The following is a 114,435-nucleotide window of genomic DNA, read 5'->3' as shown; positions in this document are numbered from 1 at the left end:
ATTGCCCAATTGCACCGAGCGTCCAATCGAGCCCAGCCTGCCCAGCGCCGCCATCTCGATCAGTCGTCCCAGCTGCGCCATCGCCAACGCGCCGAGCAGCACTGCACTGATCACCATCGCTGCGGCCATTGGGCGGGACGAGCCCGTCAATTGCGCGCGTTCGATACCCGGGATGATCAGCGAAAAGAACGCCGCCGCGATCATCACCCCTGCGGCAAAGCCCATCAGCAGGTTGTGACGCCGTTCGGTCGGTTGTCCGCCGAACGCGACAAGCGCCCCGCCCAGTCCGGTCATGCATCCGGCTGCCAGGCTGGCGGCTATTCCGATAGCCGCCAGCTCAAGCATGGATCACCTCAGGATAAGCGGGGTTAATCTGCCTGTCCGTCAGATTACTGCACCAGCGAACCCAGATCGGCACCGGTCAACGGATCCTTGGAGGGATCGGAGGTCGTCCGGACGGCCATCGCTTTCACGGCCGTCATCTGGTCGTCGGTCAGCTTGACCTTGGCCGTACCATCGCCGCCATCGAGTGGGCCCTTCGCGACGACATCATCGATGCGATCCCATTCTTCGCCGCTGTTCCAGGGGCCATCGATATCGCCTGCGCCCGTCGAGGTGTTGACGTAGAGCGAATCGAAACCGGGAACACCCGGATGCTTGCCCGGCGGGAAGTTATCCTCGATGGTATAAAGCGCCTTCTCGAACGACTTCTGATGCGCGATTTCGCGGGTCATCAGGAAGCCGAGCGCGTCCTTGATGCCTGGATCATCGGTCACCGCGATCAACCGTTCGTAAACGATCTTGGCGCGCGATTCAGCCGCGATGTTCGACCGCAGATCGCAGGTCGGATCACCGCGCGAATCGACATACGCCCCGCTGAACGGGACTCCCGACGAGTTGGTCAGCGACGGGCCGCCGCCGAACAGGATCGCCTGGGTGTGGCTGTTGCCGCCTGCGGTGATCGAGCGGTACAGCTCGGCCTCTTCCAGCGCGGCTTCAGCCAGCTGGCCCTTGGCTCCCTTGTTGAGCATCGCAACGATCGATCCAATGATCTCAAGATGGCTCAGCTCTTCGGTGGCGATGTCGAGAAGCATGTCCTTGCGGCCGGCATCATCCTCGGCAAGACCTTGCGTAAAGTAACGCATGGCTGCGGCGAGCTCGCCATCGGGTCCACCGAACTGTTCGAGCAGAAGCGAGGCCAGAACCGGGTTCGGCTCTGAAACGCGCACAGTGTATTGCAGCGCTTTGTTGTGGGTAAACATATTGGGAATTCCTAACTGTTGGACGGGATCAGCTGCGGGGATAGCTGGTCGCTGGAGCCGTGCTGGCAGGGGTGTTGGCCAGGCCGGGAGTCACGGTGTTGACGTGGTTTGCTGAGACTGCCTGGTTTCCGTTCGTAGCCGGAGTACCATCAGCGTGGCGCAGGTAAGGCATTGTGTTGCCGCGGGGCGCCGACATTGCGAGGCTAATCAAGGCGCCGATCACGGGTATGCCCATGATCCAAAGGGGAAGCAGCGCCATACCGAAAATGCTTGTCATGTGTTTCACTCCAGGTGAGCCGGGATGAACGCATCCGGGCGGGGAGGAGCAAGGCTGGGCCTGTTTGCCACGCCCACCAATAACATGGGTGATCATAGGTTTTTTTAACCGCCGAGGCTGCAGCATTACCTATGTAAGCCCGGGCGCCGGGTTGCTGCGCTAGATGCCGGATCTTCCCTATCTGTTCTCCATACGCTCACCTGCAGCGGTGGAGGGCTTTCTATCCGGAGATCACCGATGCACCGCCCGTTTCAGCACAGCAACACCCCTGCCTCGTCCACGCGGCCCGTGATCGTCTGCTTTTCACACCTGCGCTGGGATCTGGTTTTCCAACGGCCACAGCACATCATGACCCGGCTCGCACAGAACTTCGACATCCTTTATTGGGAGGAGCCGCGTGCCGACGCCGGTTGCATCGCCCCCCGGCTGGATCGGTCGAAAGTGGCCACCGGCGTGGTCCGGATCGTGCCGATGATGCCCGAGGCATTCGATTCCGGTCAGACCGCCGAAGCCCTCGAATCGCTCCTGCGCAGCGAAATGCAGACGCAGCAGCAATCATCGCCACAGATCTTCTGGTACTACACCCCGATGATGCTGGAATTCAGCGAGCAGGTGCTGTCTGATCTGGTGGTCTATGACTGTATGGACGAACTGGCCAATTTCGCCTTTGCGCCCGCCGATATCGTCGAACGCGAGGCGCGGCTGCTCCAGCACGCGGACATTGCCCTGTGCGGCGGCCGCAGCCTTTACGAGGCGCGGCGCGCAAAGCGTCCCGATATCCTGTGCTACCCTTCGGGGGTTGATACCGACCATTTCGCCGCGAACAAGACCGTGGTTGTCGATCCGCAGGACCAGGCTTCACTGGAAGGCCCGCGTCTGGGCTTCTATGGCGTCATCGACGAGCGAATGGACCTCGACTTGCTCGCCGAGATGGCGCGGCTGCGGCCCTCCTGGTCGTTCGTGATGATCGGCCCGGTGGTCAAGATTTCGCCCGATGATCTCCCCCGCGCCGACAACATCCACTGGCTTGGCGGCCGGGATTATACCGATCTGCCGGCCTATGCGATCCATTGGGATGTTGCGCTGATGCCGTTTGCGATCAACGCGTCGACCCAGTTCATCAGCCCGACCAAGACGCCTGAATACATGGCATGCGGGTTGCCTGTGGTTTCGACTCCGATCAAGGACGTGGTCGATACTTATGGTGCGCTTGGCAGCATCAAGATCGCCGACACCGCAGAAACCTTCGTCATTGCGTGCGAGGCGCTGCTCAACGCGCCCGATAGCATACGGGCCGGATGGCGCGACGAAGCGGTGGCATGCCTGGCCGACAAGGGGTGGGACGGTATAACCAAGCGGATCGCCGGGCATATCCAGGACAGCCTCGTGTCGCGTCAGGTCACCCGGCTGAGCACCAAGCGCCCGCCAGTACGGCGCCATTACGATGTCCTTGTCGTCGGCGCAGGCTTTGCCGGCGCAGTGATGGCCGAACGCATGGCATCGGGCTCGGGCAAAACGGTGCTCGTCATCGACAAGCGCGATCACATCGGTGGCAACGCCTACGATCATCGCGACGAGGCGGGCATCATGGTCCACAAATACGGACCGCATATCTTCCACACCAACAGCGGCGATATCCTCGATTACCTCTCGCGCTTCACCGGATGGATACCCTATGAACATCGCGTGCTGGCCGAGGTCGATGGGCAGCAGGTGCCGATGCCGATCAACCGCACGACGCTGAACATGCTCTACGGTCTCGACCTGAAGACTGATGAGGAGGCGGCAGAGTATCTGGCTTCGGTTGCTCTCGATGTCGGCGAAATCAAGAATTCGCGCGACACCGTGGTCTCGCAAGTGGGTGAAGACCTGTATGCCAAGTTCTTCGAAGGCTATACCCGCAAGCAATGGGGGGTGGATCCGAGCCAGCTCGACAAGAGCGTCGCAGCGCGCGTCCCGGCACGCACCAACCTCGATGACCGCTATTTCACCGACAAGTACCAGTGCATGCCCGAAAAGGGCTACACAGCGATGTTCCGCAACCTGCTCGATCATCCATCGATCGATGTGATCACCGGCCAGGGGTATGAGGATCTGCCGATGGATATCAGCTGGGACCATGTCGTGTGGAGCGGGCCGATCGACGAGTATTTCCACCACCGGCTGGGCAAGCTGCCGTACCGTTCGCTGCGGTTCGAACACGAGACGCTCGATTGCGAGCAGGCGCAGGCGGTCGCGGTGGTGAATTACCCCGACTTCGAAACGCCCTATACCCGCATCACCGAGTACAAGCACCTGACCGGGCAGACGGCGGCGAAAACCAGTGTTACGCGTGAATATCCGGCTGATGAGGGTGATCCCTATTACCCTATCCCCAATCCCGCGGCGCAGGACATGTATCGTCAGTACGCGGCGCTGGCGGGCAAGTGCGAGAACGTGACCTTCGTCGGACGGCTGGCCACCTATCGCTATTACAACATGGACCAGATCGTCGGGCAGGCGCTCGCAACCTGGCGCAGGCTGGATGCGCGCTGGCGGCTTGAATCACTGGCCGGACTTGGCGTTGTGGCCGCCGAATGAAATTCGGGACCGCAGCTGGCCATGCCGCTATGAAGCGGCTGGCGGTGCCATCACCTGTCCAAGAATGGATACGGTGCGCGGACGGTGCGCCGTATTTCGAAACCGAAACCGGCCGGAGCTGGGCTCCGGTCGGGTATAACGATGCGATCACCTGGCCTACGCTTGCACCATTATACCGTCGCAAGGACCCTGCTGTCGTCGAACAGCATTTCGCGCGGCTGCGCGATCACGGGGTCACCTGTGTCCGGTTGATGCTCGACTACAACCAGGTTCGCTCTCGCCATCTCGAGACCCGGTGCGGGGAATTCTCGCGAGCCATGGTCCAGATGTGGGATGACCTGATCGCGCTGGGCGAGGTGTATGGCATCCGGTTCCTGCTTACACCGTTCGACACCTTCTGGATGGCACGGCGCTGGCGTACCCATCCGTATGCGCGCGCCAATGGCGGGCCCAGCGCGAAGATCGAGCAGATGTTCACCTGCCCGGACACCCGCGCCGCGATCAAGAACCGACTGGCGTTTGCCACCCGCCGCTGGGGGCATAGCGGCGCGATCTTCGCCTGGGATCTGTGGAACGAGATCGACCTCAATTACGCCAGCGGGGATGCCGCAGCAGCCCACGACTTTGTCAGCGATATCTCTGCTTCGTTGCGCAACGAGGAATTGCGCCTGCATGGCCGTAGCCATCTGCAAACCGTGTCGGTGTTTGGCCCGGCACTCAAGGCGCGGCCCGCGCTCGACGACATCGTCTTCCGGCACCCCTCGCTCGATTTTGCCAGCATCCATCTGTATGAACGCAGCACGATCGACAACCCGCGCAACACGCTCGCACCTGCGCTGGCGACCGCGCGACTGATCGCGGAATCGGCGCTGAAGTGTCCGCCGGGGCGTCCGCTGCACGATAGCGAGCACGGCCCGATCCACGCCTTCAAGGACAGGCACATCACGCTGCCTGACGAGTTCGACAGCGAATATTTCCGCCGGATGCAATGGGCGCATCTGGCAAGCGGGGGGGCAGGTGGCGGCATGCGGTGGCCCAACCGGCACCCGCATGTGCTGATCCAGGGAATGTACGATGCGCAGAAGGTGCTGGCCGAATTTCTACCGTTGATCGACTGGAGCAGCTTTCATCGCCAACCGCTCGATGCCAGGCTCTCAGTGCATGATTTCGACGGTCTTGTGACCGGATGTGGGGACACACGGCAGGCGGTGCTATGCCTGATGCCCAGCCGGGCGCAGTGCGGCAAAGCCTGTGCCATCGATATCTCGGGTCTCGAACCGGGGGTCTATTCGGTCACCCAGGCCAACACGCTCACCGGCGGTCACGAATCCAGCAGGCTGCAAACGACCCAGGATGGCCATCTGAACGTGCTGGTGCACACAGGCGGTCAGGACATAGCGCTGGCGATCGTCTGCGCCGACCCGGCAGCGTAAGCGACGCGAGCGGACGTTCCGCTCGCGTCGCTTGTCGGTTTACGCCAGCACCAGCCCGGCCAGGTTCATTTCGCGAGTCAGCCTCTTGTTTTCCTCATCGCTCAGCCTTGCGCGAAGCGCCGGAAACAGCGTGTCTTCTTCCTCCCGCATATGCACTTCGAGGTCGCTGCGCAGCGTCGCCAGCGTTTCTGTAAAGCGCGGGTCCGCGTTGTCGAAATGGGCGAGTTCATACAGATGCGATTTGACCTGGCCGTGGTCCAGGTTGAGTGCATCGGCCGAATCATCACCCTCTTCGCGGCGCAGCATCGGATAGATGACCTGCTCTTCCTGCATCGCATGCTTGGTGATCATGTGGGTGAGGTTGGTAAGGAGCACTGTGCGCTTTTCGGGGTGGTCGGGCGATACCTGCTCAAGCTGATCCAGAACCGCGAGGGTTGCCTTGTGTTCCTTGGTCAGGCCTTCGCACCAATCTTCCGCCAGCGCGGTTGGAGCCTGTACCGCAAGCTTGCGGCCCAGATTGGCAATGGTGACGGCGCCGGTGGCAATCAGCACGCCCTTGATCGTTTTTCCAAGGAACGAGCCCTTGCTATTGTTCTTGGTCGGGGCGGGTTTAGGCTGGGGCCTGGGCGATACGGGGCGGGGTTTGCGCGAAACGGTATGTGCCATGGGGACGGCTCCTGATGATTGGGCTGCCGAACCGACGGCAGCAGACACATTTGTTTCGCGCACTGCCAGGATCCCGGCACACGCTTATGTTAGGGAACCTGCGAATAACCGAGCTTACGGATCATCCTCAACCGCTCAGATTGCAGGAGATCCCGATGTCCGCCGATGCCCCAAAACCCGCCAGTGATCCCATCAATGACGAAGAACTGTCTGAGGCCATGAAGGAGCTTACCGGCAAGGGCGGAGGTGGCGAATCCAATGGCGGGGCCTACCCCAATCCCCATACCGGCAAGGAAAAGCGCGGCGGACCAGACAAGCCCTTCAGCGGTGGTCAAAGCGACAACCGCTATTTCGGCCCCGAAGATGCTGCCGGCAACTCAGCCAAGGGTGCTGATCGTGATCCGCTTGCGAGCGATGAGGACGAGGTCCGCCACTAGGGCTCGCCCTCCTCTCCTTTCGCACCCGTCACCGCACCCGACCGCTGCGCTGTGCCCCTGCTCGCCGATGACGAAAAAAATGGCGACCCGAAGGCCGCCAGTCGGAAGAAGCATCAAGGTTCGTCAGAACCCTATAGGCAGATCATTGTCCGTCAGGGATCATGCCCGTGTTGCCCTGGTTCATCGTGCCCGAATTGGTGGCGCTGGTCGCCCGCGCGCTGGTGCCAGTCATCGCACGAACCCCATCGTGATGCCTGCGGATCACAGGAACGACTTGCTGCGCAAACGCCTTGAGATCGGCGTTGTCGGTGTTGCTGTTGTCAGCATAGCCTTGATGCAGCGCCAGTGCTTTGTCATGCGCCGCCATCTGCTGAGTCTGATACTCGCTGTCGAACGCTGCGCCCTGAGCATTCTTGAGCCGATCGATCATAGCCTGATGCTCTGCGTCGAGCCGCGCAGGAATGGGCATGGCGGCCGAGGACCTGGTGACGGCTGCCTTCATATCCTGCGACGATTTGGTGTGATCATCGACCATCATCTTGCCGAACCTGCGGGTCTGCTCGGATTGACCGTTGTCCATTGCCAGCTTTCCGGCCTCGATTTCGTACATGTCCGAGATCGCCGCACGGGTTACATATGTTTCCGTTGTCAACGCACCATTATTCGCTGCCGCATCAGGCCCTGTCGCGGCAGACTGGGTATCGCCCGTCATCGCGGTATCTGTCTCGGCTTGCTCGGCCTGACGAGTATCGGGGGTATCACATGCAGTGGCCAGAAAGGCCGCCGCCAGAATTACAGTGTTGCGCATCGTTACATCCTCTTTCGGTATTCATGAGGCTGTAATGTTAGGCGAAGTCAGCGCGAGCCGAACTTACATAGGCAAGTGTTGTGGCGGCACCGCCGAACGACCATAACGTGGCGCACCCTGGCTGTGCTGCCTGATGACATTGATCATCGCTGCAAATCCTTGCAGCGAGATGGGCTTTTCAAAATGCGCAACGTCCGCAAAGGCATCGCGGACGGGTTCATCGCCATAGCCCGAGCAGAACAGGAACGGTATCTTGTCCTGCTGGAGGCGTAGCGCCAACGGGAACACTGCTGTGCCGCGCAGATTGATGTCCAGAATGACAAAATCCAGGTCACCTGCGCTCTCATACATTTCAAGCGCGGCATCCAGCGTTGCAGCAGGTCCGACAACCTCGGCGCCAGCGCCCGTAAGCCGCCGGGCGAAGTCGTCCGCGATCAGAAAATCGTCTTCGACCAGGAGAACCCGGCATCCCTGCAAACTTGCGTGTGTCATCGACCATCCAAAAGTTCGAGACCGGCCCATCGTTGCCGCCCGGGCAAACGCCATCACCCATGCCGCAACATACCCGCTATTTGTGCGTAGGTTCCCGATCGTGACGCACTGGAGACATCCGCGTTGGTACCGCACATCATTTTTAAACTGCGCGGCTATAGTGACCTTGAACAAGGCACCGAAGGATGGCTGACGGAGATGGCCGGCGCCAACATCCGCCACGTCACGCCCCGGACCGATCTGCTGCGCCAGGGCGACTGCACCAGCGCGCTGTTCATTCTGCTCAAGGGTTGGGCGATCCGCTACAAGACGCTCGAGGATGGCAGGCGACAGATTCTGTCGGTGCTTCTTCCCGGCGACATTTTCGACATCAACGGGTTCATGGCGCAGACGATGGATCACAGTATCGCTGCGCTGACGTTCGTCTCGCTGGCTGCGCTCGAGGATGATTTCTTCAACCTTGCACGGCGTGATTACCCCGATCTTGAAAAGGCGCTGTGGTGCGACCTGCATGTGTCCGCCGCAATCCAGCGCGAGCTTTCGACATCGCTGGGACAGCGCACCGCGCGCGAGCGGTTGGCGCATCTGATGTGCGAACTGTTCAGCCGGCAGCGCGCATCCCACCTCACCCAAGACAGGAGCTGCGCCTTCCATCTCACCCAGCTCGAGCTTTCCGAAATCCTGGGCATGACCCCGGTTTACGTCAACCGAACCCTGCAGGACCTTCGCCGCGAAGGTCTTGTGCAACTGGAGCACAAAATGCTGACGATATTCGATTGGCCGAGGTTGAAGAGTGTCGCGCTGTTCGACAGCGGGTATCTGAAGATTTGCGAGGAGGATGACAGCTTGTCGCCAGCACAGGAGATCGCTGATGCCATCTAGTTGGTCAGGCCCCGTCCAGACGCTCAATCAGTTCATCGAGACCCTGCCGTTGCTGGTGTGGCGTGCCGAGCGCGGCGGTGGGTGGCTGTGGGCGAGCCAGCAGTGGCAAACCTTCACCGGGCAAGGCGAGGTCGACTACATGGGCGATGGCTGGCTCGAGGTCGTCCACCCCGAAGACCGGGCGTCTGCGCAAAACGCTTGGCGCATTGCGGCGGACGCCAAGAGTTTCGAGGTCGAGTTTCGCGTCCTGAAGGCCGACGAGCAGCGCTATTACTGGCACCAGACCCGTGCGGGGCCGGTGTTCGACGACAATGGCGAGATTCTGGAGTGGCTCGGAACGTCGAGCGATATCGACGATATCAAGCGGTTGCGGGACCAGGAACGGTCGCTTCACGGCGAACTGCAGCACCGGGTGCGCAACATGCTGGGGGTCGTCCGCGCGCTCTCGCGCCGAACCGCCGATCATTGCGATACGATCGAAGATTTCCTGCTGACATTCGATGGCCGGATCAACGCATTCGCGCGCACCCAGTCGCTGTCAACGCGATCACCCACCGGGCAGGTCAATCTGCGCGATATCGTGTTCGACGAACTGCTGCTGCACCATCTGCAGGACGACAGCCGGGTCAAGGTCGAGGGCGCGGACATCATGCTGGGTGTCAAGGCATCCAACCTGCTGGGCCTCGCCGTGCACGAGCTCGCCAGCCATGCGGTCTCCAACCCGGCGAGCACGGAAGATGCGCTGACCATCTCGGTCGCATGGACGATCTCCGGCGATGCCGAGACATCATTGCTGCGTTTTTCATGGCAAGAAGGCGGACGCGAGCTGTCTCCACCGCTCGAGGTACCGGAAACGCTGGCCCGCGATTTCCTCGAACGGGCGATGCAATATGAACTCGACGCGAAGACCCATATCGACATGCTGCCGGGCGGGCTGTTGTTCACTGCGAGCATTCCGTACGCCCGTGCGCAGCAAAGTGACAGTTAAGAGAAAACTATCATCCCGAAGCCAACCCATGTGATTATCTGCATGGCGCTGCATCGCTAATCTTGGGTCCGACACGGCGCCAATCCAAACCCCCGACGCCCCCTGACGGGCGCCGTGTCACCCTCCCAAGCGACCCTGCCTCCCGTGACCCAACTGGCGATCAAGAGCTCTGCCAATCCCCCGCTTTTTGCTGCTCCATCGGTTGATGGCTTGCCCCGGCACGCGATAGCTTTCATGCATGCAGGCGGACGATCGGCATCGACAGGGGCATGCCGGCGCGATGGGAACAGCAAAGCCGGACTGATGACGACATACGATGTGTTGAAATTCCTTCACATTCTGGGGGTGATCTTATTGCTGGGCAACATCACCGTCACCGCAGTGTGGAAGGTGTTTGCCGACAGGACCCGCGATGCCAGGATCGTGGCCTATGGCCAGCGGATGGTGACCGGGACGGATTTCGGCATCACCGTGCCGGGAATCGCGCTCACAATGATCGGCGGATACGGCGCGATGTATGCCGCGCGGTATGATTTCCCGGGGCCGGCCTGGCTGGTGTGGAGCCAGCTGAGCTTTCTGGCGGCAGGGTTTTTCTGGCTGGGGATCCTGATCCCGATCCAGGTTCGTCAGGCCAGGATCGCACGGCAGTTTTCCGACGACTTTGCGATCACCGAGGAATACCGCCGATTGTCGCGGCGGTGGCTGTTCTGGGGCCTGGTCGCGACCGTGCCGCTGGTCGCTGCGCTGTATTTCATGATTGCCAAGCCTGGCTGACCGATGGACCGATCACGCATGATGATCTGGGTCGATGCGGACGCCTGCCCGGTGAAGGATGAGATCTACCGGGTCGCGCTGCGGCATGCGGTGCCGGTGACCATCGTCAGCAACAGCCCGATCCGGGTGCCCGATCATCCCCTGATCGGGCGGGTGGTCGTCGGCGACGCGTTCGATGCAGCCGATGACTGGATCGCCGATCGCGTCGAGAAGCGATCGGTGGTGATTACCGCCGATATCCTGCTCGCCGACCGGTGCATCAAGCAGGACGCGGCCGTGCTCGGCCCCACCGGCAAGCCCTTCACCGCCAACTCGATCGGCGGCGCTATCGCCACGCGGGCGATCATGGCCGACCTGCGCGCAGGCGGCGATGTCATCGGCGGCCCGGCGCCGTTCAGCAAGGCCGACCGGTCACGCTTTCTCCAAGCGCTCGACGAGACCTTGGTCCGCCTGCGCCGCGCAGGTTGAACAAGCCGGCGCTCAGTCCTCGCCGCTTCCGATCGGCATTCCGGGCGGGATCGGCACGGCGGTCTTGTCGTCGGCGATCGCCGCAGCCAGCGCATCGCGGTCCTTGAGCATCCGCGCGGCCGACAGCGCCCAGGCGCGATCGGCAGGATCGGCAAAGCGGCGCGAGGCTTGCGCCTGCGCCCAATCCTGCAGCGCCTGACCAATACGGCTCGAAGCCTCGATCCCCGATCCAGGGTCCGCCGCTGCCTTGGCCAGCGAAACGATCACCCGGCTGCCCAGCACGCGGCGCACCGCGCCCAGGCGTGCATCCGGTGCCGGTGCATCGACCAGCGCCAGCAAACGCTCGGCCACCGTATGTGGCCCCGGCACCGCTCCATCGGCGCGGTGCTGATCGGCCAGCCGCGCGAGCCGCTCGGGCGCGAGCAGCGCGTTCAGCGTCAATTGGGCGGCAACCTGCGATGCGGCGAGCGGATCGAACACCGCACTTCCCGCCATCGGCATCGTCTCGATCTCGGTCTGGCGGTCATAATCGCCCGAATACCCCGCAGACAGCAGCGGCACGAGCGTAGCGGGAACATCGAGCGCGGCCGGCTGCAGCGTGGCCATCAGCGCATCGAGCGCGCGGACCTGATCGCCCGCAGCGACCGCATTGCCCTCGGGCGAGGCCTGGCCTGCAACCGCATACACCGAATACGTCCCGCCCAGCAGCTTGGCCGCCGCCTCGACCTGATAGCGGTGCACCAGCCACACCGGCACGAACTTGCGGCGCAGAATGGCAACCGGTTCGCCCGGCGCCAGTGCAGGCAACCCGAACCGCTCCACCGCCGCCGCGCGCACATCCATCATCCGTGCAAGTTCGGCCACCGGATCTGCGCCATCATCCCACAGGCTGCCCCAGGGCTGGCTTGCCGAGACGCTGCGCGCATTCTCGTCGCCCACAAAGCGCAGCCCCAGCCGTTCGGCCTCCTGCGCCTTGGCGCGTGCGGCTGCATCGGGGTCGGTCCCCGGAGTGTCGCCGTACAGCCAGTCGATCGCATGCAGGTCCCATCGGCCCAGCCCGACGCCATAGGCATCCGACAGATCGGGCACGCCATCCTTGAGGCCGATCCGCGGCGCGGGATAATCCATCACCGAGGCCCGGTCCTGCGTGCTGCCTGCAAAATTGTGGAGCAGCCCCAAGGCATGGCCGATTTCGTGCGCGGACAATTGACGGATACGCGCCAGCGCCACCTGCTCGGGGTCATTCGGCCCGCCGGTGCCGGTCTGGCCTGCGCCGACCAGCCCTTCATAGATCAGCATATCCTGCCTCACCCGAAGCGACCCGAGCAGCACCGCGCCCTTCAAGATCTCCCCGGTGCGTGGATCGGTGACCGCATAGCCATAGGACCAGCCCCGCGTTGCCCGGTTGACCCAGTTGACGACGTTGTAGCGCATATCGAGCGGGTCGGCGCCTTCGGGCAGGATTTCGGCGCGATAGGCATCGATATAGCCCGCGGCCTCGAACGCCTGCTTCCACCACAGAGCGCCTTCGAGCAATGCGGTGCGGATTGGTTCGGGGGCGGCGTTATCGATGTAGAACACGATCGGCTTGCGCACCCGCGAGCGCGGCGCATTAGGATCGACGCGTTCGAGCCGGAACCGGTTGGCCAGGTTCTGGACGATCTCGCCATCGAGCGGCGCTGAAAAATCGAGCACCTGCGTCGCAAAGCTGCCCCCGCGCGGATCGAAGGCGCGCGGGACATAGCCGGCCTCGGGCAAGGCGATGAAACTGTGCCGGACCACCAATGTGACCTGGCGCGGGTCGGGCGCGATGTTGCGGACCTCTGGACCCGGGGTGTCGGTGGCATAGGTCTGCCGCGCCTCGAACTCGAGATTGAGCGGGAAGGCGCGCACCGCAGCAGGATCGGCAGCGCTCAGCGCATCGACCAGCCGCCAGCCCTTCTCACCACTGCTGTTGAGCTGCGCGGTGACGTTGCGGGTGTCGCGCGCGAGGAACGGCGCGATATCGACCAGCAGGCGGCCATCGGGTGCATCGATGACATCGCCCATCCACAGCATCGATGTCGCAAAGGCATTGGCCGCAGCGGCCTGTTCGGAAGGCGACCCGGCGCTGGCCCGGAAGCGCGGATTTTCGAGTTCGAACGCCACCTTCTTGCCCATGCGGCGGATCAGCAGGATCTGCCCCGGTCCCGGCTGCGCGCGATCGAGCCCGATCGGCGCAGAGCCAAGCCCGGTGCGCAATGCGGTGGTGTAAAGCATCCGCGTCACCACGCCATCCGCTGCGGCTGCGGGCAGCGAGAGCAGAATTCGTCCGGTCTTGCTGTCGACATGCACGGGATAAAGCCCGTCCATCTTCTGCGTCCCTGCATAAGGGCTAGAATCGGACGCAGCGGGCGCGGCATAAGCCTGTGGTGTGGCAAGGACGGCCGCAAGGCCCAGCGCAAGTGCAAGTGTTCGGTTCATTGGACCCCCAGTCGTTGAACCGAGACTAGGGATCAATGAGGCTAGCGGGCAAGCGGCTTTTGCCCCGTGCCGATATCCGGCTGCAGGTACGGCCGGGCATCGGGACGATGATCGCCCTGATGCCCGACCGAACAGACCTTAATTGGAAAACGGCTGGACTGTCGCGGGCTGGACGGTAGCGGGCTGGATGGTGGCAGGTTGGGTGGCGGCTGGCTGAACAGCGGCGGGCTGCTCGGTGACAGCAACCACTGCAGCGGTGTCCGCGCCGACAACCATCGGCGCGGGTTCAGCAGCCTTGGCAAACGACAGCGGCACGTCTTCCTGGACGAAGCCTGTGACCGAGCTGCCTGCGGGGATCACGGCACTGGTGCCGGTGAGGAAGAAGCCTGCCACAGGCAGCAATACCACGGCACCGACAACACCGGCCGTGCCAGTGACGCCCTTGTCGTCGATCGCGCCGGACAGCCTGATCTGACGGCCATTGACGGTCGCATAGAGCATGCGCACCTCGATTGCCCCCGATTTTCCCCACATGCCCTTGTTCCGTACGCTGGTGATTTCACCGATCGCCGGGCTGCCCACCGGAATCACCGTCACGCCGTTGACCATCACAGGTTCGGACACTTCCAGGTTGAAGCGGTCGCCCACCCGCAGCTTCTTGCCCTTGGTGGTGAGTTCGGTCAGCGTCTTGAGCGGAACCGAGGTACCGGCCCGCAATGTTGGCCGCTGCTCAGCGCCGATCGTCAGCGCTTCCTGGGCGGTGGCAGGTACCGATACAGTCCCCGCCAGCAGCGCTATTGACACAATATATGCTAAATTACTCATTAATTTTCCCCTGCGTTTTCAATTCGCTAGCTGGCGATGGGCGCTGCCGGAGAGAGTGTCAAACAAGTTTTACACCAAATCGGGGAGACCTGGTGAGGGGCGCTCTTGCAGCGGCTGTTTGCGCAACGGACAAGAAGGTCACAGAGACCGCCTCCGCCTGCGTCGCCGGTCGAGGACCAGCCCGATTCCGGCCATGAAGCCCAGCAGCAGCAGCACGAACGCACCCACTACGACGTTCAGCCCCACCCGCCCGACCGGGAACAGAAAGTTCCATTTGTGGATGAAGCTGAAGATGTACCTTTCGGGCTTCTGCCAGTTCTCGGTGCGATCAGCGAGGACGCCGGTGGTGGTGTCGACAAACAATGTGGCGTTTACCGGCGCGCCATAGTCGATCCGCCAGACCGGCAGCCGCTTGTTGCGGAAATCGTAGTCCGGGCCGAAGCGCGTGACGACTTCCATGTTGGTGATCGCGCTGTCGGGCGCACCGCTGAACCTTTGCCCCAGTGCCTTGGCCAGCGCCTTGTCGCCCTGCGGCCAGGGCCTGCCAGTGACGGCATCGACATAGAGCGCAGGCCCTGTGGGGCTGACCCCGTCGAACCGCGCGTTGCGGATCGCGGTGTCGCCCATCGGCATGGCGTGCCCTTGATGGGCGCTGTGGTCGTGCTCGCCTTTGGGCATTGCGCCTTTCGGCTGGGCAAGACCAAGCCGATAGAGCGGACGGCCATCGGGGGCCTCGACCAGCGACAGGCTGTTGACGTCGAGGCCCGCCGCGACCTCGGCCCAGTCGCGCTCGATCGGATAGCGCGCATTCGCCACGTTCACCGGTGGCGACATCCGCATCTGGCTGGTCGGCTGCTCGATCGCGGCCTGCACCAGATGGATGATCCCGCTACCTGAGAACATCAGCAGGGGCAGCGCGAGCACATAGCCCATCGCCCGGTGCCAGCCTTTCGATCCGGCCAAGCGCTTGCCCCGCCGGATCGCGACCAGCAGCATGATGCCGGTCACTGCCAGCGCGGCCAGGCTTCCGACCATCAGGCTGATGACCACCACTCGCAGCCAGTCGAGCCGTTGCGGTACCCATTCCCAACTGTGCAGCCAGCGGAACACCGTCTGCATCCGCGTCTTGGTGAGGTTGTTGACCGCCGCCAGGCTGCTCGACTCAGTGTGGACATAGGCGGTCAGCCGGTCATCGCCCTCAAACCGCACCCGCCACACCGGCAGCAGCCGGTTGACCCAGGGATAGTCGGCATCGAACTGCGTCTGGTGCACGATCTGCGCAACGCTGCGGGTTTCCTTGAGAAAATGCCGCGCGATGAACTCGGCCTGCCTGGCATCCTGCCCCGGCAGTTCTGCACCGGTTTCCAGCGCGAAATATCGCCGCGGGGCCTGGGGTGTTTGCGTCACCTGCAGCAGGTTGCTGTCCTTGCCGACGATGACCTTGACCGCTGTCGCCTCCGCGATGCCGGCTTTTGCCAGCACCGCTTCCACCGGCTGCGCGGCGGACATATCGACGCTGCGCATCGGCGGCATGAACGCGGCCTGTTGCGGCCCGAACAGCACCATGGCGATATGCGCCATGCCGGACAGTCCCCAGATCAACAGGCTGATGCCGCCGATCAGCGCCAGCCATTGGTGTTTGCTCATCGACCAGCGCGCGAGCTTGGGACGGTTTGCCATGATCTTGTTTTCCTTCCCTATCCGCTCAGAATTGCGCGGTGATGCCGCCATAGATCGCGCGCCCGACACCGGGCGTGTAGATCGCGGCGCGCTCGAGCGACTGGTTGGCGTTGGTGGCGACGTTGGAGATGAACACAGTGTCGAACAGGTTCTCGACCGACCCGAACAGCCGCACACCGGGGACCAGATCGACGCCCGCAGTCAGACCGATGAGCTCGTATCCCGGCGCGCGCTCGGTATTGGCAAAGTCCGCCCATGGGCCATCGAACACCCAGCGCAGATTGGCCGAAACGTACCAACTGTCCTTTTGCTCGAACCGCGCTTCGGACACGAACACGTGGCGCGGGACCCCGGCGAGCTGGTTGTCGCCATAGGTCACATCATCATCGAAGCGGAAGTCGTTGAAGGTGTACGCGCCGCGCAGCGTGAACGCCTGTCCGCGGCCTGCGAGCACATCGCGCGCGACATAGACGTCGAGCCCGAACTCCACGCCCTGGTGGATGGTGGTATCGGCATTGGCGGTGAACGAGACGAAGCCGTTCGCACCCGGCACGCCGAAATCGAGAAATTCGTTCTCGACCTTGCTGCTATAGAGCGAGATATCCCAGGCGAGGAAGTCGGCCTGCCCCCGGCTGCCGATCTCGTAGGTGGTTGCGCGCTGTTCCTTGAGCGGGGCGAACGGCAGCGCGCCGCCCGAGGTCAGATCGGCAAGCGTGGGCGGTTCGAAGCTGCGGTTGATGTTACCGTACAGCTGCGCGGTGTCGGAAAGTGCGTAGAGTACCCCGATGCGCGGGCTGAACTGTTCGTATTCGCCGCGCCCAGAGACCTCGGCGAGGATGGCGTCGACATCGCGGATGGCTTTGACGTACTGACCGCCGGCAATCGCGGTCAGGCGGCCGGTGAGCCTCAGATCGAGCTGGCCGAACGCAGTGAGATTGGCCGAATCCTGAGCGGATTCATTGGTCAGCCCGGCGCGCTCGCCATTGAGGTTGCGGTGGCGCCGCGCCAGGGTGTCGCCCTGTGCGTAGCTGCCGCCCAGCTTCCAGCGGCTCACGGTATCACCCAGCACCGTGAACTCGCCGAGCGCGCGCAGCGAGACGCCGAACTCGTCCTCCTTCTGGTCGATGATCCCGGCAAAGCGGGTGATGGCATGGTCGAGCGTGCGCCGCGCGTACCAGCCGCCGATCTCCAGCGTGCTGCTGCCCAGGGTTATCGCGGTGAGGTTGGAGAGGCGCAGTACATCGAGGTTGCGGTCCCAGTCGTCGGCGACCGGGCCGGGATCGAGCACCGTCACCGGACCCCCGGGGCGGAACGGGCCAACGGTAACCGGGCGTCCGGCCGCGCGCGGATTGGCGAGCGCGTCGGCGAGACGCAGCGAGCCGTTCAACTCGAAATTGTCGCTGAGCGCGGTGACATAGAACCGCGTCTCGACATTCTCGCTCAGCTTTAAGCCAATGTTGCCATGGCCATAGAGGCTGCGCACCTCGCTGTGCTCGCGAAAGCCGTCATCGCGAAGGCCGGTCAGGCCGATGTAATAATCGGTGCTGCCCGAGACCCCCGACGCGCTGACATTGCCGCGCAGCGTGTTGAAGCTGCCACCTTCAAGGCGACCTGCGAAGCTCGAGCGCGCGGTGCGTCCGGTGGGCGAGACGATGTTGACCGCACCGCCCAGCGACGCTGCGCCGAACTGCAGGCCATTGGCGCCCTTGAACACCTCGAGATAGCGGATGGTGAGCGGGTCGATCTCCTGGAATTCGGTCGATCCGCTGGCGCGGCTGATCGGCACGCCATCGCGCAACACGGTGAGCCCGCGCCGTTCGAACCCCGAGTTGAGCCCTGAACCGCGGATCGAAATGCGCGATTCACGTTGGGCACTGGTGTCGGCGAATACGCCGGGAGTGAAGACCAGCACGTCGCCGATGCTCTGCGCGAAATCCTCGGCGAAAACGCTGTCCTCGACCAGCCCGACCCCACCGGGAACCTGTTCCAGCCGTTGCCGCGCTTGCTCGACGCTGGGCGCGGTGGGTGAGCCATCGGCATATGCGGTGACGACGATAACGGGGTCGCTGCGCTGGCCTACACCCTGTGCCAGCGCGGGAGAAACGAGTGCGAAAGAGGCACCGCCCAGCAGGGCAGCGCGCACGAATGCGGTATTTTTCATGATTATCAAGATCCCTGAACGGGGAGAGACGGACCGCACGCGCATCGGCGCGCCGGTTTATCCGACGCGCAGGCTCAGCGCTGCGGCAGCTTCAAAGGGTTCAGGTGAGCGAAGGTGGTCCGGTGGCAGGCGGAGTGGCGGCGCGGTGGCGGGCGCGCAGCAGGCTGTGGTGCAGCGCGGGAGGAAGACCGCTTGCCGCCAGCACTGGCGGCAACGCGACGGGATCGGTCGGCATCGACAGGGTAGCCAGACCGGCAAAGGCGCACGGCGGCATCGGATTGTCGTCAATGGTGTCCGGATCCTGCCCGGTGGTTTCGCCGCTGGCCGCAGCCAGCTTGAGGTAATCCTGATAGCGTGGGTCGTCGCGGGCGATGGTCGCAGCCTTGTTGCCCAGACCCGAGCACAGCTCGATGGTCAGCCCGTGCGGACCGAATTTCGGCATGAATCCCTGCGGTGCCAGTGCACCGAACAGCATAGCCACCAGCAATGCTGGCAGAACGCGGTTCAAAAGGGTTCGCAAATATCCCATCGCCTGGCCCGGTAGAGCCGGACCGTGCACAGTTCAAGCGGTTAGAAGCCTGAGCGGATCAGGATGCCCAATGCCGCGGGGTTCGACGGATTGGTGGCTTAGACGGCGTCAATGCTGACTTGACCCTCGCCCAGAATGTAGGCCTTGCCTCTTCAGGCAGCGTCTGTCCGGTAACCTTCAACAGATACCGCGCCAGCAACAGCGCTTGGTTGCGGGTCATCACGATGTCCTGCTGCTCGATCATGTCATTGTCGAGCGCGATCCGTGATCGGGCACATTCGACCCGGAGGTCTATGCCGTTTGGCATATCCAGATGCGTCCAGCCAACCAGAGCGAGCGGCGGTTGCTGCTCATATTTTTGTTTCGCACCAACTGGTTGCAACTCGTCATTCATGGCCCCGCTCCTGCAATAGTTAGCTTCTATTTGGTGCCATCTGTCAAGGGTTCACGTGCTGCCTGTCCTCTCCGGAGATTCCCGGAAAGCAAGGGGAACTGTCGGTCCAATAGAGCGTAGGAAATTGGGAAAGGTTCTTGCTGCCGCGCAAGGATCACTTTGTTTCGCATTCAAAACAGGAGGACACGAGATGGCAACTACAGCCAAAGCCCCGACCAAGGCCAACACCCCGAAGGATAACGTCAACACCGGCATAGAGGCCAAGGATCGCAAAGAAGTCGCCAAGGCGCTTCAACACGGTCTGGCGGATACCTATTCGCTGTATCTCAAGACCCTCGGCGTTCACTGGAACATCGTTGGTCCAGCCTTTTACAGCGTCCACAAGCTGACCGAAGTGCAATATGAGGATCTGCACGCTGCAGCCGACGTGATCGCAGAGCGCATTCGCGCGCTGGGGCATATCGCACCTGCATCATTTGGTGATTACACCAAGCTTTCGGTTGTCGATTCGAGCGAAACCCCGTCGCAGGCAGATGCCATGCTCAAGGGCCTGATCACCGACAACGAAGCGATCGCCAAGCGCATGCGTGAATTTGTCGAGATCGCCGAGGATGCCGATGATGTGTTCACTGCCGACCTGCTGACCGCACGGATCGGCAAGCACGAAGAAAGCGCCTGGATGCTGCGTGCATTGATCAGCTAACGATCAACTCGCATCCCTTGAAAAGGGCCGCGATCCGCACCGGATCGCGGCCCTTTTTGCATAATGAACCGGTCGGTCAACGCCAGCTACGAAAAACCGCCCAGGCCCTGATGGGACCGGACGGTCTTGGCATTCGTCAATGATATATTGGTTGCGTTACCGAGACCCAACAGGCGCACTGATCTTGTCTAACTCGTTGAGCAGCGATTCGAACTGGTCGGGAAGTGGGCTCCCGGTCACGCAATCATAAGCTTCACGCAGGCTCCGACCGATGCGCGCCTGACGCATCACCAGTGGATCAAAACCAGACGTATGCATGGCGGACTCCTCCAGATGATCTAGGGAACTGGCACCGCGCACTGTCTTCACTTCCCATTCCGGCCAAATTGGCCATTTCGTAACAAGAGGACGTCCATCGACGTTTTTGGTTGCACATAATCACGAGCGGGCGATGCGACGTGTCCGGCTCCGGGCCGGATCGAGCCTATCAAGCGGCCAGCGCCGTGACGCCCTCGCTCAGACGGTCCAAAGTTCCCAGAATGTCGCTCATCGCCTCGTCAGCCGAATTGCGCTGACGACGGGTCCCGATGGGCGAATCACCATCAAGCATCGCCAACAGGGCAGCCCGTGCACGTGATACCCGGCTTTTCATCGTGCCGACCGCGCAATCGCAGATTTCAGCCGCCTCTTCATAGGAGAAACCACCGGCACCAACCAGAATGATCGCCTCGCGCTGGTCTTCGCCCAGTTGCATCAACGCCATCCGGACGTCTTCAAGATGCAACGGTGCCTGCTGATCGGAATTCGAGGTCAGCGTGCGCTCGGCAACGCCTTCGTCATAGGGCGCTGTAAACTTGTTGCGGCGCATCTGCGAGATGTAGCAGTTACGCAGAATAACGAAGGTCCATGCACGCATTGAGGTGTCTGGACGGAAGCGAGCCCTGGCCGCCCATGCCTTGAGCATGGTGTCCTGAACCAGATCATCGGCCAGATCCATCTTGCCGCACAGGCTGTAGCCGAAGGCTCGCAGATGCGGGATGGTTGCCGCAAGCCGCTGCTTGAAGGTGGCATCGTCGAGAGGCACGATAACCTCTGGAACGGTTGCCTCGACTTCGACAGCTTCATGTTGCGTCGTCTGGTCCTGGTTGGTCGTCATCGCGTGCGCCTCTCGATAGCTGCCCCCAAAAGCAGCGTGATTGGTTCTGGTGGGGCATGATGAACGGCACGACTTTGCAGCGCGCCAGCATGCAGCCCACTTTCCAACAACCCGCCGTACGCACGATGGTTCCGCTTTATTTGTCAGCAACCTTCGGCCTTGCGCTGCGTAGATGAGCGGGTCATGCCGCCCTAAAACGGCATCACGTTATTGAAAACGAAGGGTTATAAACATGAATCGCACCAAGTCTTTCCGCATCATCGTGGCCGCTGGTCTTATCGCAACCGTGCTTTCGGCGTGCAACACCGTCAAGGGTGCTGGCCGCGACGTTGAGTCGGTCGGCAAGGCTGCCGAGCGCGCGATCGACTGATCGTCTTCGGTGAATGCTGAAACGAAAAAGGCCCGGATCGCTCCGGGCCTTTTTTGTGGGATGCTTTGGCTTACTCAGCCTCGACCACGCACTAGGTGCATGACCAGACTGATCACCAGAAACAGCAGGAACAGGAAGAAAAGGATCTTGGCGATTCCAGCCGATGCTCCGGCGATGCCGCCAAAGCCCAGCACGCCAGCGACGACGGCGACGATCAGAAAGATAAGGGCATATTGCAACATGGTTCATCTCCGGTTGGGATGAACGGGTTACGCAGTCAGTCCGGCCGAGGTTCCGCCACGCCGCCTGATTTATACCATTTAGGTGCGCATGGCCCCGCTGAGCGGCTCGCTTGTCACCGGATAGCCAAGACCATCCGGGATGCACAGATGCTGCTGGCCTCCGCGATCCTCGATATACGGCATGATCATCCGCGATGGGTATTGCGCCAAGTGTTCGCGCGCCTGGCTGATGCTGCTGAACTGCGCCAGGCGCTCCAGATTGCGCCGCGTCGGGAAGATGAGCTTGACCTTGCCCTCTTCGGCCATGGCCAGTGCTTGTGCGGCAGTAGCCCAGAACAGGTGCCGGTTCTCGGTCGCATCGACCTCTACGATATGGTCGTGGCTTTCGCACTGCGCGATATAGAAACGGGTATCGAACACCCGGTGGTTGTTGAACGGGGGGCGCCAACGGGTGAACGGCGTCATCGCGGCCAGATCGAACCTCCAGCCGCATTCGCGCACCAGATCGGAAAACACCGCCCCTGCGTGCATCGCCGCGCGCGCGCGTGCCAGCGCATCACCCTGCGGCGAGTCTGCAAAACCGATACCGAGGCCGGTTTCCTCGATCGTCTCGCGAATGGCGGCAATCCGTGCGGCGGCCTCGTCAGGTTCCAGGGTATGGTCCAGCGACCGGGCCAGGGCATGATCGTCAGGGTCGACCCGGCCACCCGGAAAGACCACCGCGCCACCGGCAAAGACCATCTGTGCCGAGCGCTCGACCATCAGCAGTTCGGGAGCACCACCAAACCGCGGTTCGCGAAAAACGATGATCGTGGCAGCAGGCGTGGCTTCGGGAAGCAGCTCACCGGTCTTCGGGTCGATGGTCAGCGCATCAGGGTCTGATGAAACGGGAACAGGATCAGCCATGCACCATGTCATCGCCGATCAGGCACGCGCTGCCAAGCGCGAAAACGACAATGCTGCCTGCCGCCCGCCACCATCAGTGACGCAGCAATCGCTCGGCAATCCGCTCGGGCTCGATCCGGTAATGTCCCTGCGCGGCCGCGCGGGCGAGCGAGTAATAGCGATCGGGCAGCAAGGTGACGTCGTCAATCAGGTCCGCCTCGCGGTCACATTCGTCGACCAGCAGATCGAGCAGTCCGATCAGTCGCTCGCGATCGGGCGAAGGCTGCATGGCGTTGCGGTTGAATAGGCCAAGGCCCTTCTGCGCCAGAATTCCGATCATCGCTGCATCTCCTTTGCATGGCTGGTGTGGACCAGACACTAAACGGCTGCTCATGGCGCAACTTTAGGGTTTTGCTAACCACGCTCCCCCTGTCGGAGAATTTTACAGGAGCCGACACGAGCAAGGTTTCGTTAACGATCTAACCGTATGATCTGCCATGCAATGCCTGGACTGGCACGCGGCCTGCTCAGGTCATGGTACAGTTGTCTACACTGATAAGGCAGGGCGGTCGCTTCACAGGTCTCGCACCGCCCTGCCTCTCCCCTTCCACCTTCATCCACCGCCGCCCAGCGATCGCAGCACCGCCATGGTGTGCGCGTCGGCGGGAAAGAACGTCTCGAGCGCCAGCTCGGACAGCGTGATGTCACGCGGCGTGCCAAAGACCGTCACGGTGGTCATGAACGAAAGCCGCCCCGCCACGGTGTCGATCACCAGCGGCAGCGCGATCGGCGCGCGACCCTCGGCCGCATTGTCGTTGGCCGAACCCTGATACCCTGCCAGTTCGTCGCGCAGCGCGGCCAGCCCCGCATCGGAGGTCATTTCGATATCGCGGTCGAGCCGGTGCAGGATGTACCCACGCCATTGCTCGTAATTGACGATCTGCGGTGCCAGCCCTTCGGGATGCAGCGCCAGCCGCAGCACATTGATCGGGGGCACCAGCAGGTGCGGCGCAATCTGTTCGGTCAACAGCGCCAGCGCGCCATTGGCCGCGACCATGTTCCAGTGCCGATCGACCGCGAGTGCGGGGAACGGTTCGTGCGCCTTGAGCAGGTGCTCGACCGCCGCGAGCGCATCGGCCATCTCGGGCGCACTGAGCCCCGTCTCCTCGAACTCGGGCGCCAGGCCTGCGGCGAGCAGGATCTGGTTACGCGCGCGCAGCGGAATATCGAGATAGTCGGCCAGGCGAATGATCAGGTCACGGCTGGGCTGGGCACGCCCGGTTTCGACAAAACTCAGATGCCGGGTCGACATCTCGACCTCGAGCGCGAGTTGCAGCTGGCTCAGGCGGCGGCGCTCGCGCCACTGGCGCAATTGCTGTCCGGCGGGTTCGGGGGTGCGGGTGTCCTGCTGCATGCCCCCGATCCTATCCCCGATGCAGAAGCAGAACCATTACCTTGCGGGTAATCCCTAGCCCGCAAGCCCAACCGTAGCGAACGCCAGGAACGCCAGCAGCCCGGCGTTGCGGTTGCTGCGGAATTTGGCGAGCGGGTCCTGCGGGTCGGAGGGCCGCAGGCTCACCACCTGCCAGACAAGATGCGCAGCCACCGGCAGCAACGCGGCCAGCGCCAGCCAGTCGGGCCGCACGGTCCAGATCGCCGCAGCCCATAATCCCAAAGTCAGCGCATAACACAGCCCGACCCCGGGCTTGACCGCCGCGCCCAGCGCCCGGGCGCTCGACCGGATCCCGACCAATGCGTCATCCTCGACATCCTGCAGTGCATAGATCGTGTCGTACCCGATCACCCAAGCCACGCAGCCTGCGTACAGCAGCAGCCCAGCGAGCGGCACCGAACCTGCGACAGCCGCCCATGCGACCAGCGCGCCCCAACTGAACACCAGCCCCAGCCAGGCTTGCGGCCACCAGGTGATGCGCTTCATGAACGGATAAGCGGCAACCAGGGCCAGCGATCCGATCGCGATCAGGGCGGCGACCAGATTGAGCTGCACCAGCACTGCCAGCCCGATCAGGCAGAGCGCCAGCAGCCAGGCCCATGCCGCCTTGAGGCTGACCGCTCCGCTCGCCAGCGGACGACCACGGGTGCGCTCGACCTGCGCATCGAGATCGCGGTCGACGATATCGTTATACACGCACCCCGCTCCGCGCATCGCGATCGCCCCCAGCAGCATCCAGGCGAGCAACGGCCAATGGGTGACAAGTCCGCCTGCCAGCGCCAGCGCATAGGCACAGGGCCAATACAGCAACCACCAGCCAATCGGCCGATCGAACCGCGCCAGCATCGCATAAGGCTTCGCGCCGGCAGGCAGCATGGCCAGCAGGCCGCGGGTTTCGGTGTCGGGCAAGGGAGCGCTGGTCATGGGCTCGAACCTATAGCCGGGTGCGCAGCGACCACAATTCCGGAAATGCGCGCTTGCCCAGGGTCGTGTGCAGATACGCCGCGCCTGCAGTGCCACCGGTGCCCCGCTTCATGCCGATGATCCGTTCGACCGTCAGCACGTGCTTGTGCCGCCAGGCGGCCATCGCATCGTCGAGATCGACCAGTTTTTCGGCAAGCTGATATAGGTCCCAATAGCGCTCCGGGTCGCCATAGACGACGACGAACGCGTCCTCGACCGCGGGATGAGGGGTGTAAGGCTGGCTAAAGTCGCGCTCGAGCAATTCGAGCGGAATCTCAAATCCTGTCCGCGCGACTGCCGCGATCGCATTGTCCCACAGGCTGGGGCTGGCAAGTGCCTGCGCCATCGCCGCCTGCGCCTCAGGCCGGTCGTTCTGATATTTGATGAACCCCTTGTCCTTCAGCCCCAGCAGATATTCGACCGTGCGGAACTGGTCCGACTGGAAACCCGAGCTTGGGCCAAGCACATCACGGAAGCGGGTGTAGTCGCTCGGCGTCATCGTCGATAAAATATCCCAGCTCAATGTCATCACCGCCTGGATCCGGCTGACCCGCGCCAGCGCCTTGTAGGCCGGGATCAGCGCGCCACCGGCCACCTGCGCATTGGCCATCTGCAGCTCGCGGATGATCTGCTTGAGCCACAGCTCCTTGGTCTGATGGATGATGATGAACAGCATCTCGTCGTCCTCGGACGAGATGGGATGCTGGCAATCGAGCAGCGAATCGAGCGCGAGATAGCGCGCGTATGTCATTTTGGAGGGCGTGTCGGTCATGCGCCGAGTGTTAGCGCCATACAGGCGCTGGCGATACCGGACTATTGCGCCCGATCGGCTTTGGCCGGAGCCTGCTCAGTGGCGGTGCCACCTGGGTTGGCATTGCGCTCATCGAGCATCTCGGCGGCTTCGTCGAGCGCACGGGCCTCGCCCACGGTCACTCCGCCCGGGCCAGGATCATTGTCCGCAGCCCCACACGACATGGCCGCCAGCGCGCTAACGCTGACGGCCAGTATCTTCAACATGCTTCCGGGGAAGCGATGCATCGCTTACTGAGCAGCCTTCTGGGCAGCATCGCCTGCAGCGGCAGCAGCAGCCTTGGCGTCGCCAGCAGCGGCAGCGGCAGTGTCGGCAGCGCCTTCAGCAGCGTTCACAGCGCCTTCGGCAGCAGCTTCGGTGGCTTCGCCAGCAGCTTCGGTGGCTTCAGCAGCAGCGTCGCCAGCGTTTTCAGCAGCTTCCATGCCGGCTTCAGCAGCTTCTTCAGCAGTTGCTTCGGTGGTTGCAGCTTCTTCGGTGTTTTCTGCGCCGCAAGCAGCCAGGGCCAGCGAGAGAGCGGCAACCGATGCGATCGAAAAAATGGTCTTCATCTTGAACTTCCGTCCTGTTCTAATTGGCTGAATATCAGCCCAAAAGGAATTAATTACGTCACAATTGCGCCGACAAGCTTCAGCCAAGCCCCCACTGTCGGACCGGCGCATCTAGCGCCTGTTTTTTGCATTTGCAATCACTTTGGTTGGGATAGCGATCAGGGGGTGATCAAGCGTTCCCTCTACATCCGCGCTGCGCGCGGCATCAAGGGTTTTGCAGCCTAGGCGATATGCCGCATTGACCACATATAAAGATTTCTTTATATGTGCTTTGCATGGATATGACGCTGCTCTTCAAGGCCTTGGCCGACGACAGCCGTTTGCGCATCGTGCTGCTTTTGCAGGTGATGGAGCTTTCGGTGGGCGAACTGGCGGCGGTGCTCGACCAGAGCCAGCCGCGCGTCTCGCGCCATGTCCGCATTCTGGCTGAAGCCGGACTTGCCGAACGGCACAAGGAGGGCAGCTGGGTTTTCCTGCGCCCCGCCCTGCCCCGGATGGATACCGAAGCCGCCGGCCTGCTCGATGCGTTTTTGCGCCGCGACGATGCGGTCGGACCGATGCTGGCCACGCAGCATGCCGAAGACCGCGCGCAGCTCGACGCGATTCGCGCGCAGCGTGAACAGCGCGCTGCCGATTTCTTCGCCCAGCATGCCGGGCAATGGGATGCCATCCGCTCGCTCCATCTGCCCGAGAACGAGGTCGAATCGGCCCTCGCTGGTCTGATCGGCGAACGCCCGCTGGGCCGCCTGCTGGATATCGGCACCGGGACGGGACGGATGATCGAACTGTTCGCATCTTCCGCCGATCACAGCACCGCGCTCGACCGCAGTCCCGAAATGCTGCGGCTGGCACGTGCCAAGCTTCAACATTTCGCTGCGGGCCGGATCGATCTGGTCCAGGCGGATTTTTACGCATTGCCGCTCGCGGATTCGGGCTTCGACACTATCCTGCTGCACCAGGTGCTGCATTATGCGCAGAACCCGCAAGGCGTGATCGACGAAGCCGGCCGGGTCGCTGCCCCCGGCGCGCGAATCGCAATCGTCGATTTCGCATCGCACGCGATGGAGGAACTGCGCGAGCGTGATGCACATGCCCGGCTCGGTTTTGCCGATGACCAGATCGCCGCGATGATGGCCCGCACCGGGTTCGACCTGACCGAGACGCGCAGCCTTTCGGGCGGCGCGCTGACGATAAAGATCTGGATGGGGCGGCGCCAAGGCAAGGCTCCGCCAACTAAGATTACCCCCATAGACCAAGCAACGCCCAGAAAGGCTGCCGCATGACCCTGTCGCTCAAACAACTGTCCGAAGCGCGCGAGGCGCTTGGCACCCCGCTGTTCGCCGGACTTGCTGGCGATGTCGAGGTGAGCTTTGAATTCTTCCCGCCCAAGACCGAGAAGATGGAAGAGACCTTGTGGGAAACGCTGACCACGTTGGCGCCGCTGAGCCCCAAGTTCGTCTCGGTGACCTATGGCGCGGGCGGATCGACCCGCGAACGCACGCATGCCACCGTCGCACGGATCGCCGCTGAAACCCCAATTCCCGCCGCCGCGCACCTGACCTGCGTCGATGCGACCCGCGACGAGATCGACGAGATCGCGCAGAATTACTGGAATGCCGGCGTGCGCCACATCGTCGCGCTGCGCGGTGATCCGCCGCGCGCGGGCGAGAAGTTTGCGCCGCATCCCGGCGGCTATGCCAGCGCCGCAGAGCTCGTCACCGGCCTGAAGAAGGTCGCGCCGTTCGAGATTTCGGTCGCGGCCTATCCCGAGACCCACCCCGATGCGAACTGCCCGGACAGCGATATCGACAATCTGAAGCGCAAGATCGACGCCGGTGCCGACCAGGCGATCACCCAGTTCTTCTTCTCGCCCGAGGCGTTCTTCCGCTTCCGCGACACCTATGCCAAGGCGGGGATCACTGCGCCGATCCTGCCGGGCATCCTGCCGGTCAGCAATGTCGCCACCACGCGCAAGATTGCCGGAATGTGCGGCACTGAAATTCCGCAGTGGATGAACGATCTGTTCGAAGGCCTGGACGACCACCCGACCACGCGCCAGCTCGTCGCGGCCACCGTGGCGGCCGAGCTGTGCCGCAGGCTCTATTCGGGCGGCGTACGCCACTTCCATTTCTACACCCTCAACCGGGCCGAGCTCAGCTTTGCGATCTGTCATCTGCTGGGCATGCGTGCCCAGCCGGCCGCGATCGCTGCTCCGGTTCTTCAGGAGCCAGTTCTTAAGGAGAACGCCGCGTGACCCCTGCCGAGAAGCTCAAGTCGATCGCTGCGACCCGCATCATGATGCTCGATGGCGGCTATGGCACCGCGATCCAGGCGGCCAAGCTGACCGAGGAGGATTTCCGCGGCGCCCTCGACTTCACGCATGACCAGAAAGGCAACAACGACATCCTCGCGCTGACCTGCCCGGCGGTGATCGCTGGGATTCACCGCGCCTATCTGGACGCGGGATCGGACATCATCGAGACCAACACCTTCAGCGCCAACCGGATCAGCCAGGCCGATTACGGCGCCGAGCATCTGGTGCGCGAGATCAACTTGGAATCCGCCCGGGTCGCGCGCGAGGAAGCCAACGCCGCAGAAGCGCGCGACGGCAAGCCGCGCTTCGTCGCAGGCGCGATCGGCCCGACCAACAAGACGCTGTCGCTCTCGCCCGACGTCAACGATCCGGGCTATCGCGAGGTCGATTTCGACACGATGCGCGACGTCTATCGCGAACAGTGCGATGCGCTGGTCGAAGGCGGGGTGGACTTCATCCTGATCGAGACGATCTTCGACACCTTGAACGCCAAATCCGCCGCGATGGCTGCGCGCGACGCGGCGGAAGCGGCCGGGCGCGAGGTGCCGATCATGATCTCGATGACCATCACCGACATGGCCGGACGCAACCTGTCAGGCCATACGGTCGAGGCGTTCTGGCACGCGGTGCGGCATATCAAGCCGCTGACCATCGGGCTCAACTGCTCGTTCGGCGCCGACCTGCTGCGCCCGCATCTGGCGGCGCTTGCGCGGCAGGCCGATACCTTGGTGATGGCCTATCCCAATGCGGGCCTACCCAACGATCTTGGCCAATATGACGAGTTGCCCGAGCACACTGCCGAGCTGATCAAGGTCTGGCTCAAGGATGGGCTGATCAACATCGTCGGCGGCTGCTGCGGCACCACGCCTGCGCACATCGGCGCGATTGCACGCGCCGTCGCCGATGCGCAGCCCCGCGCGGTTCCCACTCCGCCGGTCCAAACGCGGCTGGCCGGGCTGGAGCCGTTCACGATGGCGGCTTGATCCAGAGAGCCCTCTCCCCTTGAGGGGAGAGGGTTGGGAGAGGGGGAGCCACTCGACCCTCTCCGCATATTCCCCTCTCCCCGGCCCTCTCCCCTGAAGGGGAGAGGGAGAAGGTATACAAAATGACCCAGTCCACTGCCCAGTTCGTCAACATCGGCGAGCGCACCAACGTTACCGGATCGGCCAAGTTCAAGAAGCTGATCATGGAAGACCGCTATGAAGAGGCGGTCGATGTGGCGCGCCAGCAGGTCGAGAACGGTGCGCAGATCATCGACATCAACATGGACGAAGGCCTGCTCGACGCGCACGCGGCAATGACTCGCTACCTCAAGCTGATCGCCGCCGAGCCCGATATTGCGCGCGTTCCGTTCATGATCGATTCGTCGAAATGGTCGGTGATCGAGGCAGGCCTCAAGTGCGTCTCGGGCAAGCCGATCGTCAATTCGATCAGCATGAAGGAGGGCGAGGAAGAGTTCCTCAAGCACGCCCGCATCTGCATGGATTATGGCGCCGCCGTGGTCGTCATGGCGTTCGATGAGGTCGGCCAGGCTGATACCAAGGAACGCAAGATCGAGATCTGCGAGCGCGCCTACAAGCTGCTCACCGCCAATGGCTTCCCGCCCGAAGACATCATCTTCGACCCCAATATCTTTGCGGTCGCCACCGGGATCGATGAGCACCGCCGCTATGCGATCGATTTCATCGAGGCGTGCACCGAGATCAAGAAGCGCTGCCCGCATGTCCATATTTCGGGCGGGGTCTCCAACCTGTCGTTCAGTTTCCGCGGCAACGAGCCGGTGCGCCGCGCGATGCACAGCGTGTTCCTCTACCACGCGATCAAGGCGGGGATGGACATGGGCATCGTCAACGCCGGCCAGCTCGACATTTATGACGACATCAACCCCGAGCTGCGCGAAGCGTGCGAGGACGTCATCTGGGACCGGCGTGAAGACTCCACCGAGCGGCTGATCACATTGGCGGAAAGCTTCCGCGGCAAGGACGAGCGCGCCGAGAAGCAGGCCGCCGAATGGCGCGGCTGGCCGGTGACCAAGCGGCTCGAATATGCGCTGGTCAAGGGCATCGATGCGCACATCGTCGAGGATACCGAGGAAGCCCGGCTCGAGGCGACCCGCCCGATCGAGGTCATCGAAGGCCCGTTGATGGATGGCATGAACGTGGTCGGCGACCTGTTCGGCGAGGGCAAGATGTTCCTGCCCCAGGTGGTGAAGTCTGCGCGCGTGATGAAAAAGGCGGTCGCCCACCTCTTCCCCTATATTGAGGCCGAGAAGGACCCCAATGCCAAGGGCAAGGGCCGGATCATCATGGCCACGGTGAAGGGCGACGTGCACGACATCGGCAAGAACATCGTCGGCGTGGTGCTGCAGTGCAACGGTTATGAGGTCGTGGACCTTGGCGTGATGGTCGCCTGGCACGATATCTTGAAAGCCGCCAACGACAACAATGCCGACATCATCGGCCTGTCGGGCCTGATCACCCCGTCGCTTGACGAGATGGTGACGGTGGCCGAGGAAATGCAGAAGGCGGGCATGACCATGCCGCTGATGATCGGCGGCGCGACCACGTCCAAAGTGCACACCGCATTGCGCATCGCGCCGGCATACGAAGGCCCGGTGATCCATGTGCTAGATGCCAGCCGCGCGGTCGGCGTCGCCTCGAACCTCGTCAGCCAGACCAACCGCGATCCGTTCGTGCTCAAGGTGGCCGAAGAGTACGAGGCGGTCCGTATCGCCCGCGCCAACAAGGGGCAGAACGAACTGGCCCCGCTGGAAGTCGCGCGTGCCAATGCGTTCGTCGCCGATATGGCCCAAAAGCCGCCCGCGCCGGCGCAGCCCGGGCTGCACGTGTTCGAGGACTGGGACCTTGCGGACTTGCGCGAAGTGATCGACTGGACGCCGTTTTTCCGCGCGTGGGAGCTGGCAGGCAACTTCCCCGCGATCCTCACCGACGAGGTCGTCGGCGAAAGCGCGACATCGCTGTTTGCCGATGCCAATGCGATGCTCGATCAGATCATCGCGGAGAAATGGCTCACCGCCAAGGGCGTGGTCGGGCTGTGGCCGTGCCAGCGCGATGGCGATGATGTGTTCATCCACGCCGGCGGCGAAGAAATCCGCATGCCGTTCCTGCGCCAGCAGATCGCCAAGCGTGAGGGGCGCGCCAATATGTGCCTGGCCGACTTCATCGATACGGCAGGCGACTGGATCGGCGGCTTCGCGGTCACTGCAGGGCATGGCATCGATGTGCATCTCGAACGCTTCAAGGCCAATCATGACGACTACAACGACATCCTGCTCAAGGCGCTCGCCGACCGTCTTGCCGAAGCCTTTGCCGAGCGGCTGCACCAGCACGTCCGCACCACCTTATGGGGCTATGCAGCGGGCGAGCAGCTGACCAACGAGGCGCTGATCAAGGAACAATATCGTGGCATCCGCCCGGCGCCGGGCTATCCCGCCTGCCCCGACCACAGCCAGAAGCCCGCGCTGTTCGAGATGCTCAAGGCCACCGACGCTACCGGCATCACGCTGACCGAAAGCTTTGCGATGCTGCCCACCGCAGCGGTCAGCGGTTTCTATTTCGGTCACCCTGACGCGTCGTACTTCGGTGTGGCACGGATCGGCGAGGACCAGCTGACCGATTATGCCCATCGGCGCGGGGTGGATATCGACATCGCCCGCCGCTGGTTGCGTCCCAATCTGGACTGACCGGCAATTATTGACTCTGGTCTTGTAAACCGCGACATCCTGCAGGGGCGAGGCATCGACCGGCCCCGGGAGGGGCCTCAAGTCACGTGACACCATCTGAACTCAGCGCCTATTTCTTCGTGCAGGTAGCGCTGATCATCGCCACCTGCAGGCTGATCGGTTATGCGGTGCGCCGCTGGCTGGGTCAGCCCCAGGTGGTGGGTGAAATGATGGCAGGGGTGGTGCTCGGCCCCTCGCTTTTCGGCTATTTCCTGCCCGATCTGCAATCCGCCTTGTTCCCGGCGGAAACGCGCAACGTGCTGTTCGTCTGCGCCCAACTGGGCGTGGGGCTGTACATGTTCATCGTGGGCCTGGGCTTCCGCTCGGATCATTTCCGCGCACAGATGGGCAGCGCGGCAGCCGTATCTTTCACCGGGATGGCGGTGCCGTTCCTGGTCGCGGTGGTGCTCGCGCCGATGCTGCAACGGGTGCCCGGATTGTTCGCCAGCGATGTCAACCAGTTCCAGGCGACATTGTTCCTGGGCGCGTGCATCGCGATCACCGCGTTCCCGATGCTTGCGCGGATCATCCACGAGCGCGGGCTGACCAATACCCGGCTGGGCAGCCTGACGCTGTCGGCAGGCGCGATCGATGATGCCGCGGCATGGACTGTGCTCGCGATCGTGCTCGCCAGCTTCGGCGACGGTCCGGGCGTGGCGATCAAGGCGATCGCGGGCGGCGCAGCCTTTGCCGCGTTCATGCTGATCTACGGACGTCGGCTGCTGGCTCCTCTTGGCCGGATCGCCGAGCGTGACGGCAAGGTCACGCACACCATGCTGGCGGTGGTTTTGGTGCTGTTTATGCTGGCCGCGTTCGCCATGGACTTCATCGGCATCCACGCGGTGCTGGGCGGCTTCGTGCTGGGTATCTGCATGCCGCGCGGCGTGCTGGCCACCGATGTGCAGCGTCAGCTCGAGCCGATCGTTATGGTGCTGCTGATCCCGATGTTCTTCGCCTATTCGGGCCTCAACACCCAGCTGACCGTCGTCAACAACGCCGAATTGCTGGCGATCGCGATGGGCATCCTCGCGGCCTCGATCCTCGCCAAGGGCGTCGCCTGCTATGTCGCGGCACGGCTGACCGGGCAGGATGTCTCGACTGCGATGGCGATCGGCGCGCTGATGAACGCGCGCGGGATGATGGAGCTGATCATCATCAATATCGGGCTGCAACGCGGCATCATCGGCCCTGCACTGTTCTCGATGCTGGTGATCATGGCGATCGTCACGACCTTCATGGCATCGCCGCTGTTCGATCTGGTCTATGGCCGCAAGCACAAGCACGAGCCGGTAACCGATGATGTGGTAACGAACGGGCCCAGCGCTGTCCCTTGAAGGGACGGGGGCCGTGTTAACCGTCTAAATCCGCGCAAAGTTCAGTGCAGATGCTATTGTCTGCCACATGACACTTCTCCGCATCGTCCTCTTCGCCACGCTGCTCGCCAGCATCGCTGTTCCGCTTTCCGCTCAGAACCGCCCCCTGCCCTATCGGATCGCCGAAACCGGGAAGGAATATCGCTCGCTCGCCGATGCGGTGTCGCGGATCGGCAATGGCAGCGGGACGATTGAGGTCCAGCCCGGCACCTGGCGCGACTGCGCAGTGCAGGAATCGGGCAACATCACCTTTCGCGCGGTCACGCCGGGAACCGCGATCTTCGATGGCGGCGTGTGCGAAGACAAGGCAACCTTGGTGCTGCGCGGAAAGACCGCCCGCGTCGAAGGGCTGATCTTCCAGAACATCGCGGTGCCCGACGAGAACGGCGCGGGCATCCGGCTTGAGCGCGGCGATTTGACCGTGGTCAACAGCCTGTTCCGCGACAGCCAGCAGGGCATCCTGACCGGCGCGAACACATCCGGGCGGATCGTAATCGACAGGAGCAGCTTTTCGGGGCTGGGGTTGTGCGCATCGGATTGCGCGCACTCGATCTATATCGGCGATTATGGCGCGCTCACCGTCACCCGCTCGCGCTTCGAACGGGGCCAGGGCGGACACTATGTCAAAAGCCGCGCGGCGCAGGTCAGCATCACCGATTCGAGCTTCGATGACAGCAACGGCAATGGCAGCAACTACATGATCGACCTGCCCGGCGGCGCCAGCGGCGAGATCACCCGCAACATCTTCGTGCAAGGCGAAAACAAGGAAAACTGGTCGGCGTTCATCGCGGTTGCCGCAGAAGGCCGCAGCTATTCGTCCGCGGGCCTGCAGATCTTCGACAACAGCGCCACCCTCGCCCCCGGCGTCTCGCGCAACACCTGGTTCGTCGCCAACTGGAGCCGCGATGCCATCCCGCTGGGGGAGAACCGGCTGGGCAAGGGTGTTGGTCGTTACGACCAGCGGTAACCGCGCCGCAGAGCCTGACGAAACAGGCGCTGATGGGCCATTGGTATTTGCCCTGAAAACTTCTACATGGCGGCGCATGATGATGGCGATTTTCCGGGCGCTGCTGGGCGCATGTCTGCTGGCGGGGCTTGCCCTTCCCGCCGCTGCGCAACCGCTGCAGCGCGGGCCCAACAACATCGCCGCCTCGCTGGTCGCCGAAAGCGCTGCGCCCGCACCCGGCAGCACGATCGACCTTGCCTTTGCGATGACGCCGAAATCGGGCTGGCACGGATACTGGCAGAACCCGGGCGATGCCGGGCTTGGCATGACGCTGACCTGGGACCTGCCCAACGGCGTCACCACCGCACAACTGCGCTACCCCGTGCCCGAAACGCTGATCATCGCCGGGCTGATGAACTATGTGTTCGAAGGCCCTTATGCGCCTCTGGTGGCGTTGACGATCGATCCCTCGGTTCGCCCCGGCACCCGCCTGCCGATCTCGGTCAAGGCCGACTGGCTGGCCTGCACCGACGAGATCTGCGTGCCCGAAAGCACGACGCTGACCACCAGCCTGACCGCAGGGGATGGCGCGATCAGCAAAGCGGACCGCAGCCGGTTCGACGGTTGGCGCCAGCGCCTGCCCGCACCTTTGGGCTCACAGGCGACGTATCAGGTCGATGGCCAGATCATCCGTATCGCCATTCCCTATCCCGCCGGTGGCGCGATCGATGCACCCTATTTCTTCCCGAGCACCGATCCGGGCGTCAGCTATCGGGCGCCCCAGGCGTTCTTCCGTGATGGCGACCGGCTGATCGTCCAGACCGAGGCAAGCGGCACGTTAACCGGGCCGCTGGCGGGCGTGCTGCGCATCGGCGAGCATCTGGGGCTGGAACTCGTCGCGCAGGCTGGCACGGTCGCCCCCGGCGGCGTGCGGATCGATGCGGCTGCAGCAGAGGAACCTTCAGGCGACGTACTCGCTTTGCTGGCAACCGCACTGGGCGGCGCGCTGCTCGGCGGGTTGCTGCTCAACATCATGCCCTGCGTCTTCCCGATCCTCAGCCTCAAGGCGATCAGCCTCGCCAAGGCAGGCGGCGACGAGCGCGCGGCGCGCCGCGATGCGCTTGCCTATACCGCAGGCATCGTTCTGGTCTGCGTTGCGCTCGGCGGGCTGCTGCTTGCGCTGCGTGCGGGCGGCGAGCAGATCGGCTGGGCGTTCCAGCTACAGGATCCGAGGATCATCCTGGCGCTGCTGCTGCTGGTCACCGCGATATCGTTCAACCTCGCCGGATTGTTCGAGTTCGGCAGCATCTCGGCAGGCTCCAGCCTCACGGCAAAGTCCGGCGCTACAGGATCATTCTGGACCGGCGCGCTTGCCGCCTTTGTCGCCACGCCGTGCACCGCGCCGTTTATGGCCGCCGCAATGGGCAGCGCGCTGATCCTGCCGGTGCCCGCTGCGCTGCTGGTGTTTGCCGGGCTCGGCCTTGGGCTGGCGCTGCCGTTCCTGGCGATCGGGTTCATCCCCGCCCTGCGGCGCCGCCTTCCCCGTCCCGGCGCATGGATGGCAACCTTCCGCCGGATCATGGCGGTGCCGATGTTCCTCACTGCGCTGGCATTGATCTGGCTTCTGGGTCAGCAGACGGGCAACACCGGCGTGCTGTGGGGCCTTGCCGCCGCGATGCTGCTGGCGATGCTGCTGTGGTGGCTGGGCGCGCGGCAAGCGGGCGGCCGTAGCGGCTGGGTGCCGCTGGTGCCGGCACTTGCCAGCGCAATCGCCGCGATCGTGCTGCTGCCGATGGCTGCAGGCGCTTCATCGCCCCGGACTTCGGCCAATGCGACCCTGCCGACGCAGGTGTTCAGCGAAGCAAAGCTGGCCGAACTGCGCAGCGCAAATACCCCGGTGTTCGCCTATTTCACCGCCGACTGGTGCATCACCTGCAAGGCGAACGAGGCCGCCGCGATCCAACGCGAGGCGACCGCCGCCGCCTTCAAGCAGGCAGGCGTGGTCGTGCTCGAAGGCGACTGGACCCGCCGCGACGCCGAGATCAGCCGCTATCTCGAGGCGCAGGGCCGCTCGGGCGTACCACTGTACGTGTGGTACAAACCCGGCAGCGCGCCTGTCATTCTGCCGCAGGTGCTGACCGTGGACACGCTGACCGCGTTGGTCGGCTGACCGTAGCGGTCGATCGTCCCGCTTACGCGGTGACCGCGCGCAGTCCCTCGATGAAATGCGGGATGTTGGCATCGGTAAAGCCTGCGATATTGATCCGGCCCGATCCCGCCATGTACACGCCATAATCAGCGCGCAACGCGGCGATCTGTTCGGGGCTGAGCTGCAGCACCGAGAACAGACCGTTCTGCTGGCCGACCGCGGACAGATTGACCGATCCGATCGCCTGATGCGCCGCCAGAGCATCACGAACCCCGCGCATCCGCGCCCGCATCGATTCCAGCTCGTCGAGCCAGATCTTGGTCAGGCCTTCGTCCTCCAGAATGATCCGCACCGATGCCGCGCCGTGATCGGGTGGCATCGACCAGTTGGCGCGCGCAAGGGCCGCGAGGTTGGACTGGATCGCGGGCTGCTGGCTTGCGCTTTCGGACATCACGTACAATGCACCGACGCGCTCGCGATACAGGCCGAAGTTCTTGTCGCAGCTATAGGCGATCAGCGCCTCGGGCACCTTGGCGAGCACGGCACGCAATCCATAGCCATCGGCCTCGAAGCCATGACCCAGCCCGTGATAGGCCAGATCGATCAGCGGAAACAGCCGCTTGGCGGCGACCGTCTCGGCAATCTGGTCCCACTGCGCATCCGAATAATCCGCACCGGTGGGGTTATGGCAGCAGCCGTGCAGCAGCACCGCATCGCCGGCCTCGGCCTTGTCGAGCGCGGCTTCTAGCGCGTTGAAGTCCAGCCGCTGGGTCGCGACATCGAGGTGGCGGAAGGTTTCGCAGGCCAGGCCCACCGCATTGAGAATCTGGACATGGTTGGGCCAGCTCGGGGTCCCCATCCAGATCCGCCGCGCCCCGGCCTTGAGCAGCAGATCCGCTGCCAGCCGCACCGCGCCTGTGCCGCCCGGGGTCTGCAGACCATCAATCCGCCCTGCCGGGTCAAAATCGCCCAGCATCCACGGCATAATCGCGCGGACGAAACCCATATCGCCTTCGGGGCCAAGGTAGCTCTTGCTGTTCTGTTCCGCCAGCAACCGCGCCTCTGCCGCCTTGATCGCGGCGAACACCGGGGTTGCACCATCGGCGGTGCGATAGACGCCCACGCCCAGGTCGATCTTTTCGGGCCTGCTGTCGGCGGCATAAAGCTTGATGAGCGCGAGCAGCGCATCGGCCGGTTGCGCCTTCAGTTGTTCAAGCACGGATAAATCCCCCAAGGTTCACAAGAATGTTGCCGAAAAACCAGCTGTCGGCGTCAGGAAAATGCGCGTGCCTCCATGCCGACAGCCGCGCGCGGGAGCAAGGCAAAAAGGCCGGTTGCTGCGATATCGCGACAACCGGCCTCTCGTTGCCCTTGGCAGTGCGACCCTGCGGGCTTGACCCTTTAAGCGGCGGACAGCGCCGACATCAAAACGGAACGAAATTGCGCTTGCGGGTGAACTTCATATACCCAGCGTTAACGCCAAGCCTCAGGCCCATGCCCATCCGCACCGGGATCAGCACGACATCGCCGCGCCGCAGATAGCTCGTGTGGAAGCCGCCAACCAGATAGGCTGCGCCCTCGCCTGCGCCAAAGCGCTTGTAGAGGTCCTCGCTGTCATAGAGGTTGTAGACCAGCACGAAGGTGTTGCCGGCATTAGCTCCGGCATCGAAGCCCACCGATGGGCCCGTCCAGTAGACCGGGCGCTCGCCTTCGACCTTGTGATGCAGCGTACCCGATCCATAGCGCAGCCCGACGACAAATGCGCCCGAAGCCTCGCGACCGACGATGTAACCATTGGGTTCGCCCTGCTTGCGCAGAACATCCTCGATCAATCCAGCCAGGCCCTCGGCCCCCTTGCCGAACACGCCCTCGGCCGCACCGATCAGGTCATCCTGCTGATAGCCGTTCGCGGGTTGTCCGGTCGCGCTTGCGAACCCTGGCTGCGGCATAGTTGCTGGAGGGGGAGCTGCCACCGTGGCGGTGGCGGCGGCAGAATCGGGTGTACCGTATTCGTATCCCTGATCGAGTGGCAGTTCGGACGAGGTAGCCACTTCCCTCTCCTCGCGCGGCGAGAGGTCGGCATCGATTGAATCGTTGGGATCGATGCTCCTGATCTGGGCAAAGGCCGCCCCGGCGGAAGGCCCACCCAACGACATGGCCGCCACCCCGGCAACCGCCAGAATATGCCTCAAAAGCCCCGACCGCATAACTTCCCTCCCGTTCATGCACGTGATCCAACGAATCCCGCATTTGTGGGCGGCACACAATGAACCGGCGATGACCCGAGTCGGTGGCGCGGTGACCCGAGTCGAAAACGCGCCAGGACGTGAAAACCGCCGAAATCCGGCGCCTCGCCCGATCAAATTCCGGCAATTGGCGAACCGTCAACAATCCAGTTGATCCCCGCCCAACCCGCCGCTATAGCGCGCTCTGGCCAATCGACCGGCCCCCAGGCAGGGGCTTGCTCGCAATAACATGCGTGCCATGCGGAGACGTGGGTGAGTGGCTGAAACCAACGGTTTGCTAAACCGTCGTGGGGGGATTACTCCCACCGAGGGTTCGAATCCCTCCGTCTCCGCCAATAACCTCACGTTTTCAATAGCCTAGTGACAACTGAAGGTTATTTGCCCACTTTTGTGCCCACTTTCTGCGCGTATCATGAGACGCACTGGCGCACCGAAGCGTAAGCCAAGAACAAATTCCGAATCCGGTCGGTCAGAATACATTATTGAATAAGATTGGCGTTTGAGGCCTATACACTGCGATATATTCTCATCGAATCTTGAAATGGTTTTGAACGTAGGGATCTGGGTTTTCCTCGAGATGTTCAATGAACTTCAAGGCGAACTCGTACGCGCCCTTGAGCCTAGAGAGCCACCCGGCCGTTCGACCCATGTTCTCAGCTAATGTTGCTTGGATCATCAGCGAGGGGCTTCCCGGGCAACCTACGACAGTCTCGTAGATGAACTTGGCTTCAATGTAGCGACCCCATGAGCGCACCATTTTGCCGCGGACGTGTATGCCGGCCAGAAAAATGGCAATTGAACCGCCCCGGGATTGCCGGAGGCCCTAACTCCTGAGAGGAAGGGCGTACGATGAGTAAGACAACCAACAAATTTGCACCTGAGGTTCGCGCACGTGCGGTCCGGATGGTCCTGGATCACGAAGGCGATCATCCATCACGATGGGCAGCGATTGTTTCGATCGCAGCGAAGATCAGCTGCGTTCCGCAGACGCTTCATGAGTGGGTGAAGAAGGCTGAGGTAGATAGCGGCAAGCGCGCCGACCGAGATGGCTGATCGCCTAAAGGCGCTCGAGCGCGAGAACCGCGAGCTTCGCCAGGCCAACGAGATTTTGCGCAAGGCATCAGCATATTTTGCGCAGGCGGAGCGAGCCTGATCCCTTTGGCTCCCGTTTCGGAGATGACTGCCTTCATTGACGAGCATCGTGAGGTTTATGGGCCATTTGACAGAAGATTTAGCCGATCTGCCGGGTTCTTCCGATCGCCCCATCCACCTATCATGAGCGTGTCGCTCAGCGACGAGATCCAGCAAGGCTAACCGTGACGGCTGCTGCGCTGCCATACGTCCAGTCGATGACCCCGAAGATATAGCCGCGGGTGAGAAGCTGTTGCATGGCTACGTTCATCAGCAAGGCAAGGGCAGCCATTGCCATCGCAGTCGAAAAGTTCAAGTTTTGCGGCATGAGGCGGAGGTCGGCAGGAACCGAGACGATCGCAAGAGTAACAGAGACCCAGACCAGTCCGATGACCAGACCTGCGCCCAGGTGCCATCCCGCATTGCTTGTGGACAAGCCGGCGTCGATACCCATTGGCGGCACGAACCGGATTAAAAGAACCGTGCCGAGCGCCAGCCCGATGAAAGGAATAGCTTCAAGCAGAAGCGCTTTTACGGGCGTTTCTTCTGGAACCATCGCCTGTTCGGTCGATGCAGCCGCCACGATAGCCAAGATAAACACAAGCAGCAAACACAGGCAACGCCATAAGACCGCCCAAAAATCCGAAGCTACTTGTTCCATAATGAACCCCCTTCAATTTCAGTGCTTCTATAGTTGCTGGCGATGAGGCAGTACGCCATTTTAATACCGTTCTCCCCCTGCCTCAGTCCACATTAGACATCTCAAACGCGCACCCATCCCCCAGAACAGGCTTGCACAAAATCGAGAGGCCATTCCGAGGCAAGACCCCGAAGGCATGAGGTGCTTCCGCATCAGGTGATGATCGCTCGCGCTTTCGCCAATAGGCTTATGCCGAACAGCACGATGGCGATCGCTACGACGGTCGATAGGATGGCAAGCTGTGCCGGGATCAACGCGAACAAGCCGTAGGCGTAGTCTCCGGCGAACAGGATGATGTATCCGATCAGCGACGCAAGCGCGACCGGCACGGCCGTGGCGTTCCGCGCGAGAAGTGCAATGCAAGCAAGTACGCCGCCGCCGGCGCCCACTGCGAACGCCAGATCCATCCAGACCGGCAGGTTGTAATAGGTTGCGGCCGCTTCTGCGCTCATCCCTTGCATCATCAGCCCGGCTTCGGTCTGATTGATGGAGCTCATCAGCTGAAACAGGCCGAACGCATTCCAGGCCGTACCCAGCACGGCCGTTATCAGCAGCCAGATCGGCAGGCGGGTTTTCGTCAAGGTGGCTTCGGTCATGTCAGTCCCCTCGGGTTGGTTCACATGACGATGTGCGTTGGCGGCGACCTATCTCGACAACGATGCGAAAAATATCTGGCGGCTTACCCGGTGCGATCGGCAAAGCCGCCCCCGAGCAGGAACTGCCGGACGCTGGCATCGCTGGTCAGACCCGCAGCGGTACGCGCCGCAGACCAGGCGGCCTTTTCGTCACCCGCCAGCAAGCACACCCGCGCCCGCGCAGCCCACCACGGTTGGTAGGTGGCGACCTCATGCATTCCATCAAGCATCGCGAGCGCAGCCTCGGTGTCACCATTTTCGGCATGAGCGACCGCGCGTGCGACCAGCCCGCCGATGTTCGGCGCATAGCGTGCCAGTGCATCGTAAAGCTCGACCAGTGGCTGCGAAAACCGCTCGCCAGTAAACCTTTGATGCGCGTGCAAAGACTGGATGGCGGCCTCGATCTGGAAATGTCCGGGTGACTTGAGTTGCGCGGCTCGGCGCAGCAGACGCTCAGCCTGTGCAATCATGGGGCGCGACCACAGGTCGATGTTCTGGCGATGGAGCGGCACGAACGCCCCATCGGGCGCGCGGCGTGCTGGGCGGCGTGCCTCGCAGTGAAGCATCAGCGAGAGAAGGCCGAGCACTTCCGCCTCATCCGGCATCAATTCAGTTAGCAAATGACCCAGCCAGATCGCCTCTTCAGCAAGGCCCACCAGTTTGGCGTCGGCCCCGGTAACGTCCTCCCATGCGGCGCCGTAGGCGGCATAGATCGCCGACAACACGCCGTCGATCCGCGCTGGCACGTCGTCGATGTCAGGCAGCGCAAACCCAATCCCGCTGTCGCGGATCTTGCGCTTTGCGCGCACAAGCCGCTGGCTCATCGTGGCTGACGACACGAGGAACGATCCTGCGATCCTCGCCGCATCGAGCCCCAGAACGGTCTGCAGCATCAGCGCCGGTTGCGCGTCGGGATCAATCGCCGGGTGGGCGCAGACGAACATGAGCTCGAGCCGCCGGTCACCGAACGGGCTGGTTTCCGCAGCGAGGCGCTCCTTGTCGAGCAACCGTAAGGTATCTGCGCTCCGATCTGCCGTATGCGCCCGAGCAGCGGCCCGGCCGATGCTGCGCCGGGCCACGGTGAGCAGCCAACCTACGGGATTAGCCGGCACCCCTTCGCGGGGCCATTGCAGCAGGGCGGCTTCGAGCGCGGCGGCTAGTGCATCTTCGCACGCGGCGATGTCCCTGGTTCGAGTGACCAGCAGCGCCAACAGCTTGCCATAGGATGTGCGCGCCGCAAGCTCGGCCGTGAGGGCAACGTTGCGGCGCGCTTGATCCATCAGCCTTCGGCGGGTGCCGGCAGCACGGGACGGACTTCAACCGATCCGGCCGATGCACAGGGCGCGCGCGCTGCCCATTCGAGCGCATCATCGAGATTGGCTACGTCAATTATGACATAGCCGCCCAGCATTTCCTTGGTGTCGGCAAACGGCCCGTCATGAATATGGCGCTTGCCGTCAACCACCCGCAGCGTCGTCGCCACCTCCGGGGTTTTCAGCCCGTTACCGCTGACCATCACGCCGCTCTGCGCCATGGCCCCCATATAGGCATTCCAGCCGCCCCAGTAGGTTCCGGCTTCGGCGGGATTGCCGCGTTTGCCCATTTCCTCGGCAGTTTCGAGATAGATCAGCATGTAATGCATCGTTCGGTTCCTTGTGTATGCAATCGACGCCGACATCAGGTCCGGCGCTGGAGTAGCAGATTTGCGTCTCCTATGTCTGTGCATCGGCAGCCGCAGATTTCGACCGAGGCCTGAAATTTGATTGTGACTAACCTCTAGGTTTCTTGACGTCTTCCAACCTAGTTTTGAGGGCAGGAGGCAATGACGGGAAGCTCAATTTCAGTGATAAGTTCAGGCGTGATTTGATGGGCCTGATCGCCGTGCGCGGTAATCGAGCGGCGTAGGTCTCGCATCGTCTCGGTGTAAGGGCGCCAGTCACCATGCGAGCATGCAAGGATGCCGGACATTTCGTATTCGGCCCGCCAATTGCTCCCACCCATCCGTTCTACAAACGCCTCGATGCCCTTGGCAGAACTATAGAAGGTAACTCCCGAGCCCGTGCTGACAGCCGGCCCAAGGTCGTCGGCGCTCTCAAGGATGCAATGGCGAATCCGTGGTACCGCACTATCGCGCCTTGACCCAGGCAAAGGCGCGTTCGATTTCAGCTGGCGCTTCGCTGGTATAGCATGCCCCGTGGGCCAGAATGATCCGCTCCGGCCTCCAGTCAAGCATCTGCCGAACGCCGACGTGCAAAGCCTTGCTGTGCTGGCGCGCTGCGAACCTGATTTCCATCGACGGGCGGCCATTTGGTCCGGTTGCACCGCCTGCGGCAAGGATGGCACGGGTCGCAAAATTGCGTACCCTGCGCGCCTCGAAATTCTGCATGAGATCGGTCACGATGAGGGTGCGCGAACTAACGTGAAAGAAAACCGCTTCCGTGAATGAACCAAGTTCAATCACGGTGTGCAGGATATCACCGGGCCATAGCTCCACTTCGCAAGCGGTGAGCGGAATGACTGGCACCTTGATCTTAAGCGCTACATCGGCAGCGGCGAAGATGGTGGCATCAGGGTAAGCTGCGGCCCACGCGGTGATATGGAGATAATGATAGCTGTTGGGCGCAACCAGCACCGAAACTGGGCCAAGCGCATCCAACGCTTCTGCCAACGCAGGAGAGTAGCAAACCGGTGAATGCAGCCACAGCGTGCCGTCTTTCAACTGCACGACCGTCATGCGTGTTGGGCATGCTATGGTAACAACAGCCAGCCGATAGTTCACCTCTGGGCCTTCCACCGTCCAGATGTTCTGGCCCCAGGAGACTGGCAACAGCTGCGGCTGATAGGCTTCATAAACTTCGGTCACTGTGATGGTGCCTCTTATGTCATCCGCCGATCATTCAGCCACGCGGGTGCGTTTGCAAGCCACACAGTCCGATGGTCTGTCACGCAGCCTTACTTTTGGATAGAGACGAAATGTAGAGATACCGATCACCGTCTATCCGACGATAGGAAAGGAAATCATCCATGGCCAGCAAACCTCATAAACGCATTCGTTCGCAGCCCGGAATGTCTGCTAACGAGCTTGCGCGTTACCTTGTCGCCGGTGACCACGCTCGCGAAGGAATCATACGCCGAGCCAAAGAAATCGCAGCTGCGCCAGTTATTCGATATCGCGATTTGCGCGCCGGGTTGAGCGCGTATCTGGGGAATGCGGTCCGCCTGCCTGCGCCATGAACCGCTTGATCTTGCAAACATCATAATCGGACTTGGCCTCGGCGGAGGGAAACATGCTGGCGGCCAGCGCCAATGCCAGCACAATTAGCGTCGCCCGGAACCAGCGGCTCATTGTTCTTGTCCCGTCAGCGCTGTTGAGCCGTCGCGGGATAGCGCGGGGGCGGTTCGATCTAAATACGCCAGCAGTGCGCGAGGCTGATCGGTCTGGATGGCATCGACCCCGCGATCGCGCATCATGCCCCAGACAGCATCCGGATCGATCAGCGCGATCCGATCGACATGCCCTCCCGAAAAATCATAATCGAGCGTGTTTGCCCAGATGCGCACCGGTTTGCCCCGCAGCGTCGCAACTGCCTCGTCCAGAAATGCGATGTCGTTAAAAACGATCTCATAGGCAACCGGCTTAAAAACGTCATAGCTGGCAATAGCCTCGTGCATTTCGCCCTTCAGCTTGCGCTGGTTGATGATCGGCTCAAATGCCGCTCTTGAAACCCATTGCTTGCCTGCCAACGTTGCCGCCGGGGCTTCGGTCTTGAACAGGACCTGACGCGCCATGCCGAGCGCCTGAACTTCGGTGGCCGCTATGTCGCGGACATCCTCTTTTGCATCAACGTTGACGAGGATCCTGCCCTTGGCGTGCGCCAGAGCCTCGGCCAGCGTCGGCACCCGCCAGGCTGTGGTCCCCACCCCCTTACCGCCGGCAGCCGAGCGCAACCGGAGACGGCGGATTTCGGCAAGCGAAAGGTCGGCCAGTTTGCCCGAGCCATCGGTGGTACGATCCACAGTCGCATCATGCATCAGAACCAGCACGCCGTCGCGAGTCCGGCGGGTATCGATTTCGACCATATCGACGCCCATGGCGACGCAGGCATCAATGGCAGCAAGACTGTTTTCTGCGGTATCCAGCCAGCACCCGCGATGAGCTACCACTAGAATTTCGCCGTCCGGGCCGGCAAGCCGGCGCTCAAGCTCGGCGCTCCGGTCGGCATCGTGCGCAGTGACGGTCTGGAGCGCTAAGCTGCCCGAGAGGAGCAGCATTGCGGGCGGGAACATGAAAGCGGGCATAGCTTGTCCTCAAAAGCGGAAGTTGACACCGGCAAAATAGCCGCGGCCATTGTCAATCTCTTCGCGAAGCAATTCCTGAAATGGCCCGGTCAGGCGGGTGGGGCGATTATTTGTCAGGTTTTTCGCTTGGGCGATCAGCGAAATGCGCGGAGTGATGGCGAAGCGTAGTTGCGCATCGAGCACGTGACTTTCGTCAAGCGATCGGTCGAGCGCGGTAGCGCTGGTCGATATCTGGATCAGAGTGGACGATTTGTAGTTATATGCCACCTGCGCCGAAAAGCGGTTGCTGGTATAAAAGGCGGTCACATTGGCGATCCGGTCCGCCTGTTCCACAAGGCCGGGCAAGCGTCGCATCGTGCCATCGGTCATTTCGATCGACAGCGGCGTGCCATCCAGAAACGTCATATTACCGGTGACCCCGAAGCCGTCCAGAATGGGGTGAACGATTGCAAGGTTGGGGAGCGCAACGCTTAGTTCGATCCCGCGAATGGTGACCCGGCCGCTGTTCACGGGCTGGCTGGTGCGGATCGTGATCTCGTCGTCGCCGGTTCCTTCTACTCGGGTGGACACCAGAGTGACGATCTCATCGTTAATTTCCTTGGCGAACACCGCCGCTGCCAGAACGCTTCGCGGCGCGAAATAATATTCAAGTGACACGTCGTAATTGTTGGCGCGGCGTGGACGCAGATCAGGGTTGCCGCCGGTGATTGAAAGGCTTGCGGCGCCCTCCGTGATCCGCTGGCGGGCTGCAAGCAGATCGTAATTGGGCCGCCCGATCGATCGCGAAGCCGCTGCGCGGACACGAAACGTATCACTTACATCGTAGGACAGATTGAGCGACGGAAGCACATCGTCATAGGTCTGGCCGCGCCGCTCGTAAGACCAGACGGTGCCGACCTGCGTGTTGGATCCCGTAAGCAAATCGGTGTGCTCGTAGCGGGCACCCGCCGACAGGTTGAAACGGTCGTCGCGATAGCTCATCAGCATGTAACCGGCAGCGACATGCTCTTGGAGGTCGTAATCGCTTGCAAGATTGGCGGATTTGCTATTCGCAGCCTCGACATAGTTGCTGCGATTGGCTGCAAAGCGGGCCTCGGCAGCAGCGCGGTCGATCGCGATGATGTAATCGCCATTGCCGTTATACGGCTGGACCTGAACCGGGCTTACAAGACCGGTGAGCAGGTTGTTTGCGGCCTGAACCGGAGCGAACAATCCATTCACGAAATCATAAAAACGGTCAATCTGCCGGTATTTGCCGCCAACGGCAAAGCCGACGCCTCGGGCATTAGTACCTTGGTTGAAATCGTAGTCGATGGTCGCCGAAAACGCGCGCTCGCGGTTTTCGTCAAGATTGTTGCCATGTTCCACTAACCGGTAGTTCGCCGGGTTGTAGTAATAAGCCGGATTGCGTGGCGTGAACTGCTGATAGCTCAGTCCGTCGGCGATATAGTCATAGGCCAAAGCGTCCGTGGTTACGGTGCGATAGGTGTCGAGATAGGAATCATTCGTGTATCGCGCCACGGCGTTGCTTGCACCCAGGCGGAGGCTCGCCAGGTCAGAGGGGCGCCAGATCAGTCGGCCGTTCACGTAGGAGATCCGCCGCTTCTCGAAGAACTCGGCAAGGTCGGCCTGCGCGGTCGCGCGCGGCGCAAATCCACCTGTAGGTGTGCGGACGGACGGATCGCCCGAAACATAAAGGCTGTTGCTTTGGCGTTGTTCGTCATTTTCATGACGGAAATCGCCATATGTGACGTCAGCCTGAAGCGTGGCGCCGCGATATTCCAGCTTAGCAAGGCCGCCGTAGCGCTGTCGCAGATTGTCATAAGTCCACCATCGGCGGCGATTGGGTGCAGCGATGGCGTATTCGCCAGCATTGGCGTTGGAAAGCCGCCTTCCTTGCTCGTCATAGAATAAGAAGTTGTCGCCAGACGAATTGAGCGAAGAAGAATCGCGCCGGAAATAGCTCCCCGCCAGCACGATGCCGAACTCATTTTGCGATCCGAAACGGTTGGTGACGGTCAGGTCAGCAAGACCCGAAGGCGTAGTATCGCTGTAATCGCGTTCATTTTCATACCAACCGGCATTGGCCCGGCCGCCGATGAAAAGGCCTTTGTGGTCGAACGCGCTTCGGCTGATCAGGTTGACGGTCCCGCCAATGGCATTGCCATCCATCGCCGGTGTTCGCGTCTTGTAGACGTCAACGCGCTTGGCGAGCGCGGACGGGATGACATCGAGCGAAACATTGCGTCGGCCAAGCTCGGTCGTCGGCAGGGCAACCCCATCAACCTCGACCAGATTGTAATCGGCATTAAGTCCGCGTATCGTAATGAACTGGGCTTCGCCGCGCGCATTGTTCTGGATCGTGCTCACGCCGGGCACACGATCAAGTGCTTCTCCCAAACCAAAGTCCGGCAGCGAGCCTGCTTCGTCCCCGGTGACACTGTCCGAAACGACAGCGATATCGCGCTTTGCTTCGACCGCGCGTTCGCTCTGCAGCCGTGCGCCCACCACCACAATTGATGCCGCAGGTTCATCCGTCACCTCACTTCCAGCGCTTTGCGCGATGGCCGGTACGGTCACTACGATGCCTGCAATCGTCGTTGCCAATGCGCGCGTTCCAATATCAAAAAACACCCCGAATCCTCCTGAAGCAGTTACCAGCCAGGATTTACGCACTTAATGTGACTTATTCATTTCATTATGCACCTTGCGTGCAAAAAAAACTTCGCGCATTGAATCGGTATGAAAGCGTCGCCAAACACCCGTGTGACAACGCCAGATGGCACGAACCAGCCTTCTTTCCCTGCTGCCCTACTGCGGCCAGACGGGCGGACGGTGACCGAAGGCGAACGCATGCTGATGACTCTCGTCCGCCGCATATCCGATCAATCGCGCGCGGATCTGGCGCGGGCCAGCGGCATGGCGGGGTTTTCCGCCTCGCGAATCGTCGATGGCCTGATCGCGCGCAACTTGCTCAGCGAAAGTGCGCCGGTACCGCGCGGGCGCGGAAAGCCCAGCAGTCGGCTGGCGCTGCAAGGAGATGCAGCTTTTGCGGCAGGAATCTCACTGATGACCGATGCGGTTAGCGTAGCGCTGGTGAACCTATCGGGTGCGATAATGGCGAGCGCAGATTTCCCGCTCGAAAACCCCGCCCTTCGCCCGACAGCGGTGCATCTGCGCCGCCATCTCGACCGCCTGATGCTGGAGGCAGGGCTGGATCGCGCGCAGTTCGTGGGTGCAGGCGTTGCGATCACCGGGTTCTTCATTGGAGATGGCCATAAGCTCAATCCGCCAGGCGCGCTCGACGACTGGGCGGTTCGTGATCTCGTGCCCGAGCTCTCAGGCGCGCTCGACTGTGGCATTTGGATTGACAATGACGGCAACGCTGCCGCCTTGGGCGAGGCCGGCCTCGGGCAGGGGCGGACTTCCAGCTCGTTTGCATATCTGTACTTCGCAGCGGGCTTTGGCGGCGGCGTCATCAGCGAGGGCAAGCTCATGCGGGGGCGCCATGGCAATGCCGGCGAATTCGGAGCCTGTATTCCGCCAGGAATGCCCGTGCCCAGCCTTGAACGGTTGCGGGTGCTGATGAACCAACATGGCGTTCGGGATCTGGGTCTGGCCGAGGCGCTGGGCCTGTGCGGGAAGGACGTTCCAGGCGTGGCGGAATGGTTGGACGAGGCAACTGAAAGCCTGTCGATTGTCATCTCATCGATTGCCGGCACGCTTGATCCCGATGCGATCGTCTTTGGCGGGCGCCTTCCCGGTCAGCTTGCTGACGTGCTGCTGCCACGGCTCGCGTTCAACAATCCGCTCCGCCGCGGATACAGCCGACCGACACCCTTGTTGCTCAAATCCGCCGTTATCAGCGATGCGACCGCTGCCGGAGCCGCAACGTTGCCACTGACTGCCGCTTTTTTCCAGTAACGGGTCGTGTTTTACCGGCGCCAAGCCGTCAGCGGCATGATCCTCGACGGCCCCATCGCGTCGCATCGTCACATCCCAGCGCCTGCTCTTCGGCCGGGACGCGCCGACTTACATGTCCCGAACCTTGTTCAAACGCGGGGTGCAGCCGTGGTGATCAAGCCTGGCGTGGTTGGCGCGCGAGCGCAACGCCGATGATCGCGCAGCAGATTGCTCCCGCCGCTGGCAATGCCGCCATTAACGGTACCAACGCCTCGCTCTCGCTGACGCGATAGTCGATACGAGCGAGAGCCATGGCGATAAGCAGACCACCGCTGGCGAGCGAGACCTTTCCTGTCGCGGCAAACAGGCCATAGCTGACTCCCGCTCTGGCCGCACCGGCGCGCGATACAGTTTCGCTGAATGCCGCCCATTGCACCATTCCGACACCGCCATTGCCGAGACCAAATCCGAATGCGGTGGCGGCTGCTACCCCAGAATCGATCCCGCCAAACAGCCCGAACCCCGTGAGCGCACCGAGTTGCACCAGTGCCGCGATCAGCATTACCCAGCCGCTGCGCATCTGCCTGCACAAGTGCAACCACAAAGGCTGTCCCGCGACAATTCCCAAAGACATGAAAATGATAACCGCACCGCCCCACCATGCCGAGCGAAGCGTGAAGGCCGCAAAATATGGCTCCAGCTTTCCAAAAGCCGGAGTAAAAAGCGACGTCGCCACCATAACACCCAGCAGCAGCCAGAATTTGCGAGGCATTTGGCTTCCAGGAGGACTGGACTGTGGTTCCGGTCTGATTACCGGCCTAGTATCTTGTAACATACGGGCAAGCAGGAATGCACCTATCAAGGAGATAACCACAAATATTGCGGACATAATCAACAACAGCATGATCCCGTCGGCATGCCCGCGCGCTACGAGTGGTCCCACCGCAGCCGCGACGATCAACGTCGCTGCACCACTAAACCAAATACGCGTCGAGGCTACGCGCAATCGGCTCGCTGCATCGGGCGTGCCCAGCGCCATCAAAGCATTTTGTGGGATGTCATAGGCAGCAAAGGCAAAGCGAAATGCAACGCCGACCATCAGGGCATAGCCGAACCGCACCTCTTGGGGAAGCCAGGCGCCCAAAAAGACGGCGATCAAGGTTAGCGAACATGAAACGGCACCGACCAGTTGCATACGTCCTGCGGAGGCCGCCGTTCGCAACCTCCGCTGCAGGCCTACTCCTATGCCTATATCGATCACCGCGCTGACCAGAAAGCCGGTCGCAATTACGATCCCCATTGCAGTGACGGGTAAACCGGCCAGTTCGGTCAGAAAATAGGCAAAAAGCAATTCGCTGCTATACCAAAACAGGCTCTTGCCCAAATGGGCGAAGCCGTAAATCAGCGTTCGGGAGGACTGGCGATTCTGACCGAGAATGAGCCGACTCCCAATGACGTTCTATTTCGCTTCCCACGTGAGTATGACATCGGCATGACCGGTCCGCGCCGACAGAGGTGCGTCATGGTGGCGACAGGCCTATTACATGATCAGCGAGGACCGCATAAGCTTCCACTTGTTGAGGCATTCGAGGACAGCCAAGGTTACTACACAATGCGCGACCATAAGACCGTCCACTGGACGCGCCACGCACCCGCCTTGATCGTTCCTTTAGTCAAAAATCATAGGACGAAGAAGGCTATGCACGCGAGGAGCTGGTAACCGAGACCGGGGCTGCATTCCTTGCTGCCGACCTTGGGCTGGCATTGGGCTGGCATTGGAACCGCGTGCTGATCACGCCAGCTACATCGCCAGCTGGCTGGAGATGATCAAGAACGAAAAAGGCGCCATCGTGCAGGCCGCAGTCTATGCCGAGTGCGCCGTCGCCTATCTCTATCAGCTGGCAACCCACGCCAGGCAGCAAGAGGCAGCATCATGGGCGGCCTCACCACCGCCACCGGGCAGGGTCCATTTGCGTTCTGACCGGACGCCGGTAGCGAGCTATGTCGGAACGACATTTTCATACGCGAATAATTCCCGGCCGACTATGCTCAACAACAAAGCGGGCGTAGCTCGAAAGGTTTCCATCTGCCACCGTCACCTTGTCGAGCACCTTGAGATCCGCGTGCCACAGCTTGCTGTCGACATCGCACAATAGATAGCCCCGCTTGTCTGTAATCGCCTTGAGTTCTCGGTTTCCGACAAGCGCACTTTTTACCCTCGGGTTATCGTCTCCAGTGCCGTCTGCACCTGATGTTATCGACGTCGCGCTGAACTCGGCGGAAATCACACGCCCGTCGCCGTTGTCCTGGATGAGGTCTCCCGCGAAGTGAAGATGGGCATCACCGCTCACCGTGACCACGTTGCCAGGCCGGTGCTTGTCGATGTGATCGAGGAGTCGACGACGGCTGTGCAGATAGCCGGACCACGTATCCATCCCGGTCACCAGCTCGGTGCTGCCCTCCTGCTGCCTGAGCAAGTTCATCAGCAGCACCTGCTGGCCAATCAAGTTCCATCGCGTTGTAGATCGTGAAAGATTGTCGAACAGCCACGCCTCCTGTCGGTCGCCCAGCATGGAGCGATCAGCGGCCAGCACCTCTGGCCCCTGAGGCGAGGTAAGGTCGAAATTAGCCTGGTTGCTGCGATACTGGCGCGTGTCGAGGAAATAGGCATTCATCAGATCGCCATATTGAGCGCTGCGGAACATCTGGATGTGCCCGTTGATCGGTAACGAACTGCGACGCAGCGGCATGTTCTCGTAATACGCCTGCAGCGCCATCGCCTTGCGGGTGGCGAATATTTCAGGCGGTATCTCGTTTTCGTCGATATCCGCTGCCCAGTTGTTGTCGATCTCATGATCATCGAAACTGACGAACCACGGACAGGCGGCATGCGCTGCCTGAAGGTCGGGGTCGGTCTTGTACTGGGCATAGCGCGCGCGGTAGTCGTCGATCGAATAAAGCTCGTGGCCGACATGCGAACGCAGCGGTGGAGGGTTCTTCCCGTAATTGTCGCCATAGATGTATTGAGAACCAGCTGCCTCGTAGATATAGTCGCCATAATGGAAGACGAAATCGATCGGCTCTTCCGCGATCTTGCGCCACGCCGTGAAATAGCCGAGCTCGTAATACTGACATCCCGCGACCACAAAACGTACGCGGTCCAGCGGCGTGCCGGGCAAGGGCAATGTCCGGCTGCGCCCGATCCCGCTCTGCTCTCCCCCCACCATGAACCGATACCAATAAGGCCGATTGGGCTCGAGCCCGCTGACCTCGACGTGGACCGAATGGGCCAGCTCAGGCATCGCCATGCTCTGGCCCGATTGAACGATGGTCGTGAACTGCTCATCTGCGGCGACTTCCCAGGTCACCGGGATCTGCCGACGCAGCATACCGCCATGAGGATCCAGCGGTTCAGGTGCAAGCCGGGTCCAGATCACGAACCCGTCGGCAAGCGGTTCGCCAGACGCGACGCCGAGCGTGAACGGGCTGGTCGTGAATTTTGGATTGGGCTCAACATTGTAAGGCGGCGGGCGATCCCAGGCCAAGGCCGGGAATGACAGCGATCCGGCCAGAGCCGCGCCTGAGCCACCGATGATCCCAAGCAGGGTGCGACGATTGAAATCCGACATGATGATACCCCAATTTTCTAGCGAACAGGCGAGCGGTCGCCGCGATCGGCGAGACCGATGCGCAATCAGAAGGCGAAGTTGAGGCCCGCAAACACGGTCGTTCCGCTGCGCGTCACGTTGTGGAGCCGTTCGAAACTGCTGTTGATCTGGATTTCCGGCTGGTTGGTAATGTTGATCGCATCCAGCGTCAGCCGGACGCCTTCGCGAAGGTTCACGAACGCCGCCGCATCGACATAGATGGTGCTCTTGAAGCCGTCCTCGCTCGCGGGGTTCACGCCATCGTAGCGCGACAGCAGATAGCCCGACCGGAAATTGGCGGATCCGCGGATCCCCCAGCGTGCGGTTTCATAATACAGCGTGCCGTTGGCATTCACGTCGGACAGGCCGGTAATCGGTCCATCCCGGCCGTTGACCTTGGTGTTCGAATCGATCAGCGTGACATTGGCTAGCACGCCGAACTTGTCGAACGGCGCTGGCAGAAAGGTCAGACTGGCCTGCGCGGCCAACTCAAGGCCGGTGAGCCGCGCGTCGTTGAGATTGACCGGCCGCGTATACTGCACGACGTTGCTGTCGGGCGTCAGGCCAGCGGCAAGGTCGGTGGATAGGCCTGTCACCGAATATGGCACATTGAAGAGCGATTCCGAACCGACGAGATCGCTGATGTCCTTGTGAAACACGCCCAGCGAAACCATGCCGACATTGCCGAAATACCATTCGGCCGCCACATCCAGATCGGTTGTCTTGTAAGGCCTCAGCCTGGGATTGCCGTTGCTGACGGTGTATCCGGCCGTCCCGAGCACAACGCTGCCGGTCATCTTCATCGAAGCAAGCGCCGGGCGGTTGATGTTTTTTGCAGCGGCCAGCCTGATCTGGAGCTCCGGCGTCACCTCCACCACAGCGTTGAAAGCCGGCAGCACACCCGAATATTGCGAGCTGATCGTCTCAGGAACTCGCTGACCCGCCGCGTTGGCGAGCAGGCCGGTGTTGACCGTTTCGGTCTGGTAGGCGCGCGCGCCGATATTTCCGCGCAGCGGTGTACCGGCGATATCGCCATCCCAATCGAGCTGGGCATAGCCCGCATGGGTGGTTTCACCGACCTGGAAGGTGTTCAATGTGCGCGCATTCGGGCCGACCCGGGTGTGGGCCTTGCCATAGAAGTCGAGCGCCTTGTCCCAGTCGCCGACGACCCATGATTGGCTGCCCCAGCCATCATAGACCTGGGCATAGGGCAGCACTGAGTCATAGCCGGGCTTGCTCTTGAATTCCGCGCCATAAAGGCCGTCGTTGAAAAAATCCGAGCCCGACATCGCATATTTGCGATAGGCATAGCCCACATTCAGCTTGAAAACGGGCGTCAGCTGATAGCGAGCGTTGAGCAGCCCTTCTTTCAAAGTGGTTTCCTGCGCATTCTCGCGGAAAAACATCTCCCGGATGACATAGTTGTTCGGATCGGCGGTATCCCATTTGTAGGTGTTGACTGCGGACTCCCCATCGGCTGCATATTGGGTGATCAGACCGCCCTGCGCCTGCAGATACAGCTTGTCGTCGATCGGTGTTTTGTAGCTGGACTTCTCGTAACCGACATGGCCGTCGATGGTCAGATCCGGCGATGCCTCCCAATCGCCCGTCAACGCGATCTGCTTGAATATGCTGCGGTTGACCTGACGGCGATGTTCCGAACCGAACGTCGCATTATCGACGTCTGCGGCATTGACGAAGTTGGACTCGTCCCAGCTGAGGCTGTTGATCGTCGACGCGAGGATCGGCCTGCCGAAATCAGAATACGCGCGGTTGAAGATGATCTCGCCATTGCCCGTCGTCGGCCGGGTTGCGAGGTGGTACTCGTTACGATCGGTGCTGAACTCGCCATAAAGGCCATCAAGCGTAAACGTCAGCGTTTCCACCGGACGCCATTGCGTAGCAAGGGTGATGCCGAGCCGCTCCTGCTTGGCATCCCAAACCGAAAGCCGATTGCCCGATGCAAAGACCAGCGTGCCCGAGCGGAGCTTGGCCTGCTCGGCAGCGGTCAGCCCCGAAATGTTGAGACCGTTGGCAAGATAGGTTTCGATCTGCGCGGTCGTCAGCTGGACCGGATTGTAGGTATCGAAGCCCTTCTCCTGCGTGCGCCGCTTCGAATAAGCGACCGACAACAGCACCCCGAACCGGTCGTCGAAATTATAGCCTGCCATCGCCGCAACGCGGGGCTGCAGATCTTCGGTGAAGCTGTTGGTGCCCAGCTTGGCCGATAACGCGCCCTTGAAACCTGGTTTGTTTTCGAGCGGCTTTGCGGTGAACAGGCCAACCGTCCCGGCCATGCCGCCTTCGTTCTGCGAAGCCTGATATGTCTTTTCGACCTCGATGCGCGAGAAAAGCTCGGATGCGAAAATATTGAAATCGAATGCCCGGTCGCGCGACCGCTGACCCCGGCTGTCCATCGCCGAATCGACATTGCCGAGCACCTCCATACCGTTGAGCTGGACCCGGGTGAAGTCGGGGCCAAGCCCGCGCAGCGTGATGCGGCGACCCTCTCCGGCTTCGCGGTTGATGGCGACACCGGCAATCCGCTGGAGCGATTCGGCAAGGTTCAATTCGGGGAACTTGGCCATGTCCTCCGCGATAATGACGTCCTTGTTGATGTTGGATTTGCGCTTGAGATCGCGCGCCAGACTGATCGAGCGGGCAAAGCCGGTTACGACGATTTCTCCTGCGTCTACCACTGTATCATCAGACGGCTGCCCGCCGGTCTTGCTCGGTTCGGTTGCGGGCGCGAGCGTCACCACCGAGCCTTTCCATGTCGCGATTTTCAAGCCGGTTCCGCGCAGCAGCATCTCCAGCGCCAGGCGTCGGTCAAAACTGCCCACCACACGATTGGTACGGATTCCGCGCAGTAGATCGGCCGACACCAGAATCTGCAAATCGCCGTGGCGCGCGAAGGCCGGAATTGCCAAGGCCGCATCCTGCTCGGGGAAATTCAGCTTGAGCGTCTGCGCCGACGCCGGGGTTGCCATCGCGACAATAGGAAGAGCAACCAAATACACCAGTCTTTGCACGCCAAATACTCCTGAATTAAACGTTCAGAAGTAAGGATGCGCAACGAACCAGAATCCCTCAGGTTACATCAAAATAAACACGAATTTTCGTATGACTATTCGATGACGTATTTATTTACTTTTTTTGAAAATCGCGCTCCGGTTACATCGGATACCGCTTGTGAAAACTCATCGGGGCGATCCAGCTGAAAATATCCGGTCATGGTGTGCTGGCCGATGCGCGGGTTCGCGATCTCGATCTTGGCGATATTGTACCGGTTGAACTCTTCGGCGGCCTCGAACACCGTCATCTCGTTCAGCGCCAGCCCGCCCTCTCTCCACGCCAGCAGATCGCGATCTCCGATCGGTACCGTCACGGGTTTGGAGCGCGGTGGGGAATCGACCATGGTGGCGTTGCCGGCCGCAACCGCGACCGCATCCTGCCGCTGGCCAGTCCGCCAGACCAGCACCGTCCCATCTGTGACCACGACCTCAACGGCAAGACCGCGCCGGCGAACGGAAAACGCCGTGCCTGTGGCACGCACACGCACATCACCTGCTGCGACGACGAACGGTCGCTTCGTGTCGGTGGAAACCTTGAACCAGGCCTCGCCTTCGGTCAGGCTGAGTTGCCGTACGGCCTCCTCGTAGTCCACTTCGAGACTGCTTTTCGAATTGACCATCGCAACCGACCCATCCGAAAGCGTAACCCTGCGAATTTCGCCCACATCGGTGCGTATCTGCTGCGCCGACAGCAAAGGCCATACAAGTACGAGGATCGTTGCGAGACAGGCCGCAAGCACGGCAGTTGCCATCAGCCGATTGCTCGACCGGTTTCCGCGATCGAGCGCGGGTCCGGCAGGTTCGTCTGCCGCAGCCTCGACCAGCGCCAGTCCAGCCTGCGCCCTGAACAGTGCCCCACGGTGACGGCTGTCCTGCGCCAGCCATTGGCTTAGCTCGAGCTTCTGCGCGTCATCCATAGTGCCAGCGTCGATCCGTATGGCCCAACGGATTGCGTCATCATTTACGCTGGCGGACATTGTCTACCCACTCCGTCCTCTCCTTGCTCTCGCGTTCATGAGGTTCATCCCCATTTTCAAATGCCAGGAGCACAGCCTTAAGTCCTCGCGCCAACCCATTCTCGACAATTTTTTCGGTAACACCAAGCCTTTTTGCGGTTTCCTTCTGAGACAAACCTTCGATACGACGCAAATGAACTACTTCGCGGTATCGCTTCGGCAAGCCAGCGATCACTTCAAGCACCTTGTTCAGTTCATTGCGAGCTCCAACCGCCTCTTCAGGCGAGGGCGACTGATCTACGCCGTGGTTCTCGATCTGGTCCGATGCTGCGTAGATATTGACGACACGGTCGCGCCTCACGCGCTGGAGCAGGAGCGATCGGGCGGTTGCGAAAAAATAGGCGCGCGGGTCATTGATGTGGCCGACCGCCCCCAGTTCGCTGAGCTTGCAATAGGTTTCCTGAACCAGATCGTCGATCTCATGTGGCGGCACGCCTGTGCGCTGGAGCCATCGCCGCAGAGCGGGCTCGTGTTTCAGCACATGGAGGGCAACCCATTCTACCGACTGGCGCATTTCGAACATATGGCAGGACGTCCAAAATGGCGCGGATGATACAATTGAGCGGCTGATACGGGCTGGTGATGACCGAAAAATGACATGCTTCGGATGGCACAGTGCAATTCCAGTTAAGCCTCCGTCTCCGCCAGAGCCTGATCTTCAGCGCCCCACCACACACCACCATGAATACAATCTTCCGGCGGTTACGGGCTAGCGCTCGGCTAAATGAGCCATCGCCTCACGCTTGGGCTTGTCATTGAAATTGGGCTTCCCCGCCGTTGCCGCCCATGCGCTGCGTTCTTTTTCCGGACCACTGCAGCAAGATTGGTAAGACGAGCAGGTCGAACGCCAAGGCAGTGATGATGGCACAGCCCGTCATCCCGGCCTTCTGCGCGGTCAGGTTGAAGTCCGACAACGACAGCAACAGGAAGCCGCAGCTCAGCAAGACGGTGGTCACCAAAACCGCCGAACCGCTGCTGACAATTGCCTTGTCGATCGCTTCGGCGTGATTCAGCCCCGCGCGCCGTCGGTTGCGATAGGCTATTATCAGGTGGATCGTATCGTCCACCACGATCCCATAGGCGATCGAAAAGACCCCGACGGCCGCCATGTTGAGCTGGCCCGACACGGCGCCCCAGGCACCATAGGTGATCAGCAGGGGCAGGATGTTGGGAATAATCGCGATCAGTGCAAGACCGAGCGAGCGGAACACCAGCAGCATCGAGAGGGTCACCAACGCCATCGCGCCGAGACTGCCGATGGAGATGCCGACGAAGTTGGCGGCGCTCGTCCGGGCGAACGCATAGGGGACACCCTGGAGACTGGGCGCACGCGCCGCGTCACCCTGCGCGGTTGCAAGGTCTTCGATTCTCGTCGCCTGCTCGAGCAGGCCGAAGGTCGTCGGGTCGGTCGCGTCGAAATAGGACACGGACCAGTCTGCAACCCCCGGTTCGAGCTGGGTCAGAAGCCCGCTATCGGCCAGCACGCTCGAGGAGGGCTTGCCGAGATCGGGCGACAGCATGGCCGGGTCCGGCCTGAAGCCGTTCGGCTCGCTGCGTTCCGCAAGGCGAACGCGCCAGCTTTGCTGCGCGGTGACAACGCTCAGCCAGTCGCCTTCGGTACCTGCCGAAAGCCGGCGCTGGAGATCGCCGAAATAGCCGGGGTCGATCCGATCGTTGGCGTTCAGCAGGGCATCGCGGTCGGCATCCTTGACCTGAACGGCGAGTGTGATCGTGCGCAGGCTCAGATACTGGGTGTCGAGCAGATCCATGCCTTGCCGGAACTCGGTCGATTCATCGAACCATCCGGCAAGATCGTCGTTGACCACCAACTGCGCGATACCGAAGATGGCGGCAATGGTGACAACACCGGTTACACCGAGCGACCATGCCCGCCTGGCTCGCGCCGCGCGGCTCGCGCGCAGAATGCCCGCGACGATCCGGTCATGGATCGGAAGATCCTGGCGCGGGCATGCCAGCAGCATCGCCGGCAGCAGCATCAAGGTCAATAACAGGGCCAGCCCGACGCCGACCAGAATCACCGCCGCCAAGATCGCAATCGGGCGCGCAGGCGTCATGAACATTGCCGCAGCGCCCAAGGCCGTAGTCAGCGAAGTGGCCAGGACGGGCAGGAAATATGCCCGGATCGCCGCTTCGAGAGCGGCGGCATTGCTGGGCGCCGAACGGTTCAGGAAATAGCCGTTGGCGATGTGGATGATGTCGGCGACTGCCAGCGTCCCCACAAGCAGCAGTCCCGATACCGAGACCGTCGACAGGGAAACCCCTGCCCATGCCATGGTCCCGGCGGTCGCGGCTACCACCAGCCCGATCAGTACGGCCGAACCCGCCGCAAACAGGATCGAGCGATAACACGCCAACAAGGTCAGGACAAAAAAGGCCCCAAACATCGGAAACAGGCGGCGGACATCGTACTTCAGGACCTCGGTCGAGACGTGTTCGAACAGTCCCGATCCGACCAGCATTACCCTGGCGCCCGGCTCGGCTTCCACCACCACGGCTTCAAGCCGGTCGACCGCGGTCTTGAGCGCATCGATCCTCTCGCGGCGGGTCAGCCCGTCATCCTCCCCCGGATTATCCAGCTCGACCTGCAAGGTGATCGCGGCCGACTTAAAGTCGCGGCCGAGGCTGCGTCCCAGAACCGTGGGGGCGGCGACAAGATCGCGCTTCAAGGCGGCCAGGCCCGCGTCGCTGAACAGGTCGGCGCCTTGCAGGAAGGGAAGTGCCACCAGTCGGTCCCTAGCTGACCCGGACTCCGGCACGACTGCCAGCTTCTGGGCATCGAAGAACGAGCTTGTATCGATCACATAGGGCAGCGCGCGCGCCTCATCGGCCACGGTACGCAGCTGCGAAAGGCTGAAGGGCGACAGCACGTCCGCTTCAGCAGGGACGTAGATCAGGATCATCGCATCCTTGCCATTCCCCATGCGCTCGGCAAGCCAGTCGGTCCTTTCGATAATCTCGTCGCCCTGGGGAAAGAACGCGCGTTGGGAGTTGTCGAGCGAGAGACGGCCAAGCCCCCCGGCCAGCAGCAGCGCCAGCACCAGCCCGAACGCCGCGAGCCAATGCGCGCGCGCCACAATGACACAGGCAATGCGGTCCATGATCATATCAGAGCCGCTCGAGACTGATCGCAGGGTTGCCCATCGGACGCAGGCTCATCCCGCCACGCGGCAACGGAAATTCGCCGCTGGCAACCGGGCGGTGATCGGCAAGAAGACCGTCGAGGATTTCGATCGCCAACTCAGGGCCAGCCGCTGCGCCCACGCAGCGCCGCGCGCCAAGCCCGAAGGGCATGTAGGGAAAGCCTTGATAGGTCTCGGCAGCCCGGTTGCAGTCGAACACCTCCGGATCGTGCCACAGGGCATGGTGACGGTGCACGACGTAGGGCGAGACGCAGATCATTTCGCCCTTGCGGACCCGCCCGACCGGGAGATCCATGTCCTCGATCGGTTCGCGATAGATGAACGGCAGCGGCGGATAGAGGCGCAACGTCTCGCGGATGATCGCAGCAAGCCGCTTCCGCCGCTGTCCGGGCATACCGTCACCACGCACCCAATCGCCCAGCGCAGGGTAATGCCCCATGATCAGCAACGACCACAGACAGGTGAGCCAGACCGACTCGAAGCCGGTCAGCAGATTGACGATCAGGTCCCGCTGTTCCGACACCGCGACCTGCGGCACGCTCGGATCACCGCGATGCGCTAGTTCCTCGCGGATCCGGTCATCGAAGCTCGAGGCGATCCCCCGCGCGCGGCGCATCCGGTCGGAGGTGATCTGAGGTGCAAGGCCGAGCACGTCGAGCAGGTCGACCTTCTCCGACACTTCGCGATGGCGTTCGATCGCTGCGGTGATCGCAGGACTGGCGATCACACGCGAATGGCCGAGGATGCGGATCGCCAGCAAATTGAGAACCAGCCGCGAAAGGTGCTCGGGAAAATCGGCTGCCTGTCCGTGATCGCGCGCAAATTGCCCGACCTGTGCAGGGAGATCATGCTGTTCGGCCCCCGCAGCGCTCTGCTCTTTCACTTTCGCCAACAAGGCGATCGATGCACGCCGCAGTCGTCGCCAGTCATCGCCTTCAGCGACAATCAACCCGTTTCCGAGACTGGGGCGCAACAAGCGCAGATGCAGGTTGCACAAGCGAAAGGCACGCGGGCGGGTGACAAAGATTTCGCGCACCGAATCCGGGTCCGAAATGATCGAGAGGCGTTTCCATGCCAACCCGTGGCGGACCCGCGCCTGCGTGAAGCAGCCTGCGGGAAATAACTCCAGCCCGTTCCTGCGCGCGGTTGGAAGCCAATGCAGCAAGGACGGAAAGCCGGGCGGCGCGGGAAACGAGGGCAAGGCAGCGCGCGGGGCATCGCTTATCAGGAACGCTGGCTGCGATGTCTCACCACAGCGACAGCTCTTGGTTGTGGCCTGACCCATGCGCGTCTCGTGCCGTGCTTTAAGCCGACATCAACTGGCCTTCCGGCCCGATGCAATTCTTAGACTTGTCGGACACGAGCTTGCCCTTGCTGTCGCGCAGCTGATAGGTGATCTCGTTACACCGCAAGGCCACATCGAACTCGGCGCTCGACACAGTTTCGGGTGCTTTCAATGCGGGCAGAACGAAGTTGTCATCTGCTGGCTCGACCATGTCCGCTGAGACATAGCCGACCACCATCAACGCCTGGTTCTCTCCGTCGGTGACTCTTTCCGAAACCATGTACCATTCCTCGTTAGGCACCTTGCCGACGACATGCACCGCACTGTTGGGTTGAAACGTGCGGACGACCTTGGCCGATGTAGAAGGCCCTCCGCGCACATTGACCTTGCTTGTGGTCAGGTAAGGCTGCGCGATCACCTCCACCCGTTCCCGAGACTGCAACGCCACGCTGTCGTAGAACATCGTCACCTTGGCGTCTTCAAACACCAGCGTGCCCGTCGGCGTAACCGACGCCGACGCACCAGTTTCCGCAAAAGCCAAACTGCGCGGCTTGCCATCCGAAAGAGAGTCCCCCGCGGCAGACAGCAGCTCGGCCTGTTCTTTCTCGTTGATGCGTTTGGATATCGATTTATTGAGCTCGGCCACACCTAAACCGGCAACTGCCCCAAGCGCCAAACAGGCGGTTCTTTGGGTCTGGCCATTGTTTCTATCGAATGCGCCACACAGCGCGGCAGAACCCACTCCGACGACCACGGTAAGCACATCACCGAGTATTCCCCCCTTCTTTTTCTGAGGTGCGCCCTGTTGAGACTGCTGCTCTCGCTGTGCGATTGCCTCAGAAAGTGAACCGGATTGTTGCGCCAATATGACAGTTGGAGTTGTAATTAGCGCAATTGCAGCAAACCACGCAAAAAACGCCTTTCCAAATCCGGTCATTACGATGCCCCCTTTTCAAAACCGCCCCAGTTTTACTAACGTTAGCCCAATGGAGGTGATTCGCAACGTGATTATCAAGCATCAGCTGAGACAATTTGATGACACGGGACCGCGCCGCGTATTAACTCGTCGCACTATACTTAAGAGCCTGATCGCTGCGCCGCTGATGATGGCCCCCGGCATCGCGCTCGGCGCGATCGATACTGCAGGAGACGTGAAGAAGCTGAAGGCCTTCGTTGCGCAGACGATCGGGCGCGCGCCAGCCGAGCGGAAAGAAATTTCCCGCAAGACGATCAACGCCATCAATCCGCTCAAGGGCGACAACAAGCTTCTCGAACTCGCCGCGCTGGGCGTGCTTGCGCGGGAGAGCAGCACGTCTGAGGCACTCAAGGATGACCTGCCGGGACGCAGCAAGCGCCTGATCACGGCGGTTCTGGTCGATCAAAGCGAAGCGGGTTGGTCACATGCTCTGGCCGGCGCTTGGCACTTCGAAGTATCGCGGCGCTCGCGCGCGGGAGCGCTGGTCCTCGGCGCCGATCGCAGCGAAGGCGAAAAGCGATTCAGCGCGGCAAGGGCCAAGACCCCTGGCGACATGGGAATCGTCCTGCTGGAGGCGATTGCCCTCATCTATGACGGCGCTGACAATCATTCGCAGCGCATTACCCATCTGCTGGCAAAAGCCTCGGCCAAGGCACCCAAGGGTGCCGGAAAATACGAACTGGCGGTGGCCCGCTATGCCGCCAAACTGTCAGAGATCGCCGCTACGAGGCAGTTTGCGAAGCTGGAAACAGCGGTTCGCGCCATCTACTAAACATGACGATCAGGGGCACTTACACAGTGAAGCATTCGATAGTTGCTCCAGCCATTCTCGCAGCGCTGTGCATGGCAGGCCCCGCGCCTGGCCAGTCGCTCAAGCGGCCCGATGCCCCGTTCATCCGCAGTGCCGATGGGAAGCTCGTCGGGCGGCTCGATGGACCGGCTTGCTCCAGCACCGTGTCGCTGGTATTTTCCGGGACGAGTGAAGTGTTTGGCGATGGCAAAAGCGCGAACCGGATGATGAGCAATGTCGTCCAGAATGTCCGGGCAAGCTGCGGATCGGTCAACCTTATCGCGGCCAAGGGTGTGGCCAACGGTCGCGTCGTCTACAACGCCGTGGCCGATGCGTCGTCCAAATGGTTGCTGCTGGAACTTGGTGGAGACAGGTCCGGCGGATTGCTCGCGTCGGGAACAGTCGGAGCCAGCGGTGACCAGAACAGGTTCGCCGCATCGAACCGCTTCCTCCCGCTCGGATCGCTGCTCAAGACCATGGGCGGCGCGCGCTATCTCTGCGCGCAGCAGACAGCGGAAGGCTGCACCGTCTCGACCGAATTCCGCGCGGCGAGCGAAGGCGGAGCGACGCTTGTGTCGCGCTATCTGCTGGATGGGGGTGGAACGCTCGCAACAGTCAGCTATGATGGAACCAATGTGGGGGGCCTGCTGTGCGCCAACCCCAAGTCGGCAAAGATCACGGTCGAGGGCGGCAGCCAAAGCCCGGCCGCACGCGCGCGCCTGGCCGATGATCTTCGTGAACGGCTCGATCCTTATGGCTCGCAGATATGTTCCGGCTGGCAAGCGAGCGGCCCGCGCTTCATCGGGGCAAACTTCAACGCTCAAGGTGCCCAGCTCGGCAAGGCGCTCGTGCTGACCACTAGCGCAACACCGCCCAAATTGCGCCGCGAAGAGTGACGATGCGCCTTCGCCTGCTGGTGCCGGCATGGTGCGCCATGCTGGCGCTTGCCTCCCCGGCCGCTGCGCAGGATGGCGCTGCGCGGGGGGCGGCAGCGCTGCGCTGGGCGCAGTCCTTCGCCTGTCCGCTGCCCGGCGAGCCCTTGCAGATCGCCGGGCTCGAGTCTCCAGCGCGGGTCGAAAGCACCAAGGCGGAGAACCTCGCTTATATCCAATCGCGGCAACAATCGCTCGATCTGGCGCTGCGAGCACGCACGCAGATCGAGAGTGAAGTCGCGCAATCAGGCGGCAAGGCGGGCAAACGCCTGCAGAAAGCGTTTGCCGAGCTCGACGGCAAGATCAACGATCTGGGCGGCGACGTCGCGGACTCGCTGGCGCAGTGGCTGATGGCCGAATATGTGGCGCTCTCGAACGCCGACGTGTTTCACAATCCGGTGACCCACACCCCGCATCCGCTGGCATCCTTTGTTGCCGACGCGGAGCGGGCGCGAGTGGCGGCCGCGCCGTTCGGTCCGGCTGTGCTGCCCATCACCGACCGACTGTTCGAATGCCTGGGCGGAATCAATCAGACGATTCTGTCGACCTTCGAGCCTGAGATTCTCTCCGATGTCGAAGCGGCGCGGACGGCAAGCGCGGTGCAGGAAATCGTCAACCGTCTGGAGCTTCCACCGCTGCGCGGATCGGGCGGGCTGATCGAGCAGGTGCGTTCCATCCAACTCGCGCTCGCCGAGGAAGAGCGTCGCACCGCCGAGCGTCAGCGCGCTGAGCGAGACGCCGAAGCGCGCCGGATCCTGCTGGCGGAGGCCGAGCGCGAACTCGGCATTGCCCGGCGCTATGTCGGCTTCATCAACGCAGGCCGCATCAATGATGCGATCGCGCTGCTAACGCCCGACGTTGTCCTGCAAAGCCCGCGCGGCAACGCTCAGGGCCGTCAGGCGGTCGCCGCGCGAATGCGCGACGCGGCAGGCGGCGGCAATCAGGCGAACATCGGCGCGCCGCAGATTGATGGCAACCACACCATTTTTGTCACGGTGACAGCGAATGGCCAGAGCGGGCGGATGATCTTCGGTTTCCGCGACAGGCTGATCGCTGCCATCCGACTGGTTCAATAATGCGGGAGATCGAGGAATGATGCGGTTCGCTCGGAAAGCTGTTTGCGCCTTGGCGGTTCTTGCCACGATCCCGCAGGCAGCGGCGCAGGACACCGGTTTTTTCCTCAACCCGATCGAGGAGCGCGTGGTCGGCAGGCGGGCGCACGAGAGCCGCCTGGCCACCAAACTGGTTGTCTACCCTGATGCGAAGCTGGCCGCCTACGTCGAGAACATCGGTCGGTCCTGTGCCCGATTGAGCGCCCGCTATCCCGAACAGTTCGTCTTCACCCTGGTCGATGATACCAATCCCAACGCCTCGGCTGCGCTTGGGGGATTCCTCTATTTTCATACCGGTATGTTGTTGTGGATCAATGATGAGGCCGAACTGGCCGCGGTGATGGGACACGAGGTCGGGCACGCCATCAAGCGGCATGGCGCGCGTGAGATGAACCGCGCCGCTGTGGCAAATTCGCTCATCAGGCTGATGGCGCTGCGCCGCCGTGACCCAGCGCAGTTCGAGGACATGCAGGTCAAGGCAGCCCTTGCACTAAAGGAATATGGCCGAGACCAGGAATTTGAATCGGATGCAGTTGGCACCAGCGTGCTCGGGCCCTTGGGATATGATCCCTATGGCGCTGCCCGCATGACCTATCAGCTCCATCTGATGGGGCTCTATTTCGACGAGTTGAGCGGCAAGCCAAACGCCACCCCGCTTGCCTGGCGTTCGCATCCACCCAGTCTCGACCGTGTGAGACGCACGCTGGATCTTGCCAAGGCGGCCAATCTCGGTGAGCTTCCCCGGCATCGCGACCGCTATCTTCAAATGATCGAGGGGATCAGATTCGACCTTGCACCGTTCGGCGGGCCGCAGCGTGGCGTCTTGCGGATCTACACCGTCAGGCCCGGCGATACCGCCGCATCGATCGCAAGCCGTATCCCGGTACAGAAGCCGCAGAGCTTTTTGCTGGCGATCAACGGCCTCACTAAGCCTGACGAGGTCAAGGCTGGTATGGCGTTGAAAGTCGTCTTGGCAAATTGATCTCAGCACCACAGTAAGGCGTCACTGACGGGCGGTTTTGGGCAAAGCTTTAAAGCCCTGCACAACACAATGATCACCATCCGCCAACGCCTGGCGCATTCCGCCTCGCACTGGATTGTCGTCGGTCGGCAGCGCGTTGGCAAAACGCGCTGCCGGGCGCTCAGTCCCGGCAGCGCTTTGCGCTCGCTTGAGCTTTCAAAAACGCGCGTTGAGGCTGACCCAGTAGGCGCGGGCCTTGTCCTTGTTGTTGTAGTCGTCGACGAAGCTCGGGGTGAAGCTGCCGTCGCCGTTGTCGATGAAGTTGGTCTGATAGCTGGTGAAATCCTGATCGAGCAGATTGTTGATCCGCGCGCCCAGAGTGAGATGATCGTTCAGGCGCATCTGGCCGCCCAGATTGACCACGGTGTAGCTGCGGAAATAAAGCTGGTTGCCGGTCGCGGTGTCCACGCCGCGATACCGGCGCGAACGGTGCTCGACATTGAGCTGCGCACTCAGCCGCGAGGTGATCGCCCAATCGGCCCATGCGTTGGCCATGTGCCGCGCAGTGTTGGTCAGCGGCAAACCCGCCTGCGCGCCGGTTTTCTGTTCGCTGTCGGTGAAGGTATAGTTGGCGCGCAGATTGATCGTGCTGGTGATGCCGACACGACCGGCCACCTCGACCCCCTGGATCACCGCCTTGTCGATATTGGTCGGCTGGCTGATCGATCCGCCCAGCCCCAGAACCTCGAAATAGTCCCCCAGATTGGCGCAGGGCCGCACGAAGTTGGTCAGCGCGCAGGGCTGCACCGTGGCGGTGGCGATCTTGTCCTTGAAATCGTTCTTGAAGTAGGTGACGTTGATCCCGGTCGATGGAGTCAGATCCCAATAGACCGCGATTTCGGTGTTCACGCTGGTTTCGGGCACCAGATCGGGGTTGCCGATCATCGGGCTGGTGCCCTGCCCGCCGAACCCGCGGATTCCGTCGTACAGATCGGTGGTCTTGGGGGTCTTGAAGCCGGTGCTGACCCCGCCCTTGATCACCACCGTCGGCACCACGGTCCACACCGCATAGGCCCGCGGGCTGAACTGGCCGCCGAACAGGAAATGCTCGTCATAGCGCGCGCCCAGCGTGATCGTCAGCGGATCGATCGGTGACCAGTTATCCTCGGCGAACACCGACCATTGCTTCTGTTTCTGGACCGCAGCGAGACCCTCGGCGCTGCCTTCCAGTCCGAACACCGAATCCTTGAGAGTGCCGTTGATGTATTGACCGCCGACCACGACCTGATGCCGTCCGACGAACCCTTCGAACGGCATCACCATCCGCGCGTCGAGCGTATACTGGTTGCTCTCAAGATCGCGATCGGGCCGTGGCAGGAAGGTATCGGCAGCAATCTGGCGCCGCTCGGCCTCGCTCAGGCCCGCATAGATGCCGCGTGCGCTGAACATGTCCTGCAGCAACAGGCGTTCGGCGACCGAGAAGGGACGGGTCCGCCCGAGGTTTTCGGTGGCGACATGCGCCAGCGAAACGAAGCTGTTGCCAAAGCCCCAGTCGCCCTGATGCGTGATCGACCAGTTGGTGCGGTTGAACCGCTGCTTTTCCTTGTAGCCAACCTGCGGCTGGACAACGCCGCGGGTGGCGCGCCAGATCGAATTGATCCCATCGAGCGTGCCAAGCGGGAAGCTGACGATCCCGGTTTGCGGATCGACCATCGGGCTGTTGTCATAGATCTGCCGCGACATGTCATAGTCGAAATCGACCGTCTGGCCCTCGGCGAGTTTCACCGTCAATGTGCCACCGACGCTGTAGGTGGTGTTGTCGACCGTACGCCCGCCGCCGCCAAAGCCCAATGCGCGCACCTGGGTCACGCCTGCCGGATCGACCACCGGCTCAAATTCAGGATTTGACGCCATGCGCTCGTAGACCGAGCCGCGCAGCGCCAGCCCCAGCCAGTCTCCCGCGATCGGGCCTGACACGGCGGCGTCGAACGTGACGTCGTTGCCGAAGCGGTCGTCCTCCTGGAAGCTGCGTCCGACCGTCGCCGATCCCGACCAGCGTGGGCTGACCGGCCGGGTGATGATGTTGATCACCCCGCCCAGCGCGTCGGCACCATAGAGCGTCGAGGCTGGCCCGCGAATGACCTCGATCCGCTCGACCGTGTCGAGCGGCGGAATGTGGTTGAAGGCATTGCCGCCAAAGCTGTTGGGATAGATGTCGCCATGGTTGTTCTGGCGTTTGCCGTTGATCAGCAGCAGCGTGTATTCGGGCCCCATGCCCCGGATGCTGATGGTCCTTTGCCCGGTCTTGTCCGATGTCTCGCCGACATCCACCCCTTCCAGATCGCGGACAGCATCGATCAGCGTCATATAGGGCCGCTGCTTGAGCTGCTCGGCGGTCACCACGCTGATGCTGGCGGGAGCATCGACGATTTTCTGTTCGAACCCGGTGGCGCTGACCACGATCGTGTTGGGATCGGTGTTTTCCAACGCATCGCCCGCATCGACCGTCGTCAAAGCAGCGCTCCCAATCGAGAGCGGCATTGGACTGGGCACCGCAGCCGCAGCAGAGGCCGCGGTCGAAAAAGCGATGGTACTCACGCCGAGCACAAGCGATTGCAGCGTGGATTTTTGAACGGTCATTTGGAAGTCCCCCCAAGGAATGATAGGTCGCGGCCAGCCTGCTATTGCGACTCGTTCTCACTGTCAATCGGCTATCGGGTTGCGCACAGTTTTTATTTTTACTGCATATCATTCGCAAAAAGGCGTTGACTCCCCCTTCCGATTTGCGCAGTTGAATGCCGTCCGGCGCGGTTCCATTCAGCGTTGCCAAAGGGATGAAACGACGGTGTCACACGGTACATTGCTGGACAGCGACCGCCTGAATCAGGGCGCAGACAGCGCACCGTTCAGCGATGGTGGAGTAAGCGGGTTGCGCGCCGAGGGCCATTCTCGTTCATCTGTGAAGCCACGCATGGAGGCCGACGCAAAACGTCGCCGCAAGCCCCGCAGCGCCAAGAAGTTCTGGCTCAAGCAACTGCACAGCTGGCACTGGATCAGTGCTGCAGTATCGCTCGCGGGCATGTTCGTGTTTTCGGTCACCGGGCTCACGCTCAACCACGCCGCGACCATTTCTGCGACGCCTGAAGTGGTGACGGTAAATGCCATGCTTCCCGCCTCGCTCACCGGGCTGCTCGCCCGGTCCCAGCCCGTGGATGCGGCGCCCCTGCCCGCTTCCATTCGCGACGAGGTGCGCGATCTGGTCGGCGTCGATGTGGGCAGCGAACCGGCCGAATGGTCCGAGGACGAGGTCTATGTCGCAGTTCCTGGGCCCGGCAGTGATGCCTGGGTCAGCATCGATCGCGCCAGCGGGGCAATCGAGGCCGAAAGGACCGACCGTGGCTGGGTTTCGTTCTTCAACGATCTGCACAAGGGCCGCAACACCGGAACCGCCTGGTTCTGGCTGATCGACGTGCTTGCGGTTGCGTGCGTGATCTTCACCTTCACCGGGATGCTGCTGCTGCAGCTCCATGCCAAGAATCGGCCATCAACCTGGCCGCTGGTGGGCCTGGGCACGCTGGTGCCTGCGGCCATCATCCTGCTGTTCATGCATGTCTGACGGATCAATCAAGGAGCCAAGAGTGTCATGAAGAAAAGCCTTGCCATCGCGGTCAGCGTGATCGCGGCCCCGGCATCTGCCGGGACGGTCACCGTCACCATCCCGCGGATCAACGTTGCAGAATATCACGTGCCCTATGTCGCGGTGTGGATCGAGCCCAAGGCGGGTGGCCCGGCGCGGACGCTGGCGGTGTGGTACGATATCGACAAGCGCGGTGCCGAGCCCGGCACCAAATGGCTGGCCGATCTGCGCACCTGGTGGCGCAAGGGCGGACGCAGCCTCAAGCTGCCGGCCGATGGCGTGAGCGGTGCCACCCGCGCCCCGGGCGCGCACCGCATCACCATCCCCGCCAATGTCAAATCGGGCAGCTACACACTGTTCGTCGAAGCCTCGCGCGAGGATGGCGGTCGTGAGGTCGTGTCAGTCCCGCTCGAGGTTCCGGTCCGCCCCACCCAGGCATCGGGCAAGACCGAGCTTGGTGCCATCATCATCAAATCCCGTTGAATTTCGCGCAAAAAGGACCACGCCATGATCCGCAAATCCCTGATGTCTACCGCGGTGTTGACCGCCGCCGTTATGGGCTTTGCCCTGCCTGCTTATGCGCATAACGCCTGGCTGCTGCCATCGACCACGGTGCTGTCTGATACCGAGCAGAGCATTACCGTCGATGCCGGAGCCTCAACGGCGCCCTTTGAAGCCAACCACGCAGCAATGAGCGTCGATGGGATCAAGGTCTATGCCCCCGATGGATCGATGGGCGCAGCGGACAACATCGCAAGGAGCCGGTACCGCTCGACCTTCGATGTCAGGATCGACAAGCCCGGAACCTGGCGTATCGGCATCGAGAACACAGGCGTGACGGGCAGCTTCAAGGTTGATGGCGAGCAATGGATGGTCGGTCGCAGGCGCGGACCCGGCGCCGGTGGCCCCAATGCAGGTGGTGCCAATGCGGGTGCACCCGGTGCGGGTGGGCCCGGTGCGGGTGGGCCCGGTGCGGGTGGGCCCGGTGGCGCTGGTGGTGGTTCCGGCGGCAGGCCGCGCATCGACCCCAGCCGCATGGTTGCCAGCGTCGATGACATCCCTGCAAACGCAACCGACCTTGATCTGACCCAGATGATGGGCCGCAACGAGTTCTTCGTCAGCGCGGGCGAGCCCAGCGATACGCTGTTCAAGCCGACCGGCCAGGGGCTGGAGTTCGTGCCGGTCACCCTGCCCACCGATCTGGTCTCGAACGAGCCTGGCCAGTTTCGTTTCCTGATCGATGGCAAGCCTGCCGCAGGTCTCGAGGTCGAGATCATCCCCGGCGGGCGCCGCTATCGCGAAACCGATGGCATGCAAAAGCTGACGACCGACGATCAAGGCCTGCTCACCGTCCAATGGCCGATCGCTGGCATGTACTGGCTGAATGCGAGCCTGAGCGATTCCAGCCCCAGCCACCCCAAGGCCGCCAAGCGCCGCATGAGCTATACCGCGACACTCGAGGTCATGGCTCCGTGATATCCGACGCCCCGGCGATGCGGATCGCGGTACCCGGCGCGATCGACGCTGCGGTGTTCCGCAGCTTCGATTCCCGGGCGCGCGTGGTCCGCATCGCAGGTGCGACGATGGGAACGACCTGGCAGGTGCGCGCGGCGCTGCCAGCTGCGCTGGGGCTTTCCAGCGCGGACGTGCAGGCGATGGTGCAATTCCGGCTGGATGGCATCGTCGCCGACATGAGCCATTGGGAGCCGGACTCGCAGCTGTGCCGGTTCAACCGCGCCGAGGCCGGAAGCGATTGGGCGCTCTCGGATGACTTTGCTGAGGTTATGGCAGAAGCAATGGCCATCGCGGAGGCTTCGGGCGGCGCGTTCGATCCTGCCTTGGGTCGGCTGACCGACATCTGGGGGCTTGGTCCGCGACCGACCAAATGCGACCCTGATCCTGATGAAATCGCCCAAAGCGTTCGCCTCGGCGGCTGGCAGCAGCTTGCCTTCGATCCTGTTGCCAAAACCCTGCATCAGCCGGGCGGGGTCTGGCTTGACCTGTCGGGGATCGCCAAGGGCTTTGCGGTGGACGCAATCGCCGATCTGCTCGCCGCGCATGGCATCTGTCACGCTCTGGTCGAGATCGGCGGCGAGTGCACCGGACGCGGGCTACGGCCCGATGGCGATCCGTGGTGGGTCGATATCGAAAACCCACCATGCACCATTCTGCCGCCACTGCGGGTTGCGCTGCATCAGCTCGCGGTGGCGACCTCGGGCGACTATGTGCGCGGCAGCCATACGCTCGATCCGTTGACAGGCAAGCCAGCGCTGCACCAGACCACCGCCGTCACCGTGCTCGCGCCGCAGTGCATCCAGGCCGATGCCTGGGCGACCGCGCTCAGCGTGCTGGATACACCACATGCGACACTGATTGCCGAGGCGAATGCGCTGATCACGCGGATAGTTCGGCGCGATGGAAGCGAATGGATCAGCCCTGCGCTTGAGGCGCTGCTTGAGCCTTAGGAAACCGGTCGCGCGGGCTTGAGCGCAATGCTCAGCCCCGCAACCACCAGTTCGGCATGGTCGGCGATCGCCGCCACGTCCTGGTTCAACCGCCCCGCCATATCGCGGAACCGGCGCGCGAGCGCGTTTTCGGGGACGATCCCCATTCCAACCTCGTTGCTGACAAGGATGACCGGCGAACGGGCGCTGGCCAGCGTGTCGATCAGCTGCCGCGACGCCGCTGCAAAATCGAGATCACCCAGCAGCAGGTTGCTGGTCCACAAGGTCAGGCAATCAACCAGCAGCACCCGGCCCGGGCGCATTTCGCGCGTGATCGCCTGCGGCAGATCGACCGGGCATTCGACGGTGCGCCAACGTTCCCCCCGGTCCGATCGGTGCCGCGCGATGCGGTCGGTCATCTCGTCGTCGAACGCCTGCGCCGTCGCCAGATATACCAGGTCACCGGGCTCGCTTTCGGCCAGCATCTGCGCGCGCCGGCTCTTGCCCGACCGCGCTCCGCCCGTGATGAATGTCAGAACCCCGTCCGCCATTTTTCTTGCAATGCCTTTTTGCACGCCATAATGCGGGGGCGCGACAGGTTCCCAGAGATGGGATTAATAGGGAACGCGGAAGCAGGTATCTACCCTGTAATCCGCGGCTGTCCCCGCAACTGTGACCGGAGAGCGGTCGCCCCATCGTGCCACTGGGTGCTTCGCATCCGGGAAGGCAGGGCGAGCGTGCTGACCCGGGAGCCAGGAGACCTGCCTGTTGCAGTCGGTCCTTTGCGCGGACGGGAGGTTCAGCGCGATCGAGGTTTTCCTCGTGTGACGACATCGATCGGGGTGGCGCGCGCGGGTGATATGCCGGCGATAGCATCGTCGTGCCATTGGTGCGTGCAACCCCATGTTGTTTGACAAGGGGATACACATGCCTAAACAATTTCTGAACGTTACAGCCTCCACACTCGCACTCTGTGTCAGCGTCTGCATACCTGCGTTCGCGCAAGATACTCTCGCTGCAGCTGACCCGCGCGAACCGATCGTCGTCGTCACCGCCAACCGCACCGCGCAGCCGGTCGAGCGCGTCGGCCAGTCAATCACCGTCGTCGATTCCGAAGATATCGAGCAGCGTCAGACCCAGTCGGTGGCCGATATCCTGCGGACTTTGCCCGGGGTCACCATCATCCGCAACGGCGGTGTCGGCTCGACCACCTCGGTGTTCATCCGGGGTGCCGAAAGCGACCAGACCGCCGCGCTGATCGACGGGATCAAGCTCAATGATCCATCGACACCGGGCGGCGGCTTCAACTTCGGCCATCTGCTCACCGGCAACATCGATCGGATCGAGGTGCTGCGCGGCCCCTCCTCGGTGCTCTGGGGCAGTCAGGCGATCGGCGGGGTGATCAACATGATCACCCGCCAGCCGACCGAGCAGCTCGCGGTCAACCTGCGCAGCGAATATGGCTATCGTGACACCGGCCAGTTGGTCGGCAACATCTCGGGCAAGGCAGGTCCCTTGTCGGGGAGCGCGGGCGCGGGTTATTTCCGCACCGACGGCATTTCGGCGTTCAGCGAGGCGCGCGGCGGGACCGAGAAAGACGGCTATGACAACCTGGGCGCCAACGCCAATTTCAACCTGGCGCTGAGCGATGCGATCTCGATCGATGCGCGCGGATGGTATTCGCGCGGGCGGGTCAATATCGATGGCTTTCCTGCGCCCAGCTTTGCCTTCGCAGATGTGAACGAGGAATCGCGAACCCGCGAGATCGTCGGCTATACCGGGATCAACGCGGCGCTGTTCGACGGACGTTTGCGCAACCGGCTGGGCTATGCCTATACTGATACTCGCCGCCGCAACATCGCGCTCGACGGCCCTGCGACCGAAACCTTTGTCGGCCATGGCCGCAACGAGCGGATCGAGTATCAGGGAATCTTCGATATGGCCGAGGGCTGGCAGCTGACCGGAGGGCTAGAACGCGAGACATCGCGGTTTTCGAGCAGCAGCTTCGGCGCGGCACCCTCGCTGGGGCGGGCACGGATCGACAGCGTCTATGGCCAGCTCGTCGCGACCCCTGCCCGCGGCCTCACACTGACCGGCGGCGTGCGGCACGATGATCACAACCGTTTCGGCGGTGCGACCACTTTCGGTGCCAACGGGGTATTTGCGCCGGGCGAAGGCAATACCGCGTTTCGCGCCAGCTATGCCGAGGGATTCAAGGCGCCCTCGCTGTTCCAGCTGCAAAGCGATTTCGGCAACCAGCAGCTCCAGCCCGAACGGTCCAAGGGCTGGGATGCGGGGATCACGCAGAAGCTGGTGAACGGCAGGCTGCTCGCCAGCGCCACCTATTTCCGGCGCAATTCGAGCGACCTGATCATCTTCGTCTCGTGTGTCGCGCCGCTGACGGGTATCTGCACCAATCGGCCTTCGGGTACTTATGACAACGTCTCGCTGGCGCGCGCCGAAGGGGTCGAGTTCGGACTGACGATGCAGCCGGTCGATGCGCTGCGGCTGCAGGCCAACTATACCTATACCGATGCCACCAACCGCTCGCCCGGCAACGTCAATTTCGGCCGGCAGCTGGTCCGCCGCCCGCAGCACAGCGTCACCGCGCTGGTCGACTATCGCTGGGGCTTCGGGCTCGAGACCGGGGTGACGGTGACCCATGTCGGCGCCAATTTCGACAACGCCAACAACAGCCGCAAGGTCGAAGGCTATGTCCTCGCCGACCTGCGCGCATCGTTCCCGCTGACCGACCGGATCGATATCTACGGCCGTGTCGAGAACCTGTTCGATGAGCAATACGAGACGGTGTTCCGCTATGGCTCGCCGGGCCGGGCGGGCTATGCCGGCGTACGGTTGCGCTACTGATGGCTAAAGCAGCGCGCGCACCCGGCGATCTGATCGATGATTTTGCCCTGCACGGCGGGCGCATCGATATCGCGCGCGCTGCCTTCCCGCAGGTCACCCACTGGACCGACCTTTCGACCGGGATTGCGCCTTGGCCTTATCCCGTCGCCGACAGTCAAGGCAGCACTGAACGGCTTCCCGATCCGGCCGAACTGGCCGCGCTCGAGGCTGCTGCAGCGGCTCATTTCAGCGCCGAGCCGTCGCACGTGGTGGCAGTGCCGGGGAGCGACCTGGCGCTGCGCCTGCTGGGCGCGATGCTAGCGGGCGATACTGCCAGCAAACGATCGGCCGTGGTCAGCCCGGGCTATTCGGGCCATGTCGCGATGTGGGGGGGCAATACCATCACCCCCTGCAGCGCCGATGCTCTGGTCGCGATGGCGCAGACCCACGATACGCTGATCCTGGCCCGGCCCAACAACCCCGACGGCCTGGTGGCCGATCGCACCCAGCTTGAGGTCGCTGCATCGCTGCTGGCGGCACGCGGGGGACACCTGATCGTTGACGAGGCGTTTGCCGATGCCAACACGGATGATGGGCTCGCAGGCTGCGACTGGCCGGGGCTGATCGTGCTGCGATCATTCGGCAAGTTCTTCGGCCTCGCGGGCCTCAGGCTGGGCTTTGTTATCGCGCCACCTGCGATTGGCGACCGTTTGCGTGCGCTGATCGGCGACTGGCCGATCTCGGGTCCTGCGCTCGCCACAGGGCTTGCCGCCTATTGCGACCATGGCTGGCATCGGACGCAGCGCGCGCGGCTGACCGAGGCATCGCGGCGGCTGGCGGACTTGCTGGCGAACCATGGTATCACGATTGCCGCGCGCACCGCGTTTTTCGTGTTGGTCAGCGTCGATCGGCGTGATGGCCTGTTCGTGCATCTGGCGCAGGCGGGCGTGCTGACCCGGCCCTTTGCCTATGCGCCCGGCTGGCTGCGGATCGGCCTGCCGCGCGATGAGGACGACTGGACGAAGCTGGGCAACGCGCTCACCCTATGGAGGACCCGATGACCGAGACCGACGAAGACTTCGCCCGGCACAACGCCCGGATGAAGAAGGTGCAGGCCGCGCGCGAACGGATGCAGGCCAAGCGCACGCTCGAGCGCGGGTTGCTGATCGTCCACACCGGCAACGGCAAGGGCAAGTCGTCCTCGGCCTTCGGCATGGCGATCCGCTCGCTGGGCTGGGGGATGAAGGTCGGCATCGTGCAATATGTCAAAGGCAGCTGGGAGACCGGCGAGAAGAACTTCTTCCAGGCCAACCCCGACCTGCTCACCTTCGAGGTGATGGGCGAGGGCTTCACCTGGGACACGCAGGACCGCGCGCGCGATATCGATGCCGCCCGCGCCGCCTGGGAGCGATCGAAGGAGCTGATCCTCGATCCCGCCTATGACTTCATCATCCTCGATGAGCTCAACATCGTGCTGCGGCAGGACACATTGCCGATCGACGAGATCGTCGCGTTCCTGAAGGATCGCCCGCTGACCAAGCACATCTGCATCACCGGCCGCAACGCCAAGCCCGAGCTGATCGAGCTTGCCGATCTGGTGACCGAATTCGAGGAGGTGAAGCACCCGTTCAAGGCCGGGTTCAAGGCGCAGAAGGGCGTCGAGTATTGATCCGCTTAGCTGCCCTTGTTCTTGGCCTGACGGTCGCGGGATGCTCGTCGCAGGCGGCTGACCGCGCTGGCCAGCGTCGCACGCCAGAGGCGACGGCGCTGCCACGCGTGGTCTCGATCAACCCGTGCGTCGACGCGGTGCTGATGCAGATCGCCGAGCCCAAACAGATCGCCGCGATCAGCCATTACTCGCAGGACCCGCGCGCAACCTCGATCCCGCTCGATCAGGCGCTGCGGTTTGTGGCAACATCGGGGACGGCAGAAGAGGTGGTCGCATTGGCTCCCGATATCGTGATCGCCGGGAGCCATGTCGCGCCCTCGACCATCTCCGCGCTGCACCGGATGAACATTCCGCTGATCCAGATCGGCGTGCCTGAGAGCATCGACGAGAGCAACGCGCAGGTCCGCACGATTGCTGCGGCGATCCGCCAACCCGCACGCGGCGAGACATTGGTCGCGCGGATCGATAATGCGGTGCGCGCGGCATCGGCGAGCAGCGCCGCGCCCCCCGGAGCGCTCATCTGGCAGGGCGGTGGGCTGGTGCCCGGCGATGGCACGCTGGCCAGCGAACTTCTGCGTGTCACCGGCTATCGCAACCTGAGCGCCGATTATGGCCTCAAGCAATGGGACGTGCTGCCGCTCGAACATCTGGTGGCGCGCCCACCGCGCGTGCTGCTGTCGGTCGGCGCGCACGACCGCTCAGACAGGATGCTGGGCCATCCGGTGCTCGCCGGGCTGAAACAGCGGATTGCGGTACACCGCTATCCCGAAAAGCTGCTGCACTGCGGTGGCCCGACGATCATCGAGGCGGTCGGACACCTTGCCCAGATTAGGCGCAGCCTGTGAGCCGGTCACTGCGGATCAACCTCGTTCTGCTCGCTGGTATAGCCGCCGCGATGATGCTTTCGCTGATCGCAGGCAAGGTGTGGATCCCGCTCGATGCCTGGGTGGCGGGCGACCCACGGTGGCCGATAATCGCCGAGCTGCGACTGCCGCGCACCCTGCTCGCGGCGATGGTGGGGGCAGCGCTCGGCTTGTCGGGCGCGGCGATGCAGGGTTACTTGCGCAATCCGCTGGCCGACCCCGGGCTGTTCGGCGTGTCCTCGGGCGCGGCACTTGGTGCGGTGATTTCGCTCTATTTCGGCTATGCCGCCGCGCCTTTGCTGCTCCCCGCCTTCGCGCTCACCGGCGCAGGGATCACCATGGCGATCCTGGCGCTGCTGGTCGGGCGCTCGGGCAGCATCATCGTGTTCACGCTCGCAGGCGTGATCCTGTCGAGCGTCGCGGGATCGATGACCGCCCTCGCGATCAGCCTGGCGCCTACCCCGTTTGCGACGTCGCAGATCGTTACCTGGCTGATGGGCGCGCTGACTGATCGCAGCTGGGATGACGTCACGCTCGCGCTGCCGCTGCTGGCGTTGGGCTGCGTCTTGCTCGCGTTCACCGGACGCACACTCGACGCGCTGACGCTGGGCGAGTCCACCGCGCGCTCGATGGGGGTCGATCCGATGCGGCTGCAGTTGCTGATCGTCATCGGGGTTGCGCTGTGCGTTGGCGCGTCGGTGGCGACCGCAGGGATCATCGGCTTTGTCGGGCTGATCGTGCCGCATCTGGTGCGACCGTTCGTCGGCAACCGCCCCTCGGCGGTGTTGCTGCCCTCGGCGCTCGCCGGCGCGCTGCTGCTGCTGGTCGCCGACAGCCTGGTTCGCGCGCTGCCGACGGTGAGCGAACTGCGTCTGGGAATCGCGATGTCGATGCTCGGCGGGCCGTTCTTCCTCATCCTGCTGCTGCGCATGCGGCGGAGGCTGGCATGAGCGTTTTGGCAGCAGAGAACCTCACCCTGAATCTCGGCGGACGCCGGGTGCTCGACGCGGTCAGCGCCAGCTTTGCGCCCGGACGGGTGACGGCGGTGCTGGGCCCCAACGGCGCAGGTAAATCCACCCTGCTCTCGTGTCTCGCCGGACTGCACACTCCGGACGCGGGCGAAGTATTGGTCGGCGGCCAACCGCGCGCTGCGCTGGGCATGCGCGATCTGGCGCGGCAGATCGGCCTGCTGCCCCAGGACGCGGACGTGCATTGGGATATCGATGTCGCGACCTTGGTGGCGCTGGGCCGCTATCCGCACCGCGCGCGCTGGGGCGAAACCGAGACGGACCGCACTGCGGTGGTCCGCGCGATGGCCGCGACCGATGTCACGCAATTCGCCGCCCGCCCGATGACGGCGCTTTCGGGTGGCGAGCGCGCGCGCGTCCTGCTTGCGCGGGTGCTGGCGGGCGAGCCGCAATGGCTGCTGGCGGACGAGCCGCTCGCCAATCTCGATCCCGCGCACCAGCTCGATACGCTCGGATGCCTGCGCGATGTTGCGCGCGGCGGTGCAGGCGTGATCGTGGTACTGCACGACCTCAACCACGCGATCCGGGTGGCGGACGAGGTGCTGCTGCTGTACGATGGCCGCATCGTCGCGCAAGGCGCGCCCGCCGACGTGCTAACCCCCGAACGGATTGCCGAAACGTATGGCGTATCCTCGCATATCGGCACCACCCCCGACGGCGTGCGCTTCATCGTCACCTCGCATATGGCGCAGCGCTGATGCTGGCGCGGCCCGAACAGCTGCTGCTGGCGCTGATCGGCGAGGCCGCGATCGGCTATCCCGCCTGGCTGTTGGGCGTGATCGGCCACCCGGTGATCTGGATCGGCGTGGCCATTGCCGCGCTTGAGCGGCGATGGAACGCAGGCAGCGCGTTGCGGCGCCGCGCGATGGGGATAATGCTGCTGGCGCTGGTCGCAGGCGGTGCCGGCGCGATTGGCTGGCTGATCGAAGCGTGGGCGGGCGACGGGCTCGCAGTCGGTCTGGTGATCGTGCTTGCAACCACCGGTCTTGCGCAGCGCAGCTTAGATGATCACGTCCGCGCGGTCGCCGGTCCGCTGTTACGCGGCGATGTGGCAGCGGCGCGCGCGGCGGTTGCAATGATCGTCGGCCGCGACACCGCAGCGCTCGACGAGGGCGGCATTGCGGTCGCGGCGACCGAGAGCCTGGCCGAAAGCTTCTGCGATGGCGTGGTCGCGCCCGCCTTCTGGTTCCTTGTCGCGGGGCTTCCCGGGCTGCTGGTCTGCAAGGTGGTCAACACCGCGGACTCGATGATCGGCCACCGCGACACGCGTTATCTCCATTTCGGCTGGGCGGCGGCGCGGACCGATGATCTGGTGAACTTCATCCCCGCGCGGATTTCCGGCGTGCTGGTGTGCCTCGCGGGAATGGGCGGCTGGACGACGATGCTGCGCGACGCGCGGTCCCATGCCTCGCCCAATGGCGGCTGGCCCGAGGCGGCGATGGCGGGCGTACTGGGGCGCAGGCTGGGCGGCCCGGTCAGCTATGACGGCGAACCTGCACACCGCGCCTGGCTGGGCGACGGCCCCGCGCCCGATGCCAGGGATTTGCAGCGCGCGCTTTGGGTCTATCGCTGGGCGTGCGTGTTGCTATGGGCCATGACAGGAGGGCTCGCATGGCTGCTGTGATGCTGCAGGGGACCGGATCGGATGTCGGCAAATCGGTGCTGGTCGCAGGCCTGTGCCGATTGCTCGCCAACCGCGGGCTCAACGTGCGTCCGTTCAAGCCGCAGAACATGTCAAACAACGCTGCGGTGGCAGTCGGCGGCGAGATCGGCCGCGCGCAGGCGCTGCAGGCGCTGGCCTGCCGCGTATCCCCACATGTCGATATGAACCCGGTGCTGATCAAGCCGCAGTCCGATACCGGTGCGCAGGTGGTGGTGCACGGTAAGGTTGTCGGCATGCTGGGCGCGGCGGATTACCAGCATCGCAAGGGCGAGCTGCTCGAAGCTGTGATGCAATCATGGCACCGTTTGAAGGCCGACGCCGATATCGTCATCGTCGAGGGCGCGGGCAGCCCGGCCGAGATCAACCTGCGCGCGGGCGACATCGCCAATATGGGCTTTGCCCGCGCCGTGAACGTGCCGGTGGTGCTGGTCGGCGATATCGACCGTGGCGGGGTGATCGCCTCGATCGTCGGCACCAAGGCTGTGATCGACGCCGACGACGCCGCGATGATCCACGGCTTCCTGATCAACAAGTTTCGCGGCGATGTCCGGCTGTTCGACAATGGCTATACCGAGATCGAGCGGCGTACCGGCTGGCCCGGGCTGGGCGTGATCCCCTGGCTGGCTGCGGCGCGGCAATTGCCCGCCGAGGATGCGGTGGTGCTCGATGCGGCTGTCGGCGGCGAAGGCACGGTCACCATCGCGGTGCCGATGCTGTCGCGGATCGCCAATTTCGATGACTTCGATCCGCTGGCGCACGAGCCCGGTGTCCGGCTGGTGATGGTGCCTCCGGGCGAGCCGCTCCCCGGTGATGCGGCTTTGGTCATCCTGCCCGGCACCAAGGCGACGATTGCGGACCTCAAATTCCTGCGCGCGCAGGGCTGGGATATCGATATCGCAGCGCATGTCCGGCGCGGCGGCGGCCTGCTCGGCATCTGCGGCGGCTATCAGATGCTCGGCCAGAGCATCGAGGACCCCGATGGCGTCGAAGGCGCGCCCGAGATCGTCGCCGGACTGGGCTATCTGCCGGTCGCAACCCGGCTGACCGGCGACAAGCGCGTGGTCGATGTCACCGGCACCAGCCTGCGCGATGGCCAGGCCTTTGCAGGCTATGAAATCCATGTCGGCGAGACCCGCGCGCTCGGCCCCGTGCAACCGCTGCTGCGGCTGGCCGATGGCGCAGAAGACGGCGTGGTCAGCGCGAATGGCCAAATCGCGGGCTGCTATATCCACCGGCTGTTCGATCACCCCGCCCAGCGCGGCGCGTGGCTGGCGCGGCTGGGGGTGCAGAGCGATGGCGTCGCGCAGGACACCCGCGTCGACCAGGCGCTCGATGCGCTGGCCGCCTCGCTCGAGCAATATGTCAATATCGACCGGCTGCTGGCCATTGCGGGGCATAAGCCATGAGCGGACCGATGTTCGACTCAGCCTTTCGCGAGCAACTCGACCAGCTGTTGGCATGGCGGCGCGACGTGCGACAATTCGACACCCGTCCCCTGCCCGATGGCCTGCTTGACACCCTGCTCGAAACCGCGTGCCACGGCCCGTCGGTGGGCAATGCCCAGCCCTGGCGCTTCGTCCGGATCGTCTCGCCTACACTGCGGCAGAGACTAGCAGATACGGTCGATGCACAGAAACGCGCGGCGGGCGAGCGCTATTCGGGCGGACGCAAGGCGTTGTACGACGGGCTCAAACTCCATGGCCTGCGCGAGGCGCCCGAGATCGTCGCGGTGTTTTGCGACGAACAGGGCGAAGCTGGTCACGGCCTTGGCCGCGCAACGATGCCTGAGACTGTGTGCTGGTCGGTAGTGACCGCGATCCACACCTTGTGGCTGGCGGCGCGCGCGCAGGACATCGGGCTGGGCTGGGTATCGATCATCGATCCTGCGGGGATGAACGCACAGCTCGACGTGCCCGGAGATTGGCGCTTTATCGCGCTGCTGTGCCTGGGCTATCCCGAGCGCGAGAGCGAGACGCCCGAGTTGGTCCGGCATGGCTGGCAGGACCGGCTGCCCTTTGAAATCACCCGGCTGGAGCGCTGATGATCACCCGCGACGACGTTCAGGCCAGGCTCGATGCCCTCGCCAAGCCGGTGGGAAGCCTGGGGCGGCTCGAGGCTTTGGCGGTCGAGCTGGCGCTGGCGAGCCAGTCTCTCACCCCGCTCACCCGCCCGCGCCGTCTTGTCCTGTTCGCCGCCGATCATGGCGTGGTCGCGCAAGGTGTGACGCCCTGGCCCTCGGCGGTGACCACCGCGATGGTCGAGACGATCCTCGGAGGCAAGGCGAGCAGCACCGCGCTCGCCACAGTGCATGACGTCGATGTGCGGGTGGTGAATGCCGGGATGATCCAGCCGCCGCGCGGGCCCTGGCCCGCGCATTTCAACGCGGCAGCGATCGCACCCGGCACGGTGGACCTCAGCTGCGGCCCGTCGATGACGTTGGACCAGTTCGACACCGCCTGGGCGCTGGGCGAGGTCGAAGCGCAGCAGGCAATCGAGGCGGGCCAACGCCTGCTGATCGCGGGCGAAATGGGGATCGGCAACACCACCGCTGCCGCCTGCCTGACCCACGCGCTCGCGGGGATTGATGCAGACACGGCGACTGGCAGCGGCGCTGGCGCGGATGCGGCGATGCGGATCATCAAGCGCGATATTGTTGCCGCGGCGGTGGCGTCGCTCGGCGGTCGCACCGACAAGGCGGCGCTGGCCGCGATCGCAGGCTTCGAGATCGTCGCGATGGCGGGCTTCTACGCGCAGGCCGCGCGGCAGGGCGTGCCGGTACTGCTCGATGGCTATGTCACCACCGCCGCCGCGTTGATCGCCGAGCGGCTATGCCCGGGCACGCGCACCGTGATGATCGCAGGGCATCTGTCTGCCGAGCCCGGCCATCGCGCGGCGCTGGCGCAACTCGGCCTCACCCCGGTGCTCGAATGGCAGATGCGACTGGGCGAAGGCAGCGGCGCGCTAGTTGCGCTGCCGTTGCTCGACAGCGCAGGCGCGCTGCTGTGCGATGTCGCCAGGCTTTCCGACATCGGCGGCTGATATGGACGGCAAACATCCTGTCTGGGCCCCGCCGGTGCTCGCAATCCAGTTCCTCACCCGGATCCCCGTGCCTGGCACCGAAAAGCTGAGCGCGCAGCAGGTTGCAACCGGGCTGGTGCAGGCGGTGGGCTGGTTTCCATTGGTGGGCGCAGGGATCGGCGCTGTCACCGCAGGCATTGCGCTGATGGCCGACAGCATCTGGCCTGCCTTGGTCGCGGTGCTGATCGCACTGGTGGTCGAGGCGCGGCTGACCGGCGCGTTTCACGAGGATGCGGTCGCCGATTTCTGCGATGCGTTCGGCGGCGGCTTCACACCTGACAATGTCCGGCGGATCATGAAGGACAGCCGGATCGGCAGCTATGGCAGCCTTGGGCTGATCCTCGCAGTGGGCCTCCGCGCGGCGCTGACGCTCGCGGTGATCGCGACCCTGGCGCCATGGGCGGCGTTCCTCACCATCGTTGCCGCTGCCACCTCTGGCCGGCTACTGGTCGTGGTGCTGATGACGATGGTCGCGCCCGCACCGCAAGGCACGGGCCTTGCCAAGGATGTCGCATCGGGTGTCGGGCGATCGGTGCTGCTGGTGGCGCTGGCGACTGCGGTACCGGGATTGCTGGGCTTTGCCGTGCTCAGTCCCCTGCCCCTGCTCTTGGGTCTGCTGGGCGCTGCAGTATTCATCGCCTGGTTCCGCGCGCTGCTGTTGCGCCGGATCGGCGGCAGCACCGGCGATTGCCTGGGCTTTGCCGCTTATGCCGGGCAATTGATTGCGTTGCTCGCGGCGACGGCATCGCTGTGATGCGCACGGTGCTGCTGGTCCGGCACACACAGGTCGCCCGCGCCTGGCAGGGCCGCTGCTATGGGCAGAGCGACATGGGGTTGAGCCGCGAAGGGGCCGTACACATGCGCGCCCTCGCGCCTGAGCTGGCCGCATGGAACCCTGAGATCATCCTGCACTCGGGCCTGCGCCGCGCACGAATCCTGGCAGAGGCGGTCGCCACCTTGGTGGGCGTGCCAGCGCGCGCGGACCCGCAATGGCAGGAGCGCGATTTCGGAAGCTGGGAGGGACGAAGCTGGGACGCGATCTACCGCGCCACCGGCAACGCCATGGACGGCATGATCGATGCCCCCGGTCACTTCCGCCCCGGCGGTGGCGAGACTACGATGGAGCTTGCCCGGCGGGCGCTCACCGGCTTCGACACACTGCCCGCAGGCCGCGTGCTGGTGATCACGCACGGCGGCCCGATCGCAGCGATTCTGGGCATGCGCCAGGGCCTTGCCGCCCGCGAATGGCCGGGTCTGGTGCCGCAACTGGGCGGAATTGTGGAAATCGACCGATCGCCTGCAGCCAATTGACGCTGATCCGGGCACGGACCGGCAATATCCCTCTGGCGTAAATCGGCGATGCCGCTAGGTTCCGGCCCAGGATCAGCGGCGGCACACGCGAAGGGACAAAGACCAGATGACCGAACACGCTGCAGGGGTCGCGCCCGAGGTTACGGGATGGCGCGCATCGCTGCCTATGGGTTTGAGACCCTATACCGAGGCAGCACCTTTGGCGGCATTGTTCCTCGGCATATCGTCGGGCTTTCCGTTCGCGATGATCGCAGCGACGCTGTCGACCCGGCTGGCGCAATCGGGGATCGAGAAATCGACTGTGACCGCGTTTGCGCTGACCTTCCTGGCTTACAATTTCAAATGGCTGTGGGCGCCGATCATCGATGTGGTGAAATTACCCCTGCTCGGCCGCATCGGCCAGCGGGTTTCGTGGCTGATCCTGTGCGCGGTGCTGGTGATGATCAGCATCATCTATCTGGGTATCCTCGATCCCGAGGCCGACATCGGCAAGGTCGCTGTCGCCGCGATCCTGGTCGGCGTGGCAGGGGCAACCTTCGACATCGTCATCGACGCCTATCGCATCGAATTGCTCGAACCGCATCAATTGGGCGTGGGATCGGGGATGAGCCAATATGGCTGGCGCATCGGTGCGGCAGCAGCGGGCGCGATCGCGCTGGTGATCGCGGCGCGCGCCGACTGGACCACGGCGTATATCGCGGTGTCGTTCTTCGGGCTGTTCGCGGTGATTACCGGGCTAGTGATGGGCGAACCTGCGCGCAGGCAGGAGCCCAAGCCGTTGAAGGGTCCGGTCGCAGCAGCCATCGCCTATGTCAGCCCGCTCGCCGAGTTCTTCAAGCGCTCGGGCGCGCTGATCGTGCTGCTGTTCGTGCTGGTCCACAAGATCGGCGACACGCTCGCCAACCTCACATTGCGTCTGCTTTTCGAGGATCTCGGGTTCACCAATGACGAGGTCGCGATCTACGATGTGGGTCTGGGATTCTGGGCACTGCTGGCAGGCATCTTCGTCGGCGGGTTCCTGTATGCGCGGCTGGGAATGAAGCGCTCGGTGATGATCAGCCTGATCCTGATGGCGGTCTCCAACCTTGCCTTTGCCGGACTGGCGGTGTCGGGCCACAGCAACTGGGCGATGGCAGGTGCGGTCGGGTTCGAGAATTTCGCCAGCGGCATCGGCGGAGTGTGCGTGGTCGCGTACCTCTCGGCGCTGTGCAACCTCGAGTTCACCGCCACCCAGTTTGCCTTGCTGTCCGCTGCGGCGAGCATCACAGGGCGGTTCCTGACCGGAACGCTGGCGGGAGGCATGATTGAATCCCTCGGCTTCGCCAACTTCTACCTTGTCACCACGCTGGCTGCTTTGCCGGGTGTTTTGCTGTTCTGGTGGATGATGGCGAGCGGTCTGGTGGATCGCTCGCTGGGCACCGCAGGGACCGAGGAGAGCGGAGAGTAGGACTGCCCCCCTTCCGCCTGTCCCGAGTGATCATGAGTTTCTCAAAGCCCGTTCTCCGGCGAAAGCCGGAGCCCAGGAGTCGGATTGCGCTGTGATCGCCCTGGTTTCCGGCTTTCGCCGGAAAACGGTTGGGGCCGCTCAATCCGGCTCCTGCCCATTCGCCTTGAGCACTTCGCCCGCCAGATAGAGCGAGCCTGCGATCAGCAGCGGGATCGGCTCGCGCTGCGCCAGCCTGGCAAATGCAGCCTCGATATCCGCCGCCGCCTCGACCTCGATCCCCGAGGTCAGGCACGCCTGAAACGCATCCGCATCGTGCCACGCATGCCCAGGAACCGGCAGCGCGGTGACGCTGGCGAGATACGGCTCGAGGGGCCCGAGCAGCGCGCCTGCCTGCTTGTTCGACAGCATCCCGATGATCAGGTGCACCTTGCAGCCCATGCCTGCTACGTGCTTCGCCAGCGCCGCGCCTGCGTCAGGATTGTGCCCGCCATCGAGCCAGACCGACTCATTGGCGCCCAGCAGCGCAGTCAGCGGACCATCGCTGAGGCGTTGCAGCCGCGCGGGCCAGTCGGCCCAGCCCATCGCCGCGCTCAAGGCGCTGTCGGGAATGGTGATCGCGCTCTGATGGCGGATCATTGCGACGGCCAGAGCAGCATTGTCCGCCTGGTGCTCGCCGGGCAGCCGGGGCACCGGCAGGCTCAGCCGCCCGTCGACATCGCGATAATGCAGCCGCCCCTGATACAGCGCGGCGTCCCAGTCCTCGCCCCGTACCTTGACATAGGCCCCGGCGCGCATCGCCTGGCCCGCGATCGCACCCATCATTCCCGTGGCATAACGCTGGATCACCAGCGGTACGTCCTGCTTGGCTATTCCTGCTTTCTCGAACGCGATCCGCTCCATCGGCAGGTCGGGTGTGCCCTCTTCGGGCGCGAGCAGAAACGCCTCGTGGTCGATCCCGAGCGCTGCAATGCCGCATACCGCAGGCTGCGGCAGCACATTGGTCGCATCCAGCCGGCCCCCCAGGCCGACCTCGATGATACAGGCATCCGCAGGCGTCTCGGCAAAAGCGAGGAAGGCCGCAGCGGTGGTCACTTCGAAAAAGCTCGCGCCGGTGCCCTCGGCAATATCGAGAACGCGGGCGAGATACCCGGCCAGCGCGTCGTCGCTGATCAGCCGTCCGGCGATGCGAATGCGCTCATTGAAGCGCACCAGATGCGGGCTGGTATAGACATGCGCGGTCTGGCCCGAGGCCTCGATCGCAGCGCGCAGGAACGCGCAGGTCGATCCCTTGCCGTTGGTACCTGCGACATGGAACACCGGTGGCAGATCGTGGTGCGGATCGCCCAGCCGGGCCAGCAGCGCTGTGATCCGCTCGAGCCCCAGCACATCGCGCCCCGGCGACAGCGCAGCGAGGCGATCGAGCTGAGTCTGGACGGCGGGGTCGGAGGAGACGGCGTGGTCGGGCACAGTTCACCCCTCCCCTTCAGGGGAGAGGACGGGGGTGGGGAAGGAAGCGCGGTACATCTCGGCAGGCCCCACCCCAACCCCTCCCCTGAAGGGGAGGGGCCTTATCGTCACGCCGCAGCCTTCGCCGCCATCAGATAATCGATCACGCTGCCCAGCCGGTCGCGCAGATCCTTGCGTTCGACCACCATGTCGAGCATCCCGTGCTCGAGCAGATATTCGGACCGCTGGAAGCCCTCGGGCAGCTTTTCGCGGATCGTCTGCTCGATCACCCGCTGCCCGGCAAAGCCGATCAGCGCGTTGGGTTCGGCCATCTGGACATCGCCCAGCATCGCATAGCTGGCGGTGACACCGCCGGTGGTCGGATCGGTCAGCACGACGATGTAAGGGAGGCCCGCCGCGTGCAGGCGGCTGATCGCCACCGTGCTGCGCGGCATCTGCATCAGCGACAGAATGCCTTCCTGCATCCGCGCGCCACCGGCAGCGGTGAAGATCACATAGGGGCATTTCTCGGCGATCGCGCGCTCGGTGCCCAGGATGAACGCGGCGCCCACCGCCATGCCCATCGATCCGCCCATAAAGGCAAAGTCCTGCACCCCGACAACCGCCTTGTTGCCGTGGATGCGGCCGAGGGCGTTGGTCAGCGCGTCATTGCCGACATTGGCGGCGCGCGCCGCCTTCAGCCGGTCGACATACTTCTTGCTGTCCTTGAACTTCAGTGGGTCTTCGCGGACCGTGGGGGAGGACAGCTCCTCCCAGATCTGGTCGTCGAACAGCATGCCAAAGCGGCTCGCTGCGCCGATGCGGTCGTGGTGGTTGCACTTGGGACAGACTGAAAGGTTGTCCTCGAACTCCTTGGCGAACACCATTTCGCCGCAGGCCTTGCACTTGTGCCACAGATTGTCGGGCGTGCTGTCCTGCCGCGCGATGAAGGGGATGGAGTTGCGGACTCGGCTGAACCAGTTCATCGACGTGCTCCTCAGGCGGTGGCGGTGTGGCGCGCGGTGGCGATCGCGCTGGCCAGGCTGGCGATGTAATCGCGCACCGGGCCGGCGGCATCCGCGCCATGCTCGCTGACTATCTCGACGATTGCGCTGCCGACGACAACCCCATCGGCGACGCGGGCGATGGCGGCGGCCTGCTCGGGCGTACGCACGCCGAAGCCGACAGCCACCGGCAGGTCGGTCGAGGCCTTGAGCCGAGCGACCGCTTGCTCGATGCTCGCCTGCACCGCCTGCTGCTTGCCGGTGATCCCTGCGACCGAGACGTAATACAGGAACCCGCCCGCACCTTCGAGCACCGCCGGCAGCCGCGCGGCATCGGTGGTCGGCGTCGCCAGCCGGATCGGCGCGATGCCTTTCGCGCGCAGAGCCGGGCCGAGTGATGCGTCTTCCTCGACCGGAATGTCGACGCAGATCACGCCATCGACCCCGGCTTGAGCGCAGGCATCGGCAAACCATTCGGGCCCGCGCCGGGTCATCGGATTGGCATAGCCCATCAGCACCAGCGGGACATCGGGGTGGCGCCTGCGGAACCCGGTGGCGATCTGCAGGATGTCGGCGGTCTTGGTGCCCGAAGCCAGCGAACGCAGGTTCGCCGCCTGGATCGCGGGGCCATCGGCCATCGGATCGGTGAACGGCATACCGAGCTCGATCACATCCGCGCCGCCCGCGACCAGCGCGTCCAGGATCGCGGGGGTGGAGGCTGCGTCCGGATCGCCTGCTGTGACAAAGCAGACGAGCGCGGCGCGATCGGTTGGGAAGGCGTTAGCGAGGCGCGTGGTCACATCTCCACCCCCAGCTTTTCCGCCACCGTAAAGATATCCTTGTCACCACGTCCGCACAGGTTGGCGAGAATGATCTGGTCGCGGTCCATTTGCCCAGCGATCTTGGCGACCGCCGCAATCGCATGCGCAGGTTCCAGCGCGGGGATGATGCCTTCGGTGCGGCAGAGCAGCTGGAAGCCTTCGAGCGCCTCGTCATCGGTGATCGCGGTGTACTCGACCCGGCCCATGTCCTTGAGCCAGGCGTGTTCGGGGCCGATACCGGGATAATCGAGCCCTGCGCTGATCGAATGGCCCTCGGTGATCTGGCCGTCCTCGTCCTGCAGCAGATAGGTCTTGTTGCCATGAAGGATGCCGGGGAAGCCGCCCAGCAGGCTTGCAGCGTGCTCGGTACCGTCGAGGCCGTAGCCTGCGGCTTCGACGCCGAGCATCTTCACGTCGTCATCGAGGAACGGGTGGAACAGGCCAAGCGCGTTCGATCCGCCGCCGATCGCCGCGACCAGCAGGTCGGGCAGGCGGTTGATGCGGCTGAGCATCTGCGCGCGCGCTTCCTTGCCGATCACGCTCTGGAAATCGCGGACCAGTTCGGGGTACGGGTGCGGGCCGGCGGCGGTGCCGATGATGTAGAAGGTGTCGTGGACGTTGGCGACCCAGTCGCGCAGGCCCTCGTTCATCGCATCCTTGAGCGTCGCCGCGCCGCTGGTCACGGGAATGACCTCCGCGCCGAGCAGCTTCATGCGGAACACATTGGGCTGCTGCCGCGCGACGTCGGTCGCGCCCATATAGATCACGCAGGGCAGGCCGAAGCGCGCGCACACGGTGGCGGTGGCGACGCCGTGCTGGCCTGCGCCGGTTTCCGCGATGATCCGCGTCTTGCCCATCCGCATCGCGAGCAGGATCTGGCCGATGCAGTTGTTGATCTTGTGCGCGCCGGTATGGTTCAATTCGTCGCGCTTGAACCAGATTTGCGCGCCCTTGCCCTCAGGAGCCTGCTTGCGCAGTTCCTCGGTCAGCCGCTCGGCGTAATAGAGCGGGCTGGGCCGCCCGACATAATGCTCGAGCAGATCATCGAACTGCGCCTTGAACGCCGGGTCCGCCTGGGCTGCGCGATAGTGTTTCTCGAGATCGAGCACCAACGGCATCAGGGTTTCTGCAACATAGCGCCCGCCGAACTGGCCAAAATGGCCCTGTGCGTCGGGTTGATTGCGATAGCTGTTAGGCTTGGTGGCTGCGTTGGTCATGGTCGGCAACCGCTTGGCAAAAGCGCGCCATCTTGTCCATATCTTTGACTCCCGGCGCGCTCTCGACGCCCGAGGAGACATCGACTAAAGGCGCGTGCGTCGCGGCCAGTGCCTCGCCGACATTGTCCGGGTCCAGCCCGCCAGCGAGCCCCCAGGGCACCAGATGCTGATGCCCGGCGAGCAGCGACCAATCAACCGCAACGCCGTTTCCGCCGGGAAGCGCCTGTGCGGGCGCATCGAACAGCAAGCGGTCGGCGATCCCGTCGAAGCGGCGGGCGTTGGTCAGCGTCTCGGCGCTGCGCAGACCCAGCGCCTTCCAGACCTCGACCTTCATGTGCTTCTTCACCAACGCGAGCCATTCGGGGGTTTCCGACCCGTGGAACTGGATGACATCGGGTCGCACAGCGCGATACGCCTGCTCGGTCAGCACCGGCGAAGCGTTGACCAGCAGCAGCACGACCTTGAGGCTGGTCGGTGTGCGCACGCGCAGCTTCGCCGCCTGTTCGAGCGTGACATGCCGCGGGCTCTTCTCGAAGTGGACGAGGCCGATATGGCTCGCGCCGGCCTTGGCGGCGGCGTCGATGGTGGCTTCGGTGGAAAGCCCGCAGATCTTGATGAGAGTGGTCATAGGCTTTTCTTTTTCCGTTTTCCGGCGAACGCCGGAATCCAGGGCGTCGTTGCGCAAGCTCGCTCCTGGGCTCCGGCTTCCGCCGGAGAACGGGATGCGCGAGACGCTCGGATTTACAGCGTCGCCATGATCTCTCTGGCCGCGTTGTCGGGCTCGGCCGCGCGTGCGATCGGGCGGCCGATGACCAGCACCGAAGCGCCGGCATCGCGCGCCTGGCGCGGGGTGACCGCGCGCTTCTGGTCGCCTGCGGTGGCGCTGGCGGGGCGGACGCCGGGGACGACGAAGAACCCGTCGCGCCACTGGTGACGCACCGCGCCGACCTCCTGGCCTGAACACACGATGCCATCGAGGCCTGCCTGGTGCGCGAGTTCCGCCAGCCGCAGCACGCTGTCATGCGCGCTGCCCGCCATGCCGATCTGGCCCATGTCATCATCGTCGAGGCTGGTCAGCATGGTGACGGCGACAACCTTGGTGTTGGCGCCCGCTGCGGCCTTGGCGTCTTCCATCATCGCGCGGCCGCCTGCGGCATGAACGGTGACGATCGCGGGCTCGAGCACATGGATCGCCTGCATCGCAGCAGCGACGGTGTTGGGGATGTCGTGTAGCTTGAGATCGAGGAAGATTGGCAGGCCCAGTTTGGCGATCTCGTGGACGCCGTGATGGCCATGCGCGCAGAAGAATTCGAGCCCCAGTTTTACCCCGCCGACATGGGCACGGACCGACTGCACCAGCGCGGTGGCGCGCGCCAGATCGGGCAGGTCGACCGCTAGATAAATCGGATTGGACATGATGTGAGCGTGACCCCCTGTTGACCGTATCATACCGAGCGCAAGACGCTCTCCGGTTCTTGTTCGTTAAAGGCGCTGGCAGGCGCATCGGGCGCGGCGTGCACCGGTGATGTCGCAGATGCAGGCGCAGCCACAGCGGACATCGATGCGGCGCGCAGCTGGTTGGCCTCGAGCGTCGCGATCCGGCGCCTCATCCGCCAGCTGCTGGTGCGATGGTACGCCCACAGCGGAAGGAACCCGGCGAAGAACGTCAGCGCCAGCAGAACCGGCAGCTTGGTGACCAGCTGCAACCCACCCCACATATCGACCGTAACCGCTTGCCAATTGTTATAGGCAAACACGATGAACACCACGACCAGCATGATGATCACCAGTGTCTTCAGGAACTGCATGACCGCCGTGTCTCCTCAAAATCTGCCCGCGTCCCGGCGGTCGGCCGGAGCATAGGGGCATAATCTTCCGATGGCCAGCCTACCGGTGCATGCGCTGGTTTACCCAAAAACCCGCGCGAAAATCGTGTCGACGTGCTTGAAGTGGTAATCGAGGTTGAACTTCTCCTCGATGTCCTGCGGCGAGAGCGCGGCGGTGACTTCGGCATCGGCCTTGAGCAGCTCGAGCAGCGACAGCGCGCCATCCGATTCCCACACCTGCATCGCGTTGCGCTGGACCAGGCGATACGCATCCTCGCGGTTGACGCCGGCCTGGGTGAGCGCCAGCAGCACGCGCTGCGAGTGGACAAGACCGCCCATCTTGTCGAGGTTCTTCTGCATCCGCTCAGGATAGATCAGCAGCTTGTCGATCACGCCGGTGAGCCGCGCGAGCGCGAAATCGAGCGTGATCGTCGCATCGGGGCCGAAGAAGCGCTCGACCGAGCTGTGCGAGATATCGCGCTCGTGCCACAAGGCGACGTTCTCCATTGCCGGGATCGCGGCGGCGCGCACCACGCGGGCCAGCCCGGTGAGGTTTTCGGTGAGCACCGGATTGCGTTTGTGCGGCATCGCCGACGAGCCCTTCTGGCCGGGGGAGAAATACTCCTCGGCCTCGAGCACTTCGGTGCGCTGCAGATGCCGCACTTCGGTCGCCAGCCGCTCGACCGACGATGCGATCACGCCCAAAGTTGCAAAGTACATCGCATGGCGGTCACGCGGGATGACCTGGGTCGAGACCGGCTCGAGCGCAAGGCCCAGTTTCTTGGCGACATGCGCCTCGACGCGGGGGTCGATATTGGCGAAGGTGCCGATCGCGCCCGAAATCGCGCAGGTGGCGATCTCGGCGCGTGCCGCTTTCAGGCGCGCACGGCAGCGGTCGAACTCGGCATAGGCCTGCGCGAGCTTCAATCCGAAGGTGGTCGGCTCGCCATGGATGCCGTGGCTGCGGCCGATGGTCGGCGTGTATTTGTGCTCCATCGCGCGGCGCTCGATCGCCTCCAGCAATGCGTCGAGATCGGCCATCAGAATGTCGCTGGCGCGCGCAAGCTGAACCGCAAGACAGGTGTCGAGCACGTCCGAGCTGGTCATGCCCTGGTGCATGAAGCGCGCCTCGTCGCCGACCTGCTCGGCGACCCAGGTGAGGAAGGCGATGACATCGTGCTTGGTGACCGCCTCGATCGCATCGATCGCAGCGACGTCGATCACCGGGTTAGTCGCCCACCACGCCCACAAGGCCTTGGCAGCGGACTTGGGCACCACGCCCAGCTCGGCCAGCGCGTCGGTAGCGTGCGCCTCGATCTCGAACCAGATGCGGAACTTCGCCTCAGGCTCCCAGATGGCGGTCATGGCGGGGCGGGAATAACGGGGGACCATAAGGCGTGTCCTTGCGGCAGGAGGCGGTGGACGACGAGGCACGATCAGCCCCGGCGGTTTCGCCCGCGCAGCTAGCAGCAAGCGCGCGCGGGTTCAACCACGGGCCGCCCCCCTGCCCTCCTAATCCTCGTCGAGCGCAGTGAAGGTAAAGTTGCGGAACTTTGCCTCGCCCGGCCCCGCAGCATACAGGCCCGGCCGCAGCATCAAAAAGCCGCCACGCACATTGTGGTGATAGCCTGAGACTTCCATCCCGCGGTCGAACTTGAACCAGGTCCTGCCGCCATCGCCCGAGCTGTGGAAGCTGACGATATGGCGCCGGTTGGTGACCCGCAGGCGCATGCTGGCCCCATGCGGATTGGCGGGTCGGGCGCGCTCGATGCCGTATTGGTGGGTGACGAAGCGTTCGGCGTCGAAGCCGAGGCCGGCATAAAGCTTGTCGTCATAGAACAGGAGCAGCCCTGCGGTGCCACCCGGGGCGAGCTCGATGTCGCATTCGAACTGGTAGGATGTGTCGCCAGCCGTGAGCAGCAGCGGCGATCCGGTGGACGGCGCAAGCCCCTTGCCCCGCAGGAACAAGGTGTGGTCCTTCACGCGCACCCGCGCCGCCTCATCAGGCGCAGGGCGGAAGAACGACCATTTGGTACCGAGTTCGAGCGCGGCGAAATCATCGCTCAACGCCATGCCGTGCGGCAGCGCCCTGCCCCCCTTCGGCTTGGCGATCGGTTGCGACAGGTCGCCGCCTGTCATCTGGAACCAGCCATCGGCGGTCCATTCGACGGGATCGAGCAGGCACTGGCGGCCAAGGGTCCAGAAGCCGTTTTCGTAACCGTGATACAGGCTCCACCACGACGTGTCCGGTGCCTCGACCAGGCTGGCATGCCCGCGTGACCACCAGGCCTCGCGGATATCGGTGGTGCGCACCAAGGGATTGCCGGGATGCTGCTCCCACGGGCCGTGGATCGAGCGCGAGCGGGCAGCGATGACCATATGCCCCGTGGGAGGGCCAGCGGTTCCGCCCACGGCGGTCAGCATGTAGAACCATTGGCCGATGCGGTGGATTTTGGGTCCTTCAGGCGCGAAGCCCTCGACATCCCATTCGGTCGGATAGCGCCAGGGATCGTAGATGTGCTCGACCTGCCCGACGACACTCATGCCGTCGTCCGCCAATCGCACCCGGTCGCCGCCCGATAGGAACAGCCAGCGCGTGCCGTCCTCGCCGACCGCGTGGCACGGGTCGATGTGATGATGCAGGCCCAGCGGCACCGGATCGCTCCACGGCCCGTCGATATCGTCCGCCCAAATGACGAAGATGTCATTCTTCGGCGACGCTTTCACCGGAATATAGAGGAAATAGCGGCCCTCGTGCTTCTCCAGGCTCACCGCCCAGACCGAGCCGATATTGCGGGTGAGCGCGGGCTGGCGCGGCTGCCAGTTCACCAGATCGCGCGAATGCCAGATCAGCAGCCCGGGATAGGATTCGAAGCTCGAGAAGGTGAGGTAGTAATCCTCGCCATCCTTGAGGATTGCGGGGTCGGGCCGGTCGCCCGAGAGCACCGGGTTGAGAAAGCGGCCATCGCCCAGATCGGCGATGCGCTGTTTGTCGAGGCCCCGGCGCCATTTCGGGGAATGCGCGTTCGAGGATGTTTGGGGCGCCGGGGAGGGAGCGGCGCGCGTTCCCGCGTTCAGGGGCGCAGCCAGTCCCAAGGTGGTGAGCGCGGCGGACGAGATCGCGCCGCGACGGTTAAGAATCGGCAGGCGGCTCACAGCGCCAGGCCCGTCGTGCGCGCCCAGGCACGCCACAGTTCGGGCCAGGCTTCGACCGGTTTGCCGATCGCCCGGCGCAAACCAAAGCCATGTCCGCCATGCTCGAACAGATGCGTCTCGACGCGGACGCCCTCGGCCTTGAGCGCGGCGCGGAGCAGCAGCGCGTTGTTCACCGGCACCACCTCGTCATCCTCGGCATGGAGCAGGAAGACCGGAGGTGCATTGGCTGGAACGTTCAGATGCGGGGAGTGCGCTGCCTCAAGAGCTGAGCTCGCCGTCTTGCCGATCAGCAGCTCGCGTGATCCGGAATGGGCGTCGGGCGCGGTCATCGAGATCACCGGATAGATCGGCGCGGCGCTGTGCGGCTTGGCCGAAAGCTGATCGGCGGCATCGACCGGGGCATAGACGGATGCATCGAACCGCGTGGCGAGATCGGCGCACAGATGCCCGCCTGCGGAAAAGCCCATCGCCGAGACGCGCTCGGGGTCCACCGCGAAATCGCCAGCGCGCGCGCGGATCAGCCGCATTGCGCGCTGCGCATCGGCCAGCGCCACATTCGGCCCCGCCGCCCAGCCTTCGCCGGGCAAGCGGTAGAACAACACGAACGCAGTAAATCCGCGCGCCGCCAGCCAGCGACCCATCTCATAGCCTTCCTTGTCGACCACCACCCAGCGATAGCCGCCGCCCGGCGTGATCAGCACGCCAGCGCCATTGGGCCGGTCAGGGCGGAAGACAGCCAGCCGGGGAGCGTTGATGCCATAGACCGCGCGGTCGGTGACCAGCCGGTCGGTCGAGCGCTCGTTGACCGTTTCGGTCAGTGGCTTGGCCGGCATTCCGGGCGCGCCGCCGGGCCACAGGTCGATGGTTTCGGCAGGTTGCGGCAGGCCCGGGGGAAGCGGCGAGCCGGGTACGGCCGGAACGGCGGTCTGGGCAAGCGCGGGGCCTGCAACCCCCACACACACGGAAGCCGCCATGAAGGATCGGCGATCGATGGTCATGGCGGCTCCCTTTGGGTTTGCAGTTGCTGGCCGGGCAGCGTGGAGCCACCGCCCGGCCGATCACTCAGTATTTGAAGCGTGCACCGACAAAGAAGTTGCGGCCGAAGTGGTTGTGCTCATAATTCCGGTCCGCGTCGAAATCGGTGAAGCGATAGCGATAGGTGTCGGTCAGGTTGTTGCCTTCCAGCGAAACCTCGACCCACTCGGTGAGCTTGTAGCGGATCGACGCATCAAGGTTGAACTGGCTGCCATAACCTTCGAGCAGGTTGCCGGTGCCGCTGGCGCCTTCATGCCAGCGGCTGCGGTATGTGCCCATTACGCGGGCCGAGAACGTGCCGTCGTCATAATAGAAGGTGCCGTTGTAAGAGCGCTTGGAAACATTGGCCAGCGAGCTTGTTACGAATACCGGCGCAACCAGCGCACCGCCAGGTACCCTGGCCGGGCCCGCGAGGCTGAAGGTCGCTTCACTATCGATAAAGGTCGCGTTGGCAAGAATGCCGAAATTGCCGAAAAACCCATCTGTGAAGACACTGAACGGAATTTGCGCCGCAACTTCGACGCCCCTGATCTTTGCGCCCTCGCCGTTGACGATCGTGGTGAGCTGCCAGATCGGCTGGTTGAGCAGATCAGGATTGAGCGCTGCCGGGGACGATGGATTGAGCACGGAGACCGGCAGACCAGTCTGCGCAAATGTGGCCTCGGGGATCACAGAGGACTGGGTGAAGGTCGCGATGTCCTTGATGAAGCCTGCGACCGACAATAGCGCCTGCGGAGCGAAATACCATTCGATCGCCAGGTCATAGTTCACGGCGCGGAACGGCTGGAGGAACGGGTTGCCGCTGTTGACCCGGAAATTGAAGCCATCAGCCGATCCACCAGGCGTCAGCGAGCCCAGGCTGGGGCGCGTGATGACCTCGGCAATGGCCCCGCGAACAATCACGTTATCCGTCGGGAACAGCGCCAGGTTGGCCGAAGGCAGCCAGTCGTCATAGCTGCGTTCGACGGTCGCCTCGACGCCGCCAACCAGGCCATAGGAAGACTGCTCGGTCTTCACATAGCGCATTCCTGCGTTGAGCGCGTATTCCATACCGAGCAACTCGCCCTTGGCGTCGAACTGCAGATAGCCGCCCTTGGTGGTTTCCTGCACGCCGCGGTTGTTACCTGCATCGAGCGCCAACGGACGTTGGTACAGATTGGTGAAAGCAGCGGCCGCATCCAAATCAGGCACCAGCCAGGCGTTGGTGTTGCCTGCAGGCTGGCCGGCATTACCCAAATTGAACAGCTGGGAAAGCGCCGGGGTCGCCTGGAAACCGTAAACTGCGGCCGGCCCGAAAAGGCTTGTCGGCGAACAGGTGATGGTGCCCAGTACCCGGTCGAGACCGCCGTTGCCGCACACCGCGGTGTCACGGGTGAACGCTTCGGTGTCGAAGTTGAACCGACGCCAGACGACACCGGCCTTGATCGTAAACCCTTCGGTCACGTCCCATTCGGTGCGCAATTGTCCGGTCTTGAAGCGGTTTTCGATCGTCGAAGGCCGGTCGCGGATTTCGGCGAGCTGGAACACCGCAGGATCGGTGACGCTGGTGCCGAAGGTCAGCTTCGGCCGCTTCATGTCGGTATAGTCGTAGGAATAGCCCTGTGCATCGCGGTCATCGAACACGATGGTCGTTTCAACCGGGATATCGGCGTTCGACTTCGACAGGCCGCCCATCAGTGTGAACCGGAAATTATCTGTAACGTCCTGGTCCCAGCTTCCGCCGACCTGATAGAATTCGGTCGTGCTCTTGCGCAGATAATGCTCGGTCCGGACCCATGCATCATTGAGCGTGGCCGAGATCATGTTGTTGTTGGCGTCGTACACCGGGTTGACGACATCGATCGAGCGCTCGTTTGAGCGCAGCAGAACCTCGCCCCACTGTTCGCGCCGGTCGCTGTTGAAGTTGGAGTACAACCCGTCGATCGAGAACTTGGTCGCGTCGCTGGGTGCGAACTGGATCGACCCGGTGATGCCCAGACGCTCACGATCGTGCTGCACTTCGCCATAACGCGGAATGCGCGGGTGGAACGCGAGCGCGGCACGGTCGCACGCGGCGTTGCGTCCGACAGCATAAGTGCCGCCCGCATTGGGGCGACCTGCAAGGTTGGTAGCACTCTGGGTGAAGCAGGGTGCGCCATCGACCGAGTCGAACCGGGCCTGGGCCCAGCGAACGGTGTTGTTGCCCAGTTCCAGCACCTGGGTCTTCTGGTACGCCGCCGACATCGACACGCCGAAGGTGCCGGCATCGTTGCGCCAGCTGAGCAGTCCGGCAAGCCGCGGGCCGACATATTCGGACAGGTCGTTGTAACTGGCGACCAGCGAGGCAACCCCGGTCAGGCCGGCCTTGGCCGCCAGCGGATTGCCGGTGTTGAGATCGACCACCGCACCCAACGAACCTTCGTCCAGGCTGGCTTCGGCGGTCTTGTGGACGACGATCGAGCTGAACAGTTCGGAGGCGAACACGTTAAAATCGAACGCGCGATCGCGGTTGGCAGTCTGGCCGTCGGTGGAGGTAGCGATGGTTTCGAGGCCGTTGACGCGAACGCGGGTAAACTGGCTGGAAAGACCGCGCACGGTGATCGAGCGGCCTTCGCCTGCATCGCGAGTGATCGAGATGCCGGGGATGCGCTGCAGCGATTCGGCGAGGTTCTGGTCGGGGAACTTGGCAATGTCTTCGGCGACGATCGCGTCGATCGCGCCGACCGAATTGCGCTTGAGATTGATTGCGGCTTCAAGCGACTGGCGGAAGCCGGTGACGATGATCTCATCTGCCGAACTTGCGTCGTTTTCGGCGACCTGTTCACCGGCGGCGGCATCTTGTGCCTGCGCCGTACCGGCAGCGCCAACGGCGCACCCTGCGAGCAACAACCCCTTGAAAAACGACACGCGCGAAACCCGCTGCGATACCTGACTGCGCATTCTCAATCCCCTCCTCAATCGCCCTTTTCGGGCCTATTGCTACCGGTGTCAAAGGGGAGGACGCAGCTGCGTCGAACCGTCCCTGGCACCCGTCTCCCAATTCAAGATGCCTTGACCGATGGGCATCCAAATTCATTCCGGCTTATTCAATGGCGGTCTGCGCCACGTTATGACCCCTGAGGGTAACCGGTGTCATTAAGTATTGCCCTCTCCTCCACGCTCTGTCAATAAAAAGGCAACAGGAGAGAAAACGATGCACAGAATGTTGCAAAAAGCCCTCATTACGGGCGCTTTTGTCATGGCCAGCATAGCCCAGGGGTCAGCGCAGCCGCACCCCGCCGACCCGACAAAAGGTGGCGCGGGCGGACGAATCATTCGGGTGACGACGCTGGCCAAAGCGGGTCCAGGCTCGTTCGCCGAGGCGCTTGCCACCAAGGGTCCGCGCACCATCGTGTTCGAGGTTGGCGGGGTGATCGACCTCGGCCGCAGCTCGATCGACATCACCGAACCCTATCTCACTATAGCAGGCCAGACCGCGCCCTCACCCGGCATCACCATCATCAAGGGCGGCATCGATGTGAAGACGCACGATGTCGTGGTGTCGCATCTGCGCGTAATGACCGGCGCCGACGGGCAGGCCAAGCTTTCGGGGTGGGAGGCCGATGCTTTTTCGACGGTCGCCGCGCACAATGTGGTGGTTGAACACTGCAGCTTCCTGTGGGGTACCGACGAAAACATGTCGGCATCGGGCCCGCGCTTTACCGGCAACACGGTCGACGAATGGCGCGCCGGGACCAGCCATCACATCGTTTTCCGCGACAACATCGCCGCCGAGGGCCTCGCCAATTCGAGCCATCCCAAGGGCGAGCATTCCAAGGGATCGCTGATCCACGACAACGCCACCCACATCACCTTCTATCGCAACGTGTGGGCGCACAATGTCGAGCGCACGCCGCTGGTGAAGGGCGGCGCACAGGTCGCCATGATCAACAACCTGATCTTCAACCCCGGCCACCGCGCGATACACTACAACCTGATGAACCTGGAATGGGCAGGACAGCCCTATGTGACGGGTGAAATCACCGCGATGGGCAATGTCATGCGCGGCGGCAACGACACCAACGAAGGCCTGCCGTTCCTGATGCTCGGTGGCGATGGCGATCTTGCGTATTTCGGCAAGGACAACCGCGCGGTCGACCGCCACGGCAATGCCCTGCCCCAGTTCGGACGCTATGGCGAAACGAAAGCGAAGCTGATCACCGCCAAGGCCCCGCTGGCCGATGTGTCACAATACCGCATCCTCCCTTCGGGCGAGGTCGAGACGTCGGTGCTGGCAAGCGCCGGCGCACGGCCCTGGGACCGCGCGCCCGATGATATCCGGGTGCTGTTCTTCGTCGCCGAAGGTCGCGGCGACATCATCGACGACGAGAGTGAGGTCGGTGGCTACCCCGCACCCGTGGCGACCTTCGCGCCGTTCGTCGAGGCCGATTGGAATCTCGATACGATGACGCCCAAGTCGGGGCGCTATCCGGGACAGAAGGGCGGCGCGCAGGAAGCATTGAGCGAGCGTGACCTGGAGATGCGGACCCCGCAGCCGTGAGCGCACTGCTCGCGCTCCTGGCCCCGGGTCTCATGGCCGCCGCTCCGCCGATGGCGGTGATCGACGAGGCGGACACGCTGCGCCGCGAGCCGCCACCGCATGGCGCGATCGGCATGAGCACCGCGTGGCGGATCAGCGACCATGTGCCTCAACCGCGCCGCATGGAGTTCCGCAGGCGCACGCTCGATATCGGCGCCGCGATCGGCGAGCACGCAATCGCGCATGACGAGGTCTATTACGTGCTCGATGGCGAGGGCGAGGTTGTCTCCGACGGCCAGCGCGCGACGCTGAAGCCCGGAATGACCGCGTATCTGTATGACGGCGCGGTGGTCGGCATCTGGCAGAAGGGCGAGAAACCGCTGGCGCTGATCATCGCCTATCCGGTTGCCGAACCGAAGGAAGCTACGGTCAGCTCCCCGGCTGAACGTAAGGAGCCCTAGCCCACAATTCGCGCTCCCAGCGGCGCGGATCGTTCTGTACGGTCGCCACGCCATTGCCGACCACCAGGGTCGCACGGTCGGGCAACGCGTAAGACGACCAGTCCGTCCGCCCCGGAACGCCGGTTTTGGCAAGCCCTGCAAACGCCTGCATCATCACATCGCGCGTCGCGCGCGCACCCGCATCGGTTCCGCTCATGCTGCCCGGTGCATCGAGCGTACCGAACACATAAGGAATGTCATCGGTATGCGCCGCCCCGCGCAAGGGATCGATCGGCGATGCGCGGTCGAGCTGGTAGACCCAGGTCGCAGCCGCGCCCGCCTTTGCCCGCTCATCCGCCTCGATCACCTGCCCCGGCCACGACCGGCCCGCAGTGGTCGCCGCATAGAACAGCTGCTCGGGCGTCCAATCGGGGAATTGCGCGCGGTACTGCGCCACGACCCAATCGACGTCGAGGTCGATCTTGATCTCGGGCGCTATCTTTGCCGCGATGTTATCCCAGCCCAGCCCTTTGAGCTTTGCGCCCCTCGGATCGAGGAACGCGCGGGTCTCCTCGCGGGTGTTGCCCAGGATCATCGGAATGTGCAGCGATTGCGACGCGGCATCAGGCCAGAACGGGTGGCGCGGCAGGTTGGTCATGTCGAGCACCGGGCCGAAATAGACCGCGCCGCCGATCACCGGGTCGGTGGCCGTCAGCGCCTCGACGATGCGCTCCACCGGCGCGCTCAGCAGTCCATCGGCATCACTGGGCTGCAGCCCCAGGGCCGTCATCAGCGCCTGGGTGCGCTTCCACGCATTGCCCGGGCCGCTTGCGGTCACCTGCTGTCCGCTCATCGTGGCTGCGGTGTGGAACAGGCCTTTGGCGGCCGGCATCGCCATCAGCGTCGCGATCTTCGCCCCGCCGCCCGACTGGCCGAACACCATCACGCGTGCCGGATTGCCGCCGAACGAAGCGATATTGTCACGCACCCATTCGAGCGCGAGGATGAGGTCGAGCTGGCCCAGATTGCCGCTGTCGGCAAAGCGGTCGCCTAGTGGTTTGAGCCAGGCATAGCCCAGCGCGTTGAGCCGGTGGTTGACGCTGACCACCACGACATCGCCCGCCGCCGCCAGCCTTTGCCCATGCGTGAGCGGATCGGTAACCGTGCCGTTGGAGTATGCGCCGCCATGGAAGTAGACCATCACCGCGCGGCTGGCCTTGGGGTTCGCCTCGGGTGTCCAGACGTTGAGGAACAGGCAGTCTTCGGACTGCGGCAGATCGGGGTTGCCCCGTTGCGGCGCAATCGGCGCGAAATCCTGCGCCTTGACCGTGCGGTCGATCGGCACCGCTACCGCGCGCGCGAAACGCTTGGCGCGGCCATAGCGGATGCCCTTGAACGCAAGCACACCGTCGTCGCGCAATCCGGTGAAGCGGCCAACCTGGGGATCGGCGCCTTTCGCCAGCGCCGGAGTGGCCATCAGCGCTGCACCAGCGCCCAGCAGCGAACGCCGGGAAAGCTCAGCGCCGGACATCGCCGCCGGCGGACGAGAATGCCGCGAGCTCGGCCGACCCGATCAGGCACATATCGCCGGGGAGCGAATGCTTGAGCGCAGCAAGCGCCAGCCCGCATTCGGCCATCGCCTGTTCGCTCGCGCCCTGCAGATACTGGTGCAACACCCCTGCGGCAAACGCATCGCCGGTGCCGATCCGATCGACGATTCCGGTGACATCGATCTCGGCAGTCTGGTACTTGCCCTGCCGCGTATCGACCCGGGCGGAAATGCGGTGGTGATCGCTGCTGACGACATGGCGCGCGGTCGAGGCGACCAGCTCGAGCTTGGGGAACGCCGCAAACGCCGCATCCACCGCCTCGCGTCGTCGCTCCGAGCCATCGCCGGAAAACGTTTTACCCAGCAGCAACGAAATATCACGGTGGTTGCCGATCATCACGGTTGCGGCGCTCAACAGTTCGGTGAGGATACTGCGCGGATCGCTGTCCCACGCGTCCCACAGCAGCGCGCGGTAGTTGCCGTCAAAGCAGATCGGCACGCCAGCTGCCTGCGCTGCGGCGATCGCTGCGCGGGCGAGCGTCACGCCGTTGGGGCCAAGCGCGGGGGTAATCCCCGAAAGGTGCATCAGGGCCGCGCCGTCTAGCGCGCCTGCAAAATCGAACGCGTCTGTATCTGAAAGCGCAAACGCCGAACCGGCCCGGTCATAGGTGATCGAAGACGGCCGCAAGCCTGCACCGGGCTCAAGGAAATACAGCCCCATCCGCCCTGGTCCGCACGCAACATGGCGGGTATCGACCCCGGCAGCACCCAATTCGGCGCGCGCCTTGTCGCCGAGCGGGCTGTCGGGAAGCAAGGTAATCATTCTTGCTTCGTGGCCCAGTGAGGCCAGCCCGGCGGCAACATTGGCCTCTGCGCCGCCGACCGCCATTTCGAGTGCCTGCGCCTGAACCACCATTCGCGCACCCGGCGGCGACAGGCGCAGCAGCATCTCGCCAAAGCAGACGACCAGGCCAGACGCTGGATCGCTCATCGCGCCAGCCAGCCGCCGTCGACTGCGAGAATGTGCCCGGTGACATAATCGGATGCGGGCGATGCCAGGAACAATGCCGCACCTGCGATATCCTGAGGACGACCCCAGCGACCCGTCGGGATGCGCTCGAGGATCTGGCGATTGCGGGTTTCGTCCGCCTGCAATGCCGCGGTGTTGTTGGTCGCGATATAGCCCGGTGCGATTGCGTTGACCTGCACGCCCTTGGGCGCGAGTTCGTTCGCCATCGCCTTGGTGACGCCACCGACACCCGATTTGGCGGCAGCATAGCTTGGCACCCGCAGGCCGCCCTGAAAGGTCAGCAGCGAGGCGATGTTGATGATCTTGCCAGAGCCGCGCTCGGCCATGTGCTTTGCGGCTGCCTGGCTGAGGAAGAACAACGTCTTCAGGTTGGTGTCGATCACCGCGTCCCAATCCTCCTCGCTGAATTCGAGCAGATCGGCGCGGCGGATGATCCCGGCGTTGTTGACCAGGATGTCGAGACGACCCAGCCCCGCCAACGCCTCGTCGATCACCCGGCCGACCGGCTCGATCGAGCCGAAATTGGCGGTGATGTTGACCGCCTTGCGCCCGGTGGCCTCGATCGCCTCCAGCGTTTCGGTTGGCTCGGACCGGCCCGCCACGGCAACGTCCACCCCGGCCTCGGCCAGAGCGACCGCAATCGCCTGGCCGATCCCGGTGTTGGCGCCGGTGACCAAAGCGGTCTTGCCCGAAAGGTCGAAGGGGCTAGCTGTCATATCCCGTGTCCCCTTCCGGCTTTAGCCCGTGATTCCCTTGAGATACGCTGCCATTTCCTGGTCCTGCGTATTGGCATAGAAATACTCGGCAAAGCGCTCGCCGGCAACCGCGGCCTTGAGCAGGTCCTGATCGACGGTCTTGAGCACGGTCAGCATGTCGTGGCAGGCAGCGGCCTTGAGGTCCTTGAGGATACCCCGGTTGGTACGCATGATCTCGGCACGCTCCTTGGGATAGCCCAGACCGCGTTCACCGTCGAACAGCTTGGCATAGACATCCTGCAGATTGAGCTCCGCTGCCCAGCCGAAGCCCTTGGCATAAGGCATCGAGATTGCGTTGCCATCGTTGATCTGGCCGAACAGGAATGCGTCAGTGGGGTCGATGACGAGGCCGCAGAACACGCCGGGCATCGCGTTGCACGCGAGCATCGATCCCATTCCGGTGCCGCAGCCGGTGACGACGAAATCGGCCGCACCCGAATTGAGCAGGATGCCGGTGAGCAGGCCGTTCATGACATAGGTCAGCGAGGCCTTGTCTTCAGCCGAATACATTCCGTAATTGAACACTTGGTGGCCCAGAGGCTCGGCGACCGTGGTCAGCGCGTCGTGGATGATGCCGTTCTTGGCGGCCTGGCTGTTCTCGGTGATCAGGGCGATTTTCATAGCTGTCCTCTCGTTCAGGCGCGGTTGTGCGCCAGGGCGCATGGCCTATTGCTGGCGCCCGTGGTAACCGGTGTCATAGAAACGTGCAAGTCCATAATCGGGCGCAGGATCGGCAGAGCAGCCGGTGCGCCCGCGTTACGCGACGGATGCCCGCTCGATCAGGTCTGAGAGGAAATGCGAAGGGTGCTTGCGCGCCTCTGCCGGGTCGATCAGCTTGATCGCCGCAGCCTTGGCCATCGCCTGGATCGGCCATCGCACGGTGGTGAGCGGCGGCCAGATGTGCGCGGCGATCGCGGTGTCATCGAAGCCGACGATCGACAGGTCCTCGGGCACCGAAAGCCCCTGGGTCCGCGCGGCATGGAGCACGCCGGCGGCCATCTCGTCGTTGCTGGCGAAGATCGCGCTGGGGCGGGGCGATGCGGCAAGCAGCTTTTCGCCGGCCGCGATTCCCGTCTCGAAGGTGTAGTTGCCCTCGGCCATGATCGCGGGGTCCAATGCGACGCCTGCGGTCTCCAACGCGTCGCGATAGCCCAGTTCGCGTTCGGCGGCAGAGCGAAACCCCTCGGGGCCCGCTACGAAGCCGATGCGGCTGTGCCCGCGCCTGACCAGATACGCGACCGCCTTGGCCACCGCCTCGCGGTCGTTCGACGCGACCATATGCGCATCGTCGTCAAGCCGCACCGACCCCATGCGGACATAGGTCACGCCAAGCTCGTCGCACAGCTGCGCCAGCGCATCATTCTCCGAGATCGGCGGAAGCAGCATCACCCCGAACAGCCGCTGCTGTTCCAGAAACGTGCGGACATGGTCGAGCATATCGGGAGAGCGGCGGTTGACCGGGCGGACCACCAGCGCGAATTCGGTATCGCGGATTGCCGACAATATGCCTTCCTGAACCCCCAGCACCATCTGCGCATTGGGGTTGTCATGGATCAGCCCGATCAGGAAATTGCGCCGCAACGCCAGCGCACGCGCCTGCGGGTTGGGCACATAGCCCAGCTCGGCGATCACCGCCTCGACCTTTTCGCGTGTCGCCGAATTGAGCAGCGTCGACCGGTTGATCACCCGGCTTACCGTTTTCTTCGATACACCGGCGATGCGGGCCACATCATTGATGGTCGGCTTACCGTCTTTGGCTTTCATTCAGCGCGCTTTCGTCTCGACCCCAGGCTACACCGGTGTCAGTCCCCGGTTTGTCCTAGCCTCAGCAAGGTCACCCTGGCAATCCCGCGCAGATTGACACCGGTTACCATGCCGCTATCCATAGGCAAAACCAGATAGGGGAGAATCGCGCTGCAAGGTCCGCCCACCACCCAGATGCCCATCGAGACGGGCATCCATTTGCCGGATGCGCTGCAGGTGCACGCCGCAGATGGCGTTGCGGTGGCGTTACGTCCGCTGAGCGCGGGCGAGACCATTGCGGTCGGCGGCCAGCAAATCATGCTGCGGCACGATATCGCGCAAGGCCACAAGTTTGCAATCCGTCTGCACAGGGCGGGCGACCGGGTTCTGAAATACGGCCTGCCGATCGGTGAGGCGACCGTTGCGATTGCGGCTGGCGATCATGTCCACACCCACAATCTGGCCACCGCGCTGGCCGGAGAACTGGCGTACGAAGCGCATCAGGGCCGCCAACATGTGCCCCCCACGGTGGCCGAAGGTCCGGTCTGGCAGGGCTATCTCCGCGCCGATGGCCGCGCCGCGACGCGCAACGAGATCTGGATCCTGCCGTCTGTCGGCTGTGTCGGGCTGACCGCCGAGCAAGTCGCGCGCGCCGCCGAGGCGCGGCATGCCGACGGAATCGCAAACGGGCGGATCGATGGCGTCTTCGCGTTCACCCATCCGCATGGCTGTTCGCAGCTGGGCGATGACCTGGGCGGAACCCGCGCGCTGCTCGCCGGGCTGGCGGCCAACCCCAATGCGGCGGGCGTGCTGCTGATCGGGCTGGGCTGCGAATCGAACCAGCTGGACGATCTGGTTGCCGCAATCCCGCCTGGTGCGCGCGCCAAAGTGCGCACGCTCTCCTCGCAAGGCGTGGGGGACGAGATGGCCGCTGCCGCAGCCTTGGTCGATGAACTGGTGACCGAGGCGTCGACCGCGCAGCGCGAGCCGCTGCCGCTGTCGGCGCTGGTCGTGGGCCTGAAATGCGGCGGATCGGATGGCTTTTCGGGCCTCACCGCCAATCCGCTGCTGGGTCGCTTCTGCGATACGTTGGCGGCATCCGGCGGAATCCCGATCCTCACCGAAATTCCCGAGATCTTCGGCGCCGAGCAGGCGTTGCTCGACCGCGCCGCCGATGCCGCGACGTTCGAGGCCGCCGCCGCGCTCGTCAACCGCTTCAAGCGCTATTACCTCGATCAGGGGCTGCCGGTGTCGGAAAACCCGTCGCCGGGCAACATTGCAGGCGGCATCACCACGCTTGAGGAAAAGTCGGCGGGTGCGGTGCAGAAGGCTGGACACGCAATGCTTACCTCGGTGCTCGATTATGGCGAACAGGCGCACACCCCCGGGCTCGCACTGCTCGAATCTCCCGGGAACGACGCGGTGTCCTCGACCGCGCTGGCAGCCGCCGGGGCGACGCTGGTGCTGTTCACCACCGGGCGCGGAACGCCGCTCGGGTTTCCGGTGCCAACGGTCAAGATCGCCTCGAATCGCGGGCTGGCGCAGGGCAAGCCGCACTGGATCGACTTCGATGCGTCGCGGGTGCTCGACGAGGGGCGGCAGACTGCCGATGCGGCGTTTCTCGATGCGCTGATCGGCTTTGCCAGCGGGCGAAAAACCGTTGCCGAAAGCGCCGGACAGCGGGCGATATCGATCTGGAAACGGGGCGTGACGCTGTAGCGATCACCGGCGTTGAAACGCCGCCACTTGCGAATGACACCGGTTTCCTTTAGGCAACCGCACAAGAGAAGGACGACCAATTGGGATGGGGAACGAGTTGACGGTGAACACGCAGGCCGATGATGTCGCGATGGCCTTTGTCAGCGCCCGCCGCGAGGCGCGAGCGCTCGATGCCTATCCTGGCATCAAGCCGCAGGAGCTTCAGGCGGCCTACACCATTCAGGATCGCGCGATCGTGCTCGACGGGCGTCAGGTGATCGGCTGGAAGGTCGGCCGGATCAATCCGCCGCTCGATGGCCAGCTGGGCGCCAACCGCCTTTCGGGGCCGATCTTCGCGGATTCCATCGTCGATGGCGCCGATGGCAGTATGCCCGATATGCCGGTCTTCGAAGGTGGCTTTGCGGCTGGCGAGGCCGAGATTTTGCTGCACGTCGCACCCGGCTTTTCGGGCGCGGTGCCTGTGGACGATGCAGGCACCAAGGCTCTGCTCGACGACATCCGGCTGGGCATAGAGATTGCCAGTTCGCCTTATCCCGGCATCAACACCGATGGGCCTTTGGTCACGGTTTCCGATTTCGGCAACAATGCAGGGCTGGTGCAGGGGCCTTCGCTGGCCGGATGGCGCGACATCGATCTGTGTGCAATCCCCGTGCGCAGCGAGATCGACGGCGCGGTGGTCGGCGCGGCGACGGCAGCGACGATGCTCGATGGCCCTTATGGCGCGGTCCGCTTCCTGCTGACCAACCTCATGGCGCGCGGTGTCGATGTGTCGAGCGGCCTTTGGGTCTCGACAGGCGCGATCACCGGCGTGCATGAAATCGGCATCGGTCAATCCTATAAAGCCGTGTTCGAAGGCTGCGGCGATGTGCAGTGCCGGATCGTTGCGGCAACGCCGCGCTGAATGAACCTTATCGCAGACCGGTAAAGGCCGGCTGCTCACCTGGGAGAGTGAAATGGTCGATGCCACAACGAACGCCGGAGCCGGCACCGGAAAAGGCACAGCAAAGGCACCCATGATGGATGCGGCTGCAGCCAATGCGGGTCGCTATCGGTGGGTCATCGTCGGGCTACTGTTCGCCGCGACGGCCATCAACTACATCGACCGCCAGATGATCGGGGTGCTCAAGCCCACCTTGGTTGCAGAGTTCGGCTGGACCGAAGGCGACTTTGCCAACATCGTGTTCTGGTTCCAGGTCGCATATGCGATCGGCTATATCGGTTTCGGGCGGATCGTCGACGTCATCGGTGCGCGGCTTGGATACTCGATCGCCATCGTCATCTGGACCATCGGCCATATGGCACATGGGCTGGCCAACGGCGTGACCAGCTTTGCAATGGCGCGTTTTGGGCTTGGCATTGGCGAGAGCGGTAACTTCCCTGCCGGAATCCGGGCGGTGACCGACTGGTTCCCGCAGCGTGAGCGTGCCTTTGCCATCGGGCTGTTCAACGCCGGGGCCAATGTCGGTGCGATCATCACGCCGCTGCTCGTGCCCTTGCTGGTCCTGTGGTTCGGCTGGCGCGAGGCGTTCTACATCACCGGTATTTTCGGGCTAGTGTGGCTGATTGCCTGGTGGGCGATGTACCGCCACCCTTCGGAGCACAAGCGCGTTTCACCCGCAGAACTTGCCTGGATCCAGCAGGACCCGGCCGATCCGGTCGAGCAGATCGGCTGGAGCCGGCTACTCGCGAAGCGCGAAACCTGGGCCTATGCGCTGGGCAAGTTCCTCATTGACCCGATCTGGTGGTTCTTCCTGTTCTGGCTGCCGGGATATCTGTTCGAACGCTATGACATGGATCTCAAGACCTTCGGACTTCCGCTGGCGGCGATCTACCTGATCTCCGATGGCGGTTCGATCTTTGGCGGGTGGATGTCGTCGCGGCTGATCAAGGCCGGGCGCACCCCTAATTTCGCGCGCAAATCGACCATGCTGCTGTGCGCGCTCGCGGTCACGCCGATCTGGTTTGCCCAAAGCATCGACAGCGTGTGGGGTGCGGTGCTGATCATCGGCCTTGCCACTGCAGCGCACCAGGCGTTTTCCGCCAACCTGTATACCCTGCCTTCGGACATGTTCCCGCGCGGGGCGGTGGGATCGGTGATCGGTATCGGTGGCACCGTCGGAGCATTGGGCGGAATGGGGATGGCGCTGTTCACCGGATACATCCTCGACAGCACCGGCAGCTACGAGATCCTGTTTGCAATCTGCGCGAGCGCCTATCTGCTGGCGCTGGCCGTGGTGCATCTGCTCAGCCCGAGGCTCGAACCCACCAGTGTCTGAACGATAAGCAGGCGCCGTTCGGTAGCAACGTCCGCCCGGCTTTCGCGTATGTGCGGCAGGCAATCCTGTCGCACTACAAGGACGCACACCATGGCAGACACTTTACCCGACGATAACTCGGACCTGAACGACAGCTCGGACACGATCAACCAGTCGCAGCAGGATGATTCCAGCGCAAACAACGTCGCCGAGGACGCGATGCACAAGGATCGGGACCCGAGCGAAGACAGCGAGAAGGGCGGATCGGAGGGCTTGTCGGTTGTCCCGCAGGACGAACCGGACCTTGTTGACCGGATGGACCAAATGGTGAGTTCAGGCCATATCGATCGCGGCGCTTTCGACAACGAACGCAATGACGATGATGAGGAAAGCCCATTGGGGACCCTCGACCCCGACGAAGACGACAGCCCGGACGACACCGACATGACCAAATTCGGCAACCACGGTTAAAATAAGCGCCCTCGGCCGGGGATGGGGCGCACACGCCCCTCCCCGACCTATAGGGTGGAGAACAGGCTGAGCGGCTTGGGGATGGTTTTGACCGACTTGCCCCGGATCATGCGATCTACCGCCTCGATCGCCTTGACCAGTTCAACCGCGTTATAGGGTTTGTTGAGACACCCCACCGCATATTGCTGCGCCTCATTGGGGCAGGTTCCGGTCGCGAACAGCACCGGAATATCCATCCCGCTCGCGACCCGCGCGACCTCGATCCCGCTGCCGCCGCGTGACAGGTTGACGTCCGCCAGCACCAGATCGATCGCTTCACGCGACAGCATCGCGATCGCTTCATCCTGCGTATCGACGGTGGCCACGACCCGATACCCTGCATCGACCACCCGCAATTCGTTGTCGAAGGCCACCAGCGGCTCGTCCTCGACAATCAGGATGGTCTGGATCGACCGGGTAAATCGCGAAAACAGCATGAAGGGCCTTTCCGGCAACGGCGTCGGTATGAAATCGAAATACGCAGTAATGAATTCTTGCGTTCCCGCGCGACGCCTTCCTCGTTATAGCAGCGGCCATGCCCCCCCGGAAACCGAAATTCGATCCGCTCAACGACGACAGCCCGTCGCCCAGCGAAACGCCCAAAAAGGCCAGCACCTCCACGCTCGGTGAGGGGCAGCGCATCGCCAAGCTGCTTGCCCGTGCCGGCATCGCCAGCCGGCGTGAGATCGAGCGGATGATCGAGGGCGGCCGTGTCGCGCGCGATGGCGTCGCCATCACCACGCCCGCCACCGTGCTCACCAGCCTGCATGGCATCACCGTCGATGGCAAAGCGGTGAAGGAACCCGCGCCTGCAAAACTGTGGCGCTTCCACAAGCCGGCCGGGCTGCTCACCGCAGCGCGCGACTTTACCGGCCGCGAGACGATCTACGATCATCTCGCCCGCGTCGCGCCCGATGCGCCGCGGATGATGCCCGTCGGGCGGCTCGACCTCAACACCGAGGGACTGCTGCTGATGACCAACGATGGCGAACTCAAGCGCCAGATGGAGCTGCCCGCCACCGGGGTCGAGCGCACCTATCGCGCGCGCGCCTTTGGCGAGGTCAGCCAGAGCCAGCTCGAAGACCTGATCCACGGGATCACCATCGAAGGCATCCGCTACGGCAAGATCGACGCCAATCTGGAACGCCGCACCGGGCGCAACGGCTGGATCGAGATGACGCTGACCGAGGGCAAGAACCGCGAAGTGCGCCGCGTGCTCGAGCATCTGGGCCTCAAGGTCTCGCGTCTCATCCGCACGCGTTATGGTCCATTCCTGCTCGAAGGGCTTGAGCCCGGCGCGATCGACGAGGTCCGCAGGCACGATCTGATCACCTTCAGGAACACGTTGAAATGATGGTACAAGCTTACCCCTCTCCCTTGACGGGAGAGGGTTGCGCAGTCTTGGGGACGCAGGAGCCTAGACGGAGCTGGGAGAGGGTGTCGCGATTGCAGGGCAGGCGTGGCGCATGTCACCCTCTCCCGGCTGCGACTAGGCAGCAAGCTGCCAAGTCTTCGCTGCCCTCCCCTGTTAAGGGGGAGGGGTAACATGCTGCGCATCATCGCAGGCGAGTGGCGGGGCCGCAAACTCAAGGCGCCCGCAGGCGACACCACCCGCCCGACCGCCGACCGCACCCGCGAAACCCTGTTCTCGATGCTGACCAGCCGGTTGGGGTCGTTCGAGGAATTGTCGGTGCTCGATCTGTTCGCAGGCTCGGGCGCGCTCGGCATTGAGGCGCTGTCGCGCGGCGCGGCCAAATGCGTGTTCGTCGAGCAGGACCGCGCGGCGATCGACGTTCTTCGCGCCAACATCCGGGCGCTCGAAGCCGACGAACGCGCCGAAATCCGCCCCAGCTCCGCGCTGACATTGGGCCCCGCGCTCAAGCCCTTCGACGTGGTGCTGATCGACCCGCCTTATGCCACGGGCGCGGGCGCGGTGGCGCTCGACAAGCTGGCCAGGCTGGGCTGGTTCGCGCCATCGACCTGGATCAGCGTCGAGACCGGCAAGTCGGAAAAGCTCGAGGTCTCGGGTTTCGAGATCGACGCCGAACGCGTGGTCGGCAAGGCAAAGCTGACGTTATTGCGGCTGGCGGGCGATGTGATAGACTGACTTCATGGTCAAATACTCGCCGATCGAATCCGAATTCGCCTCGTCCGAGGAAGAGGCGGCGTATGATGCGTGGTTGCAGGCCAAGGTAGAGCGATCGCTTCGATCAACCGCGCCTCGCGTTCCGCATGAAGAGGTGATGGCGCGCGCGGCGGAAATCATAGCCAAGGCCCGGCAGCGTGCGACTGATTTGGACAATTGAAGCCCCAGCAGACCATGACGACATCATCGGTTACATTGCCGATCGGAATCTCGATGCCACTGACCGGCTTAAGAACCTGTTTGATCGTTGTGCCAAGCAGTTGCTGGAGTTTCCCCAAATGCATCGTCCGGGTCGCGTCGCTGGTACACGGGAGGCGATCGTGCACCCCAATTATCTGCTGATCTACAGTATTGAGCAGGACGCCATCGTCATCACGGCTGTCCTGCACGCCCGCCAACAATACCCCTGACTATCCCGCGGCCCTTCCCCGCTGCGCCCACAATCCTGCAAAGCTCAGCACCCCAGCCGCCGCCAGATACAGCCCCACCGCATCCGCGCCGCCCCGGTCCGCCAACGCCTGCGCCGCGATCGGGGCGAGCGCGCCGCCGATGATGCCGCCGCCGTTGAACGCGACCGACGCGCCAGTATACCGCACCCGCGCCGGAAACTGCTGTGGCAACCAGGCACCCAATGGGCCATAGACAAACCCCATCAC

General features: G+C 63.3%; 107 protein-coding genes, 1 tRNA gene, 1 pseudogene and 1 riboswitch (2 of these 110 only partly in view). Of the genes and pseudogenes, 50 read left to right on the top strand and 59 right to left on the bottom strand.

Annotated elements, in window-relative coordinates; all coding sequences use genetic code 11:
• Together IEW00_RS14815 and IEW00_RS14810 are read right to left on the bottom strand one after the other, a co-directional pair.
• A protein-coding gene (locus tag IEW00_RS14815) for a ZIP family metal transporter (RefSeq protein ID WP_188515180.1) crosses the window boundary here: on the bottom strand, positions 1-345 show its beginning. Its footprint begins 447 nt before the window's first position; the window shows 345 of its 792 coding nt (coding positions 1-345); it begins with the start codon at positions 343-345; its stop codon lies off the left edge, out of view.
• A gap of 44 nt (positions 346-389) precedes the next feature.
• A complete protein-coding gene (locus IEW00_RS14810; protein ID WP_188515179.1) occupies positions 390-1,262 on the bottom strand; it encodes a manganese catalase family protein in 873 nt (290 codons plus the stop codon).
• A 625-nt stretch (positions 1,263-1,887) separates the two neighbouring features.
• Between IEW00_RS14810 and glf the strand changes: the two genes are divergently transcribed.
• Both glf and IEW00_RS14800 read left to right on the top strand, forming a co-directional pair.
• Positions 1,888-4,119 carry a UDP-galactopyranose mutase gene (gene glf, locus IEW00_RS14805; RefSeq protein WP_188515240.1) on the top strand — a complete coding sequence of 744 codons (2,232 nt, stop codon included), beginning with the start codon at positions 1,888-1,890 and terminating at the stop codon, positions 4,117-4,119.
• On the top strand, positions 4,116-5,552 hold the full coding sequence (locus IEW00_RS14800) for a glycoside hydrolase 5 family protein (protein ID WP_188515178.1): 1,437 nt from the start codon (positions 4,116-4,118) through the stop codon (positions 5,550-5,552). Before glf ends, IEW00_RS14800 begins: the two co-directional genes overlap by 4 nt.
• 39 nt (positions 5,553-5,591) lie before the next feature.
• Here IEW00_RS14800 and IEW00_RS14795 read toward each other — a convergent pair whose 3' ends face one another.
• Positions 5,592-6,218, bottom strand: coding sequence for a hemerythrin domain-containing protein (locus tag IEW00_RS14795; protein WP_188515177.1), 627 nt, complete (start codon positions 6,216-6,218; stop codon positions 5,592-5,594).
• A gap of 155 nt (positions 6,219-6,373) precedes the next feature.
• Between IEW00_RS14795 and IEW00_RS14790 the strand changes: the two genes are divergently transcribed.
• Complete coding sequence (locus IEW00_RS14790) at positions 6,374-6,655, top strand: hypothetical protein (RefSeq protein WP_188515176.1); 282 nt, start codon at positions 6,374-6,376, stop codon at positions 6,653-6,655.
• Positions 6,656-6,797: 142 nt separating this feature from the next.
• Here IEW00_RS14790 and IEW00_RS14785 read toward each other — a convergent pair whose 3' ends face one another.
• Together IEW00_RS14785 and IEW00_RS14780 are read right to left on the bottom strand one after the other, a co-directional pair.
• The gene (locus tag IEW00_RS14785) at positions 6,798-7,463 is read right to left on the bottom strand and encodes a DUF4142 domain-containing protein (RefSeq protein ID WP_188515175.1); all 666 of its coding nucleotides are present in this window, start codon (positions 7,461-7,463) and stop codon (positions 6,798-6,800) included.
• Between the two features lie 63 nt (positions 7,464-7,526).
• On the bottom strand, positions 7,527-8,129 hold the full coding sequence (locus IEW00_RS14780; RefSeq protein WP_188515174.1) for a response regulator: 603 nt from the start codon (positions 8,127-8,129) through the stop codon (positions 7,527-7,529).
• Between the two features lie 24 nt (positions 8,130-8,153).
• On the opposite strand from IEW00_RS14780, the gene IEW00_RS14775 reads away from it, so the two are divergent.
• From IEW00_RS14775 to IEW00_RS14760, 4 genes are all read left to right on the top strand, one after another.
• On the top strand, positions 8,154-8,837 hold the full coding sequence (locus IEW00_RS14775; RefSeq protein ID WP_188515173.1) for a Crp/Fnr family transcriptional regulator: 684 nt from the start codon (positions 8,154-8,156) through the stop codon (positions 8,835-8,837).
• Positions 8,827-9,825 (top strand): HWE histidine kinase domain-containing protein, encoded by a 999-nt coding sequence (locus IEW00_RS14770; RefSeq protein WP_188515172.1) that lies wholly within the window; start codon positions 8,827-8,829, stop codon positions 9,823-9,825. Before IEW00_RS14775 ends, IEW00_RS14770 begins: the two co-directional genes overlap by 11 nt.
• A 303-nt stretch (positions 9,826-10,128) precedes the next feature.
• Positions 10,129-10,599 carry a DUF2269 family protein gene (locus IEW00_RS14765; RefSeq protein ID WP_188515171.1) on the top strand — a complete coding sequence of 157 codons (471 nt, stop codon included), beginning with the start codon at positions 10,129-10,131 and terminating at the stop codon, positions 10,597-10,599.
• A gap of 18 nt (positions 10,600-10,617) precedes the next feature.
• Positions 10,618-11,067, top strand: a complete 450-nt coding sequence (locus tag IEW00_RS14760; RefSeq protein ID WP_188515170.1) for a YaiI/YqxD family protein — start codon at positions 10,618-10,620, stop codon at positions 11,065-11,067.
• Positions 11,068-11,079: 12 nt separating this feature from the next.
• Here the strand turns inward: IEW00_RS14760 and IEW00_RS14755 are convergent, their stop codons facing one another.
• From IEW00_RS14755 to IEW00_RS14730, 6 genes are all read right to left on the bottom strand, one after another.
• The gene (locus tag IEW00_RS14755; RefSeq protein WP_188515169.1) at positions 11,080-13,530 is read right to left on the bottom strand and encodes a zinc-dependent metalloprotease; all 2,451 of its coding nucleotides are present in this window, start codon (positions 13,528-13,530) and stop codon (positions 11,080-11,082) included.
• A gap of 138 nt (positions 13,531-13,668) precedes the next feature.
• Entirely contained in the window at positions 13,669-14,355 is a 687-nt protein-coding gene (locus IEW00_RS14750) for a hypothetical protein (RefSeq protein WP_188515168.1), read from the bottom strand.
• A 138-nt stretch (positions 14,356-14,493) separates the two neighbouring features.
• Entirely contained in the window at positions 14,494-16,035 is a 1,542-nt protein-coding gene (locus tag IEW00_RS14745) for a PepSY domain-containing protein (RefSeq protein ID WP_188515167.1), read from the bottom strand.
• Positions 16,036-16,060: 25 nt separating this feature from the next.
• A complete protein-coding gene (locus tag IEW00_RS14740) occupies positions 16,061-18,196 on the bottom strand; it encodes a TonB-dependent receptor family protein (protein ID WP_188515166.1) in 2,136 nt (711 codons plus the stop codon).
• A gap of 100 nt (positions 18,197-18,296) precedes the next feature.
• Positions 18,297-18,704 carry a DUF2946 family protein gene (locus IEW00_RS14735; protein WP_188515165.1) on the bottom strand — a complete coding sequence of 136 codons (408 nt, stop codon included), beginning with the start codon at positions 18,702-18,704 and terminating at the stop codon, positions 18,297-18,299.
• Between the two features lie 79 nt (positions 18,705-18,783).
• The gene (locus IEW00_RS14730; RefSeq protein ID WP_188515164.1) at positions 18,784-19,119 is read right to left on the bottom strand and encodes a hypothetical protein; all 336 of its coding nucleotides are present in this window, start codon (positions 19,117-19,119) and stop codon (positions 18,784-18,786) included.
• A gap of 190 nt (positions 19,120-19,309) precedes the next feature.
• Here IEW00_RS14730 and IEW00_RS14725 point away from each other — a divergent pair, with 190 nt between their 5' ends.
• The gene (locus IEW00_RS14725; protein WP_188515163.1) at positions 19,310-19,822 is read left to right on the top strand and encodes a Dps family protein; all 513 of its coding nucleotides are present in this window, start codon (positions 19,310-19,312) and stop codon (positions 19,820-19,822) included.
• A 156-nt stretch (positions 19,823-19,978) separates the two neighbouring features.
• Here IEW00_RS14725 and IEW00_RS14720 read toward each other — a convergent pair whose 3' ends face one another.
• Positions 19,979-20,140: a NepR family anti-sigma factor gene (locus IEW00_RS14720; RefSeq protein WP_188515162.1), complete on the bottom strand. Its 162-nt coding sequence runs from the start codon at positions 20,138-20,140 to the stop codon at positions 19,979-19,981.
• 169 nt (positions 20,141-20,309) lie between these two features.
• Complete coding sequence (locus IEW00_RS14715) at positions 20,310-20,978, bottom strand: sigma-70 family RNA polymerase sigma factor (RefSeq protein ID WP_188515161.1); 669 nt, start codon at positions 20,976-20,978, stop codon at positions 20,310-20,312.
• 232 nt (positions 20,979-21,210) lie between these two features.
• On the opposite strand from IEW00_RS14715, the gene IEW00_RS14710 reads away from it, so the two are divergent.
• Complete coding sequence (locus IEW00_RS14710; protein WP_188515160.1) at positions 21,211-21,348, top strand: entericidin A/B family lipoprotein; 138 nt, start codon at positions 21,211-21,213, stop codon at positions 21,346-21,348.
• A 74-nt stretch (positions 21,349-21,422) separates the two neighbouring features.
• Here IEW00_RS14710 and IEW00_RS14705 read toward each other — a convergent pair whose 3' ends face one another.
• The 8 genes from IEW00_RS14705 to IEW00_RS14670 form a co-directional block, all read right to left on the bottom strand.
• On the bottom strand, positions 21,423-21,590 hold the full coding sequence (locus IEW00_RS14705) for a DUF1328 domain-containing protein (protein ID WP_188515159.1): 168 nt from the start codon (positions 21,588-21,590) through the stop codon (positions 21,423-21,425).
• 78 nt (positions 21,591-21,668) lie between these two features.
• The gene (locus IEW00_RS14700; protein ID WP_188515158.1) at positions 21,669-22,496 is read right to left on the bottom strand and encodes an NUDIX hydrolase; all 828 of its coding nucleotides are present in this window, start codon (positions 22,494-22,496) and stop codon (positions 21,669-21,671) included.
• Between the two features lie 73 nt (positions 22,497-22,569).
• A complete protein-coding gene (locus IEW00_RS14695) occupies positions 22,570-22,815 on the bottom strand; it encodes a hypothetical protein (RefSeq protein ID WP_188515157.1) in 246 nt (81 codons plus the stop codon).
• A 273-nt stretch (positions 22,816-23,088) separates the two neighbouring features.
• Positions 23,089-23,889 (bottom strand): helix-turn-helix transcriptional regulator, encoded by an 801-nt coding sequence (locus tag IEW00_RS14690; protein WP_188515156.1) that lies wholly within the window; start codon positions 23,887-23,889, stop codon positions 23,089-23,091.
• 54 nt (positions 23,890-23,943) lie between these two features.
• Entirely contained in the window at positions 23,944-24,852 is a 909-nt protein-coding gene (gene ubiA / locus IEW00_RS14685) for a 4-hydroxybenzoate octaprenyltransferase (protein ID WP_188515155.1), read from the bottom strand.
• Between the two features lie 10 nt (positions 24,853-24,862).
• The gene (locus IEW00_RS14680; RefSeq protein ID WP_188515154.1) at positions 24,863-25,663 is read right to left on the bottom strand and encodes a tryptophan 2,3-dioxygenase; all 801 of its coding nucleotides are present in this window, start codon (positions 25,661-25,663) and stop codon (positions 24,863-24,865) included.
• 41 nt (positions 25,664-25,704) lie between these two features.
• Positions 25,705-25,908 carry a hypothetical protein gene (locus tag IEW00_RS14675; protein ID WP_188515246.1) on the bottom strand — a complete coding sequence of 68 codons (204 nt, stop codon included), beginning with the start codon at positions 25,906-25,908 and terminating at the stop codon, positions 25,705-25,707.
• A 24-nt stretch (positions 25,909-25,932) separates the two neighbouring features.
• Complete coding sequence (locus IEW00_RS14670; protein ID WP_188515153.1) at positions 25,933-26,250, bottom strand: hypothetical protein; 318 nt, start codon at positions 26,248-26,250, stop codon at positions 25,933-25,935.
• Positions 26,251-26,525: 275 nt separating this feature from the next.
• Here IEW00_RS14670 and IEW00_RS14665 point away from each other — a divergent pair, with 275 nt between their 5' ends.
• The 7 genes from IEW00_RS14665 to IEW00_RS14635 all read left to right on the top strand — a co-directional run bounded on the left by IEW00_RS14665 (position 26,526) and on the right by IEW00_RS14635 (position 36,795).
• Positions 26,526-27,533: an ArsR/SmtB family transcription factor gene (locus IEW00_RS14665; protein WP_188515152.1), complete on the top strand. Its 1,008-nt coding sequence runs from the start codon at positions 26,526-26,528 to the stop codon at positions 27,531-27,533.
• Positions 27,530-28,504 carry a methylenetetrahydrofolate reductase [NAD(P)H] gene (metF, locus tag IEW00_RS14660; protein ID WP_188515151.1) on the top strand — a complete coding sequence of 325 codons (975 nt, stop codon included), beginning with the start codon at positions 27,530-27,532 and terminating at the stop codon, positions 28,502-28,504. The genes IEW00_RS14665 and metF overlap by 4 nt, the downstream gene beginning before the upstream one ends.
• The gene (locus IEW00_RS14655) at positions 28,501-29,547 is read left to right on the top strand and encodes a homocysteine S-methyltransferase family protein (protein WP_188515150.1); all 1,047 of its coding nucleotides are present in this window, start codon (positions 28,501-28,503) and stop codon (positions 29,545-29,547) included. Before metF ends, IEW00_RS14655 begins: the two co-directional genes overlap by 4 nt.
• 122 nt (positions 29,548-29,669) lie before the next feature.
• Entirely contained in the window at positions 29,670-32,267 is a 2,598-nt protein-coding gene (gene metH, locus IEW00_RS14650; protein ID WP_188515149.1) for a methionine synthase, read from the top strand.
• 86 nt (positions 32,268-32,353) lie between these two features.
• Complete coding sequence (locus tag IEW00_RS14645; RefSeq protein ID WP_188515148.1) at positions 32,354-33,640, top strand: cation:proton antiporter; 1,287 nt, start codon at positions 32,354-32,356, stop codon at positions 33,638-33,640.
• A 67-nt stretch (positions 33,641-33,707) separates the two neighbouring features.
• Positions 33,708-34,646: a polysaccharide lyase domain-containing protein gene (locus tag IEW00_RS14640; protein ID WP_188515147.1), complete on the top strand. Its 939-nt coding sequence runs from the start codon at positions 33,708-33,710 to the stop codon at positions 34,644-34,646.
• A gap of 82 nt (positions 34,647-34,728) precedes the next feature.
• Positions 34,729-36,795, top strand: coding sequence for a protein-disulfide reductase DsbD family protein (locus IEW00_RS14635; RefSeq protein WP_188515239.1), 2,067 nt, complete (start codon positions 34,729-34,731; stop codon positions 36,793-36,795).
• A 22-nt stretch (positions 36,796-36,817) separates the two neighbouring features.
• Here IEW00_RS14635 and IEW00_RS14630 read toward each other — a convergent pair whose 3' ends face one another.
• Together IEW00_RS14630 and IEW00_RS14625 are read right to left on the bottom strand one after the other, a co-directional pair.
• Positions 36,818-37,993 (bottom strand): amino acid aminotransferase, encoded by a 1,176-nt coding sequence (locus IEW00_RS14630; RefSeq protein WP_188515146.1) that lies wholly within the window; start codon positions 37,991-37,993, stop codon positions 36,818-36,820.
• 205 nt (positions 37,994-38,198) lie between these two features.
• On the bottom strand, positions 38,199-38,981 hold the full coding sequence (locus tag IEW00_RS14625; RefSeq protein WP_188515145.1) for a DUF1134 domain-containing protein: 783 nt from the start codon (positions 38,979-38,981) through the stop codon (positions 38,199-38,201).
• Positions 38,982-39,262: 281 nt separating this feature from the next.
• Here IEW00_RS14625 and IEW00_RS14620 point away from each other — a divergent pair.
• Both IEW00_RS14620 and IEW00_RS14615 read left to right on the top strand, forming a co-directional pair.
• Positions 39,263-39,355 (top strand) — tRNA-Ser (locus IEW00_RS14620).
• A 514-nt stretch (positions 39,356-39,869) separates the two neighbouring features.
• A pseudogene (locus IEW00_RS14615) lies at positions 39,870-40,345 on the top strand (transposase); the annotation flags it as partial.
• Here IEW00_RS14615 and IEW00_RS14610 read toward each other — a convergent pair.
• From IEW00_RS14610 to IEW00_RS14575, 8 genes are all read right to left on the bottom strand, one after another.
• Positions 40,309-40,812 (bottom strand): hypothetical protein, encoded by a 504-nt coding sequence (locus tag IEW00_RS14610; protein WP_188515144.1) that lies wholly within the window; start codon positions 40,810-40,812, stop codon positions 40,309-40,311. The pseudogene IEW00_RS14615 and the gene IEW00_RS14610 sit on opposite strands and share 37 nt — an antisense overlap.
• A gap of 191 nt (positions 40,813-41,003) precedes the next feature.
• Positions 41,004-41,447: a hypothetical protein gene (locus IEW00_RS14605; protein ID WP_188515143.1), complete on the bottom strand. Its 444-nt coding sequence runs from the start codon at positions 41,445-41,447 to the stop codon at positions 41,004-41,006.
• 83 nt (positions 41,448-41,530) lie between these two features.
• Positions 41,531-42,766, bottom strand: coding sequence for an RNA polymerase sigma factor (locus IEW00_RS14600; RefSeq protein WP_188515142.1), 1,236 nt, complete (start codon positions 42,764-42,766; stop codon positions 41,531-41,533).
• The gene (locus IEW00_RS14595; RefSeq protein WP_188515141.1) at positions 42,766-43,128 is read right to left on the bottom strand and encodes a YciI family protein; all 363 of its coding nucleotides are present in this window, start codon (positions 43,126-43,128) and stop codon (positions 42,766-42,768) included. Before IEW00_RS14595 ends, IEW00_RS14600 begins: the two co-directional genes overlap by 1 nt.
• A 483-nt stretch (positions 43,129-43,611) precedes the next feature.
• Positions 43,612-44,349 (bottom strand): DUF4336 domain-containing protein, encoded by a 738-nt coding sequence (locus IEW00_RS14590; protein ID WP_188515140.1) that lies wholly within the window; start codon positions 44,347-44,349, stop codon positions 43,612-43,614.
• A gap of 297 nt (positions 44,350-44,646) precedes the next feature.
• The gene (locus IEW00_RS14585; protein ID WP_188515139.1) at positions 44,647-44,832 is read right to left on the bottom strand and encodes a hypothetical protein; all 186 of its coding nucleotides are present in this window, start codon (positions 44,830-44,832) and stop codon (positions 44,647-44,649) included.
• Positions 44,829-45,785 (bottom strand): glycerophosphodiester phosphodiesterase family protein, encoded by a 957-nt coding sequence (locus IEW00_RS14580; protein WP_188515138.1) that lies wholly within the window; start codon positions 45,783-45,785, stop codon positions 44,829-44,831. Before IEW00_RS14580 ends, IEW00_RS14585 begins: the two co-directional genes overlap by 4 nt.
• 9 nt (positions 45,786-45,794) lie before the next feature.
• Positions 45,795-48,419 (bottom strand): TonB-dependent receptor, encoded by a 2,625-nt coding sequence (locus tag IEW00_RS14575; protein WP_188515137.1) that lies wholly within the window; start codon positions 48,417-48,419, stop codon positions 45,795-45,797.
• A gap of 219 nt (positions 48,420-48,638) precedes the next feature.
• Between IEW00_RS14575 and IEW00_RS14570 the strand changes: the two genes are divergently transcribed.
• The gene (locus IEW00_RS14570) at positions 48,639-49,709 is read left to right on the top strand and encodes an ROK family protein (RefSeq protein WP_229737064.1); all 1,071 of its coding nucleotides are present in this window, start codon (positions 48,639-48,641) and stop codon (positions 49,707-49,709) included.
• A gap of 154 nt (positions 49,710-49,863) precedes the next feature.
• Here IEW00_RS14570 and IEW00_RS14565 read toward each other — a convergent pair whose 3' ends face one another.
• The 8 genes from IEW00_RS14565 to IEW00_RS14525 all read right to left on the bottom strand — a co-directional run bounded on the left by IEW00_RS14565 (position 49,864) and on the right by IEW00_RS14525 (position 62,808).
• On the bottom strand, positions 49,864-51,090 hold the full coding sequence (locus IEW00_RS14565; protein ID WP_268235841.1) for an MFS transporter: 1,227 nt from the start codon (positions 51,088-51,090) through the stop codon (positions 49,864-49,866).
• 616 nt (positions 51,091-51,706) lie between these two features.
• Entirely contained in the window at positions 51,707-53,233 is a 1,527-nt protein-coding gene (locus tag IEW00_RS14555; protein WP_229737063.1) for an alkaline phosphatase D family protein, read from the bottom strand.
• Positions 53,234-53,382: 149 nt separating this feature from the next.
• A complete protein-coding gene (locus IEW00_RS14550; RefSeq protein ID WP_229737062.1) occupies positions 53,383-56,325 on the bottom strand; it encodes a TonB-dependent receptor in 2,943 nt (980 codons plus the stop codon).
• A gap of 137 nt (positions 56,326-56,462) precedes the next feature.
• Complete coding sequence (locus IEW00_RS14545; RefSeq protein WP_188515133.1) at positions 56,463-57,386, bottom strand: FecR family protein; 924 nt, start codon at positions 57,384-57,386, stop codon at positions 56,463-56,465.
• Entirely contained in the window at positions 57,367-57,948 is a 582-nt protein-coding gene (locus tag IEW00_RS14540) for an RNA polymerase sigma factor (protein WP_188515132.1), read from the bottom strand. Before IEW00_RS14540 ends, IEW00_RS14545 begins: the two co-directional genes overlap by 20 nt.
• Positions 57,949-58,177: 229 nt before the next feature.
• Positions 58,178-60,544: an efflux RND transporter permease subunit gene (locus IEW00_RS14535; protein WP_229737061.1), complete on the bottom strand. Its 2,367-nt coding sequence runs from the start codon at positions 60,542-60,544 to the stop codon at positions 58,178-58,180.
• 7 nt (positions 60,545-60,551) lie between these two features.
• A complete protein-coding gene (locus IEW00_RS14530) occupies positions 60,552-61,871 on the bottom strand; it encodes a cytochrome P450 (protein WP_229737060.1) in 1,320 nt (439 codons plus the stop codon).
• Between the two features lie 19 nt (positions 61,872-61,890).
• Entirely contained in the window at positions 61,891-62,808 is a 918-nt protein-coding gene (locus tag IEW00_RS14525) for an SH3 domain-containing protein (RefSeq protein ID WP_188515129.1), read from the bottom strand.
• Positions 62,809-62,857: 49 nt separating this feature from the next.
• On the opposite strand from IEW00_RS14525, the gene IEW00_RS14520 reads away from it, so the two are divergent.
• From IEW00_RS14520 to IEW00_RS14505, 4 genes are read left to right on the top strand one after another with little or no spacing between them, the layout of a single operon-like run.
• Positions 62,858-63,619 (top strand): hypothetical protein, encoded by a 762-nt coding sequence (locus tag IEW00_RS14520; protein ID WP_188515128.1) that lies wholly within the window; start codon positions 62,858-62,860, stop codon positions 63,617-63,619.
• 26 nt (positions 63,620-63,645) lie between these two features.
• Positions 63,646-64,533 carry a hypothetical protein gene (locus IEW00_RS14515; RefSeq protein WP_188515127.1) on the top strand — a complete coding sequence of 296 codons (888 nt, stop codon included), beginning with the start codon at positions 63,646-63,648 and terminating at the stop codon, positions 64,531-64,533.
• Positions 64,530-65,645, top strand: coding sequence for a nuclear transport factor 2 family protein (locus IEW00_RS14510; RefSeq protein WP_188515126.1), 1,116 nt, complete (start codon positions 64,530-64,532; stop codon positions 65,643-65,645). Before IEW00_RS14515 ends, IEW00_RS14510 begins: the two co-directional genes overlap by 4 nt.
• A 49-nt stretch (positions 65,646-65,694) precedes the next feature.
• A complete protein-coding gene (locus IEW00_RS14505; protein WP_188515125.1) occupies positions 65,695-66,663 on the top strand; it encodes a M48 family metalloprotease in 969 nt (322 codons plus the stop codon).
• 195 nt (positions 66,664-66,858) lie between these two features.
• On the opposite strand, the gene IEW00_RS14500 is transcribed toward IEW00_RS14505, so the two are convergent.
• The gene (locus IEW00_RS14500; RefSeq protein WP_229737059.1) at positions 66,859-69,282 is read right to left on the bottom strand and encodes a TonB-dependent receptor domain-containing protein; all 2,424 of its coding nucleotides are present in this window, start codon (positions 69,280-69,282) and stop codon (positions 66,859-66,861) included.
• 331 nt (positions 69,283-69,613) lie between these two features.
• Here IEW00_RS14500 and IEW00_RS14495 point away from each other — a divergent pair, with 331 nt between their 5' ends.
• Genes IEW00_RS14495 through IEW00_RS14480 form a run of 4 tightly spaced genes read left to right on the top strand, consistent with a single transcriptional unit; the run spans position 69,614 to position 72,744 of the window.
• Positions 69,614-70,258, top strand: a complete 645-nt coding sequence (locus IEW00_RS14495) for a PepSY-associated TM helix domain-containing protein (RefSeq protein WP_188515236.1) — start codon at positions 69,614-69,616, stop codon at positions 70,256-70,258.
• Positions 70,259-70,285: 27 nt separating this feature from the next.
• Positions 70,286-70,762 carry a DUF2271 domain-containing protein gene (locus tag IEW00_RS14490; protein ID WP_188515124.1) on the top strand — a complete coding sequence of 159 codons (477 nt, stop codon included), beginning with the start codon at positions 70,286-70,288 and terminating at the stop codon, positions 70,760-70,762.
• Positions 70,763-70,786: 24 nt separating this feature from the next.
• A complete protein-coding gene (locus IEW00_RS14485) occupies positions 70,787-71,755 on the top strand; it encodes a DUF4198 domain-containing protein (RefSeq protein WP_188515123.1) in 969 nt (322 codons plus the stop codon).
• Positions 71,752-72,744, top strand: coding sequence for an FAD:protein FMN transferase (locus IEW00_RS14480; RefSeq protein WP_229737058.1), 993 nt, complete (start codon positions 71,752-71,754; stop codon positions 72,742-72,744). The genes IEW00_RS14485 and IEW00_RS14480 overlap by 4 nt, the downstream gene beginning before the upstream one ends.
• On the opposite strand, the gene cobU is transcribed toward IEW00_RS14480, so the two are convergent.
• Positions 72,741-73,274 (bottom strand): bifunctional adenosylcobinamide kinase/adenosylcobinamide-phosphate guanylyltransferase, encoded by a 534-nt coding sequence (cobU, locus tag IEW00_RS14475; protein ID WP_188515122.1) that lies wholly within the window; start codon positions 73,272-73,274, stop codon positions 72,741-72,743. The genes IEW00_RS14480 and cobU overlap by 4 nt on opposite strands.
• Before the next feature lie 28 nt (positions 73,275-73,302).
• A riboswitch (cobalamin riboswitch) is annotated at positions 73,303-73,506 on the top strand.
• Between the two features lie 144 nt (positions 73,507-73,650).
• Between cobU and IEW00_RS14470 the strand changes: the two genes are divergently transcribed.
• The 13 genes from IEW00_RS14470 (at position 73,651) to IEW00_RS14410 (ending at position 86,629) form a co-directional block, all read left to right on the top strand.
• Positions 73,651-75,591 (top strand): TonB-dependent receptor plug domain-containing protein, encoded by a 1,941-nt coding sequence (locus IEW00_RS14470; RefSeq protein WP_188515121.1) that lies wholly within the window; start codon positions 73,651-73,653, stop codon positions 75,589-75,591.
• Positions 75,591-76,631: an aminotransferase class I/II-fold pyridoxal phosphate-dependent enzyme gene (locus tag IEW00_RS14465; RefSeq protein WP_188515120.1), complete on the top strand. Its 1,041-nt coding sequence runs from the start codon at positions 75,591-75,593 to the stop codon at positions 76,629-76,631. Before IEW00_RS14470 ends, IEW00_RS14465 begins: the two co-directional genes overlap by 1 nt.
• Positions 76,628-77,239 (top strand): cob(I)yrinic acid a,c-diamide adenosyltransferase, encoded by a 612-nt coding sequence (gene cobO, locus IEW00_RS14460; protein WP_188515119.1) that lies wholly within the window; start codon positions 76,628-76,630, stop codon positions 77,237-77,239. The genes IEW00_RS14465 and cobO overlap by 4 nt, the downstream gene beginning before the upstream one ends.
• Positions 77,236-78,084: an ABC transporter substrate-binding protein gene (locus IEW00_RS14455; RefSeq protein WP_188515118.1), complete on the top strand. Its 849-nt coding sequence runs from the start codon at positions 77,236-77,238 to the stop codon at positions 78,082-78,084. The genes cobO and IEW00_RS14455 overlap by 4 nt, the downstream gene beginning before the upstream one ends.
• A 50-nt stretch (positions 78,085-78,134) precedes the next feature.
• Entirely contained in the window at positions 78,135-79,052 is a 918-nt protein-coding gene (locus IEW00_RS14450) for a FecCD family ABC transporter permease (protein ID WP_188515234.1), read from the top strand.
• The gene (locus IEW00_RS14445) at positions 79,049-79,828 is read left to right on the top strand and encodes an ABC transporter ATP-binding protein (RefSeq protein WP_188515117.1); all 780 of its coding nucleotides are present in this window, start codon (positions 79,049-79,051) and stop codon (positions 79,826-79,828) included. Before IEW00_RS14450 ends, IEW00_RS14445 begins: the two co-directional genes overlap by 4 nt.
• A complete protein-coding gene (cbiB, locus tag IEW00_RS14440; RefSeq protein ID WP_188515116.1) occupies positions 79,828-80,754 on the top strand; it encodes an adenosylcobinamide-phosphate synthase CbiB in 927 nt (308 codons plus the stop codon). The genes IEW00_RS14445 and cbiB overlap by 1 nt, the downstream gene beginning before the upstream one ends.
• Positions 80,742-82,199 (top strand): cobyric acid synthase, encoded by a 1,458-nt coding sequence (locus tag IEW00_RS14435; RefSeq protein WP_188515115.1) that lies wholly within the window; start codon positions 80,742-80,744, stop codon positions 82,197-82,199. The genes cbiB and IEW00_RS14435 overlap by 13 nt, the downstream gene beginning before the upstream one ends.
• Complete coding sequence (bluB, locus tag IEW00_RS14430) at positions 82,196-82,834, top strand: 5,6-dimethylbenzimidazole synthase (protein ID WP_188515114.1); 639 nt, start codon at positions 82,196-82,198, stop codon at positions 82,832-82,834. The genes IEW00_RS14435 and bluB overlap by 4 nt, the downstream gene beginning before the upstream one ends.
• Positions 82,834-83,832 carry a nicotinate-nucleotide--dimethylbenzimidazole phosphoribosyltransferase gene (gene cobT / locus IEW00_RS14425; RefSeq protein ID WP_188515113.1) on the top strand — a complete coding sequence of 333 codons (999 nt, stop codon included), beginning with the start codon at positions 82,834-82,836 and terminating at the stop codon, positions 83,830-83,832. The genes bluB and cobT overlap by 1 nt, the downstream gene beginning before the upstream one ends.
• A gap of 1 nt (position 83,833) precedes the next feature.
• Positions 83,834-84,625: an adenosylcobinamide-GDP ribazoletransferase gene (locus IEW00_RS14420; RefSeq protein WP_229737057.1), complete on the top strand. Its 792-nt coding sequence runs from the start codon at positions 83,834-83,836 to the stop codon at positions 84,623-84,625.
• On the top strand, positions 84,625-85,182 hold the full coding sequence (locus IEW00_RS14415) for a histidine phosphatase family protein (protein ID WP_229737056.1): 558 nt from the start codon (positions 84,625-84,627) through the stop codon (positions 85,180-85,182). The genes IEW00_RS14420 and IEW00_RS14415 overlap by 1 nt, the downstream gene beginning before the upstream one ends.
• A gap of 106 nt (positions 85,183-85,288) precedes the next feature.
• Positions 85,289-86,629 (top strand): AmpG family muropeptide MFS transporter, encoded by a 1,341-nt coding sequence (locus IEW00_RS14410; protein WP_373282651.1) that lies wholly within the window; start codon positions 85,289-85,291, stop codon positions 86,627-86,629.
• Between the two features lie 138 nt (positions 86,630-86,767).
• Here the strand turns inward: IEW00_RS14410 and IEW00_RS14405 are convergent, their stop codons facing one another.
• The 11 genes from IEW00_RS14405 to IEW00_RS14355 form a co-directional block, all read right to left on the bottom strand.
• Positions 86,768-88,096, bottom strand: a complete 1,329-nt coding sequence (locus IEW00_RS14405) for a bifunctional folylpolyglutamate synthase/dihydrofolate synthase (protein WP_188515110.1) — start codon at positions 88,094-88,096, stop codon at positions 86,768-86,770.
• A 107-nt stretch (positions 88,097-88,203) separates the two neighbouring features.
• Positions 88,204-89,061 (bottom strand): acetyl-CoA carboxylase, carboxyltransferase subunit beta, encoded by an 858-nt coding sequence (gene accD / locus IEW00_RS14400; RefSeq protein ID WP_188515109.1) that lies wholly within the window; start codon positions 89,059-89,061, stop codon positions 88,204-88,206.
• 11 nt (positions 89,062-89,072) lie between these two features.
• Entirely contained in the window at positions 89,073-89,879 is an 807-nt protein-coding gene (trpA, locus tag IEW00_RS14395; RefSeq protein ID WP_188515108.1) for a tryptophan synthase subunit alpha, read from the bottom strand.
• Positions 89,876-91,117 carry a tryptophan synthase subunit beta gene (gene trpB, locus IEW00_RS14390; RefSeq protein ID WP_188515107.1) on the bottom strand — a complete coding sequence of 414 codons (1,242 nt, stop codon included), beginning with the start codon at positions 91,115-91,117 and terminating at the stop codon, positions 89,876-89,878. The genes trpA and trpB overlap by 4 nt, the downstream gene beginning before the upstream one ends.
• A complete protein-coding gene (locus tag IEW00_RS14385; RefSeq protein WP_188515106.1) occupies positions 91,092-91,745 on the bottom strand; it encodes a phosphoribosylanthranilate isomerase in 654 nt (217 codons plus the stop codon). Before IEW00_RS14385 ends, trpB begins: the two co-directional genes overlap by 26 nt.
• A gap of 113 nt (positions 91,746-91,858) precedes the next feature.
• Positions 91,859-92,533: an orotidine-5'-phosphate decarboxylase gene (gene pyrF / locus IEW00_RS14380; protein WP_188515105.1), complete on the bottom strand. Its 675-nt coding sequence runs from the start codon at positions 92,531-92,533 to the stop codon at positions 91,859-91,861.
• Positions 92,534-92,562: 29 nt separating this feature from the next.
• Positions 92,563-92,925: a LapA family protein gene (locus IEW00_RS14375; RefSeq protein ID WP_188515104.1), complete on the bottom strand. Its 363-nt coding sequence runs from the start codon at positions 92,923-92,925 to the stop codon at positions 92,563-92,565.
• A gap of 99 nt (positions 92,926-93,024) precedes the next feature.
• Positions 93,025-94,335 (bottom strand): adenylosuccinate lyase, encoded by a 1,311-nt coding sequence (gene purB / locus IEW00_RS14370; RefSeq protein ID WP_188515103.1) that lies wholly within the window; start codon positions 94,333-94,335, stop codon positions 93,025-93,027.
• 120 nt (positions 94,336-94,455) lie between these two features.
• Complete coding sequence (locus tag IEW00_RS14365) at positions 94,456-96,090, bottom strand: family 43 glycosylhydrolase (RefSeq protein ID WP_229737072.1); 1,635 nt, start codon at positions 96,088-96,090, stop codon at positions 94,456-94,458.
• A gap of 5 nt (positions 96,091-96,095) precedes the next feature.
• The gene (locus IEW00_RS14360; protein ID WP_188515102.1) at positions 96,096-97,097 is read right to left on the bottom strand and encodes an alpha/beta hydrolase; all 1,002 of its coding nucleotides are present in this window, start codon (positions 97,095-97,097) and stop codon (positions 96,096-96,098) included.
• A 64-nt stretch (positions 97,098-97,161) separates the two neighbouring features.
• Entirely contained in the window at positions 97,162-100,053 is a 2,892-nt protein-coding gene (locus IEW00_RS14355; RefSeq protein ID WP_188515101.1) for a TonB-dependent receptor, read from the bottom strand.
• Between the two features lie 298 nt (positions 100,054-100,351).
• Between IEW00_RS14355 and IEW00_RS14350 the strand changes: the two genes are divergently transcribed.
• Both IEW00_RS14350 and IEW00_RS14345 read left to right on the top strand, forming a co-directional pair.
• Positions 100,352-101,653, top strand: a complete 1,302-nt coding sequence (locus IEW00_RS14350) for a pectate lyase family protein (protein ID WP_229737055.1) — start codon at positions 100,352-100,354, stop codon at positions 101,651-101,653.
• 32 nt (positions 101,654-101,685) lie between these two features.
• Entirely contained in the window at positions 101,686-102,093 is a 408-nt protein-coding gene (locus tag IEW00_RS14345) for a cupin domain-containing protein (protein ID WP_188515231.1), read from the top strand.
• Here IEW00_RS14345 and IEW00_RS14340 read toward each other — a convergent pair.
• The 5 genes from IEW00_RS14340 to IEW00_RS14320 form a co-directional block, all read right to left on the bottom strand.
• Positions 102,062-103,603, bottom strand: coding sequence for a carboxylesterase/lipase family protein (locus IEW00_RS14340; RefSeq protein ID WP_188515099.1), 1,542 nt, complete (start codon positions 103,601-103,603; stop codon positions 102,062-102,064). The two genes, IEW00_RS14345 and IEW00_RS14340, sit on opposite strands and share 32 nt — an antisense overlap.
• On the bottom strand, positions 103,590-104,612 hold the full coding sequence (locus IEW00_RS14335; protein ID WP_188515098.1) for a sugar kinase: 1,023 nt from the start codon (positions 104,610-104,612) through the stop codon (positions 103,590-103,592). Before IEW00_RS14335 ends, IEW00_RS14340 begins: the two co-directional genes overlap by 14 nt.
• Positions 104,609-105,367 (bottom strand): 2-dehydro-3-deoxy-D-gluconate 5-dehydrogenase KduD, encoded by a 759-nt coding sequence (kduD, locus tag IEW00_RS14330; RefSeq protein WP_188515097.1) that lies wholly within the window; start codon positions 105,365-105,367, stop codon positions 104,609-104,611. Before kduD ends, IEW00_RS14335 begins: the two co-directional genes overlap by 4 nt.
• Positions 105,368-105,388: 21 nt before the next feature.
• Positions 105,389-106,027 (bottom strand): RpiB/LacA/LacB family sugar-phosphate isomerase, encoded by a 639-nt coding sequence (locus IEW00_RS14325; RefSeq protein WP_188515096.1) that lies wholly within the window; start codon positions 106,025-106,027, stop codon positions 105,389-105,391.
• A 135-nt stretch (positions 106,028-106,162) separates the two neighbouring features.
• The gene (locus IEW00_RS14320; RefSeq protein WP_188515095.1) at positions 106,163-107,170 is read right to left on the bottom strand and encodes a LacI family DNA-binding transcriptional regulator; all 1,008 of its coding nucleotides are present in this window, start codon (positions 107,168-107,170) and stop codon (positions 106,163-106,165) included.
• 174 nt (positions 107,171-107,344) lie between these two features.
• On the opposite strand from IEW00_RS14320, the gene IEW00_RS14315 reads away from it, so the two are divergent.
• The 4 genes from IEW00_RS14315 to IEW00_RS14300 all read left to right on the top strand — a co-directional run bounded on the left by IEW00_RS14315 (position 107,345) and on the right by IEW00_RS14300 (position 111,594).
• Positions 107,345-108,868, top strand: coding sequence for a UxaA family hydrolase (locus IEW00_RS14315; RefSeq protein ID WP_188515094.1), 1,524 nt, complete (start codon positions 107,345-107,347; stop codon positions 108,866-108,868).
• 85 nt (positions 108,869-108,953) lie between these two features.
• The gene (locus tag IEW00_RS14310) at positions 108,954-109,769 is read left to right on the top strand and encodes a 2-keto-4-pentenoate hydratase (protein ID WP_188515093.1); all 816 of its coding nucleotides are present in this window, start codon (positions 108,954-108,956) and stop codon (positions 109,767-109,769) included.
• Between the two features lie 112 nt (positions 109,770-109,881).
• Positions 109,882-111,144: an MFS transporter gene (locus tag IEW00_RS14305; RefSeq protein ID WP_373282650.1), complete on the top strand. Its 1,263-nt coding sequence runs from the start codon at positions 109,882-109,884 to the stop codon at positions 111,142-111,144.
• A 90-nt stretch (positions 111,145-111,234) separates the two neighbouring features.
• A complete protein-coding gene (locus IEW00_RS14300; RefSeq protein ID WP_188515092.1) occupies positions 111,235-111,594 on the top strand; it encodes a hypothetical protein in 360 nt (119 codons plus the stop codon).
• Positions 111,595-111,641: 47 nt separating this feature from the next.
• Here the strand turns inward: IEW00_RS14300 and IEW00_RS14295 are convergent, their stop codons facing one another.
• Positions 111,642-112,070, bottom strand: a complete 429-nt coding sequence (locus IEW00_RS14295) for a response regulator (RefSeq protein ID WP_188515091.1) — start codon at positions 112,068-112,070, stop codon at positions 111,642-111,644.
• Between the two features lie 98 nt (positions 112,071-112,168).
• Here IEW00_RS14295 and IEW00_RS14290 point away from each other — a divergent pair, with 98 nt between their 5' ends.
• The 4 genes from IEW00_RS14290 (at position 112,169) to IEW00_RS14275 (ending at position 114,189) form a co-directional block, all read left to right on the top strand.
• The gene (locus IEW00_RS14290) at positions 112,169-112,987 is read left to right on the top strand and encodes a pseudouridine synthase (RefSeq protein WP_188515090.1); all 819 of its coding nucleotides are present in this window, start codon (positions 112,169-112,171) and stop codon (positions 112,985-112,987) included.
• Between the two features lie 195 nt (positions 112,988-113,182).
• Positions 113,183-113,740, top strand: coding sequence for a 16S rRNA (guanine(966)-N(2))-methyltransferase RsmD (rsmD, locus tag IEW00_RS14285; protein ID WP_188515229.1), 558 nt, complete (start codon positions 113,183-113,185; stop codon positions 113,738-113,740).
• A gap of 4 nt (positions 113,741-113,744) precedes the next feature.
• Positions 113,745-113,939, top strand: a complete 195-nt coding sequence (gene relB, locus IEW00_RS14280; RefSeq protein WP_188515089.1) for a type II toxin-antitoxin system RelB family antitoxin — start codon at positions 113,745-113,747, stop codon at positions 113,937-113,939.
• Positions 113,917-114,189 (top strand): type II toxin-antitoxin system RelE/ParE family toxin, encoded by a 273-nt coding sequence (locus IEW00_RS14275; RefSeq protein WP_188515088.1) that lies wholly within the window; start codon positions 113,917-113,919, stop codon positions 114,187-114,189. Before relB ends, IEW00_RS14275 begins: the two co-directional genes overlap by 23 nt.
• On the opposite strand, the gene IEW00_RS14270 is transcribed toward IEW00_RS14275, so the two are convergent.
• A protein-coding gene (locus IEW00_RS14270) for an MFS transporter (protein ID WP_188515087.1) crosses the window boundary here: on the bottom strand, positions 114,190-114,435 show its final stretch. The gene runs 1,035 nt beyond the window's last position; 246 of the gene's 1,281 nt are visible here — the last part of the coding sequence; its start codon lies off the right edge, out of view; it ends in the stop codon at positions 114,190-114,192.

The sequence above is a fragment of the Blastomonas aquatica genome, assembly GCF_014639875.1.
Taxonomy (GTDB): domain Bacteria; phylum Pseudomonadota; class Alphaproteobacteria; order Sphingomonadales; family Sphingomonadaceae; genus Blastomonas; species Blastomonas aquatica.
The sequence above is the reverse complement of the archived record's forward strand: the minus strand, read 5'-3'. Positions and strand labels throughout refer to the sequence as shown.

Excerpts from the sequence above, each read along its gene's own strand:
- cobO (WP_188515119.1), top strand. The coding sequence starts at position 76,628 with ATGACCGAGACCGACGAAGACTTCGCCCGGCACAACGCCCGGATGAAG.
- IEW00_RS14450 (WP_188515234.1), top strand. The coding sequence starts at position 78,135 with ATGATGCTTTCGCTGATCGCAGGCAAGGTGTGGATCCCGCTCGATGCC.
- glf (WP_188515240.1), top strand. The coding sequence starts at position 1,888 with ATGACCCGGCTCGCACAGAACTTCGACATCCTTTATTGGGAGGAGCCG.
- IEW00_RS14350 (WP_229737055.1), top strand. The coding sequence starts at position 100,352 with ATGGCCAGCATAGCCCAGGGGTCAGCGCAGCCGCACCCCGCCGACCCG.
- IEW00_RS14315 (WP_188515094.1), top strand. The coding sequence starts at position 107,345 with ATGCCCATCGAGACGGGCATCCATTTGCCGGATGCGCTGCAGGTGCAC.
- IEW00_RS14705 (WP_188515159.1), bottom strand. The coding sequence starts at position 21,590 with ATGTTGCAATATGCCCTTATCTTTCTGATCGTCGCCGTCGTCGCTGGC.
- IEW00_RS14800 (WP_188515178.1), top strand. The coding sequence starts at position 4,116 with ATGAAATTCGGGACCGCAGCTGGCCATGCCGCTATGAAGCGGCTGGCG.
- IEW00_RS14690 (WP_188515156.1), bottom strand. The coding sequence starts at position 23,889 with ATGCAGCAGGACACCCGCACCCCCGAACCCGCCGGACAGCAATTGCGC.
- IEW00_RS14730 (WP_188515164.1), bottom strand. The coding sequence starts at position 19,119 with ATGAATGACGAGTTGCAACCAGTTGGTGCGAAACAAAAATATGAGCAG.
- IEW00_RS14300 (WP_188515092.1), top strand. The coding sequence starts at position 111,235 with ATGGCAGACACTTTACCCGACGATAACTCGGACCTGAACGACAGCTCG.
- IEW00_RS14695 (WP_188515157.1), bottom strand. The coding sequence starts at position 22,815 with ATGATCGGAATTCTGGCGCAGAAGGGCCTTGGCCTATTCAACCGCAAC.
- IEW00_RS14545 (WP_188515133.1), bottom strand. The coding sequence starts at position 57,386 with ATGTCCGCCAGCGTAAATGATGACGCAATCCGTTGGGCCATACGGATC.
- cobT (WP_188515113.1), top strand. The coding sequence starts at position 82,834 with ATGATCACCCGCGACGACGTTCAGGCCAGGCTCGATGCCCTCGCCAAG.
- cobU (WP_188515122.1), bottom strand. The coding sequence starts at position 73,274 with ATGGCGGACGGGGTTCTGACATTCATCACGGGCGGAGCGCGGTCGGGC.
- IEW00_RS14605 (WP_188515143.1), bottom strand. The coding sequence starts at position 41,447 with ATGACCGAAGCCACCTTGACGAAAACCCGCCTGCCGATCTGGCTGCTG.
- IEW00_RS14700 (WP_188515158.1), bottom strand. The coding sequence starts at position 22,496 with ATGGCTGATCCTGTTCCCGTTTCATCAGACCCTGATGCGCTGACCATC.
- IEW00_RS14775 (WP_188515173.1), top strand. The coding sequence starts at position 8,154 with ATGGCCGGCGCCAACATCCGCCACGTCACGCCCCGGACCGATCTGCTG.
- IEW00_RS14725 (WP_188515163.1), top strand. The coding sequence starts at position 19,310 with ATGGCAACTACAGCCAAAGCCCCGACCAAGGCCAACACCCCGAAGGAT.
- IEW00_RS14640 (WP_188515147.1), top strand. The coding sequence starts at position 33,708 with ATGACACTTCTCCGCATCGTCCTCTTCGCCACGCTGCTCGCCAGCATC.
- IEW00_RS14600 (WP_188515142.1), bottom strand. The coding sequence starts at position 42,766 with ATGGATCAAGCGCGCCGCAACGTTGCCCTCACGGCCGAGCTTGCGGCG.
- IEW00_RS14310 (WP_188515093.1), top strand. The coding sequence starts at position 108,954 with ATGGGGAACGAGTTGACGGTGAACACGCAGGCCGATGATGTCGCGATG.
- IEW00_RS14530 (WP_229737060.1), bottom strand. The coding sequence starts at position 61,871 with ATGGGTCAGGCCACAACCAAGAGCTGTCGCTGTGGTGAGACATCGCAG.
- IEW00_RS14340 (WP_188515099.1), bottom strand. The coding sequence starts at position 103,603 with ATGTCCGGCGCTGAGCTTTCCCGGCGTTCGCTGCTGGGCGCTGGTGCA.
- IEW00_RS14435 (WP_188515115.1), top strand. The coding sequence starts at position 80,742 with ATGGCTGCTGTGATGCTGCAGGGGACCGGATCGGATGTCGGCAAATCG.
- IEW00_RS14745 (WP_188515167.1), bottom strand. The coding sequence starts at position 16,035 with ATGGCAAACCGTCCCAAGCTCGCGCGCTGGTCGATGAGCAAACACCAA.
- IEW00_RS14335 (WP_188515098.1), bottom strand. The coding sequence starts at position 104,612 with ATGAGCGATCCAGCGTCTGGCCTGGTCGTCTGCTTTGGCGAGATGCTG.
- IEW00_RS14750 (WP_188515168.1), bottom strand. The coding sequence starts at position 14,355 with ATGAGTAATTTAGCATATATTGTGTCAATAGCGCTGCTGGCGGGGACT.
- IEW00_RS14785 (WP_188515175.1), bottom strand. The coding sequence starts at position 7,463 with ATGCGCAACACTGTAATTCTGGCGGCGGCCTTTCTGGCCACTGCATGT.
- IEW00_RS14760 (WP_188515170.1), top strand. The coding sequence starts at position 10,618 with ATGATGATCTGGGTCGATGCGGACGCCTGCCCGGTGAAGGATGAGATC.
- IEW00_RS14385 (WP_188515106.1), bottom strand. The coding sequence starts at position 91,745 with ATGACCACTCTCATCAAGATCTGCGGGCTTTCCACCGAAGCCACCATC.
- pyrF (WP_188515105.1), bottom strand. The coding sequence starts at position 92,533 with ATGTCCAATCCGATTTATCTAGCGGTCGACCTGCCCGATCTGGCGCGC.
- IEW00_RS14585 (WP_188515139.1), bottom strand. The coding sequence starts at position 44,832 with ATGAGCCGCTGGTTCCGGGCGACGCTAATTGTGCTGGCATTGGCGCTG.
- IEW00_RS14420 (WP_229737057.1), top strand. The coding sequence starts at position 83,834 with ATGGACGGCAAACATCCTGTCTGGGCCCCGCCGGTGCTCGCAATCCAG.
- IEW00_RS14680 (WP_188515154.1), bottom strand. The coding sequence starts at position 25,663 with ATGACCGACACGCCCTCCAAAATGACATACGCGCGCTATCTCGCGCTC.
- IEW00_RS14580 (WP_188515138.1), bottom strand. The coding sequence starts at position 45,785 with ATGCCCGCTTTCATGTTCCCGCCCGCAATGCTGCTCCTCTCGGGCAGC.
- IEW00_RS14410 (WP_373282651.1), top strand. The coding sequence starts at position 85,289 with ATGACCGAACACGCTGCAGGGGTCGCGCCCGAGGTTACGGGATGGCGC.
- IEW00_RS14495 (WP_188515236.1), top strand. The coding sequence starts at position 69,614 with ATGGAGGCCGACGCAAAACGTCGCCGCAAGCCCCGCAGCGCCAAGAAG.
- purB (WP_188515103.1), bottom strand. The coding sequence starts at position 94,335 with ATGGTCCCCCGTTATTCCCGCCCCGCCATGACCGCCATCTGGGAGCCT.
- IEW00_RS14360 (WP_188515102.1), bottom strand. The coding sequence starts at position 97,097 with ATGACCATCGATCGCCGATCCTTCATGGCGGCTTCCGTGTGTGTGGGG.
- IEW00_RS14755 (WP_188515169.1), bottom strand. The coding sequence starts at position 13,530 with ATGAACCGAACACTTGCACTTGCGCTGGGCCTTGCGGCCGTCCTTGCC.
- IEW00_RS14795 (WP_188515177.1), bottom strand. The coding sequence starts at position 6,218 with ATGGCACATACCGTTTCGCGCAAACCCCGCCCCGTATCGCCCAGGCCC.
- IEW00_RS14535 (WP_229737061.1), bottom strand. The coding sequence starts at position 60,544 with ATGGACCGCATTGCCTGTGTCATTGTGGCGCGCGCGCATTGGCTCGCG.
- IEW00_RS14305 (WP_373282650.1), top strand. The coding sequence starts at position 109,882 with ATGATGGATGCGGCTGCAGCCAATGCGGGTCGCTATCGGTGGGTCATC.
- IEW00_RS14520 (WP_188515128.1), top strand. The coding sequence starts at position 62,858 with ATGGAGGTGATTCGCAACGTGATTATCAAGCATCAGCTGAGACAATTT.
- kduD (WP_188515097.1), bottom strand. The coding sequence starts at position 105,367 with ATGACAGCTAGCCCCTTCGACCTTTCGGGCAAGACCGCTTTGGTCACC.
- IEW00_RS14670 (WP_188515153.1), bottom strand. The coding sequence starts at position 26,250 with ATGAAGACCATTTTTTCGATCGCATCGGTTGCCGCTCTCTCGCTGGCC.
- IEW00_RS14765 (WP_188515171.1), top strand. The coding sequence starts at position 10,129 with ATGACGACATACGATGTGTTGAAATTCCTTCACATTCTGGGGGTGATC.
- IEW00_RS14290 (WP_188515090.1), top strand. The coding sequence starts at position 112,169 with ATGCCCCCCCGGAAACCGAAATTCGATCCGCTCAACGACGACAGCCCG.
- IEW00_RS14720 (WP_188515162.1), bottom strand. The coding sequence starts at position 20,140 with ATGCATACGTCTGGTTTTGATCCACTGGTGATGCGTCAGGCGCGCATC.
- relB (WP_188515089.1), top strand. The coding sequence starts at position 113,745 with ATGGTCAAATACTCGCCGATCGAATCCGAATTCGCCTCGTCCGAGGAA.
- accD (WP_188515109.1), bottom strand. The coding sequence starts at position 89,061 with ATGAACTGGTTCAGCCGAGTCCGCAACTCCATCCCCTTCATCGCGCGG.
- IEW00_RS14325 (WP_188515096.1), bottom strand. The coding sequence starts at position 106,027 with ATGAAAATCGCCCTGATCACCGAGAACAGCCAGGCCGCCAAGAACGGC.
- IEW00_RS14295 (WP_188515091.1), bottom strand. The coding sequence starts at position 112,070 with ATGCTGTTTTCGCGATTTACCCGGTCGATCCAGACCATCCTGATTGTC.
- IEW00_RS14570 (WP_229737064.1), top strand. The coding sequence starts at position 48,639 with ATGCTGATGACTCTCGTCCGCCGCATATCCGATCAATCGCGCGCGGAT.
- IEW00_RS14320 (WP_188515095.1), bottom strand. The coding sequence starts at position 107,170 with ATGAAAGCCAAAGACGGTAAGCCGACCATCAATGATGTGGCCCGCATC.
- IEW00_RS14445 (WP_188515117.1), top strand. The coding sequence starts at position 79,049 with ATGAGCGTTTTGGCAGCAGAGAACCTCACCCTGAATCTCGGCGGACGC.
- IEW00_RS14710 (WP_188515160.1), top strand. The coding sequence starts at position 21,211 with ATGAATCGCACCAAGTCTTTCCGCATCATCGTGGCCGCTGGTCTTATC.
- IEW00_RS14355 (WP_188515101.1), bottom strand. The coding sequence starts at position 100,053 with ATGCGCAGTCAGGTATCGCAGCGGGTTTCGCGCGTGTCGTTTTTCAAG.
- IEW00_RS14675 (WP_188515246.1), bottom strand. The coding sequence starts at position 25,908 with ATGTTGAAGATACTGGCCGTCAGCGTTAGCGCGCTGGCGGCCATGTCG.
- IEW00_RS14525 (WP_188515129.1), bottom strand. The coding sequence starts at position 62,808 with ATGACCGGATTTGGAAAGGCGTTTTTTGCGTGGTTTGCTGCAATTGCG.
- IEW00_RS14790 (WP_188515176.1), top strand. The coding sequence starts at position 6,374 with ATGTCCGCCGATGCCCCAAAACCCGCCAGTGATCCCATCAATGACGAA.
- IEW00_RS14500 (WP_229737059.1), bottom strand. The coding sequence starts at position 69,282 with ATGACCGTTCAAAAATCCACGCTGCAATCGCTTGTGCTCGGCGTGAGT.
- IEW00_RS14770 (WP_188515172.1), top strand. The coding sequence starts at position 8,827 with ATGCCATCTAGTTGGTCAGGCCCCGTCCAGACGCTCAATCAGTTCATC.
- IEW00_RS14625 (WP_188515145.1), bottom strand. The coding sequence starts at position 38,981 with ATGCGGTCGGGGCTTTTGAGGCATATTCTGGCGGTTGCCGGGGTGGCG.
- IEW00_RS14415 (WP_229737056.1), top strand. The coding sequence starts at position 84,625 with ATGCGCACGGTGCTGCTGGTCCGGCACACACAGGTCGCCCGCGCCTGG.
- IEW00_RS14715 (WP_188515161.1), bottom strand. The coding sequence starts at position 20,978 with ATGACGACCAACCAGGACCAGACGACGCAACATGAAGCTGTCGAAGTC.
- IEW00_RS14665 (WP_188515152.1), top strand. The coding sequence starts at position 26,526 with ATGGATATGACGCTGCTCTTCAAGGCCTTGGCCGACGACAGCCGTTTG.
- IEW00_RS14740 (WP_188515166.1), bottom strand. The coding sequence starts at position 18,196 with ATGAAAAATACCGCATTCGTGCGCGCTGCCCTGCTGGGCGGTGCCTCT.
- IEW00_RS14490 (WP_188515124.1), top strand. The coding sequence starts at position 70,286 with ATGAAGAAAAGCCTTGCCATCGCGGTCAGCGTGATCGCGGCCCCGGCA.
- IEW00_RS14595 (WP_188515141.1), bottom strand. The coding sequence starts at position 43,128 with ATGCATTACATGCTGATCTATCTCGAAACTGCCGAGGAAATGGGCAAA.
- IEW00_RS14485 (WP_188515123.1), top strand. The coding sequence starts at position 70,787 with ATGATCCGCAAATCCCTGATGTCTACCGCGGTGTTGACCGCCGCCGTT.
- IEW00_RS14635 (WP_188515239.1), top strand. The coding sequence starts at position 34,729 with ATGGCGATTTTCCGGGCGCTGCTGGGCGCATGTCTGCTGGCGGGGCTT.
- cbiB (WP_188515116.1), top strand. The coding sequence starts at position 79,828 with ATGCTGGCGCGGCCCGAACAGCTGCTGCTGGCGCTGATCGGCGAGGCC.
- trpB (WP_188515107.1), bottom strand. The coding sequence starts at position 91,117 with ATGACCAACGCAGCCACCAAGCCTAACAGCTATCGCAATCAACCCGAC.
- metF (WP_188515151.1), top strand. The coding sequence starts at position 27,530 with ATGACCCTGTCGCTCAAACAACTGTCCGAAGCGCGCGAGGCGCTTGGC.
- IEW00_RS14810 (WP_188515179.1), bottom strand. The coding sequence starts at position 1,262 with ATGTTTACCCACAACAAAGCGCTGCAATACACTGTGCGCGTTTCAGAG.
- IEW00_RS14375 (WP_188515104.1), bottom strand. The coding sequence starts at position 92,925 with ATGCAGTTCCTGAAGACACTGGTGATCATCATGCTGGTCGTGGTGTTC.
- IEW00_RS14610 (WP_188515144.1), bottom strand. The coding sequence starts at position 40,812 with ATGGAACAAGTAGCTTCGGATTTTTGGGCGGTCTTATGGCGTTGCCTG.
- IEW00_RS14345 (WP_188515231.1), top strand. The coding sequence starts at position 101,686 with ATGGCCGCCGCTCCGCCGATGGCGGTGATCGACGAGGCGGACACGCTG.
- bluB (WP_188515114.1), top strand. The coding sequence starts at position 82,196 with ATGAGCGGACCGATGTTCGACTCAGCCTTTCGCGAGCAACTCGACCAG.
- ubiA (WP_188515155.1), bottom strand. The coding sequence starts at position 24,852 with ATGACCAGCGCTCCCTTGCCCGACACCGAAACCCGCGGCCTGCTGGCC.
- IEW00_RS14465 (WP_188515120.1), top strand. The coding sequence starts at position 75,591 with ATGGCTAAAGCAGCGCGCGCACCCGGCGATCTGATCGATGATTTTGCC.
- IEW00_RS14470 (WP_188515121.1), top strand. The coding sequence starts at position 73,651 with ATGCCTAAACAATTTCTGAACGTTACAGCCTCCACACTCGCACTCTGT.
- metH (WP_188515149.1), top strand. The coding sequence starts at position 29,670 with ATGACCCAGTCCACTGCCCAGTTCGTCAACATCGGCGAGCGCACCAAC.
- IEW00_RS14550 (WP_229737062.1), bottom strand. The coding sequence starts at position 56,325 with ATGGCAACCCCGGCGTCGGCGCAGACGCTCAAGCTGAATTTCCCCGAG.
- IEW00_RS14540 (WP_188515132.1), bottom strand. The coding sequence starts at position 57,948 with ATGTTCGAAATGCGCCAGTCGGTAGAATGGGTTGCCCTCCATGTGCTG.